Below are 111,115 nucleotides of genomic sequence, written 5' to 3'. Positions count from 1 at the left end.
CAGGATCATGAAGTGTTCCTGGATCGTCGCGAGCCGGCTCACCCGTTTATTGTAGGTGAATGCCTCGTCATCGCTTGCGACCAGACACTCAACCTCAGTAACGCCTATCTCGCGCAAGATCTCGATACGCATGTGGCCGTCGACCAATAGGTACTTGCCCGGGGTGTCTTTATCCCTTGCAACTACGGGCAACTCCACAAGTCCGATCTCGCGAACAGACGACCTGACCTGTTGGTATTTCGGAGTTTCCTTGGCGCTTTCGGTGAACAGGTGAAGCGGCTGAATGTCCTCTAGCCGGAGGCGAATTGTGTCGCGTTCAAACGCGGATTTTATGTCCGGAACTGTGGAGTACTTCGATGTCATGCGGGCTCAACTCTGCTGATCCTAGCCGCCAGATTCCGTGGCAAGGTGTCCAGCCCTTCCGCTCTAACAACGTCCTGGAATGCCTCTTCTGCCATGAGCTGCCGCAGTGCGTGGGTGACAAACAGAAGGCGGTTCCGCGCGGCATCTGCCTTGCGGACCAGAATGCGTTTTCTGTCCGTATCCGCTTTGAAGGCTTTCATCAACGCTGCCGCAGAAGGGTTCTTCGCGCGCTCTGGAAGGAACGTTCCCAGGCCTTTCCCACGCCTGCGCCGATTCTCGATCAAGCGACGCGCTATCGCAAGCTTGTGACCACGCAGCTGGTTCTTCTTATAGGCAAGCTGAAGCACAGCCTGGATGCCGGGCTCGTCGGCCAATGCGATATCGACTGCCACCGATAGCGGAATCTGGCCGGAGTCGACTGCGCGCAAAAGGCGCTGTTCGCCTTTTGACAGGAGGCGTGCAATCCCTCTGACATATTCGGTCGAAAGACCGATCTTTGCCGCGATATCGGCGTCGGTATAGTTGCTTTCTTTGAGTCGACCGATGTCCCGAAGAAGGTCATATGCTGTATGATACCGGCGAGCGAAATTTTCGACCAGTCCTTTGAGCAGTGCCTCGGCCTTGGTTGCCTCTATGACAAACACAGGAATCTCGGTCTGGCCAAGCAGCCTGAAAGCCTCAATGCGCCCCTGACCACACACCAGGTCGTGCGTGAAAGCGCCTTCGTCAACCTCTCTTTTCCTTACTGTGATGGGACGTTTCAGGCCCACGCTCTCGATGCTGTCGACAATATCTCGGAAGGATTTCTTGCCTCGAGTGCGCGGGTTGGTGACCTTGATCGCGTCCAGGCGCAGCAGCGAAATCCGCTTGTTGGTGGCGTCCATCAGGGTGCAGCCGTGATGGCGGCGCGTTCGGCCAGGGCAAACAGCGGATCCAGCGATCTGAAGAAGAAGGTGTTGAACGCCAGGCGCTTGTTCAAGACAAGATTCAACGGTTTTCCGCCAATCTCATTTGCTGGCGCTATCAGATAGTCGAGGATTGTCTGATTGTCGGGGCTCATGCGAATGGCCACCTTCACGTCCGGAGCAATACACTGTTCAGGAGCGGCCAACCAATGGGGATAGCCGTATGGCGTGTTGCGGCAGCGCGCCATTGCGATGGATACGGTGAATTCATTGTTGACCCGAAGCACTCCCAGTTCGCCCTGACGCACCGCCGAGCCGCCCGCATGATCAATGGACGCGATTGTTGTTTGAACGACTTCTTCAAGAATTTCACGAAGTCGCTTTCGGATATCAAGAAATCGATAGTTCTGAGACGGATCATATCCAACAAGCATGTAAGCTCGCAGCAGGCTGCCAAATTTTTTCCTATAGCGGCTGCTTGGCGGACAGTCTTGTGCAGCGTCCATGATCGGGCCCGATAGGGTTCCATACCTCTCCAAAAGTCTGGAGAGCACAACCAACATCTGATCGTTGCTCATTCGAAACGAGCGGGCATCGGCTATCGCTCGAGCGCGGTCGAAAATTCTCCGGTCGACAATGGGCTCAAAGGCGCCATCGGCGCGCACCAATCGGGTCGCATCATTGGTCACCTTCTTCTTCTTGAGCTTGCATGACTGGTGATTCCAGACGTTGTTGCCAACGTATTTCTCGTTGCTGAGTATCTGACGAATAGACTCGCGTTTCCATGGCCGATTGAGATCGGTGACGACTCCTCTGGCATTCAACGACCGCGCGATCTGAAGCTCGGTCCGACCGGCCTTCACGTATTCATCATAGATCCAGCGCACTGTCGCAATTTCATCGGGTGGTCCAGGCGTGAGGATGACCCGATCCGTCTGAAGGTTCTTGTACTCCTTGAGGGCGAGCGCTGTCTTCGCGCATCCATGCCGGTCGATAAGCAGACGCCTCAGGCCCAGGCCCGACGAGCCTCCTTGCCGATATCCCTTTCGAATGAGCCGGGACTGGCCGGCAAACACCTTGACCGACAACACCCGACTGTGCTCGGCGGCCATGCTGCGCTTTATTGCCTTGAGCAGGTCTGATCCGATGCTGCCATCGTTCGTAAACTGCTCGCCGCAGTATTCAATTCGGACGCCGGCAGCATGGCACCGGTACTCGTATGACGCACTCTCATCGGTGTTCTGGAATCGTCCCCAGCGACTTACGTCGTAGACGATTACGATTTCGAAATCGGCGATTTTCGTCTCGATGTCAGCCAACAGCCTTTGCAGACCGGCGCGACCTTCAAGGTTCAAACCGCTGCGGCCGGCATCCTCATATGTGGCTACGATCTCGTAGTTCATCGCATCCGCGAAGTCGCGGATTGCATCCTTCTGATTGTCGATCGAGTAGCTTTGGTGGTCCGTGGACATTCGCACGTACTGGGCTGCGCGCACGCGTTGCGCTCCATCTGCAGCTCGACGGGCCGTATGGGCCTGTTCCATCATCCAGCGCCTAAAAGGCAGTTTGAACGTTCGCCTAAACCTGCCAACCTAGCCGACTGGCGCTGGAATTTCGTTACATTTTCATGGACACTTTGTGTCAAATGGCGCCTTGTTGCTATGGCACGATGCTCGAAACTCGAAGGCGAGCCTCAATCAACGCCCGAGAAACCATGTTTTGTTTCGTGAGGCCCCGTGCCCCCGTTCCGCCGCAATGCGGCCGCACGGGACGAGCCATAGGGATTTCAGGCCTTCAAGGGAGACCTCACATGAACTTTCACAAAGCCATAGCCGCCGTGCTGATGACCGCAGCACTGGCAGGCTGCGCGCAGACCGAGGGCCAGCAGCGGGCCGGAACCGGCGCGCTGATCGGCGGCGCCGGCGGCGCCCTCGTCGGCCAGGCCATCGGCGGCAACACCAAGAGCACGGTCATTGGTGCTGCCAGCGGCGCCCTGCTCGGCGCGGTCGTCGGCTCAGCCACCACCCCGCAGCGCCGCGGCGAGCAGCTCTGCCGCTACCAGGACCGCTACGGCCGCATCTACACCGCGCCTTGCGACGACCGGTATTACAACGGCGACTACTAACCAGAGATGGTATCTGATCGTCGCAATCCTTGGTTCGGAAGTTAAGGACGCGCGGCGGAGCAGCCCGAGAAGCGCTGGTCGCGCATTCTCTCTCATCGGCGCCGCCGGAACGCGGCGCCACGACCGCCTCTGTCGCCATCGGCAACATCTCCGCCTCAAGGGGAGATTGGCAGCGCCCCTACTCGGCCGGCGTCCTCTCGAGCGCTGGCCAGGTCTTGCGGCCAAAGCGCTGGCCGATAAAGCAGCCCGCCTTCTGGCCGGGAACCTCGATCAGATCACCCAGGACAACAGGGTCACAGTCGGCAGGACGATTGCAACGAGGATCGCGAAAGCGGCGCCGGTCATCGTGACGTGAAGGCGGCAATGCGCCGATTGCGACACCTCGCCTGTGCGGTCTGCCGGCACGCTCGAGGGCATATTCGAGAGGCATATGAATGAAAAGGTCGAACAGGCGAAAGGCTGTTTCCGGCTCACAGGGGTAGCTCGGCGCGGCCGACCTCAACGGCAACATGGATGAGAACTGGCTCCCCAGCCACGGACCCCTGTGGCATTCACCGTTGTGCCGCTTCCAAAGCTATGGGCCTTCCGAAGGCTTGGCTGATTCGAACCGCCGCCCAGGTCAGAGCGGCGACATTGAAACAAATGCATTCACCCGCGACGGCCTGCCGAACCAGTTAGGCAGAAATTCAGCAATATTGTATAAAATTGACATGGCTTCACGCTTAAGTTGTATTGGCGAATTCCCTCATTCTATCTGTTAATCGATCCACGGAGATTTTTTCTCTGTACTACATGGTTATTCCGTGAAACTATCATTTGAATAACAAGTTGGTCCGGCAGTGATCGGTCGAACGCGCATCGACGGTTTCAGGCAAGGTCACGCACTACGAGGAGGGTCTGGGTTATGACGACGATCGTCAACGCTATAGGCGTTCCTCTTCCCTACAGTGGATCTTCAAGTCATTGGTTCTCGGCCTCAGGGGCCGGATCGGACTTGTACGGCACCCCCGGAAACGACACCTTCTACGGAGCATCCGGCGTCAATGTCACCATGCACGGTGGCTATGGCGACGACATCTACTACCTCTACGCGGCGGGCAACAAGGTGGCGGAGGCCGGCAGCCAAGGGATCGACACGATCAGCACATGGATGAGCTACACGCTCCCGGGCAACGTCGAGAATCTGGTCGTAACCAACGCCAACAACTATGCATTCGGAAATGGATTGGACAACATCATCACCGCCAAGGCCGGCCACCAGACGCTGGACGGCGGCAAGGGCAATGATGTTCTGATCGACGGTGGCGGCGGCTACGACACTTTCATCATCGCGAACGGCAACGGAAGCGACCTGATCGCCAATTTCGCCGCGACCGACACCGTCCGTCTCGATGGCTATGGGTTCATGTCCTTCGACGCCATCCACGCGAACATGATCCAGGCTGGACCGAACGTGATCTTGAATCTCGGATCCGGCGAGATCCTCGAGTTCAAGGACAGGACCATCGACAAATTCCAGCCGAGCCAGTTCGAGCTGCCGATTAACAAGGTCGGAATGACCCTGTCCTTCAACGACGATTTCAACGCATTGAGCCTTCATAATAGCCAAGGCGGCACGTGGGACACCAACTTCTGGTGGGGAGCGCCCAACGGCAGTACCTTGACCGGCAATGGCGAGCTGCAGTGGTATATCGACGCGAGTTATGTCCCGACGAGCTCCGTCCACCCGTTTAGCGTGAACAACGGCGTGCTCACCATCACTGCCGCGCAGACACCGGCGGATATCAAGCCGCTGATCAACAATTACGAGTACACATCCGGCATCCTGACGACGCACGACTCCTTCTCGCAGACTTATGGCTATTTCGAAATGCGCGCCGACCTGCCCGAGCACGCCGGCGCCTGGCCGGCCTTCTGGCTGCTGCCGGAAGACGGCTCGTGGCCGCCGGAACTGGACGCGGTGGAAATGTACGGGCAGAAGCCCAACTCGCTTGTGATGACCGCGCACAGCAACGAGACGGGAACGCACACCAAGGTCTCGACCACGGTGAACGTCATGGATACCACAGGCTTCCACACCTATGGTGTGCTGTGGACACCGGACAAGCTTATCTGGACCTATGATGGCGTGCAGGTTGCGGAAGCGGCGACACCGTCCGACATGAACAAGCCCATGTACATGCTGGTCGATCTTGCGATCGGCGGTCAAGCCGGCGCGCCGCCGGACCATCTCGCCACGCCGGCCGAGATGAAGATCGACTACATCCACGCCTATACGCTGGACGCTGTGCAGGGCAACCCCCTGCTCGTCAGCAGTAGCAGCAGCACCACCACGCACAGCGTTGCCACGCACAACTTCGGCAACAGCACACTGCACCACGGTGGTTCCGAATTTGGTGGCCACGTGTAAGATCAGGCGACCGGTTCGATGTCTCGGGATCATGCAGCGGCGGCAGAAATGACTGGATCGTCGAGCCTGCGCGCGGTGTTCCTGCGCGCCATCGCCGATGTCGGCGTCTTCTCGCTGCTGATCAACATCCTGGTTCTGGTGATCCCGCTCTATTTGCTGCAGCTCTATGACCGCGTGCTGCCGTCGTCCAGTGTGGAGACGCTTGTTTATCTGTCGGCCATCGCGGTCCTCGCGCTTGCTTTCCTCGGCTTGCTCGACGCGGTGCGTGCCGTTTACACGCAGCGCGTCGCGGCCGCCGTCGACAGGAAGCTCGGCGCGAGGACATTCGCCCTTTCGCTGGCGCCCAAATATGCCAGCGGCCGATCGCCGCTGCGCGACCTTGCCTCGGTCTGCGCTTTCATCAGGTCGCGCGGTGTGGCTGTGCTGTTTGACCTGCCCTTTGCACCCGTGTTCCTCGCGCTCCTCTATCTCATCCATCCCGTCCTGTTCTGGCTGACGCTCGCCGGCACGGCGCTGCTCGTTGCGCTGGTCGCGGCCAACCAGCTTGCCATCGGCAGGAAGGATGCGCTGTCCACGGAGCGTTCGGCGCTCGCCAGCCACGCCGAGCAGGTCTTTGCCCGCAATGCGGAGACGCTGCGCGCCATGGGCATGGTCGAGAATGCCGCACGCGTCTGGGGAAGGCATGTCGGGGCAGCGCTCACCCTTTATGACCGCTCCTCGAGCGCCAACGCGATCTTCAGCGCCGCCTCGCGGGCGCTGCGCATGATGTTGCAGCTGGCGATCCTCGGCGCCGGTGCCTGGCTGGTGATCGAGGGGCAGATGACGCCCGGCATGATCTTCGCCTCCTCGCTGGTGTCGTCGCGCGCGCTGCAGCCGCTCGACCAGTTGATCGGCTCCTGGCGGCAGATCGTCGACGCCAGGCGAGCCTGGAAGCAGCTGGAGACGGCGCTTGCGGCGCATCCGACTGAAGCGCGCAAACTGACGCTGCCCGACCCGTCGGGGACGTTTTCCGTGCAGGACGTTTTCTTCATGGCGCCGAATGCACGGCCCGGCACCGAACCCATCCTCAAGCGGCTGAACTTCGCGGTTCGCGCCGGCGAAGCTATAGCGATCGTCGGCCCGAGTGGCGCCGGCAAATCGACGCTGGCGCGATTGCTCATCGGTGCTGTGCAGCCGACCGGCGGCTCGGTCCGGATCGACGGCGCCGATCTCCGGAACTGGGACCAAAGACAGCTCGGAAAGCAGATCGGCTACCTGGCCCAGGAGGTGGAGCTCTTCCCCGGATCGATCGGCGACAATGTCGCCCGCTTCGACGCGCAGGCGGCGGATGCCGCGATCGTCGAGGCGGCGCGGCGCGCTGAGGCGCATGAGCTGATCCTGGCGCAGCGCGACGGCTACCAGACGATGATCGGGCCTTCGGACAGGACGCTCTCGGGCGGCGAGCGCCAGCGGATCGGGCTGGCGCGCGCCTTCTATGGCGGCCCGCGGATCCTCGTGCTCGACGAGCCCAGCTCCAATCTCGACGGCAGCGGCGAAACGGCGCTCGAAGCGATGCTTGTCGCGGCGAAAGCCGCGGGCGTCACGACTATCGTGATCACGCATCGCCCGTCCATCGCCACGGCCTGCGATCGCGTGATGGTTTTGCGCGGCGGCATCATCGAGGCCTTCGGCCCGAGCGCCGAGGTGCTGCGGCAGCCTGTGGTCAGCAATGGCGTCGCCAAGGGTGTTCCGGCCCGGCCGAGCACGGTGGTGACCGGGTCCTTCGCGCCGACGATCCGCACGCACGACATCCGCTTCGGTCCCACACGATGACGGCCAAGAGCCTTGCCAGGAACGGCGAGCCGCGCACCGACATAAGGCGCGTGGCCCTCACCGGCTACGTTGCCATAGGGCTGCTGGCGGGCAGCTTCGGCTATTGGGCGGCCACCGCGCCGCTCTCCGGCGCGGTGATCACGCAGGGCACGATCTCCGCAACGGGCGGCAACATCCACATCCAGCAGCCCGAAGGCGGCATCGTCCAGCAACTGCTGATCCACGAGGGCGATCGCGTGCAGCAGGGCCAGGACCTTGTCATCCTCGACAAGACAGCCGCACAGGCCGAGCTCAACCGGCTGACCAGACAGTCGATCGCGCTCGAGGCGAGCATGGCGCGGCTGGAGGCCGAACGCGACGGGATGGACAGGCTGGCGCCGATCAACGAGGCAGCGCCGGCGTCGTTCCAGCAGGATTTCCAAAAGCTCATCCGTGAACAGCAAAAGGAGTTCGACGCAAGGCTCGCTCGGTTCCGGTCGGAACAATCGATCATGGCGCAGCGGGTCGCCATGGATCGCGAGTCGGTCGTGGGCCTGAACGCCCAGAAGCTTGCCATCGAGCAGCAGTCCGAGGTGGTAAAAAAGGAGCTCGGCATCAAGACCGGCCTGCTCGACAAGGGCCTCACCAACCGCACCGAATATTCGCAGCTACTGCGCAGCGAGGCCGATCTCGTCGGCCAGGCCGGCGCGCTGGAGGCAAATCTTGCCGCAGCCAACAGCCAAATCGTCGAAGCCCAGGTGCAGGTCGAGCGCCTGACCTCGCAACGCGTGGAAGAGGCGCTGACCAAGCTCAACGAGGTCCGCACCAACCTCGCCGATTTCGGGGAACAGATCAGGGCGGCCGAGGCGGTGCTTCAGCGCACGACGATCAAGGCGCCGGTAGCCGGCATCGTGGTGTCGTCGACCTATAATTCCAAGGGCAGCGTGATCGCGCCCGGCGAAAAGATCATGGAGATTCTGCCCACGGCATCGGGTCTCAACGTCGATGCGAAGCTGCGGCCGAAGGATGTCGATCAGGTGCGTGTCGGCCAGCGAGCGAAACTCAGATTGTCGGCGCTCAACATGCGCCTGACGCCCGAGGTTTCAGCCACAGTCACACAGATCTCCGCCGACCGCCTGGTCGACCAAGTCACGCATGAACCCTATTTCCGCGCCAAGCTCAAGATTGCCGACGCCCTGCCGCCCGGCGTGAAGGCCGAGCAGCTTTATCCCGGAACGCCGGTCGAAGCCTTCATCAATACCGGCGACCGGACTTTCTTCGAGTATCTCGCACGGCCGATGATGGACTCGTTTGCGCGGGCATTCGCCGAGCGGTAAGTTCATGCGCCACTTCACATTCCGATTTTGATTTCATTTCCGATAGGCCCTGCATTATGCGCCATGCGATGCACGATTCCTTGCGGAGCGGTAAGCGTTGTCCTCAGCGTGCGTAATTGCTCAAGTCCCAACGTTTGGTGACGGGGGATGGCTTATCAGGCGGCAACTATTTTTTGGTGAACCGGGCGGCGAGCACGGTGTTGGCCGTGTTGCAGATCGAAGTCGGCCGGGTTGAACTCCTGGCCGATCCAGTCGATCCGTTCGGCGTGTTCGGGGTGGGTGGGATTGGCCAGAAGGCTAGCAGCTCCTCATAGCTCCAGACGCCGCCCACTTTGGCGCGCACGAGAGGGCGTGACACAGTTTTAGCTGGATTTGGTTGCCCGCCGGTTGTGTCATGACAGCGTGCCCATTTGGCCGACGCGCTTGCGATCGGCAGCGCACAATCACGCGCTGCGCTTGACGCTCTCCAGCGCCGGCCCGCCCGTGTGGCCAAAGCGCCGGACGACGAAGCGGCCCGCCTTCTGGGAATCTCGATCAGATTGCAAGTGATCCAGGACAGCAGGGTCACCGTCGGCAGGACGACAGCAACGACGATCGCGAGACGCAGCGGCTCCGCCGGACCATGGCCGTGTTGGCTGATGACGAACGCCGCGACAAGACCCGGAGGTGAAACAGGTAGGCTGAAGGAAGGCTCGCCCGTTATATGAAAGACCCGGTTGCTGAGCGTCACGGCCATCGCCCTCGCCAGCGTCCGCCGCTTCCGGCAGCATGCGGTACAGAACCAGCGCAAAGAACCCCGCCGCCAGCTTCATGCACCGAAGCTTCCCCGGGTGGCGGACAAGGAGTCGCGGGCGCGGCTGATCGAGCCTTCTGCAATGCCCATGTCTGGCTCCTGGATGTGGGTTGAGTGTGCGTCGCAAAACGATCTTGTGCATTGCAGCAATCCGTGCGTAGATGGACGAAGTAACGGATACGGAATGACCAAAACGCCAGAACCAAGGGCGGAAACGGCCCACTTCGACGCTTTGCATGGTCTCCGGGGCATCGCTGCTGTTTTGGTGATGCTAGGCCACTTCACCGAATTTACGGGCCGGCGATATGATCTGGCGCCGTCCGGGTTCTTGGCCGTCGACCTGTTTTTCCTGTTGAGCGGGTTCGTGATCGCCCATGCCTACGACGACAAGTTCCGAAAAGGCATGTCGTTTTGGGAATTCGCGGAGATCCGTCTTCTCAGGCTCTACCCGCTATATTTTGCCGCGGTCGGCCTGGCCGTGATCGGCGTGGGTGCAATCGTCGCAACGCATGGGCTCAGTTCGTATTCGCGGCTGGACTTGCTCGCAAGCCTTGGCTTTTCCGTTCTTTTCTTACCCACGCCGCCGTCGCTCTCGACATTTCCCGACGTGCTTTTCCCGCTGAATGGCCCGGCGTGGTCGCTATTTTATGAACTCGTCGCCAACGCCGTATTTGCCGCGCTGGCCGTAAGGCTGGCTGCTCGGTCACTTGCGCTCATTGTCGGTGTTGCCTTCCTGGCCCTGGTGCTTCTGGCTTGGCAGGGTTTCGTCCTTGGGGGCGGCGCCCATTGGGACGACACGATCGCGGCTCCCGCCCGGATCGCGTTCTCGTTCTTTCTCGGGGTCTTTCTCAATCGATATGCGACCGGGAAGAGTCGGGATGGCAATCTCTATATGCCGTTTCTCCTGACGCTATGCGGCGTGCTCATGATCTTCAGACCCGTCGAACATGTGCAATTGTACAGTCTGGCGATCATAGCCCTGGTCTGGCCCTGGCTCGTTCTGGTGGCCTCCCGTTTGCGGCTATCCGGGTTTTGGCGCTGGATTGCGCTCTTCTCCGGCAATATCTCGTACGCCCTCTATGTTCTTCACACGCCGCTCATCCGCCTTTCGAACGCCGTGGTCGAATCCGTGACCGGGGCCTCGTGGAAGGAGCACGGCTTGCCGTTCATTCTGGGAACATCCGTCGTCATCATCGCGATCTCGGCATTCGCGCATTATGTCTACGACAAGAACATCCGGACAGTGCTGCGTCAGTGGCTTTCACTTTGGCGCGCACGAGAGGGGGTGACACAGTTCTAGCTGGATTAGGTTCGCCGCCGGTTGCGTTATGGCAGCGTGCCCATTTGGCCGACGCGATTGCGATCGGCACGCAGGATCACGCGCTGCGCTTGACGCTCTCCAGCGCCGGCGCGCCGCCCTTGCGGCCAAAGCGCTGGACGACGAAGCGGCCCGCCTTCTGGCCGGGAACCTCGATCAGATTGTAGGTGACCCAGGACAAAACAGTCACCGTCGGCAGGACGACGGCAACGACGATCGCGAAACGCAGTGGCGCCGCCAGTTCGTGGCCATATTGGCTGATGACGAATGCCGCGACAGGCTGCAACACCAGGAGATGGATCAGGTAGATGCTGAAGGAAAGCTCGCCCATGAGATGAAAGAACCGGTTGCTGAGCGTCATGGCTATCGCCCTCGCCAGCGTTCCCGCCGCTCCCGGCAGCATCCGATACAGAACCAGGGCAAAGAACCCCGCCACCAGCGCTTCACGCACCAGCAGCTTGCCCAGTCCGTAGTCGCCGCCGAAGGGCAGCGCCGCCAAAAGCAGCGCCAGTGCCAGATACAGGATCGGCCGTGGTTGGCTTTGATGCACGACGCCCGCCAGAAGCATGCCGCACAGGAATATCTGCATCTTCAGGGCCAGGAACGACGGCATCGGAAAATGGATCGACAATCGGCCCAGCGCAAACACGGTGATGCAGCCAACTGCGGCGACTAGCCCGGCGCTTCTGATCCAGTCGAACCTGCGCACCAACAGCATGATGGCCGGGAAGGCTGCGTAAAACTGCATCTCCAGCCCCAGGCTCCAGTCGGGGAGCGGCGTGCGGTAGGCAAAATCTGGCACCAAGCCGAACAGGAACGTCAGATGGGCGACGATGTTCTTCCACCCGCCGTCGAGATAGCGCTCGGGTGCCTGATGCGATCTCGACAGGAAATCGTCGATGATCATCCTGCAGTCGTAGAGATAGGGGCCAAGCACGAGTGCCAGCAAAAGCATGACGTAGAACAGTGGCGCGATCCTGAAGTAGCGGCGCGTCCAGAATTTCAGCCACGTTTCCGGTCTTTGCCAGGGCTCCTTGTCCTGGCGCAGCTGATAATGAAACACCATCAGGAAGCCGGACAGCATGATGAAGAGATCGACGCCGAGATCCGGCTCGCCGACGATGGGGACACGCCAGCCGGTCAGAAGCAGGCAATGCCCGACAAGCACCCAGATCGCCGCGAGCGCGCGAAGCCCGTCCAGGCATTCGATGCGCGATGACCTGATATCTGTCATTGCGGACTCCGAGATAGAAATGTTGCAGTGCAGCATGGCGGCCGAGGCCGGATTGTCAACCCGCCGCGAGATGACGAATTGCTCTCCGCTGTTACGCAAAAGCGGGTGGGAGACTGAAGTCCACTTCGTCAGTGACTGATCGACGACATGAACAGGCGGCGTTTCTCACGGGAAACGCGGCGCAACTATCTCCGCGACATCGGCGCCCTGGCGACGTTTCTCGGGCGCTCGCCGGACACAGCACCACCGACGACCTGAGCCGGTTCCACCATCAGGACCCTGGGGGACGAGCTGCTCGGCAGCGCTAACAACAACGGCCCGTTCGGCATCCCGTCCATGCTGCCGCTAACCATCGGAACACCGAACAATGGCGGTCCGCTGGTGACGGGTGGCTTGATCTTTATCGGCGCGACCACCGACAACAAGCTGCGCGCGCTCAACATCAAGACCGGAAGGCAGGTCTGGCAGGACGATCTTCCGGCCGGCGGCCAGACGACGCCGATGACCTATGAAGTCGGCGTCAAGCAATACATCGTCATCGCGCCAGGAGGGCATCATTTCATGGAGACGAAGGTCGGCGATGAAGTCATGGGTCTGGCCAGTTTACAGAGCAGCAGTGCCAGGATGATTTGGTTATCAGGGACCGGAGGCTTTCAAACGGTGCGGGCTGCACAAGCCAACGCGCTTTGCCCTAGACCCTAGAGTCGGAAAACCCTGATTTGGTGCGAGGAGTATTTTATCTCGTCTGATTACATCGAGATGCCGGGTTGGTGATAGGGCGACTAGGGGATGCGGACGTCGCGCAGATGCGGGAACGGCTCGTTCGGCGCGGATTGCCAGTCGGAAAGCTACCCCCTCACTGACCTGCGATTGCCATCCCAAGCCCTACGCCCAAGCCAACATGCGAGGCCTGGGAACAGCTTGCCGGCAAGATCGAGGGGGATCCGTGGTCGATAACCAGGCCAACAACCCGAAAGAGGCGCATCGATCCCTGGCGCTCCTATAGCTATCATACCGGCAGCGTGGCCGGGCCATCGTGCGTTCTCTAATCCATCTAACCTGCCTGCTCCTTTGGAAGGCCGTCAGTCAGATCATAGAAGTCGGATTTCGAGCCGACGAAAATATGTTTGCTAAGCCGAAGGCCGGTCGGCGGGTCGAGAGTACCGGCCGCGACGAAGGTCTGCACGCCAGGAGCCGCCTTCCAGAACAGGTTGCCGCCGCAGCGCGAGCAGAAGCCGCGTTCGACGTAACGCGACGAGCGGTACCATCTGAGCGTGGACGAGGTCAGCAGCATGAGATCGGCCGAGCGGCAGGCCGCCATGGCCGCAAAATTGCCACTTGTTCGCGCGCACTGGGAGCAGTGACAGGCTATCAGCGGGGCAAGCTCGCCTGCGATTTCGTAGCGCACGCCCCCGCATAGGCAATGTCCCGATGACACCTTATCACCTGTTGTTTCCTTCATCGACGGTTCTCACATTCAATTTCGCTAAAATGCAACCAAATCAGCCCGGGCGCCTTGTCTGGCAGTTGGAGGATCGAGTGCATGCGTAACGCCGCAGACCGGCTGAAGTTCATCAAGCCGCAGGAACCGGTCCTGGTCGAGACGCCGCCGGTCAGCGACGACTGGCTGCACGAGAAAGTATGACGGCTTTCGCACCCAGATCATTCTCGACTGGGCTGGCGCGCGCCTTCACCCGCACCGGGATCGATTGGTCCAAGCGCCACTGGCCGATTGTCGCCGCTGCCGAGAAGCTAAAGGCGAAATCCTTCATCCTCGACGGCGAGAGCGCAAGGCGATCCTGTGGGATTTGATCAAGCCGGCACAAGGCATCATTCAGTACAGCCAACATGTTGAGGGTGGCGGTGCCGAGTTCTTCGAGGCAGCCGAGAAAATGGGGCTCGAAGGTATGGTATCGAAGCTACGGGAAAGGTCCTACCGCAGCGGCGCCAAGAACGAGGCCTGGCTGAAAATCAAATGCTGGGACATCTCCGAGTTTGATCTGATTGGCGTGAAGCGACAGGCCGGCAAGTGGACCGAGGGGCTGTTCGCACGGGACGGGAAGTATGTCGGCAAGGCTGTGATCGCCACGACCAACGCAATCAAGGACCGGCTATGGAAACGTGTGCAGCAGGCCCGCAGCAGCCCAGCCGGAGGCCTGCCGAGTGCGGTAGTCACTCAGGACGTCGAATGGGTCAAGCCCATCGAGGCGAGCGTCAGGACGCTACGCGGTGGGCGCAAGCTGCGCCATGCGTCGGTGCAGAATTTCAGGGAGGAGTCCTGAAGACGGTCTTGGCGGTTCGCTGGAGATAGGAATATAGTCCTCCCGTTGCGGCGCCCATTCAACGGAGATCGCCAATGGCCAGGACCAAATTATCCAAGCACCTTTCAGATGCTGAGATTGACCATTTTTTGACCGAGGCAGAACGGCTGCATAAGAGCATCGTCCAGCCGCGTCTGTCGCCAAGCAGCGAGCATTACCGCTCGCTGCAAAACACGCATGAGGCGCTGTTGAAGACGGTCAAGGATATCACCGGCAAGGATGCGTCATTCATTAGGTGGCACGGTACAGGACCGGTGCAGCCAACACCGGGCAAACCGGCTTGACGGAACTTTAGCGATCTCTAACTATTTGTGGTGTGGCAGACGATGCTCACCCCATCGCTGCTGATGATCGGGACGACCTTCACCGGCTCCTGATCGGCCCGCGCCTCCCGCAAGTGGCGCGGGCTTTGCGTGCACAGGGAGACGGCGAGAAAGTGCGGGTCGAGGAGATCACGCCGAAGCCGAGGAGGTAGATCAAAGAGACGGAGGAATACATATGGCCGCCTATCTGATCGCGGATGTAGACATAAAAGACGCTGCCTTGTTCGAGGAATATCGGCGGGACGTTCCGGCCACCGAAGAGCGCTACGGTGGGCGCTACCTGGGTCGTGGTGGCGCAACCAAGGTTCTGGAAGGTGATTGGGATCCACACCGACTGGTTATTGTCGAATTCCCCGACATGGCGTCATTGATGGGCTGGTACAATTCTCCTGAATATGCCCGGCTGATCGAGATCCGCAAACGTTCCGCAAGTACCAGAATCATTGCGTTAGAAGGGATTGCAACGCCTGCGGCGTGACCATGAGGGCGGCCGAGCGGACCCGACGACCCTTGGGCAACCTCAGCGTCATTTCTTCCACAGCCTCACCCCGGCGCCGCCGCCATTCTCGGCGATGAGAACTCGATGCCGGCAGATTCGAGGGCGCGGCACACGGCCTCGACGTTATTGACCATTCCGACTGCAGGACCGTCGCTGCCTTCCATTCGTTTGATGGTCGGCACCGAGACTTTCGATCGCTCGGCTAGTTCTGATTGGGTGAACCCAGCCAAGATTCGAGCTGCTGCGATCTGTCGGCCTGTCGGCTTATCCATTCGGCAAGCCGATTGCGACTTGGAGGAAACGGCCGACGATGAGGAGCCTGTCGTGCCGGCCATGTCGCTCAGTGCGTGAAAACCGGGGGCACGAGCTGACAGTAGGTGGCTCAATTGGCGCGCAACCTCTGTTCCTGGGATGCGTTCCATCTGCGACAAAGTGCCGAACGGTGCGGACAGGCTAGGAGAAGGCGGCGGTCGTGCCCGGAAAAGAAGCTTCGATCCTGATCGTCGGCGCGGACCCAACGGGGCTGACAGCGGCGCTGGAGCTTGCGCGAAGAGGCGCCCATCCCCGCGTCATAGACAAGAAGGACGGACCTACGCCGCTCAGCAAGGCGGTCGGCATCAGTTCACATAGCCTGGATGTTCTCGAAGCGTCGGGGGTGAGCAGCAAGCTGCTCGCAGAGGGGCTCAAGGTGCGTCACGCGCATTTCCATGCAGGAACCCGTGAGCTCGTCACAATCGAGGCGGCGATGGAGCATCACCGATGCGGAGATCGCGTCCGCCCTACGAGGTGGACGCGGCACAGGCTTTCCTGCATCGAGACGGGGACGTCGGCTTCATCATACCGATCGGCGGCAACCGCTTTCGCGCGGTCTCAAACACACCCGACGCGCTGGCGCATGTGCCGGGCAGGTATAGCGTGTCGCAGCTGCTGCTGACCGATCATTTCCACATTCCGGCAAAATAGGCGTCCCGCTATCAAACCGCCCGCGTCTTCCTTGGCGGCGATGCCGCGCATGCGCACTCGCCGCTTGGCGCGCGCGGCATGAATCTCGGTATTGAGGATGCAGCTTGCTTCGCCCGGCGTTTCAACGATGGCACGCTTGCGGGCTACACGGACGAGCGTCGACCGGTGGGAGGTCGCTGGGTTGATTTGAGCGAACGTATTCTGTCCACGGCGCAGTCGACCAACAGCTTCGTCCAGACATGCAGGAACTTCGTCATGTTGACGATTGGTTCCTTCCCCATTCTGCAAAAGCCCCTGCTCGAGCGCGTAGCCGGATTGAAGGAATAGATTTCAAACGAGCAACTGCTCGATCCTGATCGGCAGGTCGCGGACGCGCTTGCGTCCACTTGAATGCTGAAGATGGTGGTTTATTTGCTCGTCGCCTCTGCCGTATTCCCCAGCACTTTCCGCTGAACCCGCTAACGAACTCGTCCAGAATCCGGCCATAAGACGGTCGCCTGGGATGTGAATCGATCTCCGGAGCTTTGTCCCGGAACCATTCTTGCCCAGACCAGTTTGGCAACGACTATCGTGTTCAACGCGTCCGAAACTGCGGCGTTCGGTCGACGATCGCCCCGGACGCTCGCGGACCGCGAAGCAAGGCGTATGGGACCAAGCAAGCTGGGTTGCAGATCACACCAGCGAATAATCCGAAAAGCGGAGTTTGAAGTTTGGCACAGCCGGCGGTTCTATCTCTGGGTAGCATTAATGCCGACCTGAGGTTCGAGGTCGACAAGCCGTTCAGCAGTGACGCGACCGTCAGAGCATCCGGATTTTCTCGAAAGAGCGGCGGAAAGGCTGCCAATGTGGCTTATTTTACGCAGCGGCTCGGATTTCCAACAAAGCTTCTCGGCCAAGTCGGAGACGACGATCTCGCGACGGTGGCCATTGGTCCGTTCATGCAAGAGAATCTCGATTTGGAGGCTGTCTTTGTCGCTCCAAATTCGATGACAGGCATAGCGGTCGTCGTCGTTCCAGCAGATGGCAACAAGTCAATCCTTTCAGTCGCAAACGCCAATATGAACTGGCAAACTCCCGCTGTCGAAAAAGTAGTGCAGGCAATCGACAACGCCCCAGCATCTTCCGTCCTGATCGCCGATTTCGAGGTTCCTCGCATTGTGCTTGAGGCCGCATTCAAAGCTGCGGAAAGGCGCGGCTTCAGGATCATCGTCGACCCAACATTTGCCGATCAAATCGAGAAGACCGATCTAAAACGCTTTTATGCGGTGTCGCCCAACCAAAAGGAAGCAGCGGATGTTTTAGGAATTGAAGTGGCCAATGAAAGTCAGGCCAGTCAGGCGGCAACCGAATTCAACGCGCTAGGGGTTGAAATTGCATGCGTTAAGCTCCCCGACGGTGGCTGCATCCTCTGTGAGAGGAATGAGACGACCGCAATACGAGCGCCCGCTGTCGATGTCGTGGACAAGACGGGGGCCGGCGATGCCTTTATTGCCGCGTTCGCTGCCGCGACTTCGGAGGACAAATCGGCATATGAAGCCGCCTGCTGGGGCGTTGCGGCTTCAACCTTCTCGGTTGGTCGGAAGGGCACGCAGGCGTCTTATCCCACACGGTCGGAGTTCGATCAGATGCTCGCTGCTGTATTGAAGAAGAATGGCCGGTGACATGGCGGACTGTTCGGCTTGGCGCTCTGCCAGGAGATGGTGACCGACGCTGAGCTCTGTGAACGCTCCAGCCAAAAGGCGCACGTCGATTTTTCGAAGCCACTACAACTCTGATACGGCCTTGGCATTTCTCTCCAAACTTCCATGGAGGCGACCTGACCAGGAACATAAAGATTTCCACTGGCGCAAACGACGGGCCGCGAGATGCCTCGATAGGTTTGCCCGATGACAGTTCGTAGAGCCGCGGCTTCGCGAGAGCTGTCGACCGCCGCAACTTTGTTCCAGAGCTCATGGGCCTGAGCTTGTTCCGCGGTTCCCGTTTGATTCGATAGTTCTTTTGGTATGGCCTGTGACGTCTGTAGAAAATAGATCGCTTTCTGGCTGAGCCCCGCAAACGCCATTGGGCACGCCCGAATGTGCCGACCCCTGCCCGGCGGCGAGCACGCAATAACCGATCTCTCGATCAGTTTTCGAATCCCGTCGACGCGGATAATGGCGCGGGTTTCGACACGCTCCCCTTCCAGGGAAGCTCGCTAACTGAAACCGGAACAGAACGTTTTCGCCGCCCCGCCGTTTTCGCAGTTGGAGACGTGCGGCCGCACGGACGTAAACAGGATTGTGGATTGAGGATGACAAGCAATACATGCCCGGACGGGCCAAAAGGAATTGTGATCGCATGCTCCGCGCCAGGCAGCGAAGCTCTCTTCGCCCATGAACGGCACGCGATCAATGCGGTCGCCCGCCAGATCGCTCTACTCAAAGGGTTTGCATTCGAGGGCGATCTTAGCGCGTTCAAGTTGGACGGAGAATACTTGTACTACGTCCCGGACGACAGCCTGCTTCTCGCCGATGCGAGTCGAATGGGGATCGCAGGACCAAAAGACTTTTTTGGCGGCGTGCTTCCGTCGCGGCTGGCAATGACCAAAGTCATCACGCATAACGTGATCGGCGCGTCCGCATTTCGGCCTGATGACTGGCCAGCGGAATTCCCTGAACGGGTCAGCGGTGCGGTTTTGCCGGGTTACAGCACATTCTCCCGAACGGACACTTTGCAAGCGGCGGATCGGCTCCTGCGGCAAGGACCAGTTCGTCTTAAGCCTCCGCTTGCATCGCGCGGACGCGAACAACAGATCGCTTCTTCCGTGTCGGAAGTCGAAGCTTTCCTGGAACGCTATCAAGCCTCAAATCTAGAAAAAAACGGATTCGTTCTAGAGACGAATCTAGCTGACATCGCCACGCTAAGCGTCGGAATCGCGGATGTAGGCGAGATCGCCATTGCGTACGTCGGCACGCAGAGAATAACGGCGGATAATGCGGGACAACCCGTTTATGGCGGGTCCGATATCATCGCCGTACGCGGGGGATGGGAGGCACTCGCAGGCCTCAGTCTTTCATCTGCTTCAGCGCTGGCGGTCGCGCAGGCGAGAACATATGACGCTGCGATGATCGAGTGTCCCGGATTTTTCGCATCGCGGCGCAACTATGACATCGGCCAAGGGACCGACTGGTCTGGGAAGTGGAAGTCGGGAGTGCTCGAAGCCTGCTGGCGGATCGGCGGCAGCAGCACCGCCGAACTTGCGGCCATGAATGTCATGCAGCAATACCCTGATGTCCAGTTCGTATGCGCTTCGGCGGTCAAAGCTTTTGGCATGAATTGTCAGCCGCCGGCCAACGCTACCGTGCATTTTCAAGGAGAGGATCCCGACGAGGGTGCCATCACGCGCTACACGGCGGTTACGCGGATATCACGGAAGACCGCTTAGCGACGATCACGGGAGTGATTGACGAACTCGAAAGACAGGCCGCCGAAAACCCGTCGAAGCTCAAGGTTCGAAAAAAGGGCGGCAAGACGATCATCGATGGCGAAGTCGAGTTGGATGGGCTCGTGATGGTGGTCGTCGGTGCTACGGCGGGCGGCCCTTAGAGCCGGCCGTCTCATTCGGCTTGCCTGGAATCAAGGAACATGGGGAGGAGTCGTTTGTTCGGGAGTTACAGGAACCGGATTGATGGAGCGACTGAAAATGAGACAAGATATCGTGGCTGGCGCGAAGTTCCCCGATTACGTTCCACCCGACCACACCAAGACGCCACGGCGGCTGTCGGACCTGCAGGGCGACCAGCTGATGATCGTGATGCTGACGCGTGGATTGTTCTGCCCGAAAGACCGGCAGCAAGTGCTCGAACTGGTGCGGTTTCACCCGCAATTGGTCGTCGGCTACACCCAGCTCGTCACGATCACCACGGACGATTGGCATACGACCAACAATTACCGCCAGCAGACCTCGGCGCCTTGGCCCTTTCTGTATGACGAGGAACGCCTCGTGCAGAAGGACCTGGACATCAAGGAATACACCGACACCACGCACGACGTGATGGTCCCGCACACCATCGTGCTGGGGCGAGACCTCGAAGTCTTCAAGGTCTACAACGGTTATTACTACTGGGGCCGCCCCTCCACCGTCGAATTGCACATAGAGCTGCGCGAACTGGCGCGAAGAACCTATCGCGACTGGGACATCACCGAACCCGAGCTGCGGGAGAAATGGAACAAAGGCGATAAATCCGACTTCTACCCCTATGGCGGGAATTCCATCTCTATGGCGACACTCATGCTCCAGATGGCCGGAGCGGTCGACCAATATGCCGGCCGGGCAAAGAGAAGCTGAACGGATGAAGCCTGCATCGCTCGCGGCGGTCTTCTCGCAGTGACGCTTTTCGTCCAGCCACGCTTGGTAAACGAACCCTTTTCCGATCCGGGCGTGCTACTGGATTTTCGCTTCGGCAACAGGGCCTTGCTGTTCGATCTCGGAGATCTTTCGACCCTTTCGCCGCGTGAAATCCTGCGGATCTCGCATGTCTTCGTGACGCATATGCATATGGATCACTTCAGCGGTTTCGATCGCCTGCTCAGGCTGTCGCTTTACCGGGACAGACGCGTCCATATCGTCGGACCGCCCGGTCTGACTGACGCCGTCGAGGCCAAGTTGCGGGCTTACACCTGGAACCTGCTGGACGAGCAGTCCCATGATTTGGAGATCGCCGCCTCCGACTGGGCGGAGGGAGGCTTCATTACCGAGGTCGTCTTCAGGGCGCGCAACGCTTTTGTTCGCGAAGACCAGCAGCCGTCGGAAGCGCGGCTTCCGCTCGACGACCCGGAATTCAAGGTCGTTGCGGTCACGCTTGATCATGGCATTCCTTGCCTGGCCTTCTCATTCCAGGAGAAAATCAGGGTCAACGTTCACAAGGCGCGTCTCGACGAGCTCCGCCTTCCAGTTGGTCCCTGGCTGGCCGAAGCCAAACGGGCCGTTCGCAGCGGTGCCGGGCCTGCAACCGAGTTCATGCCCACCAAGGATAGGAAGATAGTTCTGGGAGAACTGCTGCAAAGCCAAGCGCTCGTTTGCGCGCCGGGCCAGCGCATTGCCTATGCCACTGACCTGGCCTTCCATTCCTTGAACATAACCCGGCTTTGCAGCTTGGCGTGCGGCGCCGATCAACTCTTTATCGAAGGTGGATTCTTGCAGGACGATCGGGCACTCGCCGCTTCAAAGAAGCACCTGACAGCAGTGCAGGCGGGCGAGATCGCCCGCCTGGCAGCAGTGGACTTCGCTCACCAGATGCATTTCTCGCCGCGCTATCTCGGACGGGAGGACGAACTGCGGGCCGAATTCGAGCTTGCGTTCCACGGCCGCTCGGTTGCGCGTGGATAGTAAATGCTGAGGAACATTCACGCGGCGAGAGGGTTCTGGAAATATCAGGATCCCAGGAGGAAATCATGGCTACGAATCTCAAAGACGGCAAGACCGCAAAATCTTCCCAAGGGGCGCACGGAGGCAACCGTGCAGGCAATCAGGACAAACGCGACGAACAGCCGAAGAAAAGCAGTCAGGCGGCCGGCAAAGACCCGCGCCGCGGCAAGGATTGAACCACGCTGTTCCCGTTTTTCTGGAAGCAGCGTTGCGGCGAGTTGGCGCAGCTCGCGTCCCCGCAGGAGGTGTAGCTTGCGGCAGCGGAGCCGCTGGCGAGAGCGGTCTCGATAGCGCTGTAGCGAGCGACGCGCTCGAGCTGGAGGTTGGGGCCGCCACCGACGCCCGCCTATGCGAGAAGAACCCGTTGTCGCGAGCGCGACTGGGAGACGCGGGCCGGACCGTCGATGAAGAAGGCCGCCCGCTGCGAGGAAACGGTGCCGTTGGAGCGCGAATATCGCTCCCTTCTTCGGCTGGTGTGATCGATCGACCTGGCCGCAACGAACTCCTGCTGCAGAAGGAACCGAAGCGGCGCGGCATCGTTGATCCTCAAGATCAAGTCGCAGACGGGGCTTCAAGTCGGTTGATGATCTTGATGCTTCCGATGGACCGATTTTATGGCTGGCAGCGCCATCGAGCCGGCGAACTCGGGCTCGCCATCGCAGACTCTGGCGCCATCCCCTGTGGAGACACAACTGGCGCTTGGAGACATGGCTCGCGCAAACGCTGGCCGTCGCCTTTGTGTCATCGCCGTTGCGGTTCCGCTCCTGTTCATGATCAGCGGGCTTGTCATTCGGTATGCTGCATTCCATTCAGTCTCGGCAGTACCAGGCTTCGAAGCTTATGCGCGTGCGCTCTGCAGGTGGGACTGCGCGTGGTATGTGGACATTTCCGAACATGGCTACGAGCGTTTTCCCATTCCAGGCCAAAGCAACGTCGGACGCTGGGGCTTCTTTCCATTGTATCCCATGCTCGTGACGACTCTTCGGTTTGCTTTCCCTTTTCCCACGATTCTGATCGCGACGATCACCTCGATGGCATGCAGCTACGCCGCCTGCCTTGTGGCATGGCCACTGCTGGAGAAGAACATGCGCGCTTATACACTGTATTGCGCTTTCCTGCTTAGCGGCCCGTTCTCCTTCCACTTCACCACGTTCCTTACCGAACCTCTTTTCGTGTTCCTGACTTCGTGCGTCTTTTTGGCACTCAAGCGCTCCAACTACCTGGCCGCTGGCGTTTCATGCGCTTTGCTGTCGGCAACGAGGGTGGTCGGGGTCCTTGCTGTGTTTGCAAGCGTCATCCAAATGTTCGAGCAGCACCGCCAGCAGGGCGGGTCGGCGGTGTCTTTCCCGCGATGGGTGCTTGGTCGTCCGGATATGCTCGTAGCTATCTTCATCTCGCCCGCCGGCTTGTTTGCTTACATGCTCTTTTTGTACGTCACTGTCGGGGACGGGTTTGCGTTCTTGCACGTCCAGCGCGCGTTTGGGCGGATTGCTGGCGATCCGCTCCTTTTTCTATGGGACGGTCTCTCTGCTGTTCCGACAAAAGGATGGCTGCCCACGGCGCCGCAATGGAGCGCGCTCGCAGCGATTATAGGGCTGACCCTATCGGTCGTTCTGGCGGCTCGCAGGCGATATGGCGCTGCGCTCTTCTGTGCGAGCAGCATCATCCTGCCGTTGATCACCAACCTGGCTTCCATGATCAGATACGTCATTGGGCTTGCGCCGCTGATGATGTTGATTGCCGAGCTGCTGTCGGTATCGAAGCTGACCTATCTCGTGACTTTGGCTCTTTTCCTGAGCGCATGTTATTTCATGACTGTGGCATGGATTGGAGGCTATCTTGCCCTGGTCTGACGGCCTGTCATCCTATGGCCGTGCTGCCTCGACTGGCGGCTACGCGCTGGCGGTGGTTTTGGCCGTGTCCGAGATCATCATCCTCGCACTCGCTCTCAATCCAGATGTCAACGCTGATTATCGGGCCTATTACATTGATCGCACGACGACGTGCCTCAATCGCGATGCGGTTGGCAGCTACACTCCTGGGCAGACGGTATCTTTCCGGTCCGACGGTGCCAAACAAGCAGCCGGCATGATGGTCTGCGGTTGGTCGGGGCCGGTAGCCGACGGAACCCATTCGCTCGGCGAGACCTCTCGGCTGAGGCTGGAAATACCTTCGCTTCGCGACGGGTTTACAGCCACGCTACAAATGTCTGCCGTCATTCGTCCACCACAAACCATACAAAGGGTAATGATCTCGGTGAACGGAGTTCGGGTACACGAGGTAACACTGTCGAGCCAAGACCCGACGACGATCTCGTTCGCGATCCCGCACGCAGCATTTGCCAGCGCAAAGGTACTCGAAGTGACTTTCGACTATCGCGACGGGATTCCGCCAAGCCCCGCCGCCAGCAAGATCTACAAACGCGCCATTAAATTGGTGTCGTTCCGGCTGGACGCCGGCTAGAGCACTTCACTTTTCCGCTGAAACGGCGAAGTGCCCTAGCTCTTTGTATTGACGCAATTCCGGACGGAAAGCCGCTTCACAACTTTCTGGAGTTGCCCTAGTTCAGCGGCAGCAACAGTTCCGTGCTCGCCTCATGTGCCTGCACCTCCGGGATGGAGGAGAGCCGGCGTTGGCAATAGATCGGGAAGTCGCGTGCCTCCCCGCAGTTGGCCAATAGTCAAGCGATAGAGGTAGAGCGCGGCGGGCTCGAGATCGTTTTTTAGCGCAGCACCGCGCAGCATCCGGCGGGATCACGCCAGCTTTCATTAGCGCGTCATTCGCCTCGATCGACTGATCGGTCTGGGACGGCGGCTCCCTTTCGGAACGGAAGACCATGAAAGTAGAGCTTGTCAGCGGCGACGAGCCATTCGCTTTGGGCCAGGCCCTGAACCGCCGGAAGGTGTCTTCGGGCGTCACCCGGTCCCCGCGATACTCGATCACCACCACCGGCGTAGGCGCCACATCACGGATCGTCGTGGTCAAAGATTATCTGCATGGGCTCGTTGCTTGCGTTGTCGAGGGGCCCCGAAGGCCATAAGCCACGACCCACAGCTGGGAGATATTCGGAGCGACGAAGGCGATTGCCCGAACCGTCGCCGAGAGGCGCGGGCGAACACATCGGGCGCATCGTAACCTGCATCCATGGCTATGTCCGTGACGCTTTGGGCGTCCATGTCGGCGAGCCGGTACGAAGCGCGCCAAGGCCAGCTCATCGTCCAGATGCTGGTCAATGTGAGCACCCGCAGGTTTCAAGTGCCGCCTTCATTGCCTCTCTTCCTGCGTGGTGACACCAGCCAGGCCCTCCCGGGCATGGCGCTCGACCGATCCTGCGATTTGGATGGTTCAACATGTGCTGCCAGCAACGGCTTAAAGGCAAAGCGATCGACGGTTGAACGGAGCCCGGCATCATCCAATCGTAAGGGCCGTGCTTCAGCAAGCGGCTTGGAGCAGTTCATCATTTCCGTGAAACGGTGAACTGTTTTGGAACGAATCTTTCTGGCCGATCACGCGTCAACCATCGCCGGACTGATCGGGAATGTGTTCTGCAAAGACCCATCGGTGGAGCACGACGAAATTGATCGCGGGCACAAGCAAGCAGGTAATCATGATGGGAAAGATGAGCGGCAGGCCCAGCTTCGCCGTCAAGAGCGCCGGCGCGCCATAGGCGATGGCCAAGCCGATCGCCGCCAGCAAGAGAAAACGCGGAGCCTCTGATCTATGCAATCCGCGCGACATGAAGGTTACTGACCTGTGCGCGAGATAGGAAAACAAGGCTGCGGCTGCGTATGCTGCAAGGGACGCTTGAACGGGGCTGAAGCCGAACCGTTCCGATTTGACAAAGACATCCGCCAAGGCGGCATACAGGATTGTGGCGGCGACGCCGACCAGGCCGAAGCGCGCCAGAAGCTTCAGGACGGTGCCAGCGGTAGGCGGATATTCAGACACGGGCACTACACGCATACTGGGCGCCAAGCGGCAGCGGCGCGAGGGCACGCTCAACCTTTCTGGCGAATCTGCCGGCCGACGGGAGCAGCAGGAAATGCTCGCATCGAACCTCCCTGAAGCCTGCTTGTCGAAAGAGGGCCGCTGCTTTGACCGCGTTGAGCAGGACCGCGTCTTGGTCAAACGGACATCGGAGCACCGCCAGGCGCGTCAGCGGATTATAGGGATTGTGCTCGATGATGCAGGCGACGCCGCCTTGCCGCACGACGCGTCGCATCTCGCGAAAAAAATCGAGCCAGGATGCGGGCGAAACATGATGAACAACACAACTGGCAAAAGCCAGGTCGAACACGCAGTCGTCATAAGGCAGGGCCGTCGTGGTGCATGTCCTATAGACGACGCCCGGATTGTCCTCGCTGGCGCGCTGGATCGACTCCTGCGAGACGTCGCAGCCATCCAGGCGCTCGAAAGCGCCGTCTAGATAAGGATGGAGCGAACCGACACCGCAGCCCACATCAAGCGCCCGCAGCATGGCTCCCCGTCGACGAAGTCCTCGCTCGGCGACTAGGCGTCGCAGCAGGTCGGCCTTTGCGACCAAAAAGAATGCGTGCTTGAGTCCGGAAAAGCGGATCGACGCATCGATCGTCTCTCCATAACTGGATCTATAGCTGTCGAAGAGTTCGGACACTGGGAGCGGCTCCGTTCTTAGGCTTGCGAAACGATCTCCGGCTCCCACCAGCGATGGCACGCACCGGCTCGTCGAAGCCGGTAAGCCGATCGATCACGTAAAGAGGGCGGCGTTTCACTTCGGCGTGGATGCTACCGACATAGAGGCCGACCACGCCTGTCATGAAAAGATTGATGCCGCACAGGAACGATACGATCACAATGGTAGACGTCCAGCCGGCAATGACGCCGGTTTCAAAAATCCAGGCGAAGACGGCATAAGCGCCAAAGGCCAGCGCAAGTGCAGAAATGGCCGATCCGCCCCAAAGCGCAAAGTGAAGCGGCTTTTCCGAGAAGCTGACAATGGCGTGGACAGCAAGGTGCATCATCTTCCAGAAAGGGTATTTGGTCTGGCCGATGGTCCTCGGGGGGCGTTCGAATGGCACTCCCGCTTGCTTGAATCCCATCCAGCCGAACATGCCCCTCACGAAGCGATCGTGTTCAGGCATGTGTTTGAAGACGTCCAGCGCATGGCGGCCGACCAGACGGAAGTCCCCGACGTTGCGTGGGATGTTGACCGACGTCATCTTCTCGAGGAAACGGTAGAAAAGATCGGCGCTAAGCCGCTTGAACCAGGATTCGCCCTCGCGCTTGACACGGCGGGCGTAGACGATCTCGAAACCTTCCTTCCACTTCGCCACGAGATCAAGAACGACCTCCGGTGGATCTTGCAGGTCGGCATCCATGACGATGACTGCATCACCCGCGGCAGCATCCATGCCAGCCGTGATCGCAATCTGGTGTCCGAAATTACGGGAAAGCTCGATAAGCCGGAAGCGAGGTTCGGCGGTGACCACCCGCCGAAGGTATTTGACGCTGCCGTCATAGCTACCGTCATCGACAAAAATCGCCTCAGTCTCTCCGTCCAGCCGACTGATCAGTGACCTGATCCGTTCGATCAGTCGCGGCAGCACTTGTTCTTCATTATATATCGGCAGGACCAGCGAGTAGCGCGGCGACGCGTTCACTCCCGTCCCGACGCGTTGGATCACAGAGGCTCGCATGCGGATGAAAATGAAACGCCCGCACCAAAGTTCCATAAGGCATAGCTAATTTAGAAAATTTTAGATATGGCGAGTCGGGGGAAAGACAGGCGCGCTGCTGCCACCTGCTCAAAACTCAATAGTCCATATCTGCAGCCTCGTCGCGACCGCGAGCCGCCGGAGGCAACCACAAAATCTTTAACCCGCGAGACCGCCGTCGCGATGTTCAACGGCATGAATGATCACTTCATAGACGCTCCCGATCTCTTCATCGATCTCCTGAATTGGGATGCCTTCGACGGCGGCCGCCCGCAGGGCCTGGTCTGCCATATCGGTCACAAGCCGGCCCGGGTCGTCGGTTGGCCCTTCCGGCATGTGTTCGGAAATCCATTTGTATAGAAAGTCGGCACCGCGGGTGCTCATGGCCGTTTCTGGATAAGGACCTCTGCCGATACAAACCTAGGATGGGTAACAGACAATGTCAGGCTTTTCGAAATAGCCTCGGGCGCGAGGTGACGTCTCACCCTCTTCGGCTTGCATGCTTACCCTGTGTTCGTTGACGGGCGTTCCGCGCTTCCAGCCGATATAGAGGAGAGCAGGCGGCAGCGAAGGAAAGTGGCGAGGATCGCGGCTTTTCGCGCATTCAGCGGCACCGCGATGGAATAATCGCGGTGCCGCGCACAGCTAGCAGTTCGCGTCAGTCTGCGGATCGCACGCCTTGTTTTTTTGCTTCTGTGGCTTGGGTTTGGCCGCCTGCTCGGGCTCGGCCTGCTGCTGCTCGGCGGCCGGCTGCTTCTTGCCCTTCGGCTTCTCAGGCTTGGCCGCCTGCTCGGGCTCGGCCTGCTGCTGCTCGGCGGCGGGCTGCTTCTTGGCCTTCGGCTTCTGAGGCTTGGCCGCTTGCTCTGGCTCGGCCTGCTGCGGCTCGGCGGCGGGCTGCTTCTTGGCCTTCCGCTTCTCAGGCTTGGCCGCTTGCTCTGGCTCGGCCTGCTGCGGCTCGGCGGCCGGCTGCTTCTTGGCCTTCGGCTTCTCAGGCTTGGCCGCCTGTTCCGGCTGGGCCTGCTGCTGCTCGGCGGCGGGCTGCTTCTTGGCCTTCGGCTTCTCAGGCTTGGCCGCCTTGCCGGGCTCGGCCTGCTGCTCGGCCGCGGGCTGCTCCTGGGTTGTCGGCTTCTCAGGCTTGGCCGCCTGTTCCGGCTGGGCCTGTTCGGTCTTTGCTGCGCCTTCGGTCGGCTTCGATTTCCGGCTAGCCTGAACCTGCTTCACCTCCTCGATGTCTTTGAGCTTGGCTGGTTTGGCCTTGGGGTCGGCTTTCACCTCACCTTCAAAGACCGCGACCGTATCGTTTTCCAATTTGCCGGACTGCTCGGGTGCTTCGGTCTTGCTGACCTTGACGGCAGTCACCTTCTGGTTCGTCTCCTTTTCGATCACATCAACATCAACGACTTTGTTGATCACCACGTTGTTCTGGATCGTCACGTCGCCGGCCGGCTCGGCCGCCTCGACAATGCGCACAAACTCCGGCTCATCACGGATAACGACGACAGAAATGTCCGCAGCAAGGAATTCGCGGGTAGGGACCACAACCCAGTAAAAATCCGGCGTCGCGTCGAAGGTCACCTCGATTGAAATCAGATCCGGATCGCGGCGCGGCGGCAGCGGAGCCCAAATGATGTGCTCCCTTTCACGACGCCAACTCACCCATGCTGGCGCCCAACGAGTCCCCGGAACCCAGTACCAACCGATATCGTCGGCATAGCCCCACCGGCCGTAATGGTACGTCGCCCAACCGAATGGCTCGTCGGATACCCAGAGCCAGCCATACTGCTCGGTATAGACCCAGTGTCCAAGGGTATACGGACGCCAATCGTCACGTACATGAACCGGCACGAAAACGGTCGCACCGTGGTACGAAACCCAATCACCATAGGGAGACAAGTCTTGGTAGAATGTGCTGATCGAAACGGTGGCAGCCCTTGCCTCGGACACAAGCAACAATGGCGTAATCGGGTTTGGAATCTCGACGACCGTGAGTAGACAGGCGGCTACGCCGCTCAGCATCAGTCGAACCGCATTTTGGGCAAGGACGCGTTTCATCCCGTTTCCTCCGAAACAGATCGCCCTTCGTCTTAGAAACTCGCCGGCTGTCGGATTGTTCCACCTTGCTAGCGTCGCCCGCATTGGCTCACGCAGCGGCTTTGGCATCGCACAATGATAAGGATCAAACGTCAGAGTTGCTTCATGAGGGCACCAGGTGACCAACCGCCCTCACAATTCCGCGCCCGGAGATTGGAGATGTTCCTGCTCGCAACCACGAAACTGTTTCCGCAAAGTCAGATGAGGAGACAGCCATTTTCGGACCGCTCGATGCCGCGAAGAAACCCTGCAAGCAAGCCTATGTAGACAAAGCTTCCTGCTCCCACCAATCTGAGTAGCGTGGCAATGGCCTTGAACAAATCCCGGCGTGCACACACACACTGGGATGAGATACTATTTCAAACGAACCGCTGCGCCGGCTCGGCGGGCACAAGAGCAGCACCGTCTTGGCCGAAGCGGTCGTTGCATCGCGCCGGGCCTGACAGGCCCAGTTCTCAGTCGCTCAAAGCATAAAAGTCAGGCCATCGGCCGCCGATTTCAAGCAGTTGCGAAATATCGAGCGCCCCTCCGGAGCCGCATGAAGAAGCGGCGCGGGAACACTGCGCTACCTTCTCATGGGAACTTCCGGCTCAATCGGCCCCACTTGGGCCGGTCCACGGAACTCGATCCCATAGCCGCCCCCGAGTTCCGCCACTTTGGTTATGGAGGCTAGGCGAGCACCGCCTCCGGGCCGGCGGAGGGCGCCTTGGCGTAGACCACCCAGCACTTCTTCCGGACCGGCGACAGGTGGCGCAGGAATGCCCCCGTTCCGCGAGATGAGCAATTGCGCCGAAGAAGGCGAGCCGGCTAGCGTCGTGCAGCGCGACCAACCGGGAGAGGAACAGGCGGCGGAACAGCTTGCCGAGCACGCGCACCGAATGCGAAGCTTGGCGAAGAGTTTGACAGCGCAGATCAGCGCAAGATGTCCGACAGGCTCTCGGGCTTCTTCTCGCCAAGCGACAGATCAAGGCCCGACAGAAGTTCGACGAGATGGCTTCGCATCAGGTCGGACGCGTTTTGTGCGTCGTGCTTTTCGATGGCATCGACGAGGGCGTGATGGGCGTGGCTTTCGCAGGTGGTGTCGCGGCGGCGCCAGTAGAGCGCGATGATCAGCGACGACCGCGACAGCAGGTCTTTGACGAAGCCGGTCAGGATAGAATGGCCGGCGATTTCGGCGATGCCGATATGGAATTTTGCCGACAGCATAATGGCGTCGCTGTCGCGGCCGGCATGCAGGGCCTCGTGCTCTTTTTCGAGATGAAGCCGCAGTTGCGCGACCTCGGCCGGCTTTGCCACTTCGGCGGCAAGCGCCGCGACCTTGGGCTCGATCAGCGCCCGCGCTTCGAACACCTCGCGCGCTTCCTGCTTGGTCGGCTGGGCGACGAACGCGCCGCGGTTCGGCTCGAGCCGAGCCAAGCGGTCATGCGACAGTGCCTGCAGCGCCGCGCGTATTACCGCGCGGCTCACCGAATAGATCGAGGCGAGTTCGTCCTCGGGTAGTTTTGTGCCCGGTGCGATGCGGTGGCTGACGATGGCGTCGCGCAGGCCGGCATAGACCGGAAACCAGCGCATCGTCGGCTTGTCGCCATCCCGTGGCTTTGGCCCAAGCAGGTCCATCGTCTCATTGTCCCGGCGGCCGGATCGCATAGCGGCGCGAACACCGCGTTTCCGGCCGCACATCAAACATCCTGTGTGGGAATGTCAACAATTTTGCACGCATCAGGATGCACGGCCGGTGGGCGAAAAGGGCGCAAAGATTCCGGCGAAGGATTTTTCGAGTGGAACCTGGTAGCCGCCGCGCTTTGAGGTCGACAGGCCAAGGCCGACGAGGCTCTCGCAGAGTTTTACTGCGCAGGCGACGCCGTCGATCACGGGAAGGCTATGTTCGCGGCTGAGCGCGGCAGCGAGGTCGGCCATGCCGGCGCATCCCAGCACAATCGCTTCGGCCCGGTCGTCGCGGATGGCGCGCTCGATCTCCTCCGAAATTCGATGGCGGGCGTTGGAGCCGGGCACTTCGAGCTCCAGAACGGGAACGTCGCTGGCTCGTACCCTGGCGCAGCGGCTGGCGAGGCCGTAGCGCACCAGATTGTGCTCGATCGCCGGCACCGAACGCGACAGCGTCGTCACCACGCTGAACTTGCCGGCAATCAGGCTGGCCATGTGAAACGCCGCTTCGCCGATGCCGATCACCGGCATCTCGCCAACGCAGCGTACTGCGTCGAGGCCGGTGTCGTCGAAGCAAGCGATGACGCAGGCGCTCGACGCCGGATGTCTCTGGATCTCGCCAATCATTCCCGGGATGGCGAAGACCTCGTCGAAATAGCCTTCGATGCTCGGCGGCCCATCCTTCGGATTGGTCGCGATGATCCTGGTGCCGGCCGAAGCCGCGCCGCGTGCCGCCTCGCCGATCTTCTCGGTCATGGACGCAGTGGTGTTGGGATTGACGACGAGTATGTCCATTTGCGCCTTCATATTTCGCCGCCGAGATAGAGTTTCTTGACCCGATCGTCGGCAAGCAGCTCAGCCGAATCTCCGGCCAGCGCGATCGTTCCGGTCGTCAGTGCGTAGGCGCGCTGCGAGATGCGCAGCGCCATGCGCGAATTCTGCTCGACCAGCAGCACGCTGACCTTTTCGTCGCGGTTGATCGCGACGATCGAGCGGGCGATGTCCTGCACGAGCTTCGGCGCGACGCCGAGCGAAGGTTCGTCGAGCAAGAGCAGCTTCGGCTTGGCCATCAGCGCCCGCCCGATCACCAGCATCTGCTGTTCGCCGCCGCTCATCGTGCCCGCCGTCTGCGAATAGCGTTCCTTCAGGCGCGGAAAACGCCCGAGCACCATCTCCAGCGTCGTGGCGATGTCGGCCTTGTTGGTGCGGGTGAATGCGCCCATCATCAGATTGTCGCGCACGGTCATGTAGGAAAAGACGCGCCGGCCCTCCGGCACCATAGCGATGCCCATCCTGACCAGCTCGTCCGGCCGCGTTTTGTCGATGCGGCGGCCCTGGAAATGGATCTCGCCGCTACGGACTTTTTTCAGGCCGGTGATTGCGCGCAGGATTGACGATTTGCCCGCACCGTTCGCGCCGATCAGCGCTACCGTCTCGCCCTCGTTGACGCTCAGCGACACGCCCTTCAGCGCATAGACGTGGTCGTAGTAGAGTTCGACATTGGAGACGCTCAGCAGTTCGCTCATGGCTAAAATCCGATCGTCTCGTCTTCGGCGCCGAGATAGGCTTCGATGACCTTTTCGTTCTCTTGGATTTCTTTAGGCGTTCCCTCGGCGATTTTGACGCCGAAGTTCAGGACGACGATACGGTCGGAAATGTTCATCACGGCGGGCATGTCGTGCTCGACGAGTAGCACGGTCACGCCGCGTTTGCGTACGCCGCGCACCATTTTCACCGCACGCACGGTTTCGTCGTGGTTCATGCCGGCAAAGGGTTCGTCGAGCAGGAGCACGGTCGGGTTGGTGGCGAGGCCGATGGCAATCCCCAGCGCGCGCAGATGCCCGTGCGGCAGCGTGCTCGCGATCTCATGCCGTTGCGCGCCGAGATCGAGGAAATCGATGATCTCGTCGGCGGATCGTCCGAATTCGGCCTCATCGCGCCGCGCTGTAATCGTGCCAAGATAGAAGCCGGCAAGGGTGGCATTGGAACGCAGGTGATGTGCGATGATGACGTTGTCGCGCACGGTCATGCCCTTGAAGATCGTCGTCTCCTGGAATGTGCGGACGACGCCCTTCCGGGCGACGATATGCGGCGCCAGGCCGGAAATCCGCTGTCCGCGAAACAGCACCTCGCCCGAGCTCGGACTGAGGAAAGAGGAAATCAGCTTGAACAGCGTCGATTTGCCGGCGCCGTTGGGACCGATCACGGAGAGGATTTCGCGTTCGCGGACCGCGAAGGAAACGTTGTTGACCGCGATCAGTCCGCCGAAGCGTTTGGTCATTGCCTTGATCTGGAGAAGTTCGGTCATGGTCCTAGCCCTGCTTCTTGCCGAACAGCCGCAGGCTGAGCAGGCCGTTGGGAAGGAACAGCATCAGCGCGATCAGCACCGACGAGAAGATCAGCAACTGGAACTCGCCGGTCTCGAACAGGAAATCCCAGCCGAAATAGAGCACGAAGGTGCCGATCATCGGCCCGAAGACGTAGCTGAGCCCGCCGAGGAAGCAGTTCAGCATGAAGTTCACCGAGTCGGTGACGGTGAAGCTGGACGGATAAATCGACTGCGAAATGGCAACAAACATTGCGCCGCCGAGACCGCCGAGGAACGAGGAGATGGCGTAGGCGATGACGCGCAGATAGGCGATGTTGACGCCGATCGAGGAGGCCAGTTCCTCGTTCTGCTGCAGCGACTGGCAGAGCTTGCCGATGCGCGAATGGACAAGGCGGTAAAGCCCGGCAAAGCACAGCACCATCAGCACCACCGAAACGAGATAGAACGCCGGGCGTGGATTGGCGAGCGTTGCGAAATCGGGAAGGATGGTCAGGCCGAAGATCGAAATGCCGCCGGGGAGCGGAATGCTCACCATGCCCTTGGCGCCGTTGGTGATCGGCAGCGCCAGCGCCAGCAGCCGCGCCACTTCGGTCAACACCAGCGTGACCATCGCGAAATAAACGCCGCGGAGCCTCAGGATGGGCAGTCCGATCAGCACGCTTGCAGCGGCGCAGAACAGCCCGGCCAGCGGCAGTGTCAGCCAGAACGACAAACCGTGCTGGACGACAAGGATGGCCGAAACATAGCCGCCCATAAGCGCGAAGGCACCCTGGCCGATATTGATACGTCCGATGTAGAAGGTCACCCACACGCCGGCGCTGGCGATGCTCAGCAAAGCGACCGAGGTCAGCGTGTAGTAGAGGTCGAGCCGACCGGTCGCCTCGATCAGCCAGGGCACGCCGATGAGTACGACCAGCAGGAAGACAGCGACGGCGAAGATGTTGCGTGTACGCTTCATGTCGATCATCCCCACGGTTTGCCCATGAGCCCGTTGGGGCGGATGCTGAGAAAGACCATCAGCGCGGCGAAGATGACGAGATAGGTGACGTCGCCATAGTGGCGTAGCACCGTCAGGCCGACCGATTCCATCATGCCGAGGATGAAGCCGCCGGCGATCGCTCCGCTGACGACGCCGGCTCCACCGATCATCACCATCAAGAACGCCTTGATCGAGATCGGCCCGCCGATGCCCGAATTGACGCCGGTGATGGCGACCAGCAGTCCGCCGACTATGCCGGCAAGCATGGCGCCAAGCGCAAAGCCGATCATCGAATAGCGGTCGACGTCGACGCCCATAAGCTGCGCCGCGATCCGGTCCTGCGCCAGCGCCCGCATGGCGCGTCCCGGCTTGCTATACTGCATGAAAAGCACGAAGGAGGCGATGAACAGTATGGCGAGTGCGCCGACCAGCAGCCGGTCGTAAGGCATTATGAGGCCGTCGGAGACGAAGACGCCGCTGACGATCTTCGGCACGCCGCGCTGCTTTTCACCGAACAGCAGGAGGATCACGGCGTCGAGGAAGAATGCGACCGCCGCCGCGAGAAGCATCGTACTTTCCTCCCGCACGCTTCGCCTAATCACCGTTCTGAAAAGGAATTTCTCGACCAGCGCTCCAATGACCAGCAGCGTGATCCCGGACGCGACGAGGGCGACGACGAAAGGCATGCCGAGCTGGCCATAGACGGTGTAGGTGACGAAGCCACCGAGAACGTACATCTGCCCATGGGCAAAGTTCAGCACGTTCATCAGAGCGAAGATCAGGGTCAGACCGAGCGCGATCAAGGCGTATTGCGCGCCAAGATAAAGCCCGTTGGCGATGACTTGTTCCATCAGGATGGTTCCCGGCCATTCAGAGGCTCAAGGCGAATGCACGAGCCTCTGCGGCAATCCGCTTCAGTGCAGTTGCGTCAATCGACTTGAGCGACGAAGAGCGTCTCGAACTTGCCGTCGCGGTATTCCGTGACCACCATCGGGACCGAAAGCTGGCGCTTCTGGCCAAACGACGTCATTCCGACATAGGTCAGCTTGGCATCGCCCTTCAGATAGGGATTGGGTGCCGAGAAAGTGTCGATCGTCTTCTTGAACTCTTCGACATTGTTGATCGCGGCCGGGTTCGCCTTCAGCGTCTCGATGATGTATTCGAGCGCGTAGACCTTGGTGTTGGACTCGTCATTGTATTCGCCGAACATTTTCGTATAGCGGTCGACGAACTCTTTCATCATGTCGGACGCGATTTCGGGCGTCGATGCGCCGCCGACTGAGATGAAGCCGTTGGCCAACTCGCCCGCGCCCTCTTCCAGCACCTTGGCATCCTGCGCCGTTTCGGTGGAGATCAGACCTTCGTAGCCGAGCTCGCGCGCGGCGCGGATCAGCAGCGGCGCATTGCCGGGCGCGACACCCGAAAGCACCAGCAGGTCCGGTTTTTGCAAAACGATCGGCGTCAGTACCGGGGTGAAATCGCGGGTATCGTTTTGGTAGACGTCCGTGGCAGCCACAACCTCAAGCCCGAGCGCCTTTGCCGCGGCAACACCGCCATCCCGCTGGCTCAGCGGATCGGATTCGTTGGCGGCGACAAAGGCAACTTTTTTCACGCCCCTGTTTTCCTTGAGATATTTGTAGATCGCCGGAGCTGACTGGTAGTTGGCGATCATGCCGAGCACGGCATTGGACGCCGGCGGGGTGTAGAGTTCCTTCGGGAATGCGTAGGGAAAATAGATGATGCCCTTGGATTCTGCCACGGGGCGCACCGCCGCCGCGCCGTCGTCGACATTCGGACCGACGACATAGTGGATGCCCTCCTGGGCCATCTTCTCCATGCCGGCGATCGCCCGCTTCGGGTCCTTCTGATCGTCGAAGGTAACAATTTTGATGTCATACGTCTCGTCACCAATCTTCACACCGCCGGTTTCGTTGATCCAAGCGGCGCGCGTCTGCATCGAGCGGACGTTGGATGTGCCCCACGCAGCGGCCGCGCCACTCGTGACGCCGACAAAGCCGATCTTGAGTTCCTTGTTCGCGGCGTGCACCGTGATTGTGCCGCCGGCCATGATTGCCAGCGCAGAGACGGCGCCGAGCGCGGCGAATGTGATTATTGAACGTCTATTGATCATTGTTCTTTCCCCTTTGGAGGCCGCGCATTGTTGCGACAGAACTCGACCGATACGCGACTTTTGTGAGTGAAGGCTCGAATCTATTATTTGTCAACAAAAGTTTTACAGATTGTTGACAATCTGTAAGGTCGTAGATGAAGTCCGCATCCGATGCGCTGCTGCAATCGATCGACCTGGCGGTTCGCAGTAACCTGCTGATTTTGCTAGCCAACTTAGCCACAATCGGTGACTCGAACTATCACAAATCCTGGCCGCTGCCTGCTCTTTCCGATAGGGACACCAGTGCTGTGACGGTCGAACATTAGAACCGCTTAATAACATCTCCACTAGCACTACGCAGGCGATTTGGTCCGCAGTGAGGGGCGGATGGGGTTAGGTTGCCCACTAGCATCTACCCCACAGTTCACAAGGGCTTCCACTGGCACTGTGGCGGCGATTGGCTCTCGTGGAAATTCCCCACCCACTAGCACTGCGGCGGGCGACAAAGGCCTCCACTGCCACTGTGAAGACGAACCCATACCACCAGGATGGTGAAGGTGATTTCCTCGCCGGCCGACAACGGCCCCTAAGATTACGCAGACCTACCGACCGGCGGCTGTTCTCCCAGCGTTGCGGCTGCCCTTTCTCCTTCCAAGCGATGGAGGTGGCGCACTGGCCGGTCGGCGCCGAAACAACGAACGAAAGCCCGAATCGTTCCGAAAGACCGCTGCAATTCCCCAACACAATCGGTTTGCGAGATCTGGTCGAGGGCGAAGGCGGTTAGCACTCCGACGCGGCATGCGAGGCAGTTGTGTCAGCAGTTCCACTCCGGTCGACAGATAGCCGGAATGCACTGCGGCCGATGGATTTGCAAGACTGTTCGGCCTGGACGTCGGGGTCGGAGGGCCGACTGGATCAGGCGGTTTTGCGGGTCCGCTCGACATTCGGCACCGGCCAAATGCGGTCGCTCTGTATTAAACTTGGCCCCAAGCCGGTGTCGAGACTCGCCGCCGATCGAGTAATTCTTTGATCATGTTTGGTCGAAAAGAGGCGAGTGGGATGGTTGTGCACAAACCAACTGATCAATTGCAATCCTGATCTTCTTGGGAGCAAATCTTGGCATGGCGGCGGAAGAGCTGGACGCGCTTGTTTTCGGGATGGCGGTCGACGGCGTTCGTGCGCTTCCCGTTGGCTTCACCGAAAAAGTCGCAGAAATCGCCAGCAGAAGCCACGGCGTCCTGCTTTTCGATTTGCGCATCGATGGCGACTTGGAAATGCAACGGATCGCCGCCATCGAATATCCGAGCAATCAGACAGGCATCCTGGCGCTGGACAAGCAGGGCTCGGTGATCAGCCATTGCATGGTCAATGGGACTTTCTCCACCTTTATCGCTCCGTTGGCGGACTGGAACACTCTGCCGTTGCCCATGCAGGCCAGGACGAGTATCACCGGCCCGGCAAGCCTCTTCATCGGCGCTTTACGCAACGCCGGATATATCCCGCGCGGCAGGCCCTGACCCGAAGTTTAGTTCGACGAGCATGACGGGCCAGGGTTCATCCTCAAGATCGGGGCCCACCGTGGACGGTCGATCGCCGTGACACTCAACGACAACCTCGACTATTTCGGCCAGACCGTGAATGTCGCCGCGCGCGTCCGTCCTTGGCAGAAGTCGGACAATGGATGCCGCAAGTGCTACGACGGTGGAAAAGTCACGGCACTGCTACCCCTCTTGGCGTAAGAGATCCGGCGAGCGGAGCCAAATAGCGGCTGTACTCGCCGGGGCGCCTATTCTAGCTACCGCACGACCATTCGCTGCTGGTCACGCCTCTGTGCATAGCTGCCCTTGTCATAGGCGGCCTGTGCCTGGAGCTGTTCCTTGGTGAATGTCGTGTACAGATACTTCTTGCCATTCTTGTCGGTCATGAATTTCAAATTGTCCATGCCGACCGCCACTTCCTTCGAACCTATGCCAAGGAAGCCGCCGACATCGACGATCACCGCGTCGGGCTTCTTGTCCGGCGTCAGCACGACATCGCCGATCTGGCCGACCTTGGCATCATTGGCACCGTAGACCGTCGTGCCCTTCAGATCGTCACCTCGGATTTCCCCAATCGGCATCTGCTTGAGCGTGGACTTGTCGATTGCCCCGGTCGTTGTCTGGTCAGGTGCCGTAGTGGCCGCAGGGGCCGCGGCCGTCTTGTTGGCGGGAGCGGCGGCAGGGGCCGTGGTCACGGCTGGGGCGGTTGCAGCCGGCTGATTGGATGCCGTTGTGGCCGGTGCAGGGTCGTAGGCCTTGCGATTGAAATCCGGCTGCGCCTGCAACTCCTCCTTGGTGGTCTGCGCCACCAGCCAGCGGTTGCCGTTCTTCTCCGCCCACTGTGCCTTGTCGAAATCATAGGTGACGTTCTTGGTGCCCAGACCAAGGAAACCACCCACGCCGATAACCAGGGACTGCGCCTTGCCTTCCTTGGACAGAACGATGTCCTCGACCTTGCCGATATTCTGCGCGTCATCGCCCGTACCATTGTAGACGGTCTCGCCGAGAATGTTGGTGGCAAGGTTGCCATCGGCCCGCTTCACCGGCTCTGCCGGGGCGGTGTTCGTGGCGGGGGCCTGCGCGGTGGTGGTCGGCGCGGAAGCCGACGGAGCTTGCGTGGTCGTCAATGGTGCGCGCGGCGGCGCATAGGCGTTGCTGTCGAAGTCCGGCCGTGCCTTCAGTTCGTCCTTGGTCGTTTGGGCGACCAGCCAGCGGTCGCCGTTCTTCTCGGCCCACTGCAGCTTGTCGAAATCGAAGGCGACATTTTTCGTCCCTACACCCAGGAAACCGCCGACGCCGATGACGACGGATTTCGCCTGGCCGTTCTTGTCGAAGACGACGTCGCTGACCTTGCCGATATTCTCGGCATTGTCACCGGTGCCGTTGTAGACGGTTTCGCCGATGATGTTGGTGACGATGCTGCCCTCGGCGCGGGGTACCGGAGCGGTGACCGCGGGCTCCTGCGCGGATGGTGGGGCGGCAGGCGTCGGGGTGCTCGTGCTCTGCGCATACGCGCCTGTCGCGATCAATGTCGCGAGGGCGGTGGTGGCTAAAAGGGTGCGAATCATGATAGTCTCTCCTGTGCCTGATTTCGTATAGGCCGCGCGGCCCTGCGGGACATCGGGCGCGGCACTTCACGATTCACAACGTTGGGACAGCGCCGTTGTTCCGGCGAAACTCAATGGTATATTAGCCATCTCTCCTTCGCTCCTGCTATGCATTCCGCTCCTCGGAAAACGCTGTTTGACTTCCGCCGTAAGGCGTTGACGTCTTGAAGCGGATCAGCTCGCCATTTCCATTGCCGGCGTAGGCGGCGCATCGATCACACCGCGAACAAGTCTGGATCTGCGAAGGTTCCCTCGCCCAACTCGCGAATCTCGAAATTTTCAGTGTTATCGCGATCGGCTAATTCGGTTTGGCCATAAGACACGCCTGGAAATGGCTGCCGCCTGAAAACGCCGTTAGTCGGTTGAGCCCGAAATGATCACGCGACGCACCCATTCCAAGATTTGTTCCTGTTCGACAGTCGGACGCGAGTTGAAATCTTCGGGAAGATGCCACGCCAGACGTCTGCGTTCAGCCGGACCGATATCGTCGAGCCATATGTCCGGTCGCTGATCGTGCCCGATGCGGGAGCTTTCCTTTGAAGTACCCCTCTGGGAGGCTATACCGACGTTCAATCCGACCGAGAAGCTCGAAGCCGCGAAGTCGCGTCCCGATGTCCCGCCCTCATTTCCCAGACCGCAAGCCCGGCGGCGTTGCGCTGCCGGTCGGTTTCGTCGCTACGGCACTCATGGCGTCGGGCCAGAACGCCGGAATAGGGCGTTGCGCCCTTCGCGTCGGCGATCATCATGGCGTCCGGCCGCTGCGGCATGTTCAAGCGTGAGACGGGCATTCTTGTGGATGTTCATTCGGACCTTCCGGTGAGTGCTGCAGCTTGGTAACTCCAGTCTCCTCGGTCCGGTCCGAATGGACAACCCTCTGAAAGCTCACACCTAGGTCTCTCGACCCGCTCGGTCGATGACCTGGTCAAGGCCATGGGCATGAGCGGCATCTCCAAGAGGCAGGGCAGCCGGCTGTGCGAAGAGATCGACGGCAAGGTCAAAGCGTTCCTCGAAAGACCCATCGACGGCGACTGGTATATCTGTGGATCGACGCCGCCTACCTGAAGGTGCGCTGCGGCGGCCGCATCGTCTCGGTCACCGTCATTATCGCTGTCGGCGTCAATGCGGACGGCCGACGGGAGGTGCTGGGCATGGAGATCGGCACGTCTGAGGCCGAGCCGACCTGGACGGAGTTCCTGCGCAAGCCGACGGGCCTGCGCGGCGTCAAGCTCGTCGTCTCCGACGCCCATGGCTCTCCCGGTTGGCCAGCTCAACGCCCAAAACCTGGCGCCGGCCCTCCCAATCCACGCCGATCGCCACCAGCACTGCCTGGCTGGCGATCAGGCCCGCCTCGCGAGCCCGTGTCCAAAATGAAAATCAGGATGCCATCAATGGCTTGCGGATAGTTCACGGACGAAGTTCTCTTTCGTTCGAGATGGCCTGGTTCAATCTCCAGCATTCTCCTGCTGCCATACTGGCCGGAGCGAGTGCCGGCCGCGAGCGAGTGACCTTTGAGCCGTGGCTCAGAGCGTCTTGCTCATCATCAGGATTGGAACCGGAGCGCCGCCACGGTCATCGACGAATTTCTCGGCGGGTTGGTAGCCGCAGGCTCGATAGAGCGGCTCTCCTGCCATCGTGGCTGCCAGATCGGCACGGCGGAAGCCCTCAGCCTTAGCGGCACGTTCACAAAGTGAAAGGATAAGACGGCCGACGCCTCGCCGGACAAAGTCCGGATGCGTATACATGGCTCTGATACGTGCCGCGTCCGTGGCTGGATCAAGCAGTGCCGCGTTGCGTACCGGTAACTGATCGCCACCATACATGGTCGTGCGCCGGCTCCAGCCACCGCACCCTGCCAGGACGCGGTCGTGCTTCACGACGAAATAGGTGCCATCATCGATAAGCTGCGTGTCCAGCCCCATGATTGCGCGGCTGGATCGGATCTGGTCATCGTCGAGAAACGGTTTCTGGAGTTCGGAGATCGCTGCGTCCATGAGCGCAATCATGGAGGCGAGGTCCTCGCGTCGTGCTATCCGGTGCCGAAAGTCTTCACTAGCCATGTTCAAGCCCCCCGTGAGGCGAAACAAACGCTCGATATGGCGAATTTCGTTCCGTCAGAAGACCAAATGTTCGCTGCTGCGACAGGCTTGGGACGCCTGTCGACAGCAGGCCGAAGCTATAACTAATGACAGTCATGCTGGCAGGCCCGCCATGCGATAACCTTCCTCGATGTGCCGTCGCACGTCTTCGGCCGGGAATGCTGCGATTCCGACCAGTGCCGGATAGTGAAGTGCGGATTGCTCATCATGAACATTTTCGCCTCCCAGCGCGCTTCCTCCAAACGGCCAAGTTGCGCAAGGCTTGCTGCAAGCAGGCGCCGTGAAGTCGTGCGATAGGTTTCGGGCCTGCGCAGCGTTTGGATCGCGGATTCGTAGTCGCCCATGGCATATTGGGCCTGACCCAACATCCAATAATACCAACCGGGCGGGTGAGGGTTGAGTCGCAGTGCCCTGCGGACCTGGTCTATGGCTTCGGCAGGTCGGCCCTTTTGCGTCGTCAATTCGGCCCGCATAGCCCAAGCATCGGCGTGGTTGGGATCCAGCTCGTGGGCAGCATTGAATTCGGCATCCGATTCCGCCCAGCGACTCTCATGTCCCAATATGACGCCCAATACCCATCTGTTCCCGGCGTCGTTCGGATCGAGTTCGACCGCCAGCTGCGCTTCGGCGAGCGCTCTTGCGCGGTTGGGGTCCATCGGTTCATCCCAGAACTCCCAGCCCAGCCAGAGGTTGAGTGCCAGCCAACGGTGCGCCTCCGCGTATTCCGGGTCGAGCGCGATTGCGCGGTCCAGCAGCAAAATGGCCTCTTTCGCGGTAAGCGCCGTTTGCAGACCAAGGGCCCGGGCACGCACACAGATATCATAAGCCTCCAGGTTGCTCGGTCTGCTGCGCGCCGGCGCTGTGGTCAGGCGGCCAACCAGAGCCTCGACAATCTTGCCGGTCACCTCATCCTGAACAGCGAAGATATCTTCTAGGCTGCGGTCGAATCTTTCGGCCCAAAGGTGGTCACCCGCGATCGCGTCGATCAGTTGGGCGTTGATACGCACCCGTCCAGCGGCCCGCCGTGCACTACCTTCAAGAAGATGGCGAACGCCCAATTCGCGCGCGATGCGACGCACATCAACGTGCCTGCCTTTGTATGCAAATGCCGAGTTGCTGGCGATGACGAACAACTCGCTTGTCCTCGACAGATCCGTGATCAAGTCTTCGGTGAGGCCATCGACAAATGCCTCCTGCTCCGGATCATTGCTCATGTTCGTAAAGGGGAGGACGGCAATGGACGGCTTGGCGGGGAGCTGCAGAGGCGCTTTCTCTGCGAGCCCGCCATCGTCCGACGCGGTCGACAACGAGATCCGGTAGACTGACACCGGTTCGGTGACGTTCTTGATCGCTTGCGGACCAAGTTCGTCGAAGCCGCAATCGAGCTTCCGCTTGACTTGGTCGTAGACGCTGCCGGACACAAAGACATCTCCTGCCCCGGCCATTGCCTGGAGCCGCACTGCGACAATGACGCCGTCGCCGAACAGATCGCCGTCCTCGACGACGACATCGCCCAGATTGATGCCGATATGCAGGTTGATTCTCCGGTCGGCGGTCACACCCTCGTTTGCGGCCGCCATCCGCTTCTGAAGGTCCACGGCGCATGACACGGCGTTCACGGCGCTTCCGAACTCGACCAGAACGCCATCACCCATCACTTTTACAATACGGCCTTTACGGTCGCGCACGAGCGGTTCGAGAATTTCCTTCCTCCTCCTCCTTAACGCGGCCAACGTTCCTTGCTCGTCCACGTCCAGAAGTCGACTGTAGCCCACCACGTCGGCAGCCAATATGGCGGCAAGGCGGCGTTGGGGGCGTTCTTCGGCCATTTCGCGTTGCTTTCATTGAAAGCAGAAAAGCGAATTTTATGCCGACCATTTCAAAAGTCTATCAGGTTGACTTCGAGGCTCGATCGCCAAGCAGCTACATACGGTCATCGCAGCTGTCGATTGTCCCCACTTGGGCTACGATTTGCCCTTGGGCTCGTCTTGGAGAAGGTCAGCAAGGAGTCAGTGCCGAGTGCCGTGAATGTCGGGTAGGTGTTGACCCGGCCATATCCGCGTCTGGTAGACGGAAAGCGCTAGTAAAGTGACCGAGATGGAGCGTTACTGCGGTTAGCAACCGCTGAATAATGGGGAAGGACAGCAGTGCGCTGCAAGGGGTCAGGCCTCCGTTCATTTGCTATGCGTTAAAATGTGCATATATTGTGCAATGAGAGGTCGGAGAATTGTCATGGCCCATGCACAGCTAGCACATTCCACAATGATCTCGGGCTTTGTCGACAGCCTGCAGGAACCGCGCACCCCATATATCTCGCCGAGGCGCCTGTCGCAGGCGCTGGGCGTCAAGGTAGCCAACCTGGCGCAGTTGACCGGCGTCCACCGTAACACGCTCCGCAATCCATCATCGGAGCGACTGCAGGGTCGGCTGCGTGAGATGGTGAAGGTGATTTCAGCCGCGACGGAGCTCACCGGCGACGTCAACAAGGCGATCTACTGGTATCGCAATGAACCGATCGCCGACTATGGCCATCGCACGGCGGCCGAGCTCGTCGCCGGCGGCCAGGTCGAAGCAGTCCTGGCCTTCATTCGGGATCTCGAGAATGGGGCGCGCGGGTGAAAGTCACCCGAGTCGGGCCGGACGAGATATTCCATCGCTATCTGACACCCAAATGGGCTTTCCTGCCCACAAGCGGGGCAGGAGCAGCGATCGACGGCGGGCGATTCAATCGGCCCGGCGTCGAAGCACTTTACCTGTCCCGCGCGCCTCAGACGGCGTTGGAGGAATACAAGCAGGGCGCCAGCATCACCCCGCCCGCCACCCTTGCCGCCTACAAGATCACGCTTTCCGAGGTCGCCGACCTATCGCACCGGTTCGACCCAAATGTCTGGGACAGCGCCTGGAGGAAATGGGATTATGCCTGGCGCCAGATCGCCCGACGGATGAACCCAGCGAAAGGATACGTCGCCGGCAGATGCGCTGATCTGCACCGATCCGATCCTGGCGACAACGGCAGCGCTACCTTGCCGTCATCGGCCATCAACGAACATTTATCTGTCGTTCTCTCGTGGTATCGACAATGTCGGCACGCCAACCAAGGCGAGGTAGCTCGGGTTGCCCGTCCTTCAATTCCTGCGCCTCTCAGCCGAGGAGTAAACGGTGCGCATCTTCTCCGTCATAGCCCACCCGCGTGCCAACAGCTTTTGCCACGCAATTTCTGCACGCGTTCGCAACGCGCTGATCGGCGACGGCCACGCAATCGAACATCACGATCTCTATATGGAAGGCTTCGATCCGTGCCTAACCGCGGAAGAGGCCTACACGGTCGGCGACACGCTGGAAGAAGCGCTTTCACGCGCCGAAGATCGCGTTTTGCTCCAGCACCGGACGCAAGTCGCGAATGCGGATGGTTTACTGATCGTCCACCCGAACTGGTGGGGGAAGCCACCTGCAATTCTGGCGGGATGGCTCGATCGCGTTCTGGTTCCTGGTGTTGCCTATCGCCTGAAAACCGCGGATGGGTTGCCCGAAGGCCTCCTCTCGATCAAGAAAGCCATTATTTTCAATACTTCCGATACCGATGCGACGAGAGAGGTGAATGATCTCGGTGATCCGCTCGGACTGATCTGGGGACGATGCGTCCTCCCATATTGCGGGGTTCTGGAACATGAACGACATGTGTTCAGGCCAGTTGTCGGCAGTTCCGAGGAGCAACGGGAGAACTGGCTCGAGGAGGCCACTGCCAAATGCCGGACCACGTTCGGGGCAAGTTGAATGTAATTAAATCCGATCCGTCCGCAATTCGGTCATAACCGTGCTCGCCGGAATTTCGGCTCCCGTCCGCCTCGGGCCTAGGCACGCGGCGCAGATCCTGATGCCGGCGACGTATCCTTTCGCTGGACTGGTCCGTCTTAGCTGTTGATGGGCGGTCATCCCAAAGTCGCCCTCCCAAACGTATTGGAACAGGACACACCATGAAATGCTGGTGGAGGCTTGGCGCAGCGAGCCGCAAAGTTTCGGGGGTCAGTATCGTGAAACGCGCCATCGTTCGTCCTTGGGACCGAAACAAAGATATCAAGAGAAGCGATGACCGCCATCATTACCGTCTTTGAGCGGTCGCCCGATGGCGGCAAGGGACTGGCGCGTGATACGCGCGTTCGCTGGGCGCTGGACGAAGTGGGCCAACCTTACGAGGTTCGCCTCGATTCGTTCAAGGCGATGAAGGAACCGGCGCATCTGGCGCTTCAACCTTTCGGGCAAATTCCGGCCTACGAAGAAGGCGATCTCCGGTTGTTCGGGACCGGGTCGATCGTGTTCCATATCGCGGAAACGCCATCCGGGCCTGTTGCCGGACGATGTAAATGCCCGGGCGCGCGCCATCACCTGGATATTCGCCGCGCTCAACACGTTGGAGCCGCCGATCCTTAGACTTGTAACCGCCAAGTTCCTTGAAGGCGACAAGCCTTGGGCGGCGCAACGCCTGCCTCTCATCCAGGATCGCATCCGCAATCGGCTTGGCAATTATCCCGACGTCTTGACAAGGCCAACGGCTCGACGGTGCGTTCAGCGCAGGCGACCCCGTGAAATGCCTAATGTTCCGGACATCACGCCAGTCTGCCTTTTATGCGATTTTGGACGGACACACGGCGAACAGACCTTAACAGCTACGGTATACTCCCTCGTACCCGATGCTGATCCACGAGGGTCGTCCTCAATCCCAAGTGATAAGGGCGGCTTTCGGGCCTCGCCCTTTTTCCGGCTACGACTTCACGGCGGCCGGGTCGAAGCCGTCCAGCTCCTCGCCGATCTCGAAAAGGGCCTTTCTGACTGTGTCCTCAACTTCCTGTCGTTTCTTCGGCGGCATCAGGCCCAGCCCCTTCAGCATCGCCTCGCGCCAGTGCTGCCCCCTGCCCCACGCTTCCGAGAACACTGTTGCAAGGTCGTCCTTGCGCCGGGTCGCCTCCAGTGCCTCGACAAGGAGGCTGGCCTGATAGACGTCTTTTTCGCGCTTGGCGACGCCATTTGCATCTGATTGCCTGCGAGAGGCGACGATGAGCTTGTGAACTGCATACCGTTCCGGCGACGGCACGGTTACAGGCACCCCTGACCGATGCAGCATCACGGTCCGGATGGGCTCGTGGATCAGAAAATCGAGGAAACGCAAGGGCTGCGCCGAAGCTCCCCCTAGTGCTGGCATCGGACTGGCATGGTCGGTGAAGTCATCGGATCCCCGGTTCGGCGTAAGGAACTCGACCTTGTATCGCGTTGCATTCTCGAATTGCGTCGTGTGTCCGGGATCCGATCTGTGGGGGATTTCCCTGAAGGTTGGGTCAATCTCTCTCAAGATTTCCAGGATCGGCGGCAGGCTGTCTTCGACTGACGACGAGATCGAGTAGTGCTGCGCGAAATCGGCATCGCCGGTTTGCAATGAAGCGCCTGGCAACCTTACACCGAGATGTCCTGCATACGTCTGGAAGGCAACCGTACCAACGAGCACGCCTCTTAGGTGGAAGATTCCTGCTGCTCCCATGGCTTCAACGACATCGCCAGTGAACCGGTCCGGAGCAGTCAGCATTGCTTCGCGAGTCAGCGTGGAGACGAGTTTCCGTCGGCCGCGGAGGTCTTCCTTAATCTCTTGGAAGGTTTCAACGCGTTTCGCGATCTCGGGGTCGTCGGACGGGCCGACATACTTCCGCGTTTTCTTGGGTTGGGTTTCCTCAAAATACCAATAGCCCCGCCCCTTCACCGGCACCCGGACAAAATTTCCCGCCGTGGAGAAGTCGGTTTCGAACGATGCATCAAGGCAGCGCTGAACAAGTTCCGCATACATCGTGCGATAAACGAGATCGACCGTCTTCATGCGTCGGCTCCGTTATAAGAAAAATGAGTTTCTCTTATAACGGCATGAGCTCAAGCGATGCAAGCGACGTTATAAGAAAATTGCCGAAATCTTATAACGCTGCCTTCCGCGTTGACGGTCGCCCAGCGAGCCCGCGGACGTGAAAACCACGGTCGCCGCGATCGCCGACGTTCGGGGGGTCCCCGGTGGATGCCGTCATGACGATCGAACCTTCGCTCTCTACTGGGGTATAGAAAGATTGTAATCTTCGTGCTACATATCCGCTCAATCTGTAGTGCGAAGGTGTCAAATGCCCACTCCACACAACCCTCCTGCTGCAGTGCGGCGCGCGCTGCGCAAACTTGGGGCGGACATCCATGATGCCCGTCGACGCCGACGGCTGCCGATGGCGGTCGTAGCCGAGCGCGCCTTCACGTCTCGCTCGACACTGCAAAGAGTCGAAGCTGGCGACCCCAACGTCAGCGTCGGCATTTATGCCGGCGTCCTGCAGGCGCTCGGCCTGCTCGACGGCCTGAGCCAGGTCGCCGACATCAGCAACGACAGCGTCGGTCAGGCGCTCGCCAGTGCCGACCTGCCTAAGCATGTCCACCTCAGGCGGCCAACCGGATCGTCCCGCGATGACTGACTTCGAGGTCCATGTCGATTTGGACGGCCGCACACGCCCGGTCGGACTGGCGAGGAGCAATCGCGTCCGGGGCATCGAGACCATCCTCTTCGAGTATGACGGCGCATGGCTTGAGGACCCGGACCGCTTCTCCCTGGAGCCAGCCCTTGCTCTGACCCGTGGCGCCTTCGCCCCTCCTGCCGGTCTTGCGACATTCGGCTCCATCGGTGACTCAGCGCCTGACACCTGGGGCCGGCGCCTCATGCAGCGCGCCGAACGCCGTCTCGCCGATCGGGAAGGCCGCGCGGTTCGCACGCTTGTAGAAAGCGACTACCTCCTTGGAGTGGCCGATGAGACCCGGCTTGGCGCACTCCGATTCCGCTGGGTCGGCGAAGAGATTTTCCAAGCGCCGATCCGTGCCGGCGTTCCTGCCCTGATCGAGCTTGGCCGATTGCTCCAGATCGCCGAACGGGTTCTCCGGGACGAAGAAACGGATGAAGACCTGCAGCTCATCTTTGCCCCAGGCTCCTCCCTTGGCGGTGCCCGCCCGAAGGCGTCGGTCATCGACCAACATGGTCACCTCTCCATCGCGAAATTTCCGAAGGAGACCGACGACTACAGCATGGAGACCTGGGAAGAGATCGCGCTGCGGCTGGCCGGACAGGCAGGTATCGCCACCCCTCAGCACGAGCTGATCGACGTCGCCGGCAAGGCGGTCATGCTGTCGCGACGCTTCGATCGTGACGGGGCGATCCGCACCCCGTTCCTGTCGGCGATGGCGATGACGGGCGCCAAGGACGGCGAGCGCGGCAGCTATCCGGAGATCGTCGATGCTCTCGCTCAACACGGCGCTCAGGGAAAGACGGACGCCCATGCCTTATATCGGCGTGTCGTCTTCAACGTGCTGATCTCCAATGTCGACGACCACCTCCGTAATCACGGTTTCCTGTGGCTTGGAAAGGCGGGTTGGTCTCTCTCGCCGGCATACGACCTCAATCCCGTTCCGACTGATCTCAAGGCCCGGGTACTGACGACGAACATCGATCTCGATGAGGGCACCTGTTCGCTCGATCTGCTGGAAGCCGCGTCGGAGTTTTTCGCGCTCACACTGCCGCAAGCCCGCGCAATAATCAAAGAAGTCGCGACCGTGACCGCAACCTGGCGCGATACCGCCAAGGAGGTCGGCGCCCGCCCAGCCGAGATCAACCGCATGGCCAGCGCCTTCGAACACGACGATCTCAAACGGGCGCTGGCGCTATAACGAGGACATTCCTGCACAGCTTCGAGCCAGCCAGCGCCAGTCCGATCACCGGCGCCACCGTCGAGGGTGCATGGAACAGACGATGAGTCCGCGGACGAAATCCCGATTTGAGAAAGCCGTGCAGCATCAATGGCATGATGGTGCATGATTTTGGATTTGCCGAGGAGCAAGTTCGGGCGATCCTACATGATCCCCCACGCCCGGTAGCGCCCCCGGGCCGTCACCTCCCGGATGCCGAGTTCGGCGACCAGGTCGAGCGGGCGCGCTGGCTGATTTTCAGCTCGGCCGCGATCAGTCCGGCCGAGGCCATCTCGGCGAAAGTGTGGAGGATAGTGTCGCTTTACAGTAATTATGAGAATCGCTTTTCAATCAATTCAGTTGGTCAGCTGTGCACTTAATTTGAGAACGTGCACTTGAGTTGATAATCATGCCGGCCGTCGGCATTTGATTTGACCAGCGTCTGCAGCGTAACGGGATTTAATTTCCAGAAGACAGTGTATAAAGGTCAAAGGATTAATGATCTTTCCGCTGATGCGATTGCAGTTAACTTGAGAATCTGGCGTCCAATATTCTCACGATTAAATGCCAATCCTGAACCAAACCGGCGCATTCTTACAATTAGGTGCCAAGCGACACGAGTTTTCAGCAGCCCATTTCAGCAGCTGATTAATGTGTGAGTTGGGAAGCTGCTGATATCAATTCCGCGGGATTCGGCGCCCGGCATACATTTTGACCTCCCTCTTCGGCTTCTGTGAAGCTCCAGCGCACAACGCCTTCCCGATCGAGCAGGAACTCGCCGATAAGCGGCATGTGACCGGCGATCATAATCTGCTGGTCGGCCTCCGTAATTTCATACCCGTCCTTTTTTTCGAGAAAGTCGCCCGCCGCAGCCGGGTTCATCGGTTCGGGCAACTCCCCCGCCAGATCGATCCGCATTGTCGTGACCAGGTCCATTCCGACTTTGTGCGGCCATTCGGTTTCATTCTCCGTCAACTCGACGATGGGTAAACCGAAGGCGCGATGCGAAGTCCCCTCCGGATCGGATGCGCTAAGAAGATTGGGTAGCGGATGGTAACGGAAGTAAAGCCGCGCACGTTCGACCGGCGTCTTGACCACTGCGAGACATTCGACGCCCTTCTCCTTCAGGGCCGGGTTGAGCTGCGCCATCGCCGCGACATGGCGCCGGCAGAACGGACAGTGCAGGCCTCGAAACAATCCGATCAGTAACGGGCTACGGCCTCGAAAATCATCGAGCGCGATCTTGCCTTCGCGCGAGATCGCGTCGAGCATAATATTCGGTGCCCGGTCGCCCGGCTGCAGCGGGCGGTCGACATTACTCGTGGACATGGACAACCTCCTCGCCCGGATCAGTCAAGAAGAGGCAACACGCCCAGCGCTTCGGTGTTGAGTCCGTGCTGGGGGCGCAAACCTTCCTGCGCCGGGCAAAATGGCGTTCGGCCTCTGCCATAACGCCGAGGTCGAAATTACGCGCGTTGCAAGCCCATCATAACACGAAAAAAGCATCTGCGTGTCGCCCGTGTGACGGTGCTCGAACCCCGCCAGTATTTCCACGCATGCGACGGCACCGTAAAGTTATCGCTCGCAGGGTAAAGTGGTGGCGTCCTCATCCAAGTTTCATGCCAGCAGTGACGTGAGTGATTTCGCGCCAAGTTTCCGTGGCAGCGAAGCGCAGTTCACGATGGTCGGCGGATCGTTCTCGTCGTCGTATCGGCTGGTGCGAGTTCTCCGCTCGGTTGTTCAATCCCTTGTGCCGGCGATGTTCGACCTGCGGCATGATCTCTCGACCAGCCACAGCGGATCATGAAGCGCTTCAAGTCATCCGGCCAACTTAAGCGGTTCGTTTCCATCCACGATCCGTTTGCCACCTGTTTCACTTTCCCCACCACGCTCTTTCACGTAAGAGCCGAGCTTGTCGGTGATCATCACGCGCGGTGCATGACTCTGCTTTTCAGCAGTTTGCGCATCAGCCGCTTTGCAGCCTTGGCATTTGTGCTGGGGATCGTTCACAGCGGGATTCTGGTTAAGCGTCTGCGTGCTCTGGTGCTCGGAGCGCTTGTTGTTATGGCCGCCGTGCGCTTTGTGCCGCTCGGCGCGGTCCTATTCTAGTCGGGAGCGCAGCGACGATGCTGGCGCTGTGGCCGCTGGCCTACGAGATGTGGCGACAATCAGGAGAGCGGCGCGCTGAGCAAACGCCAACCGTGGCAGGCTGATCACACCGTGAGGTGCGAGCTTGATCGGCGGGAGCGAAATCAAACTTTGATACCCCGGAGACCGTCTTTACGCCGCTCTCGGCGCTATTTGGGCTACCGTTACGAAACGCGTGATGCCGCCCTATGCCGCCCTTGGTCAGCCGCCTTCGCCTCATCGATGCGGTGAACTTGAGCCGGAAATACGGTGTGGATGCTTCCGGACGTCGCACAAATGGGGAGCAGCCAATCCCGTGAGCTAAAACCGCGCCTATGCGGCCCGACGTGCCCCGCAGTGCTGTCAGCCGCCCGTCCGCGCGGCTTCATCGACCGAAGGAAATTCCCCACCCAGCCAAGCACTCGGTAGTGCACTCGATGTTGGCCCAGCGGATGATCCTGTCACGGTCGCGTTGACCTGAGATCGGGTAATTTCGAGCGCGTTCATGAATTCGGGGGTCGCAGTCGGCTGTCGGAACGCAGTGGTGAGTTCGGGTCAGGGCGAGGAATATCCCTCAGGTGTGGTAGCTCTAACTGCTCTGATTGAGTGCGCCAGGAGCTTACTCACAGCCGCTAGACGCCACACCATCTGACCAATGGCGACCCCCCGAATTCTAACCTAGAGACTGCCTGGTCAGCCAAGCCGATCGGGCACCTGCAGCCCCATCAGTTGTGTCGCATCCGCGGTCCATTTCAGCGTCAGTTCTCTCGCCGGCAACTGTTTGCCAAGCGCGGCCGACTGTCCGGCCCACAGCGGCGAGAAATCCCCTGACCCCGATGCCTCGGCCTTGGTCCTGAGGGGCATCACGGCGGAGGTTGCGAGCGGGAAGTCCGGGATGCTGGCGCCCATCGGTCCCATTTCACGCATGAAGCGGTTGACGATAGCCCGTGCCGGACGCCCGGTGAACACGTTGGTAAGTGTCGTCCCGTCATCGTGCGCATATGCCAGCGCGCTTTTATGGACCGCGCTGGCCAGAGATTCTGGACAGCGCAGGTAGGCGGTGCCGATCTGCACTGCCGACGCGCCGAGCATGAAGGCGGCGGCGATGCCGCGCCCGTCGGCAATGCCGCCCGCCGCGATCACCGGCACTGCGACTGCATCGGCGATCTGCGGCACCAGCGCGAATGTGCCAGGCTGACTCAAAATATCCGAGCCAAGAAAGACCCCGCGATGGCCTCCTGCCTCCGCGCCTTGCGCGATGATTGCGTCGCAGCCGCGCACTTCGAGCCATCGCGCCTCTTCGACGGTCGTCGCCGAGGCAATCAGTTTCGCGCCGGTGGCCTTCACCCGCTCCAACAGGTGCAGTTCCGGCAGGCCGAAGTGGAAGCTAACCACTTTCGGTGAAAGTTCCTCGACGATGGCGCATCCCGATTCGTTGAAGGTAATGGGGGCTGGACCGGAGGGAATCGCATCGGCGTCGATGCCGAACTCGCTGTAATAAGGCGCGAGGCGCTTGCGCCAGGCCGCTTCGCTATCCGCATGGACAACCGGCTGCACGTGGCACATGAAATTGAGGTTTAGCGGCCGGCTGGTGCGTTGCCGGACGATACCGAAGTCAGCGCGTATCTTGTCGTCGGCCAGCATGGCGCATGGCAGCGAGCCGAGCCCGCCCGCTTCGCAGACCGCGATCGCCAGTTCAGGCCCGGACGAACCCGCCATCGGCGCCTGCAGGATCGGCAGCTCGATGCCGAAAAGATCAAGGATGCGTCGGTTCGGCCACATAGCAATGTCCCCGTCCACCAGTATGACGGTTTTTTGGACACGAGATCAGGCTACCATATCCGTTGCCCAACTTCCATGCGTTGAGATAGCCAAGTGCCAGCGCAGCGTTTGCAGAAGCGCTCGTTCGGCGCGAACGCTTGCTATCCATCACCGTTCGGGACGTTCACGAACGGATCTGTAGCGTCTGGATCGGTCACGGAGCGCCGCTCCGCGACGGCTTACAATTCGACCTGTTCGGAAATAGCCAATGCGTCGTCCACTTCAATGCCAAGATAGCGGGCGGTGCTGTCAAGCTTATTGTGCCCGAGGAGCAGCTGCGCGGCGGCTGTTGCCTGTCTTCTTGTAAATCAGCTCTTCATCGCTGCGCCCGCAGGTAGGGAGCCGATTTCGAGTGTCGGCAACAATTAGGGCCGTGAGATGACGTCGCAGCTGCGGTAATCAGAACATGCGATAAGGACCTGTACGTTTCGAGCCTGATAGCGTTCTCTTCCATAAGTGATACCCCACACCACGGCGGTAGAGTTCCCGACCCAAAGCCGGAGCTCAAAAAGCTGCTCGCACAGCTTATTAGTACTAGGGACAAGCTGGGCTGCCAAGGACCTGATGGCGGAGCAGTTGCGCGCGGGGAAACCTTTGATACGTGATGCTGTATGAGGTCGCGCTCGACGACGGGACGGTCGTTGCGATCGTCACCTTCGCCGCTGCTGCCGACTATGGCTAGATTTTGCCGAGCAGCCGCTCGTATTCATGTTCCGGCTCGCTATAGGTGCCGTCTGCAATCTGAAAGAGGCCATCACGATCCCGGATAAGAATTTCACCACGGTTCGCTCTGATCAGCCCCTTGCCTTCAAGTTCCTGGATGGCGACGGTCACGCCGGGGCGCCGCACGCCGAGCATGACGGAAATGAACTCGTGGGTGATAGCAAATCTGTCATCCCTCACCCGGTCCTGGCACATCAGCAGCCAGCGCGCTAACCGTTCGTCCAATTTCGACCGGGCATTCACCAGGGCGGTGTAGCTGGTCTGAATAAAGAGCGTTTGGACGTAGAGAAGCAGCAGGGCTTTAAGGGTCGCGCTTTCGGACATGGCTGCCGACAACGCTGACGCAGGCACCTGGAAGCCCTCCCCGACAATCTGCATGTAGGTGTCATGTGCGGCTAGATCGCCGCCAAGCACCACCAGTGCGCCGGTCATGCCTTCCAGACCTATCAGGCCGACTTCCGTATCGCGGCCTTTCGGAATCTTAGCAACGACGGAGGCGATGCCGCTTTCCAGGAAATAGACGTATTCGATCGGGAACTTGGCGGTTTCAAGGGGAGTGCGCAACGGCAGATCCACCCGTTTCAGATGTGGCTCGAGTAGGTCGAGGTCTGCGCGAGAAAGTCGCTTCAACAGGGCATTGCGATAGGTGATGTTTGGCTGGTTAGACATGACTCCACCCTTCATAGGGCAAGAGCTCAGTGATCTCCCAGCCGTTCGCGCCCGTGAAAACGTGCGAACGATAGGTCACATATAGGTTCTGCGGGCAACAACGCCTAATCACGTTAGGCATTTACGGACGGGCACCCGGCTTCTCCGCCGCGCGTGAAAAGGGGAATTCCAAGACCAGGACGTCGCGCTCATCGAAGATTTCGAACGAATTGCCGGTGAGGAGCGGCTTCCCGGCCAACAGTCCTTCGGCCAGGATTTCCTTGGCGGACGCCATGGCATCGTCTTCTACCACTTGCAAATTTGCGCACTCCTGCCCCTCTGGATCCTTGAGGAGCTGGCCGTCCCGGGTCCGAATGTGAAAGAAGAATCTCGGCATGGCTGCTCCGCGTTGCTCGACTTTTAAATGCGGCACGCATGTTGAATAGCGTCGGAAACGTACCAAACGTGGATATCCACGCGGCCGCGTGAACCCCTCAATAGCTTACTCAGCCAGGGCTCTCCGTTGAGATCGATCTGTCAAACCGTACGCCTAGACCATGTGCGATGGCGCTGGCTGCGATCAGGTCATCAAAGGCTTTTCCGGAAATCGGGCAGTTCGGGAGTACCTCCCGAATTGCAGATTCTGCGGTCGAGGTAGAAATGACGTCATGTCGCCTTTTTCTGGTTTCGACATATTGCTCGACCAGCATTTTCAGGCGTCTTGTTGCAATTTCATCTGCAAACATCGGGTTTCTCCTGCCGGCCGAGGCCGCATTCGTTCGCGGCGGCATACATCGATTGGTGAACCCGCCGCACGAGCGTTAACTCGATTGCCCAAAGCTGCTGTAGGGTAATTTGTTCCGGATAGCCGAGGCTTGGTAATTCCCAGACAATTGAGTGATTGGCGGCTCTCTGGCGCGGTGGCCCGAATGTCAGCTTTCGAACTCGGTCTGGAGCGGTGGCTAGAGCCGTTCGTCTCGGCTTTGAGGCACAAGACACGCCATCACAACTGATCCGAATTCGACCAACTCTACGACGACAAATTCGACCACTGGAAAACCGAACGGCGCGAGCGACCGTTGCAAGGACTCCGCCGGCAATGACCTAGACAACAACACTGCAAGCGGTGCGGTCACATCGAACACGCAGCACTGCAATAAGTGACCGAGCGCATTCGACAAACCGGGTAAGCCTCGACGGCCCGCCTTTTGGATGTGGCTGGCCGTCACCATCATTTGGTATTGTTGTAGTTGTCAGTCCACCAGCGCGGAGTGGTACTCCTACCAAGCACTTTCGAAACCGGTAGATCGCGCTGCACAAAATGAGCACTGCGAAGACGAGCATGTTGTGTAGCAATTCCCCACTTCGTTTCCCCGAGAGCGTCAGCCCCGCCTCGCAACACATCGCAAGTTGATTGGCTCATCGACAGTCTGTCTCCAAACACGGTCTCGTCCAATAAGACCGGCGACAAGCAGAAGTTTCCGTCCCACGCCAGGCGCCCAAGGTACCTGGCGCCAGTTGGCCAAATGATGTGACTACACGACTGCAGGTGGTCCAGCCACCGCAGTGCTTCGCTCTGCTGAGCGCATCTTAGGGCGGCTATTTCCCCGGAAGCCCTGCCCTTGTCTCGGGAAAAATTGCGGCAGTGTTTGTGCTGCTTGAGAATCGGCAGGAATGTGCAGGAAGCAGAAGGTCCCCGTTTTGAGCGCTGATTCCTTTCCACGCCACACCTGCCGCGATCAAGGCGCGCTGGAAAAGTTAGGAGCGGCGGGTTCATCCGGCCAAGAGTCTGTACGGGCCGAGGTTGCAAAAAGGAAAAGTTTGTCATATTGAGCGCGCGGGCCGATTGAGGGTGGCCGCCAAATCACAAAGGTCGCCCATGTCCGACGACTTCTCGCGCATCATCGCTTTCCTTGCCGTTGTGCTGGCCCTGCTGTGCGCTGGGATTCAGTTCCAATGCGGCCACATTGAATCAACCCTGTATTTTATGATCGGCGCCATTCTGCTGACAGCGTTCACCCACCTGAACGTGCGCAACGGGTTGATTTAGGCTCTCAAGCGCCACTTGGATTAATGATTTCGAGTCGAAGCAAAATCGTCCGGCCAGTTGGGTGGAGCGATGCAATCATCGAACTGCCAGTTGTCCTGTGGGGATGTTCTGGTCGACGTGTGTGCCTTTGAGCGCCTGCCGCGCCGCAATGTCCGCTCAACCCCAGACGGATGGCGCTGTGTCCCTCTCAACGGACAGCTCTAATTACTCCAGTGACCCTGCCCGCGCGGTCGAGGCGGCAACCGATTGCCTAACGTCGATCCCACTCTGTCCTGCGTAGCTGTTCGCATCTCGATCTTCGCCGTGCAGTATACCCCGCTTCGATGCAAGGGCCCTGCGCTCGATGCGTGTAAACGCACAGGGCCGAATGGCGCCGCAGCCGATGGTATCGCCGCGCGGCAGGCTCGCACGACTGCGGCTGGCGGACCGCCTTCGCTTTCAGGGGTCCCGGAGATCCAAAGCGATGTCCCTTGTGGGGTCATTATCCCGGCTTCGGATGGCCCAAGGACCGGTGGTACCACGATCGCATGCTCGGGAGTATTGGCAGGAACGGCTGTCCCAACTGGTGGCGGAATACCGGGAGCACTCACTGCGCCTTCGTTTTGGGCGGGTGGATCGTCGCCCATGCGACACCCCCCAAACTGCCTTCGCCTTTGCTCCCACCCGTTCCGCTGGTACGAACGGCGTGGAGTGGTCCATTACGTGCGCTGGCCGGTCGCGCCATTGCGCTCGCGCTCGCGGCGCTTTGCCAACAGCTCCTGTGTTTTGCGCAGCAGCCATCCGCTGACGCTGGCACTCGGTTTGCTCTGCTTGCCGCACGGCCTTCGGTGCGAGCCCACCGTCAGCTTCTCCGATAGCCTCTGCTGGGCTTCGGGGACGAGTGGCTGGAACGAATCGTCCTTGGCCGCGTTGAGGGCGGTCGAGTTGAGGCCTTGGGATGAATGAAGTACCGCGGGCGAATGTAATCGCCTACAAGAACCCGGAAACCTCCCGTGAGGATGGTCGCGAATTCGACTACCAGGATTTCTTCGAGAATGGTGCCGCTGCGCTTCATCTGTTGAGCGCAGATGGTGTCATTCTGCGTGCCAACAAAGCTGAACTCGACCTTCTCGGTTATTCCGCAGAAGCCTATGTCGGTCGCCACATTGCCGACTTCTATCCCGACCGGGAGGTGATCGACGATATCTTGGGGCGCCTCAACCGTGGCGAGAAGATCGCGAGATACCCGGCGCGACTTAGGGCCTGCGATGGCTCAATCAAACATGTCGAAATCACGTCGAGCGGCCATTTCCGGGATGGCAAGCTGATCAACATCCGATGTTTCACCATGGATGTGACCGACCTCGAGCGGACGCGGGCAGAGCTCAGGCGGCAAGACAGCACCTATCACCAGATCCTCGATAACCTCCCCGTCGCCATCTACACGACGGACCAGGACGGGACGATCACCTATTACAACCGCGCCGCCGCTGAGCTTGCAGGTAGAGAGCCCGAGATCGGCAAGGACAAATGGTGCGTGACATTCAAGCTCTTCACTCCTGACGGCAAGGAATTGCCACATGACGAGTGCCCAATGGCGATCACGCTCAGAGAAAACCGCGCTGTGCGCAATGAGCACGCCATAGCGCAGCGTCCGGACGGGTCCTTCTTCCCGTTCCAGCCTTATCCCACTCCGATCCGGGACGAGAACGGCAATTTGATCGGTGCCGTTAACATGCTGTTTGACCTGACCGAACGCCAGGTTTCGGAGGAAGCCAGGCACCATTTGTCCGCCATCGTGGAATCCTCGTTCGATGCAATCGTCAGCAAAGATCTGAATGCCATCATCAAGAGTTGGAATCGGGGCGCCGAACGGCTGTTCGGGTACACCGCCGAGGAGGCCATAGGTCGGTCGGTGACCATGCTGATCCCGGATGACAATCAGGACGAAGAGCCGCGTATCCTGGAACGCATCCGCCGTGGCGAACGGGTCGAGACCTACGAAACGATCCGCCAGCGCAAAGATGGCACTCTGGTTCCGGTCTCGCTAACGGTATCGCCCGTGCGCAATGCTGCCGGGCACATCATCGGCGCATCGAAGATCGCACGCGACATCTCATCGGCGCGGGAAAACGAGCATCGTATCCGGTTGCTGATGCGGGAGGTCAACCACAGGGTCAAGAACCAGTATTCTGTCATCCTTTCAATGATCCGGGAAACCAACAAGCGCGCCGAAAATCCCTCGGCCTTCGAACGGCAGGTTCGCGAGCGGATCATGGCTCTTTCACTCTCGCATGACTTGCTCGTGTTGGGCGATTGGAGAGGCGTCACCCTTTTCGAACTGTTGCTGTCGCAAACCAAACCGTTCGGCAATGAGGGGCGCATTTCCATGTCCGGACCGTCCATTGTCCTCAGCCCCAACGCGGTCCAGTATCTCGGAATTGCCTTTCACGAACTCGCGACCAACTCAGCCAAATACGGGGTGCTGTCAGGAGATGAAGGCAACATTTCCGTCACGTGGGATATCACGGGTTCCAGAGCAGAGAGGTTCTTTCATCTCACTTGGGCCGAAACAGACGGGCCGCAGGTGCAGACCGTCGGAGAAGGCGGCTTTGGAACAGTGGTGCTGAAGCGAGTTGCGCCCCAGGCAGTTGGGGGCAAGGGGACTCTTGAGAACGCCTCGCATGGGATCACCTGGACGCTGGAAGCGCCGTTGGCCGCCGTGGAGGCATCCGTTCTCAAATGAGCGTTGACGTCGCGGGTTTCGGCACCTCGGCACTGGCGAGGAGCGGACCTTGGCGGTGGGGAAACCCTTCGGCGTCCTCGCCGGCTCGGCCTGCCGTCGGCGAACCGGCCGAGTTCCACCTCCGACACTCCGCCGGCGGCGACCAGCATGGCAAACACCGATCCTGGTAATTCGTCCCGCGGGAACGCCCGGCTTCTCCATCTTCGTATCCGGCGAAAGGCCGGCTGGATTGCCGATGTGTGCGAGCCATAACCGGGCGACAAGGCCAGCGCGAATGCCACTGCAGCACGCATACTCTCCTCATCCCGCGATCACGCGGGTTGGAGGGATCACCTGTCATGGCTCGACTTTGCGGAACGCAGGGCGTCCAGCGCCGAGCGAACAGCCCCGAGCTCTGGAGCGGCGGACTGAGATCGCCTGAAGATCAAGCGGCCGTTCCGAAAGCCGAACCCTTCGGCCGCTTTGATGCCGCGCCACTGCGATGCCGTCGATTTTGTACGAAAGCTCATTGCGATCGATTCCGGCCCGACATCAACCTTGCTGACGCCCATTTCCGCCGCTGCTATTCGTAACGCGGTCAGTTTCAGCAAAGTTGCCACTTCACCAGGCATGGTCCCGAAGCGGTCTTCGAGCTCATCGGCGAATGCGCTGATGTCTGCCTCCGAGCTCATCCGGCACAACCTCGTGTAAAGGCTGAGACGAACCGCGGGCTCGGGCACATAGCTCTCGGAAAATGCAGCCGTGACCTGCACATTGAATTCGGCAAGTTGCTTGTCGGGGTTGGGCGCACCAGCAGCACGCGAGACTGCTCGCTCCAGGAGGTGGAGATACAGGCCTGCGCCAATCAGCTTCATGTGGCCCGCCTGCTCCTCACCGAAAATGTCCCCGGCACCGCGGAGGTCAAGGTCCCTTTGGCTGATGGACAAACCGGAACCTAGCCGGTCCAACGCAAGCATCGTCGAGAGTCGGGCCCTCGTCTCGTCGGCCAGGACGGCATCGGGCTCCGTCAGAAGAAATGCAACGCCCTGAACCCGCCCTCTTCCCACACGACCGCGCAGCTGGTGCAGTTGAGCAAGACCGAACCGATCCGCACGCCAGATCACGATGGTGTTCGCCCGAGGCACATCGAGACCGCTTTCGACAATGTCGGTGCTGAGCAACACGTCGCCATCACCGTCGGCGAAACGCACGACGATTTCGTCCAGCACGCGCACCTTCATTTTGCCATGTGCCGTCTTGACCGTGAGTTCAGGGACCAAACTGTCAAGCAGATGAGCGATCGGTTCGATGTCCTCGATCCGCGGAACGACGAAGAAGCTTTGCCCGCTGCGGCGGTACTCGCGCAAAAGGGCAGCCCGCGCCGATCCCGCATCGAAAGGCGCCAGCATCGTGCGAACGGGGCGCCTCCTGGCGGGCGGCGTGTTCAGCACGCTGACTTCCTGTATGCCGGCCATAGCGGATTGGAGCGTGCGAGGTATGGGCGTAGCACTCATGCTCAATGTGTGAAGGCGAGGCGCCAGGTTTCGCAAGGCCTGCTTCAACTTGACGCCGAAACGATGCTCCTCATCGATCACAAGCAGTCCAAGATCTGCGAAGGTGACGCCCTTGGCGGCAACGGCGTGCGTGGCCACGACCACAGCGATGCGGCCGTCGCGCAGACCTTCTTTCACCTTTCTTGCTTCTGAAGCTCCCACCACTCGCGAAAGATGGGCTACCTGGAGACCCGTTCCCGCGAAGCGGCGGCTGAACGTCTCGTAGTGTTGGCGTGCCAGCACCGTGGTCGGGGTTACGACGGCAACCTGCTTGCCCGACAACGCGACGGCTGCGCATGCACGTAGCGCTATCTCTGTCTTGCCAAATCCGACGTCGCCGCAGATCAGCCGGTTCATCGTTCTGCCTGACGACAGATCGTCGAGCACCGCGCGGATGGCTTCGGCCTGGTCGGGGGTCTCGGCATAGGGAAATCGCGCCGCAAAACGAGCAAGGTCGGCACGCGGCGGCCTGATAATCTCGGCCGGCTCATTCGACCTGGCGTTCGACAGGGCAACTAGGCGCCTGCCAAGTCTGCCGATCTCGAGGAGCGCAGCCCGGTGCCGTTTCGACCAGCCATCGCCGTCGAGCCGGTCGAGCGGTACTGCACCCGGATCTGAACCGTAGCGCCATATGCGGCAGAAGTCACTGACCGGGACTAGCAGGGACGCGCCGTCGCGGTATTCCAGCCTGACAATGTCTTGTCGCTGGCCGGCCAAATCGACCTGCTCGACCGCAGCAAGCACGCCGAGACCGTGTTCTTCATGTACAACGACATCGCCAATTCGCAGCTCGGGGTCGAGCACACTCTGAGGCGAGTTGCCTTGCGCTCTCAAGACCGGCCCGAATATGTCCGCCGCCGCAATCACGGCAAGGCGCGACTTCGGGTCGGCGAATCCCTCCTCGATGTTGAATTCGGCCTTGAGAAGGGAGCCTCCGGCAGCCGAACGGATTTGCGCCCAGTCGGCGACTTTTTCCATCCGTGTGCCAAGCTTTCGCACGAGCAGCTTGTCTGCCCGTTGCAGCTCCGACGCGCGTCCTGTGACCACCACGCTGACGCCCGAGCTCGTTTGAGTCTTCACATATTCAGCGAATTCATGCCCTGACCGCGACGCCTGGAAAAATTTGGGAGTTCGAGCCGTAGCAGCCGAAAGCCTCAAACACTGCCGATTTCGAACCGCCTCCTTCCAATCGTCACGCGAGAGATAGAATTGGTCCGGCAAGGGTTTCGCCGATCCAGCGATCTCCCGCCGGGCACGGCTCGCGTCCTCCACCAGATCCAGAATGCGGGCCAGTGGAGAGCCCTCAAGGCCTGCCAGGAAGGAGATCGAAGCACCCCACGCGACATCGAACAGTGATGGCAGGCTGCCATAAAGGGAGACGAGGCGCTCCTCCATCGAGGTCGTGCGCATCGCAGCTACCTCAGGGTGATTGCCGGCCTGAAAGATGAGCTCGGATGCCGGCCCGAGCAGGACCAGGTCATGAGATCGCTCGCTCCTTTGGCTGATCGGGTCATAGGTCTTGAGCTCAGAGATGGAGGTCTGGGCATCCAGAACGATGCGAACCGGGCTGACATCGCCGGCGGGAAAAACATCGATGAGGTCGCCCCGCAGGGCGATTTCGCCCGGTTCGTCTACCCGATCGTCGACCACGTATCCAATTCGCTCTGCCGTGGTTTTGAAGAGCTCTCTGTCAAGCGTTTGTCCCACCTGCAAAGTGGTGAAGGCTCGGGCAATGGCTAAAGGCGGCGGCACCCGCTGGAGGGCGGATTCGATCGACGTGACGGTAATGCGCCGGAGCTTGGAGGCTTGCGTGATCGCGTGCAGGACGCGGAGCCGCCTTCCCATGTTGTCGCGTGTTGGCCAAACCTTGTCATAGGGCAGGCAATCCCAAGACGGTAGCAAGAGAATTTCTGCTTGAGGCAGGAACTGCCGCAGGGCCTGCGCAACATCCTCGGCCTCGCGGTTCGAACCGGCTATATGGAGCAAGTCTTCGATCCCCTTGTTTTCAAGAACGCTGACTAGGGCTGCCGCAACCGCAGCTGCCGGCGGAGAGCCGTCATCTTCTCCCTCCGCCACGCGGTCGTTGGATGGGCAAGTTTGCCCAGCAGCTTCTCTCTTGGGGATGGGTCTGTTCATTGGCGCACCTTGCGATCACTGCCAGAACGGCAGCGGAGCGGCTGTGTTCCGTCGGCTAAAACCTGAATCCGAGCAATCTCCTTTGTGCTGCGAAGCCGTTCGACACTTCAAAATTTCCAGCCTCGCGATGTCATAGGTTAATGAGCGGACAGCTCGGCTGACATATGGCTCACTTCAAATCGATGGGGTCAAACTATGCCGTATCTGCAAATTCGGAGTCTTGAGGCGTTGACGGACCTCTTGCACGCAGCAGATCATGCTGAGCGTCTGGATCCGCAAGAGGTGGCAGAGATCTGCCGCCGAGCAGCCGCTGTTCTCGGCGAGTTGTTGGAACGGGATATTGCACCGACACGGTTTGATCCCGCCTGGCCAAATTCATAGCAGGCACCAAATCCAAAGGCACTTGGCCGTGAGATACCACCGTCCGGAACATTTGGCTTGAATGGAAGTTCGATATTGCAACGTACCCAGGTCAGCGAATTTGTCCCCCACCTCACCCACAGATGTACTTGTCCGCAAGCTCCAGAGAATCGCTGAGGTCAAAGAGGTCGACCTCGCAATTTTGAGAGGCATTTCGATCCAGGAGAAGACGTTTCAGGCCAATCAAGACGTCGTGATCGAGGGCGATCGCCCTGTTAATTCGTTCGTCGTTATCGACGGCTTGGTGGGCTCAAGCAAAGTCACGGGCGAAGGCAAACGGCAAATCACATCCTTTTTTGTGGCTGGCGACCTCCCGGACCTGCACAGTCTGCACCTCTCGGTGATCGATTGCACTTTTTCGACGCTCATACCGACCCGGTTAGGCTTCATGCGCCACGATGCTCTGCGCGCCATTTGCGAACAGCACCCCCGCATCGCGACCGCGTTCTGGCGCTCGACGCTGATCGACGCGGCCATATACAGGGAATGGGTCACCAATGTCGGAAGGCGCGAGGCTTTCACGCGTATGGCTCACATCCTTTGTGAACTGATCTACCGCTTGCGTTCGGTAGGACGCATCAAGGATCACATAGCCGACATTCCGATTACGCAGGCGGCGCTTGGAGATGCGCTGGGTTTATCCACGGTCCACGTGAACAGAATGCTTCAGGAACTGCGACGGAAGGGCCTCATCGCCACCTCAGGCCCAACGGTACATGCACTGGATTGGCCAAATCTTGTTCGCGCAGGAGACTTCGATCCGACCTATCTGCACCAAAGGAACCCCGAAGCTTTATAGTGACGGCAGCTCTCTTATGGCAAAATACTTCTTTGACAGTGGCGACAGCAACTCTGTCTTCGAGGACGAGATAGGCGTTGAATGCACAGGAATAGAAGGAGCGCGCCGCGCGGGCATTGAGGGCCTGAAAGACCTGGCGAAAGACGAATTGCGGGATATCGACGGACAGCAACTGTTCGTCGAGGTTCGGGACGAAAATGGTGAAAAGCTTCTGCGGCTCAGCATCTGTCTCCAGGTCAAATCGATGGAATGAGACTTTCCTGGTGTCCCGCTCGCATTGGGAGGACAACTGCGACAACCCCTTCTCCCGAAGAATGAGTAACGATGTAGGTATTCACAAGACCGGTCGGCTGCTGGCCAGCAGGACAACGCGTGTGGAGGCGTGATGAGCACGCGAACAGCATCACTTTGCGTTGGATGAATTCTCCCAAAAGCCATCCTTTCGGGTACCAATGTGTTGACGGGCGAACAAACATGCCCGGAACAAAATGCCCGGCCCATAGTTGGAGCAAGGCAGCGATCCTCCCAGCTGCAGATCGGAAATCCCGATCGCCCGCGCCGCACACTCCAACGGCGCGGGCTTGGATCGCTATCTGTACGGCAGGGTGCCAAGCTGTGGACTTGTTAGCTGGCTTTACGAGGATACTCAGCCCGCTGAATGCTATCCTTGCGCCACCGCGTTTTTCGGCGCGAGAGCGCGTGCGGAAACAACACAGGAACCCGATCCGTCCATCTTGTCGGCGGACGATAGAGAGATCGATGGGCAAGAAGATCAAGCAACGCACCGCGTCCCAGGCAGATCGTGAAAGGGCGATTGAAGCGAGCTTTTTCGCGCGCAGGTGCGGCCTCACCAAACACGAGGCACTCAAGATGCTCAGGGATGCTCGCATCAGGATGAACGGGGAAATCAAAGGGCGCTTCGGCGGTCGCAGATAGAGGTGCAATCGCTATTCGAAACGATCGTCGAGCATGATCTTCTTCACCTCCGACACACATTTTGGCGATCCGCGCATTCTGCGGCTCGACCGCCGTCCCTTCAGTTCGTTAGCAGCGCATGACCTGGCGTTGGCTGCTCTTTGGAACGAAACCGTTGGCCCGCATGATGAGGTCTGGCACCTCGGCGACTTTGCAAAGCATTCGCCCGCGACCGTGTCTTCCCTACTGTCTTCCCTCAACGGCCGCAAGCACCTGATCGTAGGCAACAACGATGGCGCAGCCACCATTGCTGCCGCAGCTTGGGCAAGTGTGAGCCACTATAAAGAGCTCACTGTTGACGGCTGCCTTTTTGTGCTTTGCCACTATCCCTTTCGCACCTGGAACCAGATCGGCAAGCGATCTATAAATCTGCACGGCCATTCGCACGGCCGCTTGAAGCCGATGACGCGCCAGTACGACGTCGGCGTCGACAGCTGGAATTTTCGTCCGGTCAATCTTGCTGCCATCAAAGCCAAGCGTCGTCGACCCTAGCGAAACTCACCGTTTGCGCCGGCAATATCTTCAGCAACCGGCTACCAATCGTCCGCGACTCCATCAAGGCAACCCCGATGGGGCCCTGAAAGGCGCTTCCGTACGCGAGATAAAAATTCGGCCGTCCTTTTCGGGGCACAGGGCTCATGGAGGGTCACCCGTTGGGCCAAGGTTTTCGGTCGAAACAGGGCGAGGCTTTGGTCATGCGTTACTCCTTCCGTGCTCCGACTGGCAGGCCGCGGTGGGGTTCTTCCTCCGAACCCGCATCAATCCTTGCGTGGTTGAGTGCTGGGTCGGAGATGGAGTGCTTTCCGATCCACGCCGAACAATTAGCATCGCCTTAACTAATGTAAATGCACCCGATCCGCCGCCGGGTTATGAACCTCCATCCGACCCGGAGGATTTCCTTCATGCCACTCGAATCGTTGATTGACCAATACATCTGTACTCGCAAACGGCAGGGCCTTTTGTCGACGCAGCTTGCCCTTAGAGCCCTGAAGGAGGTTGTTCCGTCACCTTCGGTTTGTGATGGCCATCTCGTGAACATGATCGCCGAGCGCGCTGTTGCCGCCGGCCTAGTGATACACTTCGACCATTCAGGAGAGAACGTCGGCTAAGCGCTTTCTGCGGGCTTGGCGGTGGTCATACGGTGGCCAGCCACGGACGCCTGTCGGCCGGCTCGCGCTCTCCATCAGGTCGAAGGTGAGGGCGGGAAAAGCCAAATGCAGTTCTCGTAGCGACATCTCCGTTGAGCAACATAGAACGGCCGCCAGATATCGGGCCCGTGGCCGTCCAGCCCGCGGTAGGCCACGAGAAGCTGGGTCGCTAATGTTGCGTTCGCAAACAACAAAAGAGCGATGGCCGACGCGCCGTTACGCACCTGTGTGGTTCCAATTTTCCGGCCAATTGAAACCCCAGATCGCACAGCAGTTGGGAAGCGATAGGTGACTGAACCTTCAGCGGACCAAGCCTGCCGGACCGCGATCGCTAGACTGACCGAACACCCGCAGAGGTACAGCTTTCCGCCCTTGCGTGCGCATACCACGGGTGGAAGCAAGGTCACGAAGCCGATCAATGTCAGTCCGAACTCGAGCAGGCGGATATCGACCGCACGGTGCTGAAATTTGCTGGCGGCGTCGTTCAGCTGCTAGGAACGCACCAGCAATGGAACGAGCCCTTCATGGTTCTGGTCGAGATAGCAGACAATGCGGTCGCCGATGCGCTGGAACGTCAGGTCGACTCTCGCTTGGCCGACCGCCAGATGTCGGATCACGATATTGTCGATGCCTATTGGCAGGCGCGGAAATTCTACGCTGATTTCGCGCTTCCAGCCGTCAATACGAATGCCTAGACAGGCCTGTAGGATCATAAAGGCAGAGCCGGCCGACCACGCCTGCGGCAGGCAGGCAACCGGATAGGCCACCGGCGCATCGCTGGCGGCACGGGTGAAGCCGCAAAACAGCTCCGGCAGCCGCATATTGAAGCGGACAGCCGCCTCGAACATGCTGCTCATCAGCTTCACCACGCTGTCGCGCTCCTGATAACGGGCAAGGCCAGAGGCGCAAATCGCCGTGTCGTGGGGCCATATCGAGCCGTTGTGGTAAGACATCGGATTGAAGGGGATCTCGTCGGCGGCCAGCGTACGAACGCCCCAGCCGCTGTGAAAATGCCCCGACAGGAGCTGCGTCGCCATGGCCTGCGCCCTTTCCGCTGACGGCAACCCGACATAAAGCAGGTGACCGGCATTGGATGCGCGAACTGCGCATTGGCTGCCGTCGCCATCGATGGCCAAAGCATAAAAGTCGCGGTCCGGCATCCAGAAATGCGTCTCCACCGCCTTGCGAACCCTCTCTGCCATAGCCGTCCAGTGCGCCGCCTTGTCATCGTCGCCGCGTTTGGCCGCCAATGCCGCCATGCCCTTGTATGCTGCGAAGACGTAACCCTGCACTTCGACCAAAGCGACCGGTCCCTTGGGAATTGTGCCGTCGGCATGGAAGATTGCATCGGCGCTATCCTTCCATCCTTGGTTGAAGAGGCCGGTGTCTGCCGCCCTGCGGTACGTTACGAACCCCTCCCCGTTGCGGGCTCCGACGTCTTCCATCCATGCAGTGGCAGCTGCCAGTGAATCCCAGATCTTATCGACAAACTCCTCATCTCCGGTCCTATCGGCGTAGGCCGAAGCGAGATAGACATAGAGCGGAGTCGTGTCGACGCCACCATAGTATCGACCGAACGGCAGCTCGCGAAGCACGGCCATCTCGCCCTTGCGCGTTTCGTGCATGATCTTTCCTGGCTCCGCGTCTCCGAAGACGGAAGTCTCGGTCGATTGATAGCGGGCGAGAAACGCTAGCACGCCACGGGCAAGCTCGGGATTGAGCCAGAGCATCTGCAAAGCGGAGATGACTCCGTCGCGACCAAATGCCGTTGAAAACCACGGAATGCCAGCATAGGGATACGGTCCCGTCTCGAGGTCGGTCGTCAGCAGCGCGATGTCGGCACGCGTGCGGGTCAGCCAATCGTTGAAAACGCGGCCGGAACTGAAAACGGTCGCGCCCTGGCGGCGCTTCGACCGCATCGCAAATCGAGCTCGCGCAGCGGCTGCACGAAACCGATCACTGGACGGGACCTCTTCGCCGTGGCCGACCTCCAAATACAGTATCCTGTGGTCACGGCTCGGCACCAGAATGAGGAACTCGGCGTGATTTGGATGGAGCCGATCGGGTTTTATGGAAAACGCGATAACCGACTGACGCGCCACATTGTCGAGTCCTTCATACTTAAACGTGACACTTGACTCACCGATCAGCGCGTCATGGGCGCGACCGCGACGGCTCCGCGTGGTGCCGCGCACCTCGAACATATCCCGGAAGTCCGCGTCGAAGTCCAGCTGGACCGGCAACGAGATCTCGCGGGCGGAGTAGTTGGTAAACGTGATGCGCTCGAACATACGGTCCTGCCAGATGAAACGGGTCCGATCGATGTGGATGGCGCTCGCGGGAGCTTCACCGCCGTCTGGCCCGAGCGCGGCGAGATTGGTCAGATTGGCCGTGAACAGGATATTGTCTTGGGACAAGGAAACGCCAAGCAACGAGGGTATACGGCCGCCGATCCACAGCCGGAAGCGCGACAGCACACGCGTGTCATCTCGGAAGAGGCCGTCGCCAGTGCCTCGTATGTCACCATAGCCGTCGGCAACGATGAAGCAGTCCTCATGCTTCAGTGCGAACTGCCGCTGCGGCTCGCGTGGTGCGGATTCGTCGAGTGGCGGGATCGCGAGCGCTGGATCAAGCTTGTGTTCTTCGACTTCCGTTTTCATATCACCCCTCCTGCTGGTGAGACCAGGTGGTTTAGGCGCGTATCTATTCCGGCTGGTGCCGCTGGCGAAGCAGCCGAGTCAACAATGCCTCATTATCCAACCGCATGCTCGCGGTTTGGACCGCAGAGAAGCCTCAACGGAATTATTGGCAAATAGTTGGGGCATAACTTTGACCCGAGTACGGGAGGAGTTCAGGACCCGGTTAGATACAGATGGCCACATCGGTATGTGCTCTACGCCTCTGCCTGATGGGCCAAACGTTCTCGTTTGCCCTCCATCAGCGACCGATATATCTCGACGTATTCGCCACACATCCGCTCGACCGAGAACCGCTGTTCAAAAGTCTGCCGCACCCGTGCACGATCGAGTGCACCTATGCGTCGGGTTGCGTCCACAGCTTCGTCAAGACCGTTTACTATCGATCCAGAGACGCCATTGTCGATGACCTCTGGAACAGCGCCGCGGTTGAAAGCGATCACGGGGGTACCACAGGCCATTGCCTCGATGGTCACCAGTCCAAAGGGTTCCGGCCAGTCTATCGGAAACAGAAGCGCTGTCGCATTCCCTAGAAACTCCGCTTTTTGCGCTTCGTTGATCTCGCCGAGAAACTCTACGTTCGAATTTCCAAGCACCAAGGGTTCAACGCTCTCCTCCCAAAATGATTTATCCACCTTGTCGACCTTGGCAGCAATCTTCAGCGGCATCCCGGCGCGAACCGCGATCTCTATTGCAGTTTGTGGTCCCTTTTCCGGCGAGATGCGGCCGAGAAACGCGAGATAGCCGGAGCCTTTGGCGCGGAAAGGGAGAACATCGCGAGGAAGCCCGTGATGGACCATTCCGACCCAATTGACCGGAGGCATAGGCCGTCGCTGATCCAAGGAGATCGAGACCAAGGGAATTTGACTGAAGGCTGTATAGAGGTCGGCCAGATCGGCCAAGTCAAGCCGGCCATGGAGAGTCGTTACGGTCTGCCGGGCAAAATCTCGGATAATCGGAAAATGAAGGACATCGACGTGGAAATGCAGCACGTCGAATTCATTGGCTCGTTCACGTACGCGTTCGAGCATCAGGATGTGGTGGGGGATATGGTTCTGCACATTGGGATTGAAACGCAATGCAACGTCGCAACATGGCACCAGTTCAGCCGCAGTGCGTGAATCACCGCTGGCAAACAAGGTCACGTGGTGACCTTGTTTGATAAGCTCTTCGGTCAGGTATGAAACTATCCGCTCGGTCCCACCGTATAGCCGGGGTGGAACGGATTCGGTGAGGGGCGCAATCTGGGCTATCTTCATCTTTACACGTTGCGATTTGACATCCTGGAACCTGAAGTCGTTCCTGCGAACGAAACCGGCCGCGTGTGGCCCTTTTGATATCAGGCTCCTCGATGCCAACTCCCGAAAGGCTCATCTGTTCCTTTAGGATCAGCGCATCTTGGCGCTCCTAAAGAGTACCTAGCCAAGGCTCACCGGGCCGGCGTGCCTGTCCAAAATGCGGGTATTTTTCAGAAGTCCAGCTGTCAGCACCCCCAGCACGACGGCGCAGGCTGACAAAGGCAAGGCCGGTCGTGACCAACTCCACCAGAGAAGCTTCGCCAACACGACAAGAGGGCCCTCGCCCCAGTTCCTTTCGAGCTATCGGCAAGCGTTCGAAATTTTCTCGCCTAACGCATTTCGCGATTTGGCCTGACCTTCGCAACGAAAGCCCCTTGCCTACGTTCCCACTGATGCGAAGCTCCACCAGGAGGACCAGATGCCTAACGACAAAAGCAAGCGAGACTTGCATGATCGCGACCAGCTTTACGCGGAGGACGAGACCGAACTCCGGTATTTTGCCCAGCAGAATGGCGTAACGGCCGACCAGGTGCGCCAGCTGATCAAGAGCTTCGGCAATGATCGCGCTCACCTGATCCAAGCCGCAAGGGCGTTGCGAGGGCTCACACCCGCTGGAGCCGACGAGGTGACCAGAGAAGCCCGCCAGCAGATAACGCCTATGCATCTCGGCAACGATGACGAGCGATAGAAATTGGCGGGCGGTCCGGTTCAGCCGCCTTGGGTCCAATGCATTTCGAGGTGCGATTAGATTTTTGCTTGTGCGACCGCGCACCGCCTGCCGGATCTGCGTGTAGCGCTTCCTCGGGATCGTGCCCGTGAAAATGCACATCCGCGTCTGCCGGCGGATCACCGGTATTGCCGCATTTCTCTACGGCGGACACTGGGACAATCTGGACATCAGGGTCTTGTTTCAGAAGAAGCACTCAGGACAACACCTGCAATCTGGCGAGCTCGCTTTCGCGTTGAGCTCGCCATGATGTGAACTTTCCTGCCGTGAAAGTGGCCGCAGGCCGAGCCCGAGGAAGCTCAGCGCCGTCTCGCCGAGATCATGCCGGGTATGGAAATCGTCGCAGTCGCGATCAGGTGCGACATGAAGCCGGGAATGAGGTGCCGACGGATAATGCGGCTGCTGTGCCGCGGGCCACTAGTGGCCGCCATGTGCGATCTGTGCAGGCGTGACCACTCTCGACCTGCCTTGACGCTGTTGCTACCGCCCATGTCGGCACACGACCCACCAAGTCCATCGTTCGCTCTCCCAGATCTCAGCTGCGAATTATCGCCGGCAGCCCAACCCGCTCGATCGCCGGTTGTTCCTGGAAGGAGGCTTGGCCGGTTTCCGCACGCCGGAACTTTGAAACGGCAATCAGGTTAGATGGGTTGACAGCAATGCTTTGAAAGGACTTCCGACAATGACCGACGCAGCACCTCTTCAGCGAAGCCCGGCACAGGCAAGGGGAGATATCGACGCCGGGCGCGAAGGCGACAAGACCCCCGGCTTCGACCCGGCTGCCGCCCCCGTGGAGACTGACGCTGAATCCGCCGGCAACGCTCCGGTGAGAGCCCCGGCTCCGCCGCGTGACACGCCGAAGTTTACCAACGAGGCGGGCTATGCCAACGCGATGCGCCCGCTGAAGGGCCAGCCCCACATCCAGCCACGCAGATATGGCCGGTCCTGATGATTGCCGCGATCGTGGCGCTGGCCGTTATAGTCTTCATCGGTGCAGCAATGCTGCGTTGAACCCATCGATCGAGCTTCGCGACTCAGCAGTGGCTGGACATTTTTGTTCCTGGTCCAGAAAACTGACGTCGCCCGGGTTCAGGCGCGGACATGCGATGCCCATTGACCATGCATCACCAATTCTTTGCCCGAGACGCCGTCATCGTCGCACGCGATATGATCGGCGCCACGCTGTATTTGCACGGCGTTGGCGGCATCGTCGTCGAGACCGAGGCCTATCGCGCCGATGATCCGGCTTCGCACGCCTTCCGTGGCAGGACCGTGCGCAATGGCGCGATGTTCGGTGCTGCGCCAGGCAGCGCGTACGTCTATCGCTCCTACGGCCTGCATTGGTGCCTGAATGCCGTGTGCCTGCCCGGCAGTGCCGTGCTTGTCCGCGCCATCGAACCGCGATCTGGGCTGGATGCGATGCGCGCCAATCGCGGCCTTGACGATCCCCGGCTGCTTTGTTCGGGGCCGGGGCGCCTTTGCCAGGCGCTGGCAATCGACAAATCGCATGATGGGCTGCCATTGGACGAGCCGCCATTCGAGTTCATGGCGCCGCTCGAACCCAGCGCCATCTTGACTGGCCGCAGGATCGGCATTTCCAAGGCTGTCGACGCGCAGTGGCGGTTCGGACTGCGCGGCTCGGGTTATTTGAGTCGCGAATTTTGATGCTGCGCACTACAACGGTATCGGTGTATGTCCCAGGCGCGGGTGTTATCTGCGCGGGCGCGCGGGCATAGACCGTATATGCCTGGTCCATCCCGGTGCCGGTGCCGCTGGCAGTGTCGGTACCGATTGTGTTCCCCAAACCGTCGTCATGCCAACGTCGCTGTATAGCGAATAGCTCACAGGCTTGGTGCCGCTCGTCATCTTTCGGTTGGCGACCGTGGCGCCGGAACCGGCTCCCGCGCTCAGCCCGACTGTGTAGGGGGTCGAGTTGGTGCAGCGAACCGTGACCGAGCCCGTCGAATCGACATTGACGCCAGCACTCCAGCGGAGTCACGCTGGTGGCCGAGACGTTGCAGTTCGCGTCGATTGTCGCGGTCCAGGTTGAACCGCTGCAGATAGCTTGGTGGGTGCCTGTCGCGCACGCTGCCCCGGTCTTGTAGTCGTAGGCGGCCGCCGGGGCCGTGGTCATGGTCCAGACATACGATCCGGGCCAATTGATCGAGAAGGACGCCGTCGCGTCGTCGACGGCTCCGCTCAGTACGTCCACCAAACCGTACGATTGGCGGCCGTGACCGAGCAGCTCTGAGGCCAAGCCCCTTGCAGACCGCAAGCGAAGAATGGCGAGGATTGGCCGCAGCCGGGCTGTCCGGTGAAGCGAACGCCATAGCCGACCATAGATTCTGAAAACTTGCTACAGTGCTCACCATGGTGTCTGCATATCATGGGGCCGAGATACAAAGCAGGCTCAACCGTCGATACGGCCGCGGCATGGGTGCGGCGGTAAGGCGTTAACTCCCTGGGGTGCCACCGTCGAAACGACGACTGCTCGAGGCGCAACCGCGACCTCCAAGGGGTCGGCTGAAATGTTCGTTGTAGCCGCTGTTCTCAGGTCATCGCCTTGAGCGGCATGGGTCTGTAGGCGCAAGGCAGCAGATCGTCGGCTTGTGGATGGCAGGCGATGAGGTAGCACAGTTTTGGCTCTGGCTCCGCGGTATGCCGCAACTGAACCAACGTCCGGTTTTGTGCAATGGCGGAATCATCACGAGCGGCCGCAATGAGGCCGGTACCGGAACGACGGCTTTCGGGAGCGACTGGGATAAAGCCGCCAGTATAGAGGCCCCTCCGAGGCTATGGTGTGCCGCGCCTTAAGTTGTCGGAAGTAAGCAAGGAGCGGGTGCCAAAGTAAATTTTGACAACTTTATATTCTCGAATCTTAGTCACGTGGGTGAGAAATCCGACCCTACGCCAGATCCGTGCCTCGGCGGGTTCAGGAGCACAGAAAATCGTCAACGTCGGCAAGGCGTTGCGGCTTATGGCGGTGACGCTCGTGCAAAGCAGGTCGACGAGGAGGCGGTGCCGCGGTGTTCAACCGAAGAGCGAGCATGCGGCCGACCGCCGCAGGGCCAGCCTTGATATACGCTGCCCAAACAAGCGCGGAGAGGCTGCAGGTGCTTGCCAACGAGATCCACGCGTTACGGCAGCGCGCAAGGGCGGGCCTCGTTCTGCCTCAAGCCGGCCGGTGGGTGCCAAGAATGCCGCGCCGCTGCTATGGCAATATGGGCAATTGATTAGCATATGCCGTACGACGAAGATTAGCGATTGAACCACGAGGCATCCAACAGGCGGCATTCGGGGATCACAACCGGGCTGTGATCGCCCGTGGTGTCTCAGTTGACCGGCCTGTCATTCATGAGTCCGCTGAAGCGATTGACCCGGCGGCGAAAACCGTTGCGCTGAACAACGGTTCGAAGCTCAGCTACGACCGTCTCGTTGTTGCGCCAGGTATCGCATTCAGGGATCGGGCGCTTAGGGGCTATGACGAGGCTGCGATGGAGATCATGCGGCACGGCTGGAATGCAGGGCCGCAAATCAGGCTGTTGTGGAAAGCATGGAGGACGGCGGCCTATAGCAGCCGGCGCCGAGGGCGTTACCAAGTTCGTCCTCGGTTCCATCGGCCGAGGAGTTTCGCCGAAATGGCCGCAAGCGTTCCTAGACTTATTTTCCATCCCAGCGCTCATCCGACATTTAGCGAAACCGGAGCACATCAACCCGAGTGGTCACTCTTGAGCCTGTTCGTGCGATCCATCCTGCGGCCGGAACAATCCTCGTCGCTCGTGGTTTGGATGCACCAAACAAGGAGACCTCTGATGTCTGAATCGCGCGAATGGATGATCCAGTGGCTGAGAGATGCCCACGCCATGGAAGAGCAGGCGGAGACGATGCTGTCTGGACAGTTGAGCCGCATCGAGACCTATCCGGAGCTGAGGGAGCGCATCCGCCTTCATCTCGAAGAAACAAGGCAACAGGCTTCCCGGCTGAAGACCTGCCTCGACCGTATCGATGAAGGATCGTCCACCGTGAAGGACGCGGGCGGCAAGCTCATGGCGCTCGCCCAATCCATCAGCGGCGTGTTCGCCGGCGATGAGGTGATGAAGGGCTCCCTCGCCAGCTACACTTTCGAGCACATGGAAATCGCCTCCTATACAATCCTAATCGCGGCGGCCAACGCCGAGGGCGAGACCGAAATCGTGCAGGCCTGCGAGCAGAACCTCCGCGAAGAGGAGGCAATGGCGGAGTGGCTGAAAAGCCGTCTTGGCCAAACAACCCAGACGTTCCTGACGCGGGCGGCCGCCGACAGCGACAGCGCCAAGCGGTGATGGCCGGGTTGGTTAGCACGAGAAAGGCGACCCGCTCCCGACAGCCGGGACACTGTCGTCCAGGCTGCTCTTCCGTAGTTCTGGAGTTCCGGCGCCGAATTCTCGCCTAGTCGACCGCCGCGTGCTCCTCAAGCCGTCGCTGATACGCAATACCTACCGCAGCCGCGATGGCTAAACCCGCGGCACCAAGAAGCAGCTTGTCTCGCGTCTCCTGATCGCTCAGTGCGCCCTGGACAGCAGATGACGCTTGACCGGCCGCAGCGGCTGCCCCCTCGGCGGCCTCACTGCCGGCCTGCCGCAATTCGTCGACCAGATTCGGCGTCTTGGCGCCCAAATTCCGCACCTTCTCTTTTACGGCGCCAGCCGCTTCCTCCGCATGTTCCTTCACTGTTTCGGCCGTCTTGGCGCTCATTTCGCCGACCTTCTCTGCCAGCTCGACGGATTGCTCCTTCAAGCGCTCTCTGGCGAAAGCGAGAGGGTCGACCTGCCCGTCCAAGCCCGGCTGAATTGAAGGCGTACGCAACAGGCTGAATAGTCCTGCTCCGATCAACGCGGTCGCAATTGGCGGACGGTGAAGGAACCGCCACGCGAGACCAGCCCCAATTACCAATGCGGCGCCAGGATTCGTGGCAGCCTTTGCCTTGAGATCGTCGATGATCTCCAGCGCCGTCGACTGCGCGGTCGATCTTGCTTTCGCGACCAGCGCATCCTTGGCCTCGAGCGCCTCTTGCTTCAGTTCGTCGGTAAACTCGGACACCGTATTTGGCGAGCGCAGCGTCGACAAATCTTCCGCGAGCCTTGCGCGGGCTGCCTCAACGTCGTGTTCGAGTTGGCGGAGATTTGCCTCGCCCATCACGAGCCTCGCTTTCCGCTGGACTGGCCGGATTTGCCGGACCGGGAAGCACCCGGCCGTTGTGACTGATCCGAATTGGCCGATTTATCTGTCGACCGGCCCATGCTACCCGGGGCCGATTGGCCGCGCGATATGCCCGAGGTCGCGGACGGCGACTCAGCCGACCCGGCTTGCTGTTCGCCCGACAAGGTGCTGCCGAACTCGCCAGCCACTTCGCTCACGACATCCTTGAGGCCATCAGCATTAAGGCCGCGCTCCTCGGCAGCGGTCCTGAGCCTTTCGCGCGCCTTCACCGTCGACTCCTTCAACCGTTCGCCGACTTTCTCGGCGCTGTCCGTCAACTGCTCTCCAGCTGGGCCGAGTGTCCGCTTTTCAAAATCCGTGGGGCGGATGGCTGCAGCGACAGCTGCCCCTGTGGCGAGGCCGAGCAGCGCCAGCGTCAGTGGCTGCTCTTCGACTACGCGGTTCACCGTCTCTTGGAAAGTTGATTGGGCCCGTCGCGCGACCCGCTCCGATGTCTCAGTGACGTTGCGTCGCGCCTCGTCGACGTATTCCGACGCGAACGAAGTGTAAGCGCTGGCCGTGGCCGCGACCTTGCCGCCGAGGTCCGAGGCATGCTCCCGTGCATTGTCTGCCGTCTCCGAAGCGTCCTCCGTGCTTTTCGACCGGCGCCCCTGGCCGGCGGTGTTCGAGGACGTTGGGTGAACGCTTCGCTGGCCCTTACTTCCGCGGGTTTCATCAGCGTGATCAAAGCCGCCGCTGGCCCATGCCCCCCTGCGGCGCATCAACAGCGCGCAGCCGGCTGCAACGAGAAGAAGGCCTTCCGGATTGTTTTTGGCGGCTCCGATGAGCCATTCCGCCGTTCCGATGTTGGGCATATGCGCTTCGCGGCTCATGTTAGATGCTCCTTGGTTATCGATATATCCTGTTTGATCTGATGGATTGAGCGCGTGGGCGTCATCTCCTTTTGCGCATCCATGCGGCCCTTGTAGTAGGCGAGTGCTCCAGCTGCGGCCACGACGCCGGCAACGATCAGGCAGGACCAGTGCATTACGATCCCAAAGCTAGCTATCCAGAAGACGACGGCTTGCACTGTCAGCAATGCAGCGATCAGCCCAAGCACCCCGGCAGCGGACATCCAAATGCCGGCCCGAAGCTTGGCAAAAACGTTTTCAGACAGCTCCGCCCGGGCCAGCCGCAGCTCCTTTTGCACGAGGTCGGCAAGATCCGCCGCGGCGTCGGATAGTGCTCGTGGGAGCGTGGAATTCTTGAGCTGATCATGTGCCATTAAATTCGCTCGCTGCTTGCCGGTTGCGCCCGCGCACGGACTCATTGGAGCGTGACGACGCCGGCGGCGCGCTCTTCAGCGTCCGAAATGTCAAAAACCCCGCAAGGGCAGCAAGCCCAAAAACCAATCCGGGCTGGCGCCTAGTCAAATCGGAGGCGGCGCGGACCAGCTGATCGACCGACTGGTCCCGCAGATCGTCTGCGTAACCATCGATCCTGTTCGCAAACGTACGAACCACACCGGCGACTAAGGGCGCGCTTTCGTCGAGGTCCTCGGCTGCGCGTTTCGTCGAACTCGCGAGCTGGCCCATCACCTCGGCACTGCTGCCGACCTGACGGTCGAGCATTTCCTTCACCTGGTTGGTAACTGTTGACGCACTATCCGAGGCCGCCTCCTTGGCCGTATCAACTGCTTGTTGAGCCATGTCGGAGGCTTTCGAGAACGCGTCGCTCACGGTTGCCCCAATGTCCTTGTTTGCAATGTCCTCATCAGGTGTTTTGGTCGCGGATTCTCGTTCCTTGTTTTGTCTGTTCATGGTTTCCTCCATTGACAGGCAAAACTGCGGCAAAACCTTTTAGTTCCGTGGAGCTGCTCAAAGAAGCTACCCTTGCGCGCGGATACGTCTCAGCACAGTCCAAAGTGCTTCCACGAAAGTGGCTTCCCGGCTGTTTCATAGGAGCCAACCATCACCGGTCTCGCCTCGCGAAGCTATCGGCAGCGATCCCTGCGGCAGCCCGGACCAAGGAGCGGTATTTCGCCGTCCAGTCATGCCCCCGGCGGTAGGGTCTCAGTTTGGGTTTCGGCTGTGGTTGGAAGCGGACTGCTGAGACCGGACCTAGCGGCTTGCCCCGCCACCCGGGCTATCACGGGGTGGCGGGCCTCCGACTCCCCCCGTGGTGTGGACGCGCCGTGACGACTATCCCTAGGTAGTTGCCCGCCGTGCGTGTATCGACTGCACATTCGCCGCGGAGGTGCGTAGTCTGCGCCGTTGAACGGACACCGATAGGCCCGACAAGTACGCTGGATATTCGTGGAGCCGGCTTTCCGTGCCACCACGCGACGGCAGGGTGGATAAAAGTCGGCGTTCCTTTCAATTTGCCACTCAGAGGCCGACCTGCCGCAGTGGGTCTCGCGGTGAAGCGGTCTCCCGACTCGAACCCCCGATGGCGAGCGAACGTTTCCGATGATCACGTTTGTCCCACAGCGTGACCGGGCGTCCCAATCTCTTTCATAAGCACGCGCAATTCGGCCGGAGGAATAAGACAGAAAGTTCGAAGAGCTTCCAAGAACCAAGAACCCCTAGGCAAACCGAACGCGGCGGCGGACAATGAAGGTCACGGATATCTCGGCGGACATCCGCGTTGGCGCGGTCAATATCGTCGGCAGAAGAGCGTCCGAAAAGGGCTATCGGCGGCTCCGTCGGGGGAACGAAAAAGAAGGGAAGCAGAACGTGTGCGATTTTTGCACGCAACATCTCGTAACTATCGGATTTTATTACTATTCCGCCCCATCCAGCATGGGTGCAATAGCCAGGCTATGGTCTTGATTTTTCAGCATTTTTTCTTTAACATCAATTTGGTAGACGCAAGCGCGGCCACGCCACTTTACGCCAGAATACGACCCTTTTCGCCACGTTTCGATCTTTCAGTGCACACGGAGCGCACACGAAAAAATGGCCACCTACACAAAACTCTCGTCCGGCTCCTGGCGTGTGCAAGTCCGTCGCAAAGGTCGCTACGCCAGCGAGACCTTTCTGAGGACGCACGACGCTGGGCAACCGAAACCGAGCGCCAAGTCGATCGCGGTGAGACGCCGACAAAGTCCCGTATAGCGCGCCTGAAAACCTTCGGCGAACTCCTCGACCTTCATATCGACGACATGTGCGATGTAGGCAAGTCCCCTCGCCGCTCCAAGGCCGCAGCCCTCGATATGCTCCGAAGACATCTGGGGAAGTGCAAAATAGTAGCCCTGGATCGCGAACGGCTCATTCGTTTTGGTCGGGACCGGGCCGACCAAGGCGCCGGACCGATGACTCTCGGTATCGACATCGGCTCTATAAAACTCATTCTGGCTCATGCCGCTGCAGTTCACGGCCTGCCCGTCAAGGTCGAACCAGTCGATCTCGCGCGTATCGCCCTCAAGAGACTTGGCCTCATTGGGAAAGGCCACCAGCGCGACAGACGGCCGACGCAGGATGAACTCGACAGGCTCATCGGTCACTTCGATGCAAACCCTCGTCAAATTGCTCCGCTTAGCCAGATCATACGTTTCGCCGTCGCAACCGCGATGCGCCAGGAGGAGATCTGCAAGGTGCGTTGGTCCGACCTGGAATCTCGCACGCGGATGCTTCTTATCCGTGATCGGAAAGACCCTCGGAACAAGAACGCCAACAATCAGCGCATACCGCTATTCGCGGCAACTGGATACGATGCTTGGGCCATTGTCGAGGAGCAGCGGGCAAAGCGTAGCAACGACGATGATCGAATTTTCCCATTCAATCATAGGTCAGTCGGCACCGCCTTCCGTCGGGGATGCACTGACCTGAGCATCCACGACCTACATTTTCATGATTTGCGGCACGAAGGAACGAGTCGGCTTTTCGAGGCCGGATTCACGATCGAACAAGTTGCGCTGGTAACTGGGCACAAGGACTGGAAAATGTTGAAGCGCTACACCCATCTGAAGCCGGAGGCTCTCCACGCGCTGTTGGCAGCGCGCGCCGCATAGATGTGAGTGTCAAAAGGTTCTTCACGATAGAACAAGTCGCTTTGGTCACGGGGCACAAGGATTGGAAGATGTTGCGTCGATATTCGCATATCAAGCGGAAACCCTGCACACGATCCGAGTTGCGAGGGCAGCCTAGTGAGAGGCGAGATCGAATACGGCCTCCGGATCGCTGGGCATTATAAGATCCAGCAATGGTCTTAGGACTGCCAGCGTCACCAACCCGCATCAGCGTGGCGGAGTTGTCGGCGATGAGCTTGCGTTGATCTGTGAGGTTGGCTAGCTGTGAGCGGCTATCGTCCTACCCTATTCGGTCGGGCTCACGGCGAACAGAAACTGGCCGGCCGAGAAGCTCTGCATCGTTAGAAGCGCTGGTTTGCATCTCACTCGCCCGCACAGTCGGCCTTGATCGGATATTATGTTAGTCGTGCCCGGGTCGTGCGCGGCGTCGCCAGGAGCAGACTAGTTTCGCTGCCCGTTATGCCGGCTATGAGCCGGATGCGCCGCAGCACCGCATCGAAATCGGTCAGTGATGCGGTCCCAAGCTCGACCACCAGGTCCCAGCGGCCATTGGTGGTGTGGATGGTCGAGACTTCAGGGAAGCCGCCCAGCGCCCGGACCACGCGGTCAGCGGCGTGGCCCTCAATCTCAATCAGCATGATACCTCGGATGCGCTGATCAACGGCGTCGGCGCGCAGCACCACCGTGTAGCCGATGATGTCGCCGGATCGCTCCAGCCGCTCCATCCGTGCCCTGACTGTGGCGCGCGAGACGCCGAGGTCGACGGCGAGGTCAGACACGCTGCGCCGCGCATCATGCCGAAGCAAGGTCACGAGCCGTTCGTCCAGCGCATCCATCGGGATTACCATTTTGGTCAATTTCGCTGCTATTACGATAAACAATGCTTTTCGAATTGCCAATTCTGCCTGTTCATATCGCCGGCTCGCCATGATCTCCTCGCGGGTCATTCGAACTTGGTCAGCGGGAAAACAAGACAATGCGTTGCAGAATCGTCGGGGCGCCAGTGCAGGATGGCGCTGGCAGGATGGGATGTGAGATGGGGCCAAGTGCGCTCAGGACGGCCGGACTTGCTGAAGTGCTGTCCGGCCTCGGCCACGCTGTCGAGGATATGGGGGCCGTCCAGGCAACTCCGGCGAGGCGCGTCGTGCATGGCAATTTGGCACTGAAGGCCTTGCCCGAGATATCAGCCTGGACATCCGCGATTGCTCACGCCGCCTATGCCGCGAGCGAGGACGCCATGCCTATCTTTCTCGGCGGCGACCATTCGATATCCGCCGGGACCGTATCGGGCATAGCCCGCCGCGCTGCCGAAGCCGGACGCCCGCTGTTCGTGCTGTGGCTCGACGCGCATCCGGACTTCCACACGCTCGACACCACCGCCAGCGGCAATCTGCACGGCGTTCCGCTCGCTTACGCCAGCGGCCAGCCAGGTTTTAGCGGCTATTTTCCGGATCTGCCGGCTGCGGTCGATCCCAAGCGCATCTGCACCATGGGCCTGCGCAGTGTCGACCCGGCCGAGCGCCACGCGCTCAACCAGGCGGGCGTGACCGTGCACGACATGCGCGCCATCGACGAGCATGGCATCGCGCCGCTGCTGCGCGCCTTTCTGGCGCGGGTATCTGCAGAGGACGGGCTGCTGCATGTCAGCCTCGACGTTGACTTCCTCGACCCGTCCATTGCGCCGGCTGTCGGCACCACGGTTCCCGGCGGCGCGACGTTCCGCGAGGCGCATCTGGTGATGGAGATGCTGTCCGACAGCGGCCTCGTCTCCAGCCTCGACCTGGTCGAGTTGAATCCCTTTCTGGACGAGCGCGGCCGAACCGCGACGCTGATGGTCGACCTGACGGCGAGCCTGATGGGCCGCCGCATCATGGACCGCCCCACCCGCAGCCATTCCGGGAGCTTTTGATCATGGCCACGGCAAAGTTGAACATCGTCCCCTTCGTCAGCGTCGACCGGATGATGAAGCTGGTGAACGCCATCGGCGTCGAGCGCTTCCTGACCGAGCTCGCCGGCTACATCGAGCAAGACTTCCGTCGCTGGGAACTTTTCGACAAAACGCCTCGCATCGCATCGCACAGCCATGACGGGGTCATCGAACTGATGCCTACAAGCGATGGGCGGCTCTATGGCTTCAAATATGTCAACGGCCATCCCAAGAACATGCGCCAGGGTTTGCAGACGGTGACTGCCTTCGGCGTGCTCGCCGATGTCGGTAGCGGCTACCCGATGCTGCTCACCGAGATGACCATACTGACGGCGCTGCGTACCGCCGCCACATCCGCTGTCGCGGCCAAGTATCTGGCGCCGGGCGGCGCGCGCACCATGGCCATCATCGGCAATGGGGCCCAATCGGAATTCCAGGCGATCGCCTTCAAGGCGCTGACCGGCATCGACAGGCTCAGGCTCTACGACATCGATCGATCGGCCTCGCGGAAATGCGCGAAGAACCTGGCTGGCATGGGATTTGACATCACCATCTGCGCATCCGGGCAGGAAGCGGTTGAAGGTGCCGGGATCATCACGACCGTCACCGCCGACAAACAGTGCGCCACCATCCTCACCGACAACATGGTCGGCTCCGGCGTCCACATCAACGCCGTCGGCGGCGATTGCCCCGGCAAGACCGAACTGCACAAGGACATCCTGCTGCGCTCCGAGATTTTCGTCGAGTTCCCGCCGCAGACACGCATCGAGGGCGAGATCCAGCAGCTGGATCTCAACCATCCGGTGACCGAACTCTGGCAAGTAATCGCCGGCAAGATGCAAGGCCGGAGAGACGCCAAGCAGATCACGCTGTTCGATTCCGTCGGCTTCGCGATCGAGGATTTTTCGGCCCTGCGCTATGTGCGCGACCAGTTGCAAGCGACCGGTCTCTACGAGGAGCTCGATCTGCTGGCCGATCCCGACGAGCCACGCGACCTTTTCGGCATGCTGCTGAGGGCAGCCCTGAAGCCGGCCGCATAAAAGGCTCGCTTAAAACTGCAGAGACGGTATGGTTCCCATCAGAGGTCACCACGGGCGACCCTACGTTTCAGGTCGACAGCGTTCAGGAAGACCACGAGACCATCGGCATACTCCATGTCGAGGTCGACGGCTTGGTGGCCTTCGTACACACGCGCCGACCCCCCGTGCCCATCAGGTTCCACGACAAGAGGCACGGCCGGTTCCGTGCGTTGGCAGCTCGCGGCAATCCCTATCTGCGTGGTCGTCCCATGCAAAAAGCCCGTCGCTTCGGGGGAAAGCGACGGGCTTTTGTAGGGCGGTATTGTAACATAGCCGCTCCGTAATGATGACTGGCACCGGTGAACATTCGATTAAAAAGCCCGCCAACCTTTCGGCTGACGGGCATAGCTAGGACTGGCTAGGATCTACCCAGCACCGGCTTGGTATCTTGGCAGAGCAGTTGATTGCAAGATCAGGCTGGCACAATTTTGGATTGGACGGCTGAATCAAACGCCCGGCGACGGAAGCCCGAGAGTAGGCCCGCGCCCAAGCTCGGGGCAAAGGCGGGCCCGGCCAAGGGTCGCGCACCTTGACCAGCAGCGAGGGGTGCTGCCGCCAGAGAAACCAGTCGCTAAATATTAGATTCCGCTAATGTGATCAAAAATGCCCACACCCGACATAAGCATGGGTGGGCGGGTCTTGGAGTGGCTAGGAATCAACCCAGCACAGGTCAACGAGCGGCGGAGGGCTGGTTGCGCTCATCGTTCACCGGCATTTTACCTTACGCGACGTTTCCCGGGCGTTGACGGCATGGTAAGCCGACCACAAGGACGCGGTGCGGTTCGATCGGGAGATGGGGGCATCACTCGGTCGGGCCAGGCTCAGGCAGGGCTCCGCGTCCGCACCATTTCAAAATTCGGGCATAGGTCAACGAGCGGCGGAGGGGTTGGTTGCGATCACCTATTGCGCCCGAAATTTTCGTGGACCGCGTAGCCTTGACGCACCGCCTCCGTTGGCAGTTTCTCCATAACCTTCCGCTTGGATTCGTCGATCGCAATCTCCCGGCGAATTGCCAGCGCACGACGGATTATGGCGGGTCCGCCCTCCTGCCCAATTGCGCTTGCACCTTCATTGCTGTGCGGTGCCGCGCCCGAACTGGTTCATGCAGAGTTTCCTGACCCATGCGCCAGCCGCGTTCCATCGTAACTTCTTGTCTTGTGCACCTGGTGCGCTTTGCTGTAGCGAGGCTGCTGACGCAGATCGGGCTACGGCACCTGAAGAGCAGATGAAAGGTCGGCCAAATGCCTGAAGATCTTATCGAGTCCGACGTGGAATTGCTGGAGATGACCGCTGACATCGTTTCCGCCTATGTCAGCAATAACCCGGTTCCAGTTGCGGAACTCGCCCGCGTAATTGCCGATACCTATGAGGCGATCAGCAAGCTGCAGGGCGCGCGCCCACCCAAAGCGGAAGAGAAGCCTACACCCGCTATCCCGATCAAGAAATCGGTGACGCCCGATTTCATCATCTGTCTGGAAGACGGCAAGAAGTTTAAATCGCTCAAGCGGCACTTAGGCACCCACTACGATCTGACGCCAGATGCGTACCGAGCGAAATGGGGCCTGCCCTCCGATTACCCAATGGTTGCGCCGAACTATGCCGCGGTGCGATCCGCGATGGCGAAGGCGATCGGCCTGGGACGGAAGGCCGTAGAGCCTGAACCCGTAACGTTGCCGGCGCCGGCCAAGCGCCGCAAGATCGGCATCAAGACAACCTGACATCCGGGCTATTTTGCACAAAAGCCCGCATTCTGTTCAAATCTTCGCGCTGAAAATTCTCGGCCAGCGAATCCTCCTCGATCGGGACCGCGCTGTGAGCGTCGCTGACAACGCAGGGAACTGGCTCGGTCTTGATCATGCGCTTCTGCTTGACCAGCAGTTCCAGCGCGCGATAGCGGCGCCCGCCAGCCGGCACCTCAAACATGCCGGTCTCGTTACCCTCGCCATCCAGCACGGCCGGACGTTGAGGCTCTGGAGCAGGCCGCGCCGTGCGATCGACGCGGCGAGGTCCTCTATCGTTTCCCCGCGCTTGATGCGCCGGACATTGGACTGGCTCAGCATCAGCTTGTTGAAGGGGAGGTCACGTGAAGCGTTGAGGGTGATCGTCTGCTTGGGCGTAGCCATGGGATTATCTCCGCGACGGGGCGACCGAGACTCTCTCGACCTCCAACCCCGTCAAAAAAGACGGGCGCAGCCCTCTCACGAGGACTGCGCCGCACACCGAAGATCCAGAGGGGGACAGGGCCGCAGACACGACTTTGCGCATCTGCGGCTTTGCGGATTTCAAGGTGAGATCTCACTTGCCGTCCCGGCCATGCTGGGCGGCGTGGTAGAGATGCGTTCGGCTCGCGAAGGTTTCCGACCCGGCGGGCGGCCTCTGCCCAGACCGAAATCGGCAGGTCGGTGCCAAAGAGGATGTCGCGCTCGATGCCCATGCCGAAGGGCAGCCGGATCGAAGTCATCTCAAGGACACGAGAAACTGCCCTGCTCCGGATAGCCGAGATCGGCGAGACCGAACATGGTGTCGCCATCGGCATCCAGCGCGATTGCGAGTCAGGCTCCTTCGCCGAGTGGATTGAAGAACTTCACGACCGGCACGTGTTCGGCGTCGCGCCCGCGGCTGTAGCGAGCAGGCACGCGCAGTTCCTCGGTGAGAACGATCATGCCGCCCTCCTCTCGATCTCGGCCTCATCGACGTCGGCCCGGTCTGCCCTGGCTGCACCGTCAGGTTGCGGCAGGAAGGCGAGCAACCAGTCGGCCGCCTTGCTGGCCTGGGAGGCGGCACGCACGATGGCGCGGTTGTCTTCGCGCAGGACCTCGAGCCAGGAGGCCAGGTAATCGGCGTGGCGCACGGTCGGCACAATACCTAGCGAGGCGCAGCAGAAGGCCGCGTTCATTTCGGCGACCAGTTCCTCGAAAGCATATTGCTTTGTGCCGAAGGCGCCGCCGAGGTCACGGCCGACGCGGGAGGGATGGCCGGTCGCATGCCCAAGCTCGTGCAGGGCGGTGCGGTGCCAGTCGATGGTCTGGAAATACGCCTGCGGAGGTGGCACCTGCACGTAGTCGCGCGCCGGCACATAATAGGCGCTATTGCCGCCGATGCGGAAATCGATCCCTGTCGCCTTGATCAGTGCGTCGACAGCCGGTTCGATCAGTCCGGGCTCTGGTGCGGGCGGAAACACCGCCAGATCGTCGGGCAGATTTTCGCATTGCGCAACGTTGAACACGGTGAAGCGCTTCAGGAACGGTATCGCCTGGGCTGCCTCGCCGGTCTCCCGCGCGCGATTCTTCTCGTCGTCAGGGATGAAGCGGTCAGCATAGACGACGGTGGTCCCGTGTTCGCCCTTGCGGACATGGCCGCCCAGCGATAGCGCCTGGCGGAAAGTCAGCCAGCCCTGGACGGGAAAGCCATGCTCGACGACCGCACCCCACAGGATTAGCACGTTGATCCCCGAATAGGCGCGGCCAGAGGCGGCATTGGCCGGCATGGCGAGGGATGCTTGCGTCGCCGCCGTGCCCCAGGGCTGCACCCAGGGAAAGTGCCCAGCTTCCAGCTCGGCGATGATCTTGTTCGTAATATCGTCATAGAGGCTTGTCCGGTCGGCGCCGGCGCGAGCGTAATGTCTGGACATCGCGTTTCTCCGCGACGGGCCCCGGAGGCCTCTCCTCCAGCTCTCAACCCGTCACGGCAAACCGGTCCGTACTCTCACTCTAGAGGGCGTGGCCGGGGCCTTGAAGGGGAACGCTCCCGAACTTGGGGCAAAGGCGGTCCGCGCCAAATCAGCAAATGTCGCTGACCATCTAGTATCGTTGTACTACCGGACTGCGTGGCGGATGCGGTCGGTAAGCGTTTGTTCGACGTCGAAATATCCTTCCCAGGCTTCGGGCAACTGAGCCCGCGCGGCGGCGGCGAAAACATCGAAACCGTTGGCGCTTTCGCAGGTGGGCAACTCATCCCAGCTGACGGGCACCGCGCACGACGCCCCCGCGCGTGCCCGAGTCGACCAGGGGCAGATTGCAGTGGAGCCCTGGCCGTTGCGCAGGTAATCGAGAAACATTCGGCCCTTGCGCTTCATCTTGCTCATGTTGGCGACGAAGCGCGACGGATCTGTGCGGGCCAGCAGTTCGGCGAAGTTCTTGGCAGAAGCTCTTGACCTCGTCCCAGTCTGCCTTCGGCAGGAGCGGGACGACCACATGAACGCCCTTGCCGCCGGACAGCAACGGCCACGACTGCAGTCCAAGCGCTTCCAGAATGCCTCGAATGTCGAGGGCTGCCTGCTTGACGGCAGCAAAGCCCAAGGCCTCGTCGGGGTCGATGTCGAAGATCATGCGGTGCGGCAGATCCGGCTGCTGGCGACGGCTTCCCCAGATGTGGAATTCGAGCACGTTCATCTGGACACCTGCGATCAACCCAGCCAGGTCATCGACCCACAAGATGCGGCTTTCCTTACCGGACATCTTCTCCAGCTGGCCGTCATGGATGGCCTTGGGCATGCCTGGCAGTCTGTGCTTCTGAAAGAAGGTCTGCTGCAGGTCGCCGTCGGTATCGCGCACCAGCGACAGCGGCCGATCCTGGATGTGCGGCAGCATCTTCTCGGCGACCACGGCGTAGTAGGCGGCGAGCGTTGCCTTGGTCACCTTGGTGCCTGGATACATGACCTTGTCTGGATGCGTCAGCTTGACGCCGACAGCAGCGGCGATCTCCTTGCCGATTCCCGGATCGAGGGCCGGCGTTTTCGGCATTTCCATCAAACCTGGTCGGCCCGCTTGTCTTCGCGCATGCCCTCAAAGCTTGGATGCCGCAAGCTGCCGTCCGGTGTCACTTCGGCATAGGTAACCTCTGCAACAAGCTCGGGCTTCACCCATTTGGCACGTCGGGCAATGTCTCTCGGAACGGAGGCGAAAGCCGGTTTCTCAACACGGCGTTTCTCGAGCTTCGCGAGGATGTCCTTGCGCATCGCCTCGGTGAACCCCGTGCCGACGCGGCCGCGATAAATGAGCTGGCCATTGTCGTAAGTGCCGAGGATCAACGATGCCATGCCACGCCCCGTGTCACTTGGGCGATAGCCGCCGACAACGAATTCCTGTCGCTTCGTGCACTTGATCTTGAGCCAACTCCAGGTGCGTTCGCCGACGTAGGGGCTGTCGGCGCGCTTGGCGATGACGCCTTCGTGACCGCCCTGGCACATGGCGTCAAACACCCTTCTGCCTTGGTCGACGATGTGGCTGGAGAATTGCAGGCTGTCGTCAGGGCGGCGCGCGCCCAGCAGGGACTCAAGTCGCGCCTTGCGTTCGAGGAGCGGCTGGTTCGACAGATCTTCGCCATCCAATTCAAGCAGATCGAAGGCGTAGAACTTGAGGAGCATACCCGCGGCAATGCCGGTTTTCAGCATGGAGAAGTTCGTACGGCCCTGGCTGTCGATGGCAACGATCTCACCATCGATCAGAACCGCGCCTTTGGTCAGATTCTGAAGCGGCGGCAAGATGACCTTGAACTGTCGGGTCCAGTCGTGGCCATTGCGGGTATAGACGACGACATTCGAGCCGGAGATGGCGACTTGGGCACGATAGCCGTCGAACTTCATCTCGAAGAGCCAATCCTCGCCCACCGGTATGTGATCTGTCAGCGTGCATAGCTGGAAGGGACGAAACTTCGGGAGCCGATATGGAGGGACAGATTCTGAGTCTCTGCGCCGTGTGCGGCTTTTGCTGAGGGTGCCGTCTACAGCCGACATGCGGAACTCGGATACATAGTCCGATTCAATACCCTGCCCGGGATTCGGTTCCATGCCCAAGCATCCCGCGCCGGCGACTGTCGGCGCTCAAAGGAAGAACGGCGTATAAGCCGCAGTCCTGCGCGCGGCCGCAACAGCGGACCATTGTCGCGCGCAGGACGGAGGAAATTCGCCCCCGCCGCGGGCGGTGAACGGGACAGCCGTAGGAGCGTCAGCATAGCGCCGGCCGCAGGACGGGACGCGGGACCGACTGTCCCCGTCCGCGGTGGTCCGCATATTTTAGTCGACGCCGACCGCGGAGATGGCGCGGGATTTCCGGCCCTCGACAGTCCGGCCGCTGACCGAGATCGGATTGTCCCAAACCAGAGCCGAGTTGGCCTGGACGAAATCGATGAGGTCGTGGATCCCTTCACCCCTCAATTGCGTGGCAGCTTGTGAATTTCCAACCTGACAGGCCCGCCTCTGTCACAACTCGTGCAGAAGAGCGCTCGCTCGACCGAACTGAACAGAGCGCCTTTTCCATAGCGCTCAATGAGGCCGGCTGGCTCCACCGTTGCATGGTGCGAACACGATCTGCACCAAGCCCGCAATACATGCCATTCGCGAAGATCGCCGAGCGCCACATCCAGGCCCGCGTGAACGCTGCCATCGACTATGGCCTGCGGTGGGATCTTGACCTCGCCTGGTGTCAGGATTTTCTCCATCACATGTCGGCTGTTGTAGTGGATCAGCAGCATGCCCGGGCGGCGCCGGATGGCGGCCTGCCAGGCTGCCTGGCTCACCGTTGAATCGGGGGAGCGAAATGGTTTCTGCCAAAGCCTGCTCCTCGCGCTCCCAGACCTCGATCCGAAAATTGTCTTCCGCGGTTGTTTCCATAGCGTCGCCGGCCAGCGCGATTGACGCCGGGCCCGTCCCTTTGCTGCTCCAGATCACGCTGAAATAAGGAACATATTCCTCCCTCGTCAAGGGGACGCTTGATTCTTTGTTCTCATTTTGTTCACATCGGCAGGATTAGGTTATAGGAGGCGAACCATGGAACTTCGCTTGAACATTGACGACGCAACACCCCAAGAGCTCGCACGTGGAATCGCGGCAGCCGAAGCAGTATTTGAACGCGCCGGCATTATGGCTTTGCAAGGCGCGGAAGGACTGTTCGCGTTGGAAGGCTGGGATTTCAAAGGCTTTCCTGAAGACGACAAGCCTACCGAGGACGAAGATCGGACCGCCACAGTCTGGATGGAGGCCGACAAGGCCGCGGTGACCGCATGTTGTGCTGGATGGTCGGAAGTTCCACACCATCAGGTCATGGAACTGATCAACGTTCCTCGGACGAAGCTGCAAGCCGAAGCGGTTCCAGATAGCTGGCCAGAACGGAAGCAGCTCTATCCTGACGTCGTCAAGCGGCTGGAGATCACGAGCGGCCCGGACCGCCAGATCGATTTCGATATTGCTTTCGTTCTCGGTTGGGTTCCCGAGCGGCCGACCCTGGACCGGGTTGAGCCGCTTTCGGAGCTGGAGACCGTATCCCCCTCTTCACCAGCGACCTTGCCCAGGTCGAAGAGATGCTCGCAAAGCGCTCAAGGACTGGACAATCGAGATCGACCGGGACCCCTGTGATGCCCCCCGACCCGGCGGCCAGCGATGACGATGATGAATTGCGCATGGCGGCATGGCGTGATTTCGAGGGCACCTTGCATATGGAGAAGCCGCCGGCAAATCCCGCAATCGCGCTGACGCTGGCAATGATGCGCGGCCAATCAATGCATTTCGAATAGTGGTCAAACGCAGTCGGGGCTCACCGACGCCATCGGTGATCGACCGCGACTGGCCGCACCAGATTGCGCTGCCGGATGATCTCTGCACCGACCGGAACTTCACCATGATCGCGAAGTTCTGCCAGGAATGAGGGCTTAAGCACCAGACGCGCTATGTACAGGCGATATGGCCGAACCGCAAATATGAAACCTATCGGCTCCATTGCTTCAGCGATGCCGCATCGGCAGAGGCGTTCCTTGATCACTTCGAGGGGCTGATGTTCGATCCGAGGCGGGATCGGGAGAATGGAAAAGTGCGAGGCGTCTGGCGCCGCACGGGCGAATACACGCCGGTGCTCGATCTCGGTGGCTTGCCGAGCGCGAGGCCGACCTGCTGCCGGTCGGATACTTCCACGTCGTATTCACGCTCCCCGCCGAGGTCGCCGACATCGCATTCCAGAACAAGGCGGCGGTCTACGACGTGCTGTTCAAGGCGGCATCGGAGACGATGCTGACGATCGCCGCCGATCCGAAGCCCCGTCAGCCTACCGCGTCGTGGATGGCATCAAACAACATGCGTGCCGAAAATGGTTGGAGTTGCTGGCCGACGCCTTCGTCAAATTGACCGACCAGGAACAGCTGTCGCGCGAGACGGTGCGTCGGCGTTGGCCGAGAACGATCTCAAGCCCTGGCGCAAGGACATGTGGTGCATTCCCAAGGTCGACGCCGAGTATGTCGCGCGCATGGAGGATGTGCTCGACCTCTACGCCGAGGCGCCGGATCCACAGCGGCCGGTCCTGTGCTTCGACGAAAGCCCGACCCAGCTCATCGGCGAAGTGCGGCAGCCGATCCCGGCCGCGCCGGGAAGGCTGGAGCGGCATGACTTCGAATACAAACGCAATGGCACTGCCAACCTGTTCGTCTTCCTCGATGCCCACCGATCCTGGCGCAAGGTGAAAGTCACCGAGCGGCGCGCCGCTCACGACTTTGCCCACTGCATGCGCGACCTTGCCGATATCTATTATCCGCAAACCGAGTGCATCCGCGTCGTCCTCGACAATCTGTCGACCCACACGCCCGCCGCACTCTACCAGCTGGAATTCCATTACACGCCAAAGCACGCCAGCTGGCTCAACATGGTCGAGATCGAGATCGGCGTCCTGCGCAGTCAGTGCCTCGACCGCCGCATCGAAAGTCGTGACAGCCTCATTGCCGAGGTCGCCGCGTGGGAAAACCAGCGAAATAACAGCGGCGCCCGCATCAATTGGATGTTCTCAACCGAACAGGCCCGCCTCAAAATGGCTAAAGCCTATCCAAAGCCCACCGGCAAAGAGTCATAATCCTGCAGAGCCACTAGAACCGAAACACGATCCCGGCCCGCCTGCGGTAGCACCTGACGCGCCGGCGGCCATGTCGCCAGTAACTACGGCAGACCCTTCTCCAGCCCCGCCGGCGGTGGTGGCGGCGGCGATAGTGGCCGTAATCTGGGTCGTAATAAGGGTCGTCGTAGCGCCGATGGTAGACCGGCTCCACTTCCGCCTGAGTACCTTCGTCATCGAAGGTCGGTGAGTCTGGCGCGTCGAGTTCATCGAGAATGCCGCTTTTGGCCCCTGGAACACCTGCCACTGCGTCGATAGGCCGAACCGCGCTTGCAAAGGCCGCTGCCCCTGCAATGCCAAACATTGCTGTCAAGAAGGATCGCCGATCCATAGAAAGCCTCCAGTGTTACACAACTCTAATGGTACCAACTCTTAAGGCGCGCGGCCGGAAAAGGCAGGCCTTGCACCCGTTACAAATTGAGGATTCGCCAACCGCAGTGCGGCCCGTGAACCCTGTCAGCACAGGAAGGGACGTAGCTGCGCCGATCTGCAAATATGTCAGCCAAGCGCGAATCCTATCACCAGAAAGGTGACGGCGGTCGCGAACAGCGGTGCGAGCAACCAGCGAGCCTGGCTAACACTTCTATCCATCTGTTTTCTCCGAACTTTCCGGAGAAACAATAACGTTGGAAGCAAGCTGTTCCACGCTACATCAGGGTAAGACCATTGCGTTTTGGGCTCAGACTTAAGTCCTACCCCCCCGCCCGACCGAAGCCTCAACCCGGAACGTTTGACGTTGCCCCAAGTTCGGTTTGGAGGTCGGCTTGGACGATGTCGTGGTGCGCCGGCCGCAAGAGGAGAAAATCATGAGAATGCATCTTGCGGGCGCCGCTGCGGCGTTGTTGCTCTTCGCTGGTGTCGGCGCGGTCGCTGCTCAGGACGTGATCATTACGCCCGAACAGGATACGGTCATCCATGAGTATGTGAAAAAGCAGCCGTTGGCATCGTTGAAGGTTCCCGGCGTGGAACTCAATATCGGCACAGCGCTGCCCGACACAGTCGAGTTGCATGAAGTGCCCAACGTCAAATACCGCTATGTCGTGATCGACAATCGGACGGTTCTCGTGGATCCAGGCACTCGCAAGATCATCAAGGTTTACGACTGACTAACCTTTCGCTGAACCCCCGCCGCCCATGTGGCTCGACGGCCCGCTCCGGTATTTGCTGTCGCGCCGCTTCGACACCATGCCCTCGAGGCCGGCCTCGAGGGCAGGTGATAGATTGCCTTTGCATCACCCGGCAGAGGTTCGCTGAACTGGATGCTCCCGCCCGGCTCGATCATGCTGACCAAGATCTCGCGCCGCTCCTCCAGCGCCATGTCGCGCAGATCGTGTCCATTGAGGTGCACCAGGTCGAACGCGACGAAAGAGAGGTCATGCTGCCGGCGGGTGATCCCCTTGCGCAACTCGCCGAAATCGGACAGGCCGGCTTCGTTAAACACGATGATCTCGCCGTCGACGATGGCGCTTTCCGCGCCGAGGCTCTTAGCTTTCGTTTACCGGTCGCGATACTTCGCCGCCCAGTCGTGGCCGTTGCGCGTGTAAATCCTGGTGCCGTCTTTATCGATGATAAGCTGTGACCGGTACCCGTCGAACTTGACCTCGTGAATCCAGCTATCGCCCTCCGGAGGCTTCTCCACCAAGGTCGGCATCAAAAGCGCGACGAACTTCAACGCATGGACAGGAATCACAAAACCGCGATTTAAGCCACAAGATCGGCAATCGGTTCCGGAACATTTTAGCTTCAATGCATGTTTCATTGGTTATGAAGATCCAGACCGACGAATGCCGGGCAGCGTTGACGCTCATCCGGCGTACAATCGAGGAGCACTGCCCGCCCGGCGTGCTGCCGAGCGAAGAGGTGGTCAACGGGCTCTATGGGCCGGAGCTGATCCATGAGGCGGAAGCGATTGCTGCGGCCATAGTCGCAACTATCGATCAGATGCAATTGCGCGTGATGATGAAATCGCCTTCCCCCAGTATCAAACCGTAAGCCGCCACAGGGAAGCCTGCCGATGCGCGTTTCCGCTGACCGCCGAAGCGTCCCGCGCGTCCTGGCGCCCGCTTATGGCCAGCGTGAACGCAGGTTCCTTCTAGGGAACAGAGCCCAAAGCCGCACGTTCTGTTATTTGATCCAAAGGGGAGTACAAAAATGGTACGCCAAATCGCAACAACTATAGCGCTGCTCATTCAATTTCCAGCTTCCGCATTTGCAGACACTACCCAATATTGGGCCGCAAAGGATGCCGTTTCGAAGCAGTGCGAGGTGGTGACAAAGAAGCCAGACGGAACCCTGGTCATAGAGCTTACGAAGGCCACATATAAGACCGAGGCGGAAGCGAACGATGCCTTGAAGAAGCTTCCAGATTGCAAGAAGTGACTGCCTGTGTCGTTTGCTCGAAGCGCGTCAACAATCGCCCTGCCTTGCCCTCAGTGCCATACACTGATGCGCCATACGGCGGGAAAGACCTTCCTGCTTGTCCAGCCAAGGCCCGAAAAGACCGCGCGGCAATGATGCCTTGGCCTCCAGCAGCTGGTGCCCGATCGCCAGCTTGCGATCTTCGGAGCGCCGAGCACCAGTTGATCGACCCTTTGCGGCCTCGCTCGCTCGGATGCGATTGTCGACGTGTGGGGCGCCCCCTGTCGCTGCCGCGCCATCATGTAAATCATGCCCGCGAGCGCATGGCCCTGGTGAACGATCCCGCGGAGCTCGTGGGCAAGCGCCATCATTGGCCCGAGCGGGATCAAATCGAACATCTCGAGCAGCGCCGTGGTGTGTTGCTCGACCAGGTCGGGACAGGAGCGCAGCAGGTCAGAGATCGCCGTCAGGGAGGTTTCGTCTATCAGGGCGTTGTTGCCCTGCCCTTCAGCAAGGATGCACATGACGAGGTGAGCATGTTCGACGCCGTGGCGATCGATGATCCGCCGGATCGTGGCGACGGCTCGGGTCTCTCCCGGAGGCGGGTAGGCCGATTTGCTGACGATCCTGACGTCAAATTCCTGGCAAAGCGCTTTCACGCGAGGATCGACGACCATGCCGGAGAGGATATCGCGAGGAAGAGGGTCTGTCCGTGCCAGCATGCCGCGCCGCGCTTGGAACACGATATTGCATAAGTGGAGACTTATGCGCAAGGCTAACCGGTGATCAAACCAACTTTGGATTTGGCGCACTCTTTCAGTAGACCGAGATCCTTCACCACACTGAGGGGCAACCCGGCCAATTCGGCGGCAGAAAACGACTGCTTTATCTGGTTCCAGACGCCTTTGTTTTGCAAAGCCGCAAGGAAGTCGCGACCTTCCCAAGATAAGTCTTTCATGAAAACAAGCGCATAGGGCGCGTTGATCCGTCTGGACGGCGGCCCTTCGATGAAGCCCGCGCGGAAAGCATCTCGATATGACGGCCAACCACCACTTCGTCATGGCCTTCCAGTGTCAGCGGTTTTGGTGTCAAGTCGGTTCGATACTGCACTGCGAGCAAGATTTCCCGGATCAATTCCATGTCGCGTTTCACGCCAGCCCTCCCCAATGGGTCAAGCGCGACAATAATCTGAAAACCGGATGAAATCATAGCGGCTACCACGGCAGCGCCAGCACGATGCTAGAGGACAGGAGGGAGGCGAGCCTGGCGATCATGCTGAAAGCCCCGGCAGCGAGGAGCTGGCCACGGGCGCCGTCAGCGTGATCTTGCGGTAGTACAAGGCGTTCTTCGACGTGGCAGCGAAGCCGCCGAGGATCGCCCGCTGCATGGTGAGCATCACATTGGCCGTGGTGTCGATGAGCCGGCACCATCAATCGACCTGGCAATGAAACTGTCCGTATAGGTAACGGCGACTTATGCAGTCTAGGTTCGTATTCCAGATCGGTGTTGTCGACGCCTCGGCAGTCGAGTGTGGGGCCACCGTCATACAGCGCCCCCGACAGGCTGCTGGCCGTCCCAGCCACCTTCCGAGGCAGGAACCAAAGCGTACGAGCAATGTTTACCCAGCGAAGGGCATCTTAATTTTTCGGAGAATTGATAATGAGAGCCACCCTGATTATGAGCGCCTTGGCGCTTTGCTTGGCCGCGCCTGCGGTCGCTTCGGCGGATGATTCCATCGTCATCCAAAGCCACCGGCACCACCGTCATCATTATTGGAACAATGACAACGCAGTGATGATCAATCAGTACGGCCAGCGTCTGCATCGGCGTCATCATGGTCAGGTGACCTTCTACGACCAGGGGCGCCGGCATCACCGCTCGGGCGTGATGATCACCGGATCGGTCGATCGTCCCCTCCATCGCCACCGTCACGTAATCATCCAGCAGGACGACAACAGCGATAGCGACTATTGATCGGAGGCCGATGGCCCGGCTTTTTGATCTCAATGAAAGCCGGGCCACGCATCGCGCAGTAGCTACGGAACGAACCGGTTCGCCATGAGTTACCAAATCATGATGGATACCATGGAACCCCAAGGCCACGGCATGGCGGCTGATATTTTGACCTCGGAAGTCGCGAGTGCGAAGCAGCGCATCAACCGGACTGAGATCGCGATTAAACGAACAGAAGAAATGCTGGCCGCGAATATAGCGCTCCGCAGCAGGATGCGGTTTCTGGTCGAGGCCACAGACCGCTTGATGGATCCCCCCAGCAGCAATGAATGACTTCGCGTAGGTTGAAGCTGGCCGGCGTCTCATTCCTCCGGTCCGCCTGGAAATCGCCGCGGTGCCCACCGGCGACGCTGCATGGATTGTGGACCTCGCCCCCCGGTCATCTGCCGCCATGTCAAACTTTAACGCTGGCGGGCTCGCGACTGTGCTATGGATAATCCGCGGGCGGGCGTTTCTCGGGAGGAGACGCCTATGGAAGTTAGAGATCTTGTGGCCAAGATGTCTGCGGCTTTGCTGAAGCGGCGGGCTGCCACGCCAACCATTCCAATCAAGCCAATCGCCAACTCTTTGGCAAGTCGCTCCGTCGCACCCAACTGGCCGATGCGCCAGACGACACCGCACAAGCCGAGACCGCCGGTGCCGCCCTGCAGCAATATGTAGGACGACCCTCCAGGCGGCGGCGCTAGCCCGGATATCTCACACAGTTGAAGTGCATCGGGGCTCCGAATCAAGGAAAATGCTTCTGCGACAAAGACTTACCTTGAGCAGAGGTATTCCCCGATGCAAACAGAGTGTATACCGGAACGGTTTGATTTTGCACCTGTTGAAAGGCGTGCCGTCGTGGCCGGTTTTGACGGTGGAACGATCACCTCCGACGCCGGCGCGCTTCTGCTGGGGCTGACGGACCGGGCGATCGGGCTGGTCGGCCGCTTTGCCCGCTGCTTCGTGGATGCCCGCCGTCCGGCATTGATCGAGCATGAGGTGAAGACGCTTGTCGGCCAGCGCATCTTCGCGCTCGCGCTTGGCTATGAAGATTTTTGCGCGTTGCGCCGCATCGGCCTGGTGGACACACGGCTCGCCAGGGCAAGCTGCGCCACCATCCGTCTCAAGCTGTTCAAGATCGGCGCCCTGGTCAGCGTCTCGGTACGCCGCATCAAGCTGGCCATGAACTCCGCCTGTCCCTTCCAGCGCGAATGTGTCAATGATCACGGAATCGGGACCCCATATTTTCGCGCAAAAGGGGGTCTGACTCACATTTGATGATTTTGCATGGCGGCGTGGTGCTGTTTTCTGAGGGGAATCAGCACCATGGTGAGAAATTTGCGTTTGTCGTCCTTGATCCCGGCTGGATTGGTCGTCGAGGCCATCGCTGAGAACGAAGGAGTGATCGTCATTACCGCCCGGTCAGGTACGTCGGCGCGGCCTTGCCCTCTTTGCCGCAGAGTGTCGAGCCGGGTCCACAGCCGCTATGTTCGACGCGTGTCCGATCTTCCCTGTAGTGGGACGAAGGTAGAGCTCCGCCTCGTCGCGCGGCGCTTCGTCTGCGATGCTACATTGTGCCGACGACGAATCTTCGCCGAGCGCTTTGACGACAGTGTTGTCACCGAGCGATCGCGCCGGACCTCGCGATTGGAGTGTATCGTTCATCATCTTGGACTGGCGCTCGGCGGCCGGCCGGCGGCTAGTTTTGCAAAGCGGCTGATGGTTCCGGTCAGCAATGACACATTGCTACGGGTGGTGCGGCGACGGGCCTGTTTACGAACAGATCCTATCAAGATTGTCGGCATCGATGACTGGGCCTATCGCCGTAACCATCGCTACGGCACGATCGTCTGCGATCTGGAGCGGCGGCGGATCGTGACGCTGTTGCCTGATCGTGAGGTTGCCACCGTCGAGGCCTGGCTCGCCGACCATCCTCAGATCGAAACCGTCTCGCGCGACCGCGGCGGCGGTTACGGTGAAGCGACCGCGAAGGCGTTGCCCGAAGCGGTTCAGGTCGCCGACCGCTGGCATCTCATGGAGAATGCGAGTGCGGCTTTCCTCGACGCCGTCCGCAAGTCGATGCGGACAATCCGAACTGCGATCGGCGCTACGACGGTCAATCCCGACTTGCTCACCTACGTGGAGAAGCTGCAATACGAAGGCTATCTGCGGCGTGAGGAGACAAACGCGGCAATCATGAAACTTGCCGGCGAAGGCATCCCCATCAAGGAGATCGTGCGCCGCACCGGTCACAGTCGCAAACTCGTACGCCAAGTGATCCGTGGCCAGCGAACCGATATTTTCCGCGTCCGGCAGAGTTCGCTCGAGGCATGGTTGCCGTTCCTGGATGGGCAATGGATATCGGGCTGCCACAATGCAAGCGAGCTCTGGCGGCGGCTGAAGACAAAAGGCTTTCGGGGACGCCTGGGCGTCGTCAGCGAATGGGCAAGGCGACGGCGTCGTGCCGAGCAGGCATCCGATCAGCAACTCCACAAGGTGCCGTCAGCCAGAACGATCGCGCGGCTGATGACGACGGCCCGTGATCATCTGAGCAAAGCCGACACGGTCATGATCGCCGCCATCGAGGCGGGCGTGCCCCTGCTGGTGGAAGCACGCAATCTGATCGCCGGTTTCCATTCCATGATCCGCAAGAAGCTTGCCGATGATCTCGATCCGTGGATCGCCGACGCCGGCAAAAGCCTCATCGCATCTTTCGCCAAGGGCATCATTCGCGACCATGCCGCCGTCCGCGCCGCGATCACCGAACCATGGTCCAACGGTCAAACAGAGGGACAGATCACCAAGCTCAAGCTTGTGAAACGGCAGATGTATGGACGCGGAAAGCTCGACCTCCTGCAAGCCAGGCTGATCGGTGCCGTATGATCCCGAACTTCATCGAGAGTGCGTCAGACCCCCGTTTGGACGAAAATCACCCCTCAAACAGGGTCCTCATTCCATGAAAAATCACACCCCAATTCTTAGCCGTGACTGACGTTTGGTAAACAAGTCGTTAATACACCTTTGCAGCGAAAGAGTCGCGCGTCAATCCGAGGCCGGGGGCGGTGCGCCTAAGTCGCGAAGCCCATCCAAAGATGGCGGCGCCGGTTTCTAAGGTGAAGGCGTACAGTTGGATCGATCGAAGTCCATGAGGATCCAAGATGAAGCCGCTAAAAAGACAGCCGGACCGCCCGCCTGAACTCGACGTTCCCGTTCCGTCCAAATAGGACGGCTCGGGTCTTGCGGTTGGCAGTTGCGGTGCGTGCCTGAAGTGGCCCACGGCACTCCGGTCGGCTCCGCTCGCAATAGCTGACGGTCGTCGAACCGAACCGGTCGACGATGCATGTTGAGGCATCCAATGGAAGAAAGAAATTTCTCACGGACGAAGAAGTCTCAGGGCGCTATCGCGGGGATTTCCGTCGGAACACTCCGCAATTGGCGCGCGACGATAATCGGGCCTTGAGGAGCTCGAGGCATGGGATCGAAAGAATATCGTGATCTGCCGTGCGCCAGACCGACACGCCGTGCGCGCATCCAATGAGGTGTGATCTGCCCGTTGAAGGCCGTCTAACCGCCCCCAAGTGAAAAGGGAAGCAGTCTGTCTCGCTATCTTAGTCGATTGTCCGGACCGCCGGTAACCGTTAGTTTCCAGCCACTCGTACAACACGATCTGAAAAGGTCTGACTGTGGAACTTCTCTGCCTCGCGCGACCATGCGGGCGAGCGGGTACCAGCGGAGCGCACTACCTCTCATCGCAGAAATCCTTAACCTACCGGTGAGATCCGGTGCCACTATATCTCTGGCAGGACGATGCTATGTCACGAGCCCTGATTGTTGTTGGCCTCATCATAGTGGCCGTAGGCTTACTGTGGCCGTGGTTGTCGCGGATCGGCCTTGGCAGGCTGCCTGGTGACATCGTCATCGAGCGTGAAAACTTCGCGTTTTATGCTCCGATCGCCACCGGGATAGTTATTAGCGTCGTGCTCTCGATTATTCTGTGGCTGATCAACCGGTAGCGGGATACTTGGGTCTACAGCCGCCCTCCACCTGGACCCTTCCTCGCAATGCTCGCATTCTGTCCCTGAGGAGCTGGGGGCGGTGGACAAATCTTGCTACGACAATCGGCCCGACCAGTGGCGAAAGCGCACTGGCGCAAAGTGGCGGCGTGCGCGCCAACTGGCCCGCGTGCCCAGCGGCTCGTGTTCGTGACCGTTGCCGCCACGTTACCCAATACGTCATGCAGCGCGCCGGTATGGCCCTTCCGAGCTGGACCGGGGCGAGGGCTGCGATTGGCGGCGTCGCTGCGGTCACCAACGGCGACACGCCGCAATGCCCATGCGTAGTGTCGCTTGCGCAGATTCCAGCCACGCTGTGCCCAGCGGCGATCGGAACCGTTGCGTTGGTTGGAAGGTTATTTACCTTGCCCCAGCGAAATCTCGGCAAGGCTCTGTTGGAAGCAATGCGAACTTTACCGGATCCCGCAAGTCGATATGTTTTGACGCGCTTCCTGCTTAAGCTCGCCTTTTTCGTATGTCTCGCGTCGGCGCATTGGCTGTGGGAATTTGGCCGAACGCTGGTCAACTTGCTGTTTCTCGCCGCCTTATTGGACGTTGGTATTGCGGTAGTTCGGAAGACGCCATTTCACGCACCGACACTCACCTATTGGGATGAAGCGATCGCTACTCTTTTCCCGTCTCTTCTCGTCTTATGGAAGCTGGCATGATCACGAAAGAATTCCCGTCGACTTCACTTTTCTGATCGGGATGGAGAGTTGGCCGGTGACTACTGAAGCAAAGCCGTCTTCCAGCTCAAAATTGCGTCGACCCGTTGTGCATCGGTTACGCCGGGCCACCCTGATAGAGCGGCTGGGGCCAGGGCTCATCACCGGAGCCGCCGACGACGATCCCAGCGGCATCGCCACCTATTCGCAAGCTGGCGCACAGTTCGGCATGAACATGCTTTGGAGCATGGTCTTCACCTATCCGCTGATGTGCGCCATTCAGATGATCAGCGCCCGGATCGGCCGCGTCACCGGACATGGGCTTGCCGCCAATATGGGCCGCGTCTTTCCGGCTTGGATCGTCATGATCCTGGTGACGCTTCTATTCATCGCCAACACGATCAATATCGGGGCCGATCTGGCGGCGATGGGTGCGGCTGCAAAACTGGTGCTTGGCTGGGGCCAGCACACTTTCACCGTTGGATTTGCCGTCGTCTCGCTGGTCGCACAGCTGTTCATTCCGTATCACCGGTATGTCCGCTACCTGAAATGGCTGACGCTAGTGTTGTTCGCCTATGTCGGTGTTATTTTTACCATTCATATTGATTGGGGCGATGTTGCCCTACGTACGTTTGTGCCCCAGCTCAGCTTGACCGGGGATATGATCACGATGGTGGTGGCGATCATCGGCACCACCATCAGCCCTTATCTCTTCTTCTGGCAGGCATCGGAGGAGGTGGAGGATGAAGAGGCGGACGCTGCTAAGCCACTCCTAAGAAAGCCCTCTCAAGCAACCTACGAGCTGGGTCGAATCCAGTGGGACACCTATGCCGGCATGGGTTTCTCCAACCTGATCGCCTTCTTCATCATCCTGACGACCGCCGTCACACTGCACGCCAGTGGCATGACCGACATCCAGACTGCCGCCGATGCCGCCGACGCGTTGCGGCCGGTAGCTGGCGAATTCGCATTCATGCTCTTCAGTCTTGGCATCATCGGCACCGGTCTTCTTGCCATCCCGGTTTTGGGGGGCTCGGCCGCTTACGCCGTCGGCGAATCCCGAGGCTGGAAGACCGGTCTCGAGAACAAGCCGTGGCAAGCAGTGGGTTTCTACACGGTGATCGGGTTGGCGACGGTACTCGGCATCGCTGTCGACTATTCGCCGATCGATCCGATCAAGGCCCTGTTCTGGACCGCTGTCATCAATGGCGTGATTTCCGTGCCCATCATGGCGGCGATGATGATCGTAGCTTCGCGCAGGCACGAGATGGGTCGGTTCGTGGCCACGATTGGCCAGCGTATTCTCGGATGGACCGTCACCGCGATCATGGCCGGCGCAACCGCCGCTATGTTCATTTTCAGATAGGAAGGAGTGGGGATGACCTTATTGTCGCGCGTGGTCCATCGAACGCCTCGGTTTAGGCGAAGCTTCGACAATTTTGCGAAGAAGCCCTCGACCGTGTTGAGCCACTAGCACGAGATCGGTGTGAAGTGGAAGATGAAGCGTCCTCGCCGGCCGGCACTTCGGCGTCGATCGCATTGAGCAGGCGCATCAACATTGAGCCGACGACGTCACGCAGTTGGTCCACAAACCGCGGATCGCTTGAGACGCTTGAACTGGCGCCAGCGGTTGGGCTGCAGCCCGTTCGCCTTCCACATGCAACGCACCGAACTCGGCTTGATGCCGGCCGTGGCCGCCATCATGTCGGCGGTCCAGTGCGTCGGGCAGCCGCTTCGGCGCGCCCTTGGACAGCAGGTGCGCCTCGTCGAGAAGAACTAGCTTGGGCTTCGCGAGATCGCCGGCGTCCGGCAACTTGCGGAAGGGTGCGGTCAGCAGCCAAAGCAGCAAGAGCTTCAGCGCTTCGAGTAGCTTGTCCGCATGCAAGAGCTTGTGGTTCCCTGCCCTGCGCGTCGAGCGCCGTGAAATCGGCGATATCGAACGGCGGCTCGCCGAATAGGCGATCGCCGGCCCTGCATTGCGGTTCGCACGGCATGTCGGTTTGGCGCACGGCAGATCACGATGTTCGTTCGAATGGCAGAGGCGGCTGTCAGGTAGGAGGCGAGCGCTCCGTACGCCGGCCTTAAGAGTTAACTTATGAAATCGATGCCCTATTGGTGCTATCTGAGCCGATGAGTTTGACACGCCGGGAATCTCGACCATTCAGACATCGAGCGCCCTTGGCCTAGATTAGAATGAATGCAGGCCACTCACAAAGAACGGGAACAACTTGCCGCACATTGAGTTGCATTCCTGCCTCGTTCCGAGGCGAGAACGGGAGAAAATACCATGGCAACTACGAATAAGGCCTCGACCAAAGGTTTGACCGAACTTTTCCACGGTACGCTGAAGGACATTTATTTTGCCGAAAAGAAGATTCTTGCGACTTTGCCGAAAATGGCCAAAGCGGTGCAAAGCCCAGATTTGAAGGCGGCGTTCGAAAAGCACCGCGGCGAAACGAAGGAACACGTTGCCCGCCTCGAAGAGGTGTTCGAAGTGATCGGCAAGAAGCCGCAGGGCAAGACCTGCGCGGCCATCGTCGGGATGACCGAGGAGGGCGCAGAAATCATGGAAGAGTACAAGGGCGCAGCTGCCTTGGATGCCGGGCTGCTGGCCGCAGCGCAGGCTGTCGAGCACTACGAAATCTCCCGCTACGGGACTTTGTTAACCTGGGCTTCCGAACTCGGGCTCGATGAAGCGGTATCGCTCCTCAAACTCACGCTGGGAGAAGAGAAGGCGACCGACGAGGCGCTGACCCAACTCGCTGAATCGACGGTCAACATGGCTGCCGAAGCCGCATAACGCGATTGTGAAGCGCCTCAGCCGCAACCATGAACCCCGAGCGCCTCCTTGGGGTGCGCCGTTCGGCCAGCCGCGACACCGCCATTTCAGTGAGGCAAGGTCAGCCGGAACTCGCAGATCAGCCCCGACTTCTCAAAATTGAGTACGACGCGATCTGACTTATTGAAATCAAACACGCGCTCCAGAAGCTGCGTGCCGAAGCCTTTGCGCCCACCAGGACCAACAGGCGGACCTCCAACTTCGCGCCATTCGAGCTCGAGCCGGCGATGCTGGCCCTTGCCGACAAGCTTCCAATGGATCGAAACGCTTCCCGTCGCATTCGACAGCGACCCGTATTTGATCGCGTTGGTCGTCAGCTCATGGAACGCCAAAGCTGCTGAAAGGGCAATGTTGGATGGGAGCCACACCGTCTCGCCGCCGATCTGAAAGCGTTCGACCGGCGCGTGCGGCGTGACCGATGCCAAAACAAGATCATTGAGATCTGCGCCGCTCCAGTTCCGCTGCGTTAGCAAGTCATGTGCCTTTGCCAGCGAGACGAGCCGGCTGGACAGCATCTTTCCTGCCTCCGATAGACTGGTGGCGTTGCGGATTGTCTGGCCCGCGATTGATTGGACGACAGCAAGCGTGTTCTTGACGCGGTGGTTGAGCTCATTGGCCAGCAATTTGCGTTGCTCTTCGCCGCGTTTGCGGTCGGTGATGTCGAGGCTGATTTGCACAGCTCCAACGATCGCGCCATCTGGATTGCGAATAGGCCGCGCGCTGGATAGCAGAAAACGCTCGACGCCAGACGGAAGCGTGTAGGCGAACTCTTCGTGGTCGACCAGTTCTCCACGCATTGCCCGGCTTAGCGGCCGGTCCTCTCGGCTGATGATATGGCCATCCTTGACCGCGATCGTGTCGATCACGTGCTGCGGTCTGCCAAAGGATTTTGCGCCGTCAGTCGGCAAACCCATGAGTTCCGCCGCGAAGCGGTTACGGATCACCTGGAGCGCTTTCGGGTCATAGGTGAACCAGACCCCCGCCGGTACCGTATCCAACACAGTTTCCAGCTCCGTTCGGCGTTCGGTGATGGCCCGCTCCGCCTCAACCAGCGCCTCGGCGATGGCGGCAAACTCCTTAACCGAGGTGTATAGCGGCTCGACCTTGCGCTGCTGCCCGAGCGCCTCAGCGCGTGCGGCTAGATCGGCGGTGGCACCCGTGAATTGTCTGCCGACTGTGTATCCGAGCGCAATCGATACAAGGAGGGACAAGAGGCCTATGCCGCTAATCGCGGCGAGCGAGCGCCAGAGCGGGGCCTGCGCTACCGAAAGCGGCAGGTTGGCGGTATAAAACCAATCCGAGTAAGAGGACCTGTAAAAGCCGGCTAGCAGCTTGGTTCCTTCGAGATTGCGGGATGTAAAGCTGCCGGAGCGGCCAACGACTTTCTCCACATATTCCGGTAGTCCGGGTTTACCGCTCATCTCTTCGTGCAACTTGGAGCGTGCCACAAAATGTCCGTCACGATCTCCAACCCCGACCGTCCAGCCCTCGGGCACGGCTGGCATCATCACATTGCGGATGCGGGTCGTTGGGACAGAGATCGAAAGAATCAGGTCCTCGCCTTTGGGCGCTGGCACTCGGATGGCAATTTGAACGCGGTAGCTACTCGAACCCAGGGCGGCGAAGACATCACTGACGAAAAATCCGGAGGTCCTGATTCTTTCGCGATCGTGATCAGCTATGGGGTCGACCGGCGGCAGATTGCTGCCGTAGCCAATCCCGGTGTTCATCAGCTGAGTGTGACCGAGATCTCTCAGGACGACGACTCGGTCCGTTGCCCGGACCAGATTGAGCGCCTCTCGGTGAAAGGTTTGCAGATCACCGTTGGCAAGGGCGGCCGATTTCGACAAGCCATTGAGGATTGTCTGAAGATTGACGAGTTCACCTTCGACAACGAGCGAAACCTGCCTGGCCGTTTGCACGGCATCCTGTTCGAAACGGTATCTCTCATGCAGAGCGTATTGCACCAGCAAATAGGCCGCGAACAGCCAGACCGGGACGATCGCGGCTGCGATCGATCCGAGCAGGTGCAATCGAACGGACCGTCGTTGCAAGCCTCTACCTCATGCCCCTCAGGATCCGCCAACCATAATCGGCGAGCTCCGAACGGCAAGCTTTAGTTCAAGCGAATATGGCGCGGCAATTTGGGGCAGAGCGACGCCGACGAATCGCGCCGGCATCCGTGTTTTATCCGGTCTGGGCCATATCGGCTCAGCAGTACGTTTGTCTGATGCATTCCTCAATGAGCGGCCGCCGCGACCCCCTTGTCCTCCGGGTTCCGGCTGTGTGGCACAGCGAATGGAGAAGCTTGTCTCCGATTCCATCAGCTGGATAAGATTTAATTGTCGTAGAGATCGCGGAACCTTGGGCGCCACGGCCCTTCTTGCGGTCGTCGGCAACGGACGTCAGTTTCAGAAGGCCCGCGATCTGGCTGCATGGCTGGGCCTTGTCCCGCGGGAACACTCGACCGAAGGCAAGCAGAAACTCCTCGGCATCAGCAAGCGTGGGAACCGTCACGTCCGCAAGATCTTTGTTCATGGCGCGCGATCCTGCTTCCGACATAGGTGAAAACCGGGAACCTGTTAGCGGAGTTTGCCCGGACGTCTTCGACGTGCTTCGGGACAGCCCAGTGAAAACAAAGATTTTCGGGTTGCTCCAGAAGGTGCTTTCAGCCAGGCGATTGGAGATTGCCCGCCTGATGGTGGCAATGGACCGGGTCAGGCTCACCTACGCAAGGATGCTCATCGCTCTTACACCACAAGCCCTGCTGTCCAAGGATTTCCATCCCACCACGATCGCCAACCTGACTGAAGGCATGCGAGGCGCGATGGCGCTCGAGCTGGGCAGGCTGAGCCCTTGCGGCTCTAAGCGCCGTGGAACAGCGTGGCCAAGTGGGGAGCTTGTCGCAGCCAGCCGCTATTTTGAACGGCTGATGGATAATTCCAAGGTGGTGCGGTATCTGGCGCGCAATTTTCCTGGCCATTTTGAAGAGTTTCACAATCTGTCGGTGCTCTTCCTCAAATAGGTGGGGGAGCGGGCCGGCTCCACAGCCGCTCGGCGCACTACCGGATTTCCTTTTGACGCGCCAACACTACATGGCTTACTAATCTTTCCAGATCACGCGCTTTGATTTCGACCAGCCGCCGGAACCGGATGGTTTCCAATTCCTGCCCGACAGGATGGAACACCCGCGGCGGTCATGGAATCCGGTTCGTCGCATCGCCGCGCCATGCCGATGTACTGCTCGTCACCGGGCCCGTGACCAAGAATATGCGAGAGGCACTGAAGCGAACCTACGACGCAACTCCCAATCCCCAATGGGTGGTCGCCTCGCACTCGGACATTGTGCCAGCAACGGCGGCTGTTTCGCTGGCAGCTATGCCGTGATGCGCGGCGTGTCGGAGGCTCTGCCTGTCGACCTGCACATTCCGGGGTGCCCGCCAGCGCCAATCGAAATTCTGACAGGCCTGCTCGCCTTGCTTGAGGGCGTGAATTCAAAGCGTGGTCCATGAGGCTGAATATCGATGTGGAGGCTTATCCAGGCCGGCCTTGTCGCTGCATGTGTCATGTGTCCAAAGCATACCCTTGCGGAAGCGCCGGGCCGCTTGGTGGCATTGATCGAGGTGAAGGCGACATCCAAGATCGACAGCAGCGACTTTCGGCATATCAATTGGTTTGACGCGGCTCGGACTATTTTTGCTGGGTGGCTACAGCAACCATCCGATTTCTATCCGAAGCTATCCGAGGCTACGATCATCGTATTCAGCCTCTTCCCTTCATCGAAAAACGCGCCTCACTGTGTCCGTACAAGAGCGTGTTCGACAGTTGCGGTGCGTGCCTGAAGTAACGCCACGGCACTCCGGTCGGCTCCGCTCGCAACAACTGACGGTCGTCGAACCGAACCGGTCGACGATGCATGTTGAGGCATCTAATGTAAGAAAGAAAATTTCTCACGGACGAAGAAGTCTCAGGGCGCTATCGCGGGGTGTTTCCGTCGGAACACTCCGCAATTGGCGCGCGGTGAAAATCGGGCCGACCTACATCAAGATCGGCAAGGCAGTGCTATATCCCCTTGAGGAGCTCGATGCATGGGATCGAAAGAATATCGTGATCTGCCGTGCCTCGCGCGTATAGAAAGCGCTGCTTGCGGTACCGATGAGGACGGCAACTCACGTGATCGCCCACAGTCCTCCCGCAACGACCGCCGCATAGCGTGCGGCCTTGCCCATTGCGACAAGAGCAACGAATACCCAGAGATCCACGCGTGCCGCGCCTGCCGCAATGGTGAAGGCATCTCCAACAACCGGCATCCAGGCAAACAGCAGCGTCCATTCGCCAAAGCGTCGGAACGTCCCGCTTGCCTACTCATAGCGCTCAGGAGTTATAGCGAACCAGCGCCTGGTCCCACCGGCCACATTCGACGTATATTGAATCGATGACTAAGCGCTACGACATGCAGCGAGCACATAGTGCACATAGTGGTCTCTAGTCGATCACTGACGTCTTCACCGGACAGCCGGCTACTCTTGACGGTGTGCTAGTCGTGAGGCTGAAGCCAACAGAGGCCGATGACTTGAGAGACCGGAAGGCGAAGGGAATCGCCTGAGCCGCCTGGTGACATGCACCAGCTATGCACCAGCCATGCCAACTCGACTGCCATCATTTTTTGGCGTCTGCTAGCGCGGCTCATCGGCAGGGGTTCATTCGAATCTGCGGCGTGTCTTTCGCTCTTCTGCGTCTTGCAACCTGGTTGGCTCATATTCGAACGACACGCGGTTCCGCCCACGTTGTTTCGCTTCAAAAAGGCACCGTCCGGCAATGCGGAGGACGTTCTGAGTATCTGCATTGCGAGAGATTTCTGCACCCCCGATGCTGACGGTCACCTCTACGACGTCCTGTTGCCCCCGGACCCAGGGAATCCCCTCGATATTCCGACGGATGTTCTCCGCAATCGTCATTCCCTGCTCTTTGCGCGCCTCTCGCAGCAAGATCCCGAACTCTTCCCCGCCAAGACGACCAATTGAGTCACCTGGGCGTGTCGCATAGACGAGGGCCTTTGCAATCTGCACCAAAGTCTCGTCACCCTTGAAGTGTCCATGTTTGTCGTTGATTGAGGAGAAATGATCCGGATCGATCAAGAGAACCGTGTCGCATTCTCCTTCATCGCGCCTCCTGTCCATCCTTGCCATGAATTCACCGCGGCTAAGGAGCCCCGTCATCGGGTCGTGGCTGGTTACGAAGGTGAGCCTCTCGTGCGCCTCTCTGAGGGCTGTGTGTGACTTCTCCAGCTTGTCGCAGGTATCCTGGATCGTTTCCGACTGGGCGAAAATGTAGGCACTGACCGGCATTCCGATCAGGATGGGAATGAAGGTACATTCCACCCAACTCAGCCAGTCGATCGGCATCTGCAACGCAAGCCTGGCCGTGAACGACAGACCGAAGGTCGCCACGACTGCAATTATCGTCACGATTACTGATTTGCCCAGAATACGATTGGTGCGCGGCATCATATCGTTTTTTTAAACACCGGCACTGAATATGACGTTACCAATTCGACTAAGATTATTCGGGCCCAAGCGCTGGTGCAAAAAGCGGCCCTCGACCTTGCCAGAGGGACGTCCATAAGTTGTGTGCGTCAAGTTCTGCAAAAATGGCGTGGCGGTAGCTGTGACGTCGGCGTGTTAGGCCGTTTGGCTGCTGTGGAAGCTTGGCGATTTTCACATATCGCGCGGTTTAGCGCACATGGCCGCGATACCTCCTGCAGTCCACATCCTCAAGGACGCAGGGCTATTCGAATTTGATATCTTGGGGTTATCCGCGCAAGCGTATTTGCACCTACATTAGCCACCACTTGACGAACCCAATGCCCGCACCAGACTTATGGAATGGCTGGAATGGCTCGGGAAATTCGACGCCGATGATGAAATGACGATCACCGTCGCCGTTCTGAAGATGCACGATGACTGGGATCGCAATTCGGCTATTGCGTCCATGTCATTTCTGATCAGCCCGGTGCTGGGCGGAGTCAGCCGAAAGTTCCACGGCCTTTCCCTTTCGGCGCCAAAGCAGACGAAGTCCGCAAACAAGGTGGAGCCCACAGGCGAGATGGCCGGGTACGCGATGAGGCCGCAATGTCACGGTAAATGCCGGCGCTGCTAGCAACATCACCATTAGCGCAGAGCCAAGGCCGAGCCAGAGCATAGCCACTTAAAAGTACGATGATTGTAGGAAAGCCGCCACCCTTCGAATGCTTATATCGCTGTCTGCCAGCCAAGGAGAGGAATGATGAAGAATCCCTATTGGGCCGATGAAACCCAAGACTTCATTCTTCGCGACGTTCTTGATTTGGCCGGTTACAGCGATCATGGCGTCGTAATCACAATGATTAATGCGGAAGGAACGCGACTTCGTCTCCACCTGGAGATCAGCACGGGCGAGCTGCTGTGCGAGCGAATCGCAAGCGCGCTTGAGGGCCGTTACGGGTAGTTCAAAGCCCAAGCGCGGTTCAGGGGTTGATCTGTTTCATTCGCACGCCTGATTGGCTGGAACCACGGCCTAAGGCCTGTTGAGATTCTGGAGGGTTCTGTGTAGTCGCGGGCGCGATTGGGCGGGCACGCACGGGTCGCGACTACATTGAAGCCTGATTGAACTGAACCGCGG

107 protein-coding genes and 26 pseudogenes (1 of these 133 cut by a window edge) are annotated in these 111,115 nt (G+C 59.8%); 70 read left to right on the top strand and 63 right to left on the bottom strand.

What is annotated here, in order from left to right:
- The 3 genes in view from NKJ90_RS14975 to NKJ90_RS14965 are tightly spaced (each overlapping or abutting the next) and all read right to left on the bottom strand, a layout consistent with a single transcriptional unit that may run on beyond the window.
- Positions 1-363, bottom strand: the 5' portion of a protein-coding gene (locus NKJ90_RS14975) for a plasmid partitioning protein RepB C-terminal domain-containing protein (protein WP_352486241.1). It extends 540 nt beyond the left edge of the window; 363 of the gene's 903 nt are visible here — the first part of the coding sequence; the start codon lies at positions 361-363; its stop codon lies off the left edge, out of view.
- Positions 360-1,247, bottom strand: a complete 888-nt coding sequence (locus NKJ90_RS14970) for a ParB/RepB/Spo0J family partition protein (RefSeq protein ID WP_352486240.1) — start codon at positions 1,245-1,247, stop codon at positions 360-362. The genes NKJ90_RS14975 and NKJ90_RS14970 overlap by 4 nt, the downstream gene beginning before the upstream one ends.
- Positions 1,247-2,812 (bottom strand): recombinase family protein, encoded by a 1,566-nt coding sequence (locus NKJ90_RS14965; RefSeq protein ID WP_352486239.1) that lies wholly within the window; start codon positions 2,810-2,812, stop codon positions 1,247-1,249. Before NKJ90_RS14965 ends, NKJ90_RS14970 begins: the two co-directional genes overlap by 1 nt.
- Before the next feature lie 266 nt (positions 2,813-3,078).
- Between NKJ90_RS14965 and NKJ90_RS14960 the strand changes: the two genes are divergently transcribed.
- From NKJ90_RS14960 to NKJ90_RS14945, 4 genes are all read left to right on the top strand, one after another.
- Positions 3,079-3,393, top strand: coding sequence for a YMGG-like glycine zipper-containing protein (locus NKJ90_RS14960; protein ID WP_352486238.1), 315 nt, complete (start codon positions 3,079-3,081; stop codon positions 3,391-3,393).
- 904 nt (positions 3,394-4,297) lie between these two features.
- Positions 4,298-5,803: an endo-1,3-1,4-beta-glycanase EglC gene (gene eglC, locus NKJ90_RS14955; RefSeq protein ID WP_352486237.1), complete on the top strand. Its 1,506-nt coding sequence runs from the start codon at positions 4,298-4,300 to the stop codon at positions 5,801-5,803.
- Positions 5,804-5,851: 48 nt separating this feature from the next.
- A complete protein-coding gene (locus NKJ90_RS14950) occupies positions 5,852-7,615 on the top strand; it encodes a type I secretion system permease/ATPase (protein WP_352486236.1) in 1,764 nt (587 codons plus the stop codon).
- Positions 7,612-8,931 carry an HlyD family type I secretion periplasmic adaptor subunit gene (locus NKJ90_RS14945; RefSeq protein ID WP_352486235.1) on the top strand — a complete coding sequence of 440 codons (1,320 nt, stop codon included), beginning with the start codon at positions 7,612-7,614 and terminating at the stop codon, positions 8,929-8,931. The genes NKJ90_RS14950 and NKJ90_RS14945 overlap by 4 nt, the downstream gene beginning before the upstream one ends.
- Positions 8,932-9,097: 166 nt before the next feature.
- Here the strand turns inward: NKJ90_RS14945 and NKJ90_RS14940 are convergent, their stop codons facing one another.
- Complete coding sequence (locus NKJ90_RS14940) at positions 9,098-9,667, bottom strand: hypothetical protein (protein ID WP_352486234.1); 570 nt, start codon at positions 9,665-9,667, stop codon at positions 9,098-9,100.
- On the opposite strand from NKJ90_RS14940, the gene NKJ90_RS14935 reads away from it, so the two are divergent.
- The gene (locus tag NKJ90_RS14935; protein WP_352486233.1) at positions 9,648-11,024 is read left to right on the top strand and encodes an acyltransferase family protein; all 1,377 of its coding nucleotides are present in this window, start codon (positions 9,648-9,650) and stop codon (positions 11,022-11,024) included. The genes NKJ90_RS14940 and NKJ90_RS14935 overlap by 20 nt on opposite strands.
- A 76-nt stretch (positions 11,025-11,100) precedes the next feature.
- On the opposite strand, the gene NKJ90_RS14930 is transcribed toward NKJ90_RS14935, so the two are convergent.
- On the bottom strand, positions 11,101-12,276 hold the full coding sequence (locus NKJ90_RS14930) for an acyltransferase family protein (RefSeq protein ID WP_352486232.1): 1,176 nt from the start codon (positions 12,274-12,276) through the stop codon (positions 11,101-11,103).
- A gap of 270 nt (positions 12,277-12,546) precedes the next feature.
- Here NKJ90_RS14930 and NKJ90_RS14925 point away from each other — a divergent pair, with 270 nt between their 5' ends.
- On the top strand, positions 12,547-12,978 hold the full coding sequence (locus tag NKJ90_RS14925) for a hypothetical protein (RefSeq protein WP_502904912.1): 432 nt from the start codon (positions 12,547-12,549) through the stop codon (positions 12,976-12,978).
- Between the two features lie 352 nt (positions 12,979-13,330).
- On the opposite strand, the gene NKJ90_RS14920 is transcribed toward NKJ90_RS14925, so the two are convergent.
- Positions 13,331-13,738, bottom strand: a complete 408-nt coding sequence (locus tag NKJ90_RS14920) for a GFA family protein (RefSeq protein WP_352486230.1) — start codon at positions 13,736-13,738, stop codon at positions 13,331-13,333.
- 179 nt (positions 13,739-13,917) lie between these two features.
- Between NKJ90_RS14920 and NKJ90_RS14915 the strand changes: the two genes are divergently transcribed.
- The 4 genes from NKJ90_RS14915 (at position 13,918) to NKJ90_RS14900 (ending at position 15,398) form a co-directional block, all read left to right on the top strand.
- Complete coding sequence (locus NKJ90_RS14915; protein ID WP_352486229.1) at positions 13,918-14,088, top strand: hypothetical protein; 171 nt, start codon at positions 13,918-13,920, stop codon at positions 14,086-14,088.
- Positions 14,085-14,558, top strand: a complete 474-nt coding sequence (locus NKJ90_RS14910) for a hypothetical protein (protein WP_352486228.1) — start codon at positions 14,085-14,087, stop codon at positions 14,556-14,558. The genes NKJ90_RS14915 and NKJ90_RS14910 overlap by 4 nt, the downstream gene beginning before the upstream one ends.
- A gap of 74 nt (positions 14,559-14,632) precedes the next feature.
- Complete coding sequence (locus tag NKJ90_RS14905) at positions 14,633-14,881, top strand: hypothetical protein (protein ID WP_352486227.1); 249 nt, start codon at positions 14,633-14,635, stop codon at positions 14,879-14,881.
- Positions 14,882-15,095: 214 nt separating this feature from the next.
- Positions 15,096-15,398 carry a DUF1330 domain-containing protein gene (locus tag NKJ90_RS14900; RefSeq protein WP_352486226.1) on the top strand — a complete coding sequence of 101 codons (303 nt, stop codon included), beginning with the start codon at positions 15,096-15,098 and terminating at the stop codon, positions 15,396-15,398.
- A gap of 65 nt (positions 15,399-15,463) precedes the next feature.
- Here the strand turns inward: NKJ90_RS14900 and NKJ90_RS14895 are convergent, their stop codons facing one another.
- Positions 15,464-15,691 (bottom strand): helix-turn-helix domain-containing protein, encoded by a 228-nt coding sequence (locus NKJ90_RS14895; protein ID WP_352486225.1) that lies wholly within the window; start codon positions 15,689-15,691, stop codon positions 15,464-15,466.
- A gap of 200 nt (positions 15,692-15,891) precedes the next feature.
- Here NKJ90_RS14895 and NKJ90_RS14890 point away from each other — a divergent pair.
- From NKJ90_RS14890 to NKJ90_RS14840, 11 genes and pseudogenes are all read left to right on the top strand, one after another.
- Positions 15,892-16,098 (top strand): annotated as a pseudogene (locus NKJ90_RS14890) (FAD-dependent monooxygenase); the annotation flags it as partial.
- Positions 16,099-16,178: 80 nt separating this feature from the next.
- The gene (locus NKJ90_RS14885) at positions 16,179-16,382 is read left to right on the top strand and encodes a hypothetical protein (RefSeq protein ID WP_352486300.1); all 204 of its coding nucleotides are present in this window, start codon (positions 16,179-16,181) and stop codon (positions 16,380-16,382) included.
- A 60-nt stretch (positions 16,383-16,442) separates the two neighbouring features.
- Positions 16,443-16,709, top strand: a pseudogene (locus tag NKJ90_RS14880) (FAD-dependent oxidoreductase); the annotation flags it as partial.
- Between the two features lie 383 nt (positions 16,710-17,092).
- A complete protein-coding gene (locus NKJ90_RS14875) occupies positions 17,093-18,043 on the top strand; it encodes a PfkB family carbohydrate kinase (RefSeq protein WP_352486224.1) in 951 nt (316 codons plus the stop codon).
- A 629-nt stretch (positions 18,044-18,672) separates the two neighbouring features.
- Complete coding sequence (locus tag NKJ90_RS14870; RefSeq protein WP_352486223.1) at positions 18,673-19,806, top strand: DUF3182 family protein; 1,134 nt, start codon at positions 18,673-18,675, stop codon at positions 19,804-19,806.
- A 14-nt stretch (positions 19,807-19,820) separates the two neighbouring features.
- On the top strand, positions 19,821-19,967 hold the full coding sequence (locus tag NKJ90_RS14865; protein WP_023759971.1) for a hypothetical protein: 147 nt from the start codon (positions 19,821-19,823) through the stop codon (positions 19,965-19,967).
- A gap of 82 nt (positions 19,968-20,049) precedes the next feature.
- On the top strand, positions 20,050-20,709 hold the full coding sequence (locus NKJ90_RS14860; RefSeq protein WP_352486222.1) for a redoxin domain-containing protein: 660 nt from the start codon (positions 20,050-20,052) through the stop codon (positions 20,707-20,709).
- A 39-nt stretch (positions 20,710-20,748) separates the two neighbouring features.
- Positions 20,749-21,750: a ribonuclease Z gene (locus NKJ90_RS14855; protein WP_352486221.1), complete on the top strand. Its 1,002-nt coding sequence runs from the start codon at positions 20,749-20,751 to the stop codon at positions 21,748-21,750.
- A 65-nt stretch (positions 21,751-21,815) separates the two neighbouring features.
- Positions 21,816-21,965: a hypothetical protein gene (locus tag NKJ90_RS14850; RefSeq protein WP_352486220.1), complete on the top strand. Its 150-nt coding sequence runs from the start codon at positions 21,816-21,818 to the stop codon at positions 21,963-21,965.
- 438 nt (positions 21,966-22,403) lie between these two features.
- A complete protein-coding gene (locus NKJ90_RS14845; protein WP_352486219.1) occupies positions 22,404-23,642 on the top strand; it encodes a putative hexosyltransferase in 1,239 nt (412 codons plus the stop codon).
- Positions 23,629-24,252 (top strand): hypothetical protein, encoded by a 624-nt coding sequence (locus tag NKJ90_RS14840; protein ID WP_023759965.1) that lies wholly within the window; start codon positions 23,629-23,631, stop codon positions 24,250-24,252. Before NKJ90_RS14845 ends, NKJ90_RS14840 begins: the two co-directional genes overlap by 14 nt.
- 97 nt (positions 24,253-24,349) lie before the next feature.
- Here the strand turns inward: NKJ90_RS14840 and NKJ90_RS14835 are convergent.
- A pseudogene (locus tag NKJ90_RS14835) lies at positions 24,350-24,989 on the bottom strand (AraC family transcriptional regulator); the annotation flags it as partial.
- Here NKJ90_RS14835 and NKJ90_RS14830 point away from each other — a divergent pair.
- Positions 24,940-25,266, top strand: a complete 327-nt coding sequence (locus tag NKJ90_RS14830; RefSeq protein ID WP_198032234.1) for a hypothetical protein — start codon at positions 24,940-24,942, stop codon at positions 25,264-25,266. The pseudogene NKJ90_RS14835 and the gene NKJ90_RS14830 overlap by 50 nt on opposite strands.
- Positions 25,267-25,302: 36 nt before the next feature.
- On the opposite strand, the gene NKJ90_RS14825 is transcribed toward NKJ90_RS14830, so the two are convergent.
- From NKJ90_RS14825 to NKJ90_RS14765, 13 genes and pseudogenes are all read right to left on the bottom strand, one after another.
- Positions 25,303-25,764, bottom strand: coding sequence for a GtrA family protein (locus NKJ90_RS14825; protein ID WP_352486218.1), 462 nt, complete (start codon positions 25,762-25,764; stop codon positions 25,303-25,305).
- Complete coding sequence (locus NKJ90_RS14820; RefSeq protein ID WP_023759962.1) at positions 25,730-26,422, bottom strand: class I SAM-dependent methyltransferase; 693 nt, start codon at positions 26,420-26,422, stop codon at positions 25,730-25,732. Before NKJ90_RS14820 ends, NKJ90_RS14825 begins: the two co-directional genes overlap by 35 nt.
- Positions 26,397-27,464 (bottom strand): glycosyltransferase family 2 protein, encoded by a 1,068-nt coding sequence (locus tag NKJ90_RS14815; RefSeq protein ID WP_198032233.1) that lies wholly within the window; start codon positions 27,462-27,464, stop codon positions 26,397-26,399. The genes NKJ90_RS14820 and NKJ90_RS14815 overlap by 26 nt, the downstream gene beginning before the upstream one ends.
- A gap of 177 nt (positions 27,465-27,641) precedes the next feature.
- The gene (locus tag NKJ90_RS14810) at positions 27,642-27,866 is read right to left on the bottom strand and encodes a DUF768 domain-containing protein (RefSeq protein ID WP_352486217.1); all 225 of its coding nucleotides are present in this window, start codon (positions 27,864-27,866) and stop codon (positions 27,642-27,644) included.
- 261 nt (positions 27,867-28,127) lie between these two features.
- Positions 28,128-29,534, bottom strand: coding sequence for a DUF6600 domain-containing protein (locus tag NKJ90_RS14805; protein ID WP_023759959.1), 1,407 nt, complete (start codon positions 29,532-29,534; stop codon positions 28,128-28,130).
- A gap of 711 nt (positions 29,535-30,245) precedes the next feature.
- Positions 30,246-30,448 (bottom strand): annotated as a pseudogene (locus NKJ90_RS14800) (IS91 family transposase); the annotation flags it as partial.
- A 37-nt stretch (positions 30,449-30,485) separates the two neighbouring features.
- Entirely contained in the window at positions 30,486-31,190 is a 705-nt protein-coding gene (locus tag NKJ90_RS14795; protein WP_023759958.1) for a GntR family transcriptional regulator, read from the bottom strand.
- A gap of 102 nt (positions 31,191-31,292) precedes the next feature.
- Complete coding sequence (locus NKJ90_RS14790; protein WP_023759957.1) at positions 31,293-32,033, bottom strand: aspartate/glutamate racemase family protein; 741 nt, start codon at positions 32,031-32,033, stop codon at positions 31,293-31,295.
- A gap of 8 nt (positions 32,034-32,041) precedes the next feature.
- Complete coding sequence (locus NKJ90_RS14785) at positions 32,042-32,764, bottom strand: ABC transporter ATP-binding protein (protein WP_023759956.1); 723 nt, start codon at positions 32,762-32,764, stop codon at positions 32,042-32,044.
- A 2-nt stretch (positions 32,765-32,766) separates the two neighbouring features.
- Positions 32,767-33,546 carry an ABC transporter ATP-binding protein gene (locus NKJ90_RS14780; RefSeq protein ID WP_352486216.1) on the bottom strand — a complete coding sequence of 260 codons (780 nt, stop codon included), beginning with the start codon at positions 33,544-33,546 and terminating at the stop codon, positions 32,767-32,769.
- Between the two features lie 4 nt (positions 33,547-33,550).
- On the bottom strand, positions 33,551-34,525 hold the full coding sequence (locus tag NKJ90_RS14775; protein ID WP_023759954.1) for a branched-chain amino acid ABC transporter permease: 975 nt from the start codon (positions 34,523-34,525) through the stop codon (positions 33,551-33,553).
- Between the two features lie 5 nt (positions 34,526-34,530).
- Positions 34,531-35,397, bottom strand: coding sequence for a branched-chain amino acid ABC transporter permease (locus NKJ90_RS14770; RefSeq protein WP_023759953.1), 867 nt, complete (start codon positions 35,395-35,397; stop codon positions 34,531-34,533).
- A gap of 77 nt (positions 35,398-35,474) precedes the next feature.
- Positions 35,475-36,677 (bottom strand): ABC transporter substrate-binding protein, encoded by a 1,203-nt coding sequence (locus NKJ90_RS14765; RefSeq protein WP_352486215.1) that lies wholly within the window; start codon positions 36,675-36,677, stop codon positions 35,475-35,477.
- Between the two features lie 134 nt (positions 36,678-36,811).
- Between NKJ90_RS14765 and NKJ90_RS14760 the strand changes: the two genes are divergently transcribed.
- Complete coding sequence (locus NKJ90_RS14760; RefSeq protein WP_352486214.1) at positions 36,812-36,982, top strand: hypothetical protein; 171 nt, start codon at positions 36,812-36,814, stop codon at positions 36,980-36,982.
- A 795-nt stretch (positions 36,983-37,777) separates the two neighbouring features.
- Positions 37,778-38,173 carry a hypothetical protein gene (locus tag NKJ90_RS14755; RefSeq protein WP_023759950.1) on the top strand — a complete coding sequence of 132 codons (396 nt, stop codon included), beginning with the start codon at positions 37,778-37,780 and terminating at the stop codon, positions 38,171-38,173.
- Positions 38,174-38,451: 278 nt separating this feature from the next.
- Here NKJ90_RS14755 and NKJ90_RS14750 read toward each other — a convergent pair whose 3' ends face one another.
- Both NKJ90_RS14750 and NKJ90_RS33520 read right to left on the bottom strand, forming a co-directional pair.
- On the bottom strand, positions 38,452-39,762 hold the full coding sequence (locus NKJ90_RS14750; RefSeq protein ID WP_352486213.1) for a PRC-barrel domain-containing protein: 1,311 nt from the start codon (positions 39,760-39,762) through the stop codon (positions 38,452-38,454).
- A 196-nt stretch (positions 39,763-39,958) separates the two neighbouring features.
- Positions 39,959-40,414: pseudogene (locus NKJ90_RS33520) on the bottom strand (hypothetical protein); the annotation flags it as partial.
- A 278-nt stretch (positions 40,415-40,692) separates the two neighbouring features.
- Here NKJ90_RS33520 and NKJ90_RS14745 point away from each other — a divergent pair.
- A pseudogene (locus tag NKJ90_RS14745) lies at positions 40,693-41,048 on the top strand (transposase); the annotation flags it as partial.
- A gap of 1 nt (position 41,049) precedes the next feature.
- Here NKJ90_RS14745 and NKJ90_RS14740 read toward each other — a convergent pair.
- The 3 genes and pseudogenes from NKJ90_RS14740 to NKJ90_RS14730 form a co-directional block, all read right to left on the bottom strand.
- Positions 41,050-41,166: pseudogene (locus NKJ90_RS14740) on the bottom strand (transposase); the annotation flags it as partial.
- A gap of 155 nt (positions 41,167-41,321) precedes the next feature.
- Positions 41,322-41,792, bottom strand: a complete 471-nt coding sequence (locus tag NKJ90_RS14735; protein ID WP_352486212.1) for a GNAT family N-acetyltransferase — start codon at positions 41,790-41,792, stop codon at positions 41,322-41,324.
- 198 nt (positions 41,793-41,990) lie between these two features.
- Positions 41,991-43,726 (bottom strand): annotated as a pseudogene (locus NKJ90_RS14730) (adenylate/guanylate cyclase domain-containing protein).
- 403 nt (positions 43,727-44,129) lie between these two features.
- Here NKJ90_RS14730 and NKJ90_RS14725 point away from each other — a divergent pair.
- The 4 genes and pseudogenes from NKJ90_RS14725 to NKJ90_RS14710 all read left to right on the top strand — a co-directional run.
- Positions 44,130-44,516 (top strand): hypothetical protein, encoded by a 387-nt coding sequence (locus NKJ90_RS14725; RefSeq protein ID WP_023759945.1) that lies wholly within the window; start codon positions 44,130-44,132, stop codon positions 44,514-44,516.
- Positions 44,513-44,815 (top strand): annotated as a pseudogene (locus NKJ90_RS14720) (RES family NAD+ phosphorylase); the annotation flags it as partial. The gene NKJ90_RS14725 and the pseudogene NKJ90_RS14720, both read left to right, overlap by 4 nt.
- Positions 44,816-45,056: 241 nt before the next feature.
- Positions 45,057-45,671, top strand: coding sequence for an NAD(P)H-dependent oxidoreductase (locus tag NKJ90_RS14715; RefSeq protein ID WP_352486211.1), 615 nt, complete (start codon positions 45,057-45,059; stop codon positions 45,669-45,671).
- Positions 45,672-45,983: 312 nt separating this feature from the next.
- Positions 45,984-46,474 (top strand): annotated as a pseudogene (locus NKJ90_RS14710) (glutathione S-transferase family protein); the annotation flags it as partial.
- Between the two features lie 182 nt (positions 46,475-46,656).
- On the opposite strand, the gene NKJ90_RS14705 reads toward NKJ90_RS14710, so the two are convergent.
- Positions 46,657-47,757 carry a nucleotidyltransferase family protein gene (locus NKJ90_RS14705; RefSeq protein WP_352486209.1) on the bottom strand — a complete coding sequence of 367 codons (1,101 nt, stop codon included), beginning with the start codon at positions 47,755-47,757 and terminating at the stop codon, positions 46,657-46,659.
- Between the two features lie 289 nt (positions 47,758-48,046).
- On the opposite strand from NKJ90_RS14705, the gene NKJ90_RS14700 reads away from it, so the two are divergent.
- On the top strand, positions 48,047-48,382 hold the full coding sequence (locus NKJ90_RS14700) for a helix-turn-helix domain-containing protein (protein WP_352486208.1): 336 nt from the start codon (positions 48,047-48,049) through the stop codon (positions 48,380-48,382).
- Entirely contained in the window at positions 48,375-49,622 is a 1,248-nt protein-coding gene (locus tag NKJ90_RS14695; RefSeq protein WP_352486207.1) for a type II toxin-antitoxin system HipA family toxin, read from the top strand. Before NKJ90_RS14700 ends, NKJ90_RS14695 begins: the two co-directional genes overlap by 8 nt.
- A gap of 182 nt (positions 49,623-49,804) precedes the next feature.
- Here the strand turns inward: NKJ90_RS14695 and NKJ90_RS14690 are convergent.
- The 3 genes and pseudogenes from NKJ90_RS14690 to NKJ90_RS14680 form a co-directional block, all read right to left on the bottom strand.
- Positions 49,805-49,932 (bottom strand): annotated as a pseudogene (locus NKJ90_RS14690) (helix-turn-helix domain-containing protein); the annotation flags it as partial.
- A gap of 356 nt (positions 49,933-50,288) precedes the next feature.
- Positions 50,289-50,969: a peroxiredoxin-like family protein gene (locus tag NKJ90_RS14685; RefSeq protein ID WP_352486206.1), complete on the bottom strand. Its 681-nt coding sequence runs from the start codon at positions 50,967-50,969 to the stop codon at positions 50,289-50,291.
- Positions 50,970-51,246: 277 nt separating this feature from the next.
- Positions 51,247-51,432 (bottom strand): annotated as a pseudogene (locus tag NKJ90_RS14680) (IS6 family transposase); the annotation flags it as partial.
- 11 nt (positions 51,433-51,443) lie between these two features.
- Between NKJ90_RS14680 and NKJ90_RS33515 the strand changes: the two are divergent.
- Positions 51,444-51,749: a hypothetical protein gene (locus NKJ90_RS33515; RefSeq protein WP_502904909.1), complete on the top strand. Its 306-nt coding sequence runs from the start codon at positions 51,444-51,446 to the stop codon at positions 51,747-51,749.
- Positions 51,750-52,460: 711 nt separating this feature from the next.
- Here the strand turns inward: NKJ90_RS33515 and NKJ90_RS14670 are convergent.
- From NKJ90_RS14670 to NKJ90_RS14650, 5 genes and pseudogenes are all read right to left on the bottom strand, one after another.
- Entirely contained in the window at positions 52,461-53,549 is a 1,089-nt protein-coding gene (locus tag NKJ90_RS14670) for an NAD(P)H-dependent flavin oxidoreductase (RefSeq protein WP_352486205.1), read from the bottom strand.
- 218 nt (positions 53,550-53,767) lie between these two features.
- Positions 53,768-53,897, bottom strand: a pseudogene (locus tag NKJ90_RS14665) (tyrosine-type recombinase/integrase); the annotation flags it as partial.
- Between the two features lie 369 nt (positions 53,898-54,266).
- On the bottom strand, positions 54,267-54,980 hold the full coding sequence (locus NKJ90_RS14660) for a Crp/Fnr family transcriptional regulator (RefSeq protein WP_023761977.1): 714 nt from the start codon (positions 54,978-54,980) through the stop codon (positions 54,267-54,269).
- A 121-nt stretch (positions 54,981-55,101) separates the two neighbouring features.
- The gene (locus NKJ90_RS14655; RefSeq protein ID WP_023761978.1) at positions 55,102-55,356 is read right to left on the bottom strand and encodes a DUF6894 family protein; all 255 of its coding nucleotides are present in this window, start codon (positions 55,354-55,356) and stop codon (positions 55,102-55,104) included.
- A 109-nt stretch (positions 55,357-55,465) separates the two neighbouring features.
- Complete coding sequence (locus NKJ90_RS14650; protein ID WP_084025654.1) at positions 55,466-55,705, bottom strand: hypothetical protein; 240 nt, start codon at positions 55,703-55,705, stop codon at positions 55,466-55,468.
- 1,133 nt (positions 55,706-56,838) lie between these two features.
- Between NKJ90_RS14650 and NKJ90_RS14645 the strand changes: the two genes are divergently transcribed.
- Both NKJ90_RS14645 and NKJ90_RS14640 read left to right on the top strand, forming a co-directional pair.
- Complete coding sequence (locus NKJ90_RS14645; RefSeq protein ID WP_352486204.1) at positions 56,839-57,009, top strand: hypothetical protein; 171 nt, start codon at positions 56,839-56,841, stop codon at positions 57,007-57,009.
- A gap of 937 nt (positions 57,010-57,946) precedes the next feature.
- The gene (locus tag NKJ90_RS14640; RefSeq protein ID WP_352486203.1) at positions 57,947-59,734 is read left to right on the top strand and encodes a PAS domain S-box protein; all 1,788 of its coding nucleotides are present in this window, start codon (positions 57,947-57,949) and stop codon (positions 59,732-59,734) included.
- A 329-nt stretch (positions 59,735-60,063) separates the two neighbouring features.
- Here NKJ90_RS14640 and NKJ90_RS14635 read toward each other — a convergent pair whose 3' ends face one another.
- A complete protein-coding gene (locus NKJ90_RS14635; RefSeq protein WP_352486201.1) occupies positions 60,064-63,402 on the bottom strand; it encodes a DEAD/DEAH box helicase in 3,339 nt (1,112 codons plus the stop codon).
- 481 nt (positions 63,403-63,883) lie between these two features.
- Here NKJ90_RS14635 and NKJ90_RS14630 point away from each other — a divergent pair, with 481 nt between their 5' ends.
- The 5 genes from NKJ90_RS14630 (at position 63,884) to NKJ90_RS14610 (ending at position 66,705) form a co-directional block, all read left to right on the top strand.
- Positions 63,884-64,621 (top strand): Crp/Fnr family transcriptional regulator, encoded by a 738-nt coding sequence (locus NKJ90_RS14630; RefSeq protein ID WP_352486200.1) that lies wholly within the window; start codon positions 63,884-63,886, stop codon positions 64,619-64,621.
- Between the two features lie 16 nt (positions 64,622-64,637).
- Positions 64,638-64,874, top strand: a complete 237-nt coding sequence (locus NKJ90_RS14625) for a DUF6894 family protein (RefSeq protein ID WP_031260977.1) — start codon at positions 64,638-64,640, stop codon at positions 64,872-64,874.
- 506 nt (positions 64,875-65,380) lie between these two features.
- On the top strand, positions 65,381-65,557 hold the full coding sequence (locus tag NKJ90_RS14620; RefSeq protein WP_023761985.1) for a hypothetical protein: 177 nt from the start codon (positions 65,381-65,383) through the stop codon (positions 65,555-65,557).
- Between the two features lie 33 nt (positions 65,558-65,590).
- Positions 65,591-66,088: a metallophosphoesterase family protein gene (locus NKJ90_RS14615; RefSeq protein ID WP_023761986.1), complete on the top strand. Its 498-nt coding sequence runs from the start codon at positions 65,591-65,593 to the stop codon at positions 66,086-66,088.
- Positions 66,089-66,498: 410 nt separating this feature from the next.
- Entirely contained in the window at positions 66,499-66,705 is a 207-nt protein-coding gene (locus tag NKJ90_RS14610; protein WP_352486199.1) for a hypothetical protein, read from the top strand.
- A gap of 530 nt (positions 66,706-67,235) precedes the next feature.
- Here NKJ90_RS14610 and NKJ90_RS14605 read toward each other — a convergent pair.
- Positions 67,236-69,404, bottom strand: coding sequence for an amylo-alpha-1,6-glucosidase (locus NKJ90_RS14605; protein WP_023761988.1), 2,169 nt, complete (start codon positions 69,402-69,404; stop codon positions 67,236-67,238).
- Positions 69,405-69,637: 233 nt separating this feature from the next.
- The gene (locus NKJ90_RS14600) at positions 69,638-70,699 is read right to left on the bottom strand and encodes a glycosyltransferase family 4 protein (protein ID WP_031260979.1); all 1,062 of its coding nucleotides are present in this window, start codon (positions 70,697-70,699) and stop codon (positions 69,638-69,640) included.
- 457 nt (positions 70,700-71,156) lie between these two features.
- Here NKJ90_RS14600 and NKJ90_RS14595 point away from each other — a divergent pair, with 457 nt between their 5' ends.
- On the top strand, positions 71,157-71,426 hold the full coding sequence (locus tag NKJ90_RS14595; protein WP_023761991.1) for a DUF3606 domain-containing protein: 270 nt from the start codon (positions 71,157-71,159) through the stop codon (positions 71,424-71,426).
- Between the two features lie 127 nt (positions 71,427-71,553).
- Positions 71,554-71,715 (top strand): hypothetical protein, encoded by a 162-nt coding sequence (locus tag NKJ90_RS14590; RefSeq protein ID WP_198032274.1) that lies wholly within the window; start codon positions 71,554-71,556, stop codon positions 71,713-71,715.
- Positions 71,716-71,738: 23 nt separating this feature from the next.
- On the opposite strand, the pseudogene NKJ90_RS14585 reads toward NKJ90_RS14590, so the two are convergent.
- Positions 71,739-71,869 (bottom strand): annotated as a pseudogene (locus NKJ90_RS14585) (ABC transporter permease); the annotation flags it as partial.
- Between the two features lie 278 nt (positions 71,870-72,147).
- Between NKJ90_RS14585 and NKJ90_RS14580 the strand changes: the two are divergent.
- Both NKJ90_RS14580 and NKJ90_RS14575 read left to right on the top strand, forming a co-directional pair.
- Positions 72,148-72,414, top strand: coding sequence for a hypothetical protein (locus tag NKJ90_RS14580; protein ID WP_502904163.1), 267 nt, complete (start codon positions 72,148-72,150; stop codon positions 72,412-72,414).
- Between the two features lie 170 nt (positions 72,415-72,584).
- Complete coding sequence (locus tag NKJ90_RS14575) at positions 72,585-73,130, top strand: DNA-3-methyladenine glycosylase (protein WP_352486198.1); 546 nt, start codon at positions 72,585-72,587, stop codon at positions 73,128-73,130.
- A gap of 13 nt (positions 73,131-73,143) precedes the next feature.
- On the opposite strand, the pseudogene NKJ90_RS33510 reads toward NKJ90_RS14575, so the two are convergent.
- A pseudogene (locus tag NKJ90_RS33510) lies at positions 73,144-73,439 on the bottom strand (Csu type fimbrial protein); the annotation flags it as partial.
- A gap of 1,340 nt (positions 73,440-74,779) precedes the next feature.
- Here NKJ90_RS33510 and NKJ90_RS33505 point away from each other — a divergent pair.
- Complete coding sequence (locus NKJ90_RS33505; protein WP_502904908.1) at positions 74,780-75,787, top strand: ferritin-like domain-containing protein; 1,008 nt, start codon at positions 74,780-74,782, stop codon at positions 75,785-75,787.
- 106 nt (positions 75,788-75,893) lie between these two features.
- Here NKJ90_RS33505 and NKJ90_RS14560 read toward each other — a convergent pair whose 3' ends face one another.
- From NKJ90_RS14560 to NKJ90_RS14545, 4 genes are read right to left on the bottom strand one after another with little or no spacing between them, the layout of a single operon-like run.
- Positions 75,894-76,640 (bottom strand): hypothetical protein, encoded by a 747-nt coding sequence (locus tag NKJ90_RS14560; protein ID WP_023761996.1) that lies wholly within the window; start codon positions 76,638-76,640, stop codon positions 75,894-75,896.
- The gene (locus NKJ90_RS14555) at positions 76,640-77,536 is read right to left on the bottom strand and encodes a hypothetical protein (protein ID WP_023761997.1); all 897 of its coding nucleotides are present in this window, start codon (positions 77,534-77,536) and stop codon (positions 76,640-76,642) included. Before NKJ90_RS14555 ends, NKJ90_RS14560 begins: the two co-directional genes overlap by 1 nt.
- Entirely contained in the window at positions 77,533-77,928 is a 396-nt protein-coding gene (locus tag NKJ90_RS14550) for a phage holin family protein (protein WP_352486197.1), read from the bottom strand. The genes NKJ90_RS14555 and NKJ90_RS14550 overlap by 4 nt, the downstream gene beginning before the upstream one ends.
- Positions 77,918-78,463: a hypothetical protein gene (locus NKJ90_RS14545; RefSeq protein ID WP_031260981.1), complete on the bottom strand. Its 546-nt coding sequence runs from the start codon at positions 78,461-78,463 to the stop codon at positions 77,918-77,920. Before NKJ90_RS14545 ends, NKJ90_RS14550 begins: the two co-directional genes overlap by 11 nt.
- Positions 78,464-79,470: 1,007 nt before the next feature.
- On the opposite strand from NKJ90_RS14545, the gene NKJ90_RS14540 reads away from it, so the two are divergent.
- The gene (locus NKJ90_RS14540) at positions 79,471-80,655 is read left to right on the top strand and encodes a site-specific integrase (protein ID WP_352486196.1); all 1,185 of its coding nucleotides are present in this window, start codon (positions 79,471-79,473) and stop codon (positions 80,653-80,655) included.
- 413 nt (positions 80,656-81,068) lie between these two features.
- Here the strand turns inward: NKJ90_RS14540 and NKJ90_RS14535 are convergent, their stop codons facing one another.
- Positions 81,069-81,509 (bottom strand): Lrp/AsnC family transcriptional regulator, encoded by a 441-nt coding sequence (locus NKJ90_RS14535; protein ID WP_031261243.1) that lies wholly within the window; start codon positions 81,507-81,509, stop codon positions 81,069-81,071.
- Positions 81,510-81,649: 140 nt separating this feature from the next.
- Here NKJ90_RS14535 and rocF point away from each other — a divergent pair, with 140 nt between their 5' ends.
- From rocF to NKJ90_RS14520, 3 genes are all read left to right on the top strand, one after another.
- Positions 81,650-82,582 carry an arginase gene (rocF, locus tag NKJ90_RS14530; protein WP_352486195.1) on the top strand — a complete coding sequence of 311 codons (933 nt, stop codon included), beginning with the start codon at positions 81,650-81,652 and terminating at the stop codon, positions 82,580-82,582.
- Positions 82,583-82,584: 2 nt separating this feature from the next.
- Positions 82,585-83,640 carry an ornithine cyclodeaminase gene (ocd, locus tag NKJ90_RS14525; RefSeq protein WP_352486194.1) on the top strand — a complete coding sequence of 352 codons (1,056 nt, stop codon included), beginning with the start codon at positions 82,585-82,587 and terminating at the stop codon, positions 83,638-83,640.
- Positions 83,641-84,920: 1,280 nt separating this feature from the next.
- Positions 84,921-85,397: a Ros/MucR family transcriptional regulator gene (locus NKJ90_RS14520; protein WP_023762579.1), complete on the top strand. Its 477-nt coding sequence runs from the start codon at positions 84,921-84,923 to the stop codon at positions 85,395-85,397.
- Positions 85,398-85,416: 19 nt separating this feature from the next.
- Here NKJ90_RS14520 and NKJ90_RS14515 read toward each other — a convergent pair.
- The 6 genes and pseudogenes from NKJ90_RS14515 to NKJ90_RS14490 form a co-directional block, all read right to left on the bottom strand.
- Positions 85,417-85,802 (bottom strand): annotated as a pseudogene (locus NKJ90_RS14515) (ParB/Srx family N-terminal domain-containing protein); the annotation flags it as partial.
- Positions 85,803-85,974: 172 nt separating this feature from the next.
- Positions 85,975-86,342, bottom strand: a pseudogene (locus tag NKJ90_RS14510) (DUF2958 domain-containing protein).
- Positions 86,339-87,310 (bottom strand): ArdC family protein, encoded by a 972-nt coding sequence (locus tag NKJ90_RS14505; protein WP_352486193.1) that lies wholly within the window; start codon positions 87,308-87,310, stop codon positions 86,339-86,341. The pseudogene NKJ90_RS14510 and the gene NKJ90_RS14505 overlap by 4 nt, the downstream one beginning before the upstream one ends.
- A 183-nt stretch (positions 87,311-87,493) precedes the next feature.
- Positions 87,494-88,268, bottom strand: a pseudogene (ligD, locus tag NKJ90_RS14500) (non-homologous end-joining DNA ligase).
- Positions 88,269-88,426: 158 nt separating this feature from the next.
- Positions 88,427-89,467, bottom strand: a complete 1,041-nt coding sequence (gene ligD, locus NKJ90_RS14495) for a non-homologous end-joining DNA ligase (RefSeq protein WP_352486296.1) — start codon at positions 89,465-89,467, stop codon at positions 88,427-88,429.
- Positions 89,468-89,829: 362 nt separating this feature from the next.
- On the bottom strand, positions 89,830-90,195 hold the full coding sequence (locus NKJ90_RS14490; RefSeq protein WP_352486192.1) for a hypothetical protein: 366 nt from the start codon (positions 90,193-90,195) through the stop codon (positions 89,830-89,832).
- A gap of 250 nt (positions 90,196-90,445) precedes the next feature.
- Here NKJ90_RS14490 and NKJ90_RS14485 point away from each other — a divergent pair, with 250 nt between their 5' ends.
- The 5 genes and pseudogenes from NKJ90_RS14485 (at position 90,446) to NKJ90_RS14465 (ending at position 93,652) form a co-directional block, all read left to right on the top strand.
- Positions 90,446-91,030: a hypothetical protein gene (locus NKJ90_RS14485; RefSeq protein ID WP_352486191.1), complete on the top strand. Its 585-nt coding sequence runs from the start codon at positions 90,446-90,448 to the stop codon at positions 91,028-91,030.
- On the top strand, positions 91,030-91,188 hold the full coding sequence (locus tag NKJ90_RS14480) for a hypothetical protein (RefSeq protein ID WP_352486189.1): 159 nt from the start codon (positions 91,030-91,032) through the stop codon (positions 91,186-91,188). Before NKJ90_RS14485 ends, NKJ90_RS14480 begins: the two co-directional genes overlap by 1 nt.
- A gap of 346 nt (positions 91,189-91,534) precedes the next feature.
- Positions 91,535-91,702, top strand: a pseudogene (locus tag NKJ90_RS14475) (IS91 family transposase); the annotation flags it as partial.
- A pseudogene (locus tag NKJ90_RS14470) lies at positions 91,645-92,507 on the top strand (IS630 family transposase); the annotation flags it as partial. The pseudogenes NKJ90_RS14475 and NKJ90_RS14470, both read left to right, overlap by 58 nt.
- Positions 92,508-93,352: 845 nt before the next feature.
- Positions 93,353-93,652 carry a DUF1236 domain-containing protein gene (locus NKJ90_RS14465; protein WP_031261239.1) on the top strand — a complete coding sequence of 100 codons (300 nt, stop codon included), beginning with the start codon at positions 93,353-93,355 and terminating at the stop codon, positions 93,650-93,652.
- On the opposite strand, the gene NKJ90_RS14460 is transcribed toward NKJ90_RS14465, so the two are convergent.
- Together NKJ90_RS14460 and NKJ90_RS14455 are read right to left on the bottom strand one after the other, a co-directional pair.
- The gene (locus NKJ90_RS14460; RefSeq protein ID WP_352486188.1) at positions 93,643-93,987 is read right to left on the bottom strand and encodes an ATP-dependent DNA ligase; all 345 of its coding nucleotides are present in this window, start codon (positions 93,985-93,987) and stop codon (positions 93,643-93,645) included. The genes NKJ90_RS14465 and NKJ90_RS14460 overlap by 10 nt on opposite strands.
- Positions 93,988-94,041: 54 nt before the next feature.
- On the bottom strand, positions 94,042-94,305 hold the full coding sequence (locus NKJ90_RS14455) for a hypothetical protein (RefSeq protein ID WP_352486187.1): 264 nt from the start codon (positions 94,303-94,305) through the stop codon (positions 94,042-94,044).
- Between the two features lie 5 nt (positions 94,306-94,310).
- Here NKJ90_RS14455 and NKJ90_RS14450 point away from each other — a divergent pair, with 5 nt between their 5' ends.
- Positions 94,311-94,538: a hypothetical protein gene (locus NKJ90_RS14450; protein WP_023762563.1), complete on the top strand. Its 228-nt coding sequence runs from the start codon at positions 94,311-94,313 to the stop codon at positions 94,536-94,538.
- 159 nt (positions 94,539-94,697) lie between these two features.
- Positions 94,698-94,925 (top strand): hypothetical protein, encoded by a 228-nt coding sequence (locus NKJ90_RS14445; protein WP_023762562.1) that lies wholly within the window; start codon positions 94,698-94,700, stop codon positions 94,923-94,925.
- 50 nt (positions 94,926-94,975) lie between these two features.
- On the opposite strand, the gene NKJ90_RS14440 is transcribed toward NKJ90_RS14445, so the two are convergent.
- The 4 genes from NKJ90_RS14440 to NKJ90_RS14425 all read right to left on the bottom strand — a co-directional run bounded on the left by NKJ90_RS14440 (position 94,976) and on the right by NKJ90_RS14425 (position 96,300).
- Positions 94,976-95,581 (bottom strand): hypothetical protein, encoded by a 606-nt coding sequence (locus NKJ90_RS14440; protein ID WP_352486184.1) that lies wholly within the window; start codon positions 95,579-95,581, stop codon positions 94,976-94,978.
- A gap of 98 nt (positions 95,582-95,679) precedes the next feature.
- A complete protein-coding gene (locus NKJ90_RS14435) occupies positions 95,680-95,889 on the bottom strand; it encodes a DUF2513 domain-containing protein (protein WP_245266853.1) in 210 nt (69 codons plus the stop codon).
- Positions 95,859-96,056 carry a hypothetical protein gene (locus tag NKJ90_RS14430; protein WP_352486183.1) on the bottom strand — a complete coding sequence of 66 codons (198 nt, stop codon included), beginning with the start codon at positions 96,054-96,056 and terminating at the stop codon, positions 95,859-95,861. The genes NKJ90_RS14435 and NKJ90_RS14430 overlap by 31 nt, the downstream gene beginning before the upstream one ends.
- A gap of 118 nt (positions 96,057-96,174) precedes the next feature.
- Complete coding sequence (locus tag NKJ90_RS14425; protein WP_023762557.1) at positions 96,175-96,300, bottom strand: hypothetical protein; 126 nt, start codon at positions 96,298-96,300, stop codon at positions 96,175-96,177.
- A 263-nt stretch (positions 96,301-96,563) separates the two neighbouring features.
- On the opposite strand from NKJ90_RS14425, the gene NKJ90_RS14420 reads away from it, so the two are divergent.
- From NKJ90_RS14420 to NKJ90_RS14405, 4 genes and pseudogenes are all read left to right on the top strand, one after another.
- Positions 96,564-96,878 carry a hypothetical protein gene (locus tag NKJ90_RS14420; RefSeq protein WP_031261238.1) on the top strand — a complete coding sequence of 105 codons (315 nt, stop codon included), beginning with the start codon at positions 96,564-96,566 and terminating at the stop codon, positions 96,876-96,878.
- A gap of 84 nt (positions 96,879-96,962) precedes the next feature.
- Entirely contained in the window at positions 96,963-97,190 is a 228-nt protein-coding gene (locus NKJ90_RS14415) for a hypothetical protein (RefSeq protein ID WP_023762555.1), read from the top strand.
- A gap of 507 nt (positions 97,191-97,697) precedes the next feature.
- Positions 97,698-97,952, top strand: a pseudogene (locus NKJ90_RS14410) (transposase); the annotation flags it as partial.
- Positions 97,953-97,961: 9 nt separating this feature from the next.
- Entirely contained in the window at positions 97,962-98,177 is a 216-nt protein-coding gene (locus NKJ90_RS14405; protein WP_502904911.1) for a transposase, read from the top strand.
- On the opposite strand, the gene NKJ90_RS14400 is transcribed toward NKJ90_RS14405, so the two are convergent.
- Entirely contained in the window at positions 98,168-98,311 is a 144-nt protein-coding gene (locus NKJ90_RS14400) for a hypothetical protein (RefSeq protein WP_245266861.1), read from the bottom strand. The genes NKJ90_RS14405 and NKJ90_RS14400 overlap by 10 nt on opposite strands.
- Here NKJ90_RS14400 and NKJ90_RS14395 point away from each other — a divergent pair.
- The 4 genes from NKJ90_RS14395 (at position 98,244) to NKJ90_RS14380 (ending at position 102,982) form a co-directional block, all read left to right on the top strand.
- Positions 98,244-99,782, top strand: a complete 1,539-nt coding sequence (locus NKJ90_RS14395) for an ISL3 family transposase (protein WP_352486292.1) — start codon at positions 98,244-98,246, stop codon at positions 99,780-99,782. The two genes, NKJ90_RS14400 and NKJ90_RS14395, sit on opposite strands and share 68 nt — an antisense overlap.
- A 929-nt stretch (positions 99,783-100,711) precedes the next feature.
- Positions 100,712-100,912 (top strand): DUF2905 domain-containing protein, encoded by a 201-nt coding sequence (locus tag NKJ90_RS14390; RefSeq protein WP_023762553.1) that lies wholly within the window; start codon positions 100,712-100,714, stop codon positions 100,910-100,912.
- A gap of 221 nt (positions 100,913-101,133) precedes the next feature.
- Positions 101,134-101,619 carry a hypothetical protein gene (locus NKJ90_RS14385; protein ID WP_352486180.1) on the top strand — a complete coding sequence of 162 codons (486 nt, stop codon included), beginning with the start codon at positions 101,134-101,136 and terminating at the stop codon, positions 101,617-101,619.
- 40 nt (positions 101,620-101,659) lie between these two features.
- Entirely contained in the window at positions 101,660-102,982 is a 1,323-nt protein-coding gene (locus tag NKJ90_RS14380; RefSeq protein WP_502904910.1) for an NRAMP family divalent metal transporter, read from the top strand.
- A gap of 41 nt (positions 102,983-103,023) precedes the next feature.
- Here NKJ90_RS14380 and NKJ90_RS14375 read toward each other — a convergent pair.
- Positions 103,024-103,362 (bottom strand): annotated as a pseudogene (locus NKJ90_RS14375) (hypothetical protein); the annotation flags it as partial.
- Positions 103,363-103,390: 28 nt separating this feature from the next.
- A pseudogene (locus NKJ90_RS14370) lies at positions 103,391-103,777 on the bottom strand (helicase HerA-like domain-containing protein); the annotation flags it as partial.
- A 126-nt stretch (positions 103,778-103,903) separates the two neighbouring features.
- Between NKJ90_RS14370 and NKJ90_RS14365 the strand changes: the two are divergent.
- The gene (locus NKJ90_RS14365; protein ID WP_023762550.1) at positions 103,904-104,416 is read left to right on the top strand and encodes a YciE/YciF ferroxidase family protein; all 513 of its coding nucleotides are present in this window, start codon (positions 103,904-103,906) and stop codon (positions 104,414-104,416) included.
- 86 nt (positions 104,417-104,502) lie between these two features.
- Here NKJ90_RS14365 and NKJ90_RS14360 read toward each other — a convergent pair whose 3' ends face one another.
- Positions 104,503-106,488, bottom strand: coding sequence for a sensor histidine kinase (locus NKJ90_RS14360; RefSeq protein ID WP_352486176.1), 1,986 nt, complete (start codon positions 106,486-106,488; stop codon positions 104,503-104,505).
- A 325-nt stretch (positions 106,489-106,813) separates the two neighbouring features.
- Between NKJ90_RS14360 and NKJ90_RS14355 the strand changes: the two are divergent.
- The 4 genes and pseudogenes from NKJ90_RS14355 to NKJ90_RS14340 form a co-directional block, all read left to right on the top strand.
- Positions 106,814-107,005, top strand: a pseudogene (locus tag NKJ90_RS14355) (transposase); the annotation flags it as partial.
- Positions 106,992-107,480 (top strand): plasmid partitioning protein RepB C-terminal domain-containing protein, encoded by a 489-nt coding sequence (locus tag NKJ90_RS14350; protein WP_023762546.1) that lies wholly within the window; start codon positions 106,992-106,994, stop codon positions 107,478-107,480. The pseudogene NKJ90_RS14355 and the gene NKJ90_RS14350, both read left to right, overlap by 14 nt.
- A 176-nt stretch (positions 107,481-107,656) precedes the next feature.
- A pseudogene (locus NKJ90_RS14345) lies at positions 107,657-107,967 on the top strand (NADH-quinone oxidoreductase subunit B family protein); the annotation flags it as partial.
- 425 nt (positions 107,968-108,392) lie between these two features.
- Positions 108,393-108,589: pseudogene (locus NKJ90_RS14340) on the top strand (helix-turn-helix domain-containing protein); the annotation flags it as partial.
- A 35-nt stretch (positions 108,590-108,624) separates the two neighbouring features.
- Here the strand turns inward: NKJ90_RS14340 and NKJ90_RS14335 are convergent.
- Together NKJ90_RS14335 and NKJ90_RS14330 are read right to left on the bottom strand one after the other, a co-directional pair.
- A complete protein-coding gene (locus NKJ90_RS14335; protein ID WP_023762542.1) occupies positions 108,625-108,765 on the bottom strand; it encodes a YqaA family protein in 141 nt (46 codons plus the stop codon).
- A gap of 390 nt (positions 108,766-109,155) precedes the next feature.
- Entirely contained in the window at positions 109,156-109,965 is an 810-nt protein-coding gene (locus tag NKJ90_RS14330) for a GGDEF domain-containing protein (protein WP_352486175.1), read from the bottom strand.
- 370 nt (positions 109,966-110,335) lie between these two features.
- Here NKJ90_RS14330 and NKJ90_RS14325 point away from each other — a divergent pair, with 370 nt between their 5' ends.
- Positions 110,336-110,614 carry a hypothetical protein gene (locus NKJ90_RS14325; protein WP_352486174.1) on the top strand — a complete coding sequence of 93 codons (279 nt, stop codon included), beginning with the start codon at positions 110,336-110,338 and terminating at the stop codon, positions 110,612-110,614.
- 126 nt (positions 110,615-110,740) lie between these two features.
- The gene (locus NKJ90_RS14320; protein ID WP_352486173.1) at positions 110,741-110,941 is read left to right on the top strand and encodes a hypothetical protein; all 201 of its coding nucleotides are present in this window, start codon (positions 110,741-110,743) and stop codon (positions 110,939-110,941) included.
- Positions 110,942-111,115: the final 174 nt, after the last annotated feature.

Source organism: Mesorhizobium sp. M0051, from assembly GCF_040323235.1.
GTDB lineage: Bacteria > Pseudomonadota > Alphaproteobacteria > Rhizobiales > Rhizobiaceae > Mesorhizobium.
This window is presented reverse-complemented; position numbering and strand designations above follow the sequence as displayed.

Bases quoted from the DNA above. Each gene is read 5' to 3' on its own strand.
- NKJ90_RS14700 (WP_352486208.1), top strand. From the start codon at position 48,047: ATGCCCACTCCACACAACCCTCCTGCTGCAGTGCGGCGCGCGCTGCGC.
- NKJ90_RS14810 (WP_352486217.1), bottom strand. From the start codon at position 27,866: ATGAGCACCCGCGGTGCCGACTTTCTATACAAATGGATTTCCGAACAC.
- NKJ90_RS14365 (WP_023762550.1), top strand. From the start codon at position 103,904: ATGGCAACTACGAATAAGGCCTCGACCAAAGGTTTGACCGAACTTTTC.
- NKJ90_RS14900 (WP_352486226.1), top strand. From the start codon at position 15,096: ATGGCCGCCTATCTGATCGCGGATGTAGACATAAAAGACGCTGCCTTG.
- NKJ90_RS14390 (WP_023762553.1), top strand. From the start codon at position 100,712: ATGTCACGAGCCCTGATTGTTGTTGGCCTCATCATAGTGGCCGTAGGC.
- NKJ90_RS14940 (WP_352486234.1), bottom strand. From the start codon at position 9,667: ATGGCCGTGACGCTCAGCAACCGGGTCTTTCATATAACGGGCGAGCCT.
- NKJ90_RS14805 (WP_023759959.1), bottom strand. From the start codon at position 29,534: ATGAAACGCGTCCTTGCCCAAAATGCGGTTCGACTGATGCTGAGCGGC.
- NKJ90_RS14775 (WP_023759954.1), bottom strand. From the start codon at position 34,525: ATGAAGCGTACACGCAACATCTTCGCCGTCGCTGTCTTCCTGCTGGTC.
- NKJ90_RS14575 (WP_352486198.1), top strand. From the start codon at position 72,585: ATGCATCACCAATTCTTTGCCCGAGACGCCGTCATCGTCGCACGCGAT.
- NKJ90_RS14560 (WP_023761996.1), bottom strand. From the start codon at position 76,640: ATGGGCGAGGCAAATCTCCGCCAACTCGAACACGACGTTGAGGCAGCC.
- NKJ90_RS14960 (WP_352486238.1), top strand. From the start codon at position 3,079: ATGAACTTTCACAAAGCCATAGCCGCCGTGCTGATGACCGCAGCACTG.
- NKJ90_RS14695 (WP_352486207.1), top strand. From the start codon at position 48,375: ATGACTGACTTCGAGGTCCATGTCGATTTGGACGGCCGCACACGCCCG.
- NKJ90_RS14440 (WP_352486184.1), bottom strand. From the start codon at position 95,581: ATGGTCGTCGATCCTCGCGTGAAAGCGCTTTGCCAGGAATTTGACGTC.
- NKJ90_RS14600 (WP_031260979.1), bottom strand. From the start codon at position 70,699: ATGAAGATAGCCCAGATTGCGCCCCTCACCGAATCCGTTCCACCCCGG.
- NKJ90_RS14945 (WP_352486235.1), top strand. From the start codon at position 7,612: ATGACGGCCAAGAGCCTTGCCAGGAACGGCGAGCCGCGCACCGACATA.
- NKJ90_RS14970 (WP_352486240.1), bottom strand. From the start codon at position 1,247: ATGGACGCCACCAACAAGCGGATTTCGCTGCTGCGCCTGGACGCGATC.
- NKJ90_RS14930 (WP_352486232.1), bottom strand. From the start codon at position 12,276: ATGACAGATATCAGGTCATCGCGCATCGAATGCCTGGACGGGCTTCGC.
- NKJ90_RS14780 (WP_352486216.1), bottom strand. From the start codon at position 33,546: ATGACCGAACTTCTCCAGATCAAGGCAATGACCAAACGCTTCGGCGGA.
- NKJ90_RS14950 (WP_352486236.1), top strand. From the start codon at position 5,852: ATGACTGGATCGTCGAGCCTGCGCGCGGTGTTCCTGCGCGCCATCGCC.
- NKJ90_RS14965 (WP_352486239.1), bottom strand. From the start codon at position 2,812: ATGGAACAGGCCCATACGGCCCGTCGAGCTGCAGATGGAGCGCAACGC.
- NKJ90_RS14920 (WP_352486230.1), bottom strand. From the start codon at position 13,738: ATGAAGGAAACAACAGGTGATAAGGTGTCATCGGGACATTGCCTATGC.
- NKJ90_RS14750 (WP_352486213.1), bottom strand. From the start codon at position 39,762: ATGATTCGCACCCTTTTAGCCACCACCGCCCTCGCGACATTGATCGCG.
- ligD (WP_352486296.1), bottom strand. From the start codon at position 89,467: ATGGAACCGAATCCCGGGCAGGGTATTGAATCGGACTATGTATCCGAG.
- NKJ90_RS14385 (WP_352486180.1), top strand. From the start codon at position 101,134: ATGCAGCGCGCCGGTATGGCCCTTCCGAGCTGGACCGGGGCGAGGGCT.
- NKJ90_RS14625 (WP_031260977.1), top strand. From the start codon at position 64,638: ATGGCAAAATACTTCTTTGACAGTGGCGACAGCAACTCTGTCTTCGAG.
- rocF (WP_352486195.1), top strand. From the start codon at position 81,650: ATGCGTTGCAGAATCGTCGGGGCGCCAGTGCAGGATGGCGCTGGCAGG.
- NKJ90_RS14615 (WP_023761986.1), top strand. From the start codon at position 65,591: ATGATCTTCTTCACCTCCGACACACATTTTGGCGATCCGCGCATTCTG.
- NKJ90_RS14760 (WP_352486214.1), top strand. From the start codon at position 36,812: ATGAAGTCCGCATCCGATGCGCTGCTGCAATCGATCGACCTGGCGGTT.
- NKJ90_RS14860 (WP_352486222.1), top strand. From the start codon at position 20,050: ATGGAGCGACTGAAAATGAGACAAGATATCGTGGCTGGCGCGAAGTTC.
- NKJ90_RS14455 (WP_352486187.1), bottom strand. From the start codon at position 94,305: ATGAAACATGCATTGAAGCTAAAATGTTCCGGAACCGATTGCCGATCT.
- NKJ90_RS14550 (WP_352486197.1), bottom strand. From the start codon at position 77,928: ATGGCACATGATCAGCTCAAGAATTCCACGCTCCCACGAGCACTATCC.
- NKJ90_RS14830 (WP_198032234.1), top strand. From the start codon at position 24,940: ATGTCCGTGACGCTTTGGGCGTCCATGTCGGCGAGCCGGTACGAAGCG.
- NKJ90_RS14850 (WP_352486220.1), top strand. From the start codon at position 21,816: ATGGCTACGAATCTCAAAGACGGCAAGACCGCAAAATCTTCCCAAGGG.
- eglC (WP_352486237.1), top strand. From the start codon at position 4,298: ATGACGACGATCGTCAACGCTATAGGCGTTCCTCTTCCCTACAGTGGA.
- NKJ90_RS14770 (WP_023759953.1), bottom strand. From the start codon at position 35,397: ATGGAACAAGTCATCGCCAACGGGCTTTATCTTGGCGCGCAATACGCC.
- NKJ90_RS14640 (WP_352486203.1), top strand. From the start codon at position 57,947: ATGAATGAAGTACCGCGGGCGAATGTAATCGCCTACAAGAACCCGGAA.
- NKJ90_RS14425 (WP_023762557.1), bottom strand. From the start codon at position 96,300: ATGCTCACCATGCAGCGGGCGATCCTCGGCGGCTTCGCTGCCACGTCG.
- NKJ90_RS14450 (WP_023762563.1), top strand. From the start codon at position 94,311: ATGAAGATCCAGACCGACGAATGCCGGGCAGCGTTGACGCTCATCCGG.
- NKJ90_RS14620 (WP_023761985.1), top strand. From the start codon at position 65,381: ATGGGCAAGAAGATCAAGCAACGCACCGCGTCCCAGGCAGATCGTGAA.
- NKJ90_RS14535 (WP_031261243.1), bottom strand. From the start codon at position 81,509: ATGGATGCGCTGGACGAACGGCTCGTGACCTTGCTTCGGCATGATGCG.
- NKJ90_RS14845 (WP_352486219.1), top strand. From the start codon at position 22,404: ATGGCTGGCAGCGCCATCGAGCCGGCGAACTCGGGCTCGCCATCGCAG.
- NKJ90_RS14610 (WP_352486199.1), top strand. From the start codon at position 66,499: ATGCCACTCGAATCGTTGATTGACCAATACATCTGTACTCGCAAACGG.
- NKJ90_RS14350 (WP_023762546.1), top strand. From the start codon at position 106,992: ATGGCGCGCGATCCTGCTTCCGACATAGGTGAAAACCGGGAACCTGTT.
- NKJ90_RS14555 (WP_023761997.1), bottom strand. From the start codon at position 77,536: ATGAGCCGCGAAGCGCATATGCCCAACATCGGAACGGCGGAATGGCTC.
- NKJ90_RS14545 (WP_031260981.1), bottom strand. From the start codon at position 78,463: ATGAACAGACAAAACAAGGAACGAGAATCCGCGACCAAAACACCTGAT.
- NKJ90_RS14895 (WP_352486225.1), bottom strand. From the start codon at position 15,691: ATGGATAAGCCGACAGGCCGACAGATCGCAGCAGCTCGAATCTTGGCT.
- NKJ90_RS14650 (WP_084025654.1), bottom strand. From the start codon at position 55,705: ATGTTTGCAGATGAAATTGCAACAAGACGCCTGAAAATGCTGGTCGAG.
- NKJ90_RS14725 (WP_023759945.1), top strand. From the start codon at position 44,130: ATGGCCCATGCACAGCTAGCACATTCCACAATGATCTCGGGCTTTGTC.
- NKJ90_RS14645 (WP_352486204.1), top strand. From the start codon at position 56,839: ATGTCCGACGACTTCTCGCGCATCATCGCTTTCCTTGCCGTTGTGCTG.
- NKJ90_RS14870 (WP_352486223.1), top strand. From the start codon at position 18,673: ATGACAAGCAATACATGCCCGGACGGGCCAAAAGGAATTGTGATCGCA.
- NKJ90_RS14755 (WP_023759950.1), top strand. From the start codon at position 37,778: ATGGCGGCGGAAGAGCTGGACGCGCTTGTTTTCGGGATGGCGGTCGAC.
- NKJ90_RS14595 (WP_023761991.1), top strand. From the start codon at position 71,157: ATGCCTAACGACAAAAGCAAGCGAGACTTGCATGATCGCGACCAGCTT.
- NKJ90_RS14795 (WP_023759958.1), bottom strand. From the start codon at position 31,190: ATGGACCTGCTTGGGCCAAAGCCACGGGATGGCGACAAGCCGACGATG.
- NKJ90_RS14325 (WP_352486174.1), top strand. From the start codon at position 110,336: ATGGAATGGCTGGAATGGCTCGGGAAATTCGACGCCGATGATGAAATG.
- NKJ90_RS14905 (WP_352486227.1), top strand. From the start codon at position 14,633: ATGGCCAGGACCAAATTATCCAAGCACCTTTCAGATGCTGAGATTGAC.
- NKJ90_RS14915 (WP_352486229.1), top strand. From the start codon at position 13,918: ATGACGGCTTTCGCACCCAGATCATTCTCGACTGGGCTGGCGCGCGCC.
- NKJ90_RS14705 (WP_352486209.1), bottom strand. From the start codon at position 47,757: ATGAAGACGGTCGATCTCGTTTATCGCACGATGTATGCGGAACTTGTT.
- NKJ90_RS14660 (WP_023761977.1), bottom strand. From the start codon at position 54,980: ATGTCTAACCAGCCAAACATCACCTATCGCAATGCCCTGTTGAAGCGA.
- NKJ90_RS14380 (WP_502904910.1), top strand. From the start codon at position 101,660: ATGGAGAGTTGGCCGGTGACTACTGAAGCAAAGCCGTCTTCCAGCTCA.
- NKJ90_RS14735 (WP_352486212.1), bottom strand. From the start codon at position 41,792: ATGGACGCAGCGATCTCCGAACTCCAGAAACCGTTTCTCGACGATGAC.
- NKJ90_RS14480 (WP_352486189.1), top strand. From the start codon at position 91,030: ATGCCCCCCGACCCGGCGGCCAGCGATGACGATGATGAATTGCGCATG.
- NKJ90_RS14505 (WP_352486193.1), bottom strand. From the start codon at position 87,310: ATGTCCAGACATTACGCTCGCGCCGGCGCCGACCGGACAAGCCTCTAT.
- NKJ90_RS14815 (WP_198032233.1), bottom strand. From the start codon at position 27,464: ATGCGAGCCTCTGTGATCCAACGCGTCGGGACGGGAGTGAACGCGTCG.
- NKJ90_RS14400 (WP_245266861.1), bottom strand. From the start codon at position 98,311: ATGACGATCACTCCTTCGTTCTCAGCGATGGCCTCGACGACCAATCCA.
- NKJ90_RS14415 (WP_023762555.1), top strand. From the start codon at position 96,963: ATGAGTTACCAAATCATGATGGATACCATGGAACCCCAAGGCCACGGC.
- NKJ90_RS14785 (WP_023759956.1), bottom strand. From the start codon at position 32,764: ATGAGCGAACTGCTGAGCGTCTCCAATGTCGAACTCTACTACGACCAC.
- NKJ90_RS14765 (WP_352486215.1), bottom strand. From the start codon at position 36,677: ATGATCAATAGACGTTCAATAATCACATTCGCCGCGCTCGGCGCCGTC.
- NKJ90_RS14330 (WP_352486175.1), bottom strand. From the start codon at position 109,965: ATGATGCCGCGCACCAATCGTATTCTGGGCAAATCAGTAATCGTGACG.
- NKJ90_RS33515 (WP_502904909.1), top strand. From the start codon at position 51,444: ATGAAGCGCTTCAAGTCATCCGGCCAACTTAAGCGGTTCGTTTCCATC.
- NKJ90_RS14670 (WP_352486205.1), bottom strand. From the start codon at position 53,549: ATGTGGCCGAACCGACGCATCCTTGATCTTTTCGGCATCGAGCTGCCG.
- NKJ90_RS14335 (WP_023762542.1), bottom strand. From the start codon at position 108,765: ATGCCGGTTGTTGGAGATGCCTTCACCATTGCGGCAGGCGCGGCACGC.
- NKJ90_RS14445 (WP_023762562.1), top strand. From the start codon at position 94,698: ATGGTACGCCAAATCGCAACAACTATAGCGCTGCTCATTCAATTTCCA.
- NKJ90_RS14655 (WP_023761978.1), bottom strand. From the start codon at position 55,356: ATGCCGAGATTCTTCTTTCACATTCGGACCCGGGACGGCCAGCTCCTC.
- ocd (WP_352486194.1), top strand. From the start codon at position 82,585: ATGGCCACGGCAAAGTTGAACATCGTCCCCTTCGTCAGCGTCGACCGG.
- NKJ90_RS14485 (WP_352486191.1), top strand. From the start codon at position 90,446: ATGGAACTTCGCTTGAACATTGACGACGCAACACCCCAAGAGCTCGCA.
- NKJ90_RS14580 (WP_502904163.1), top strand. From the start codon at position 72,148: ATGACCGACGCAGCACCTCTTCAGCGAAGCCCGGCACAGGCAAGGGGA.
- NKJ90_RS14635 (WP_352486201.1), bottom strand. From the start codon at position 63,402: ATGAACAGACCCATCCCCAAGAGAGAAGCTGCTGGGCAAACTTGCCCA.
- NKJ90_RS14685 (WP_352486206.1), bottom strand. From the start codon at position 50,969: ATGTCCACGAGTAATGTCGACCGCCCGCTGCAGCCGGGCGACCGGGCA.
- NKJ90_RS14885 (WP_352486300.1), top strand. From the start codon at position 16,179: ATGCGGAGATCGCGTCCGCCCTACGAGGTGGACGCGGCACAGGCTTTC.
- NKJ90_RS14520 (WP_023762579.1), top strand. From the start codon at position 84,921: ATGCCTGAAGATCTTATCGAGTCCGACGTGGAATTGCTGGAGATGACC.
- NKJ90_RS14320 (WP_352486173.1), top strand. From the start codon at position 110,741: ATGAAGAATCCCTATTGGGCCGATGAAACCCAAGACTTCATTCTTCGC.
- NKJ90_RS14420 (WP_031261238.1), top strand. From the start codon at position 96,564: ATGAGAGCCACCCTGATTATGAGCGCCTTGGCGCTTTGCTTGGCCGCG.
- NKJ90_RS14465 (WP_031261239.1), top strand. From the start codon at position 93,353: ATGAGAATGCATCTTGCGGGCGCCGCTGCGGCGTTGTTGCTCTTCGCT.
- NKJ90_RS14790 (WP_023759957.1), bottom strand. From the start codon at position 32,033: ATGGACATACTCGTCGTCAATCCCAACACCACTGCGTCCATGACCGAG.
- NKJ90_RS14605 (WP_023761988.1), bottom strand. From the start codon at position 69,404: ATGAAAACGGAAGTCGAAGAACACAAGCTTGATCCAGCGCTCGCGATC.